This window comes from Draconibacterium mangrovi, assembly GCF_010586825.1.
Lineage (GTDB): Bacteria > Bacteroidota > Bacteroidia > Bacteroidales > Prolixibacteraceae > Draconibacterium > Draconibacterium mangrovi.
Genome location: NZ_JAAAGB010000001.1, coordinates 749,729 through 865,071 on the forward strand (window position 1 = coordinate 749,729; position 115,343 = coordinate 865,071).

Consider the following 115,343-nt stretch of genomic DNA (forward strand, 5'->3'; position numbering starts at 1 on the left):
TGATGTTAAGTTGAAAACAAAATACACTCCTGAAGACTGGGACGGTTTTAAAACGTTGTTGGAGCAATCGAACATTAAAGACAAAGAACTGATCCTGCGTGTACTTTCGATGTACAACGATCCGGAAGTTCGCGAGCGAGAAATCCGTAATTTAAGTGAAACTTTCGATGAAGTTGCTGACGAGATTCTGCCTCAGTTGCGTCGTGCCAAAATGACTACCAGCGTTGATATGATTGGTAAAACCGACGAAGAATTAAAAGCAGCTGCCACAGCTGATCCTTCTTCATTAAATCCGGCTGAGTTGCTGTACACCGCGACTTTGTTCGAAGACCTTAACGAACAACTTTCGGTTTACAATTCGTTTATGGAAGTTTATCCTAACGACTGGAGAGGACCAAACAACGCAGGTTATGTAATGGTTCAGCAATACAAATATGCCGATGCAAAACCATTGTTTGATAAAGCAGAGAAACTGGCCAACAACGAGCCTATCGTTAAAAACAACGTTGGTGCGGTTACTTTAACCGAAGGCGATGTTGACGCTGCTGAAGCTTTATTTGGTGCTGCTGCAGGTGCAGGCGACGCTGTTAACTACAACATGGGAATTGTTAACGTTAAAAAAGCAGAGTACGACAAAGCTGTTCAGTATTTCAACCGTTTTGCTGATGTAAACTCGGGATTGGCAAAATTACTGGCTGGTAACAACAACGGTGCGGTTAAAGATCTTGACGCTTGTACAATTGAAGGTTGTTATATGACTGAATATTTCAAAGCTGTAATTGGTGCCCGCACTGCTAAAGAATCGTTATTGTTCGACAGCCTGAAAGCTGCTGTTGACATGAATGCCGGTTTAAAAGAAGTAGCTAAAACAGATATGGAATTCGCAAAATATTTCGACAATGCTAAATTTAAAGCTATCGTTGACTAATTAAGTTGTGATAAACTTACTGGGAAGGGCGGTCGTTTGATCGCCCTTTTTTTGTACAGGTCATGACAAAACCTCTTTTTTAATCCTGCGTAAAACACTATTTTCAGGCTCAATTATTAAGGGAAATTCAAGTAAATGTTATGGAGTACATAAACAAGTATGTAGAGGAAAACAAAGACCGTTTTTTGGAGGAATTATTTGGATTGATCCGCATTCCGTCGATCAGTTCGATTGCTGCCCACAAACCGGATATGTATAAAGCCGCCGGGTACTGGAAGAAAACACTTTTGGAAGCCGGTGCCGATAAAGCCGAAGTTTTTGAAACCGCCGGTAACCCGGTTACGTATGGCGAAAAGATTATCGATCCGGCACTGCCAACCGTATTGGTTTACGGCCATATGGATGTGATGCCGGTTGATCCCATCGATTTGTGGGACACACCACCGTTTGAGCCACAGGTGCGCGACGGGAAAATATATGCCCGCGGTGCCGACGATGACAAGGGCCAGGGCATGATGCACGCCAAAGCTTTCGAGCTGATGGTAAAAACCAATACCCTTCCCTGCAACGTAAAGTTTATGATTGAAGGCGAAGAGGAAATAGGATCGCCTAACCTGGGGCAATGGTGCGAGGAAAACAAAGAAATGCTAAAAGCCGATATTATCCTGGTTTCCGACACTTCGATGCTGGGAGCCGATATTCCTTCCATCACCACCGGATTGCGCGGACTGTCGTACTGGCAGGTAGAAGTTACCGGCCCGAACCGCGACCTGCACTCGGGTATTTTTGGTGGGGCTGTTGCCAACCCAATTAATGTACTTTGTTCGATGATCAACCAGATGGTTGACGCAGATGGCAAGGTTACCATCCCCGGTTTTTATGATACCGTACAGGAAGTTTCTGTTGAAGAACGTGCCTTGCTGGGCAAAGCTCCGTTTAACGAGGAAAAGTATAAAAAAGCACTTGGTGTTGATGAGCTGAAAGGAGAAAAAGGCTTTACAACAAGCGAGCACACCGGAATTCGCCCGTCGTTTGACGTATGTGGCATTTGGGGTGGTTACACCGGTGAAGGTGCAAAAACCGTATTGCCATCAAAAGCTTTTGCTAAAATCTCGTCGCGCTTGGTGCCCGACCAGGATCACGAAAAAATAGCCGTACTTTTTAAAGACCACTTTGAAAGTATTGCGCCAAAATCAGTAAAGGTTGAGGTTACCTACCTACACGGTGGCCCCGCTTATGTTTGCCCGATTGATATTCCGGCCTACCAGGCTGCCGAAAAAGCCTACACCGATACTTTTGGCAATCGCCCGGTGCCGGTTCGTTCAGGTGGAAGTATCCCGATTATCTCAACTTTCGAGAAAGTGCTTGGAATCAAAACAGTTTTGATGGGTTTTGGCCTTGAGTCGGATGCCATCCACTCACCCAACGAAAACTACCCGCTGGAACAGTTTTACAAAGGCATAAAAACCATTCCGCTGTTTTATAAGTATTTTGCAGAGATGAGTAAGTAAAACATTATTTATAACGTTATATAAAAAGGATCCGGTCTTTTAAAAGATCGGATCCTTTTTATATAACGTTATAATCGAGTAATAACTATAGTTTTATCAACTCCAAATACATCAACTGCTTATCGCTGTTATTTTCTGCGGCAGGCAGCAGTGAAATTGATTGCTCACCGCTTTCCGTTATTTCTATTTCGCCCAGCTTTAGCAGTTCATAGTCTTCACCTGTATCGGGGATTTCAGTTTCTATTTTCTGATCACCCAAACTAACCGTCACTCCTCCTTCATCGGCGCTCCACACCAAGGCTTCCACCCGGTATGTACCCGGTTCAGCCTCAAATATCCACTCTAAACGTGTGCGGGCATCCACCCAGTTGGCAATTATTGAGTTTGAACCACTACCCTTTAATACCGCATGTTCGCCATATCCGGGATTATAAATATCGGCAAAGTCGGCAGGTAACAACACACTACCTTCTTTTAAATGTGGCTTGTTACTTGTTACCGTTATTTCGCCACGTATTTTCACAACAACTACCGTATTTATCTCATCAAATATTACCGATGGAGCATGCACATGTAAATCGCCCTCCTCAAATTTCCATGCAAAATGTTGTTTCGGGTTCGACAACAGGTAAACATCGCGCACATTCGCGTCAAGCCCAGGAACACTCAGCAAACCATCTTTTGGCCAGTCGAAAACATGCAGGTACAGATTGGTTACACCGCCCTCCTTTTTTGTGGTACAGCGGCCCCAGGGCAATTTATAAAACGGACTGGCACTGGTGCCGTATATCGACTTGCCGTTTTGCTGCATCCAATGCCCTATTTCTTTTAGCCGCTCAACACTGGCTTTTGGGAATTCACCTGTTGCAGTTGGCCCCACGTTCAGCAACAGGTTACCACCTTTACTGGCAATATCAACCAGCATTTTTATCAACTCTTCGGTCGATTTCCAGTTTTCGTCGTACCATTTGTAACCCCAGCTGGTGTTCATGGTCATGCACACCTCCCAGTCGTAATCCAGCCCGGTTGGCGGCACATGCTGCTCGGGTGTTTGAAAATCGCCCGGCCACGGACGATACAGGCGGTTATTCGTTATCAGGTTAGGGTAATCATCGGTAACTGCTTTTAAAGCATTGGCTGCTTCTTCGGTCATTCCACGTGGCGTATCCCACCACAAAATATCCAGCCCTCCGTAGTTTTCCAAAATTTCTTTTACCTGCGGCACCGCCTTTCCGTTTATGTAATTCATCAGTGGTTCGCGTTCTAAATCCGGGTCCCAGTGTGGTTTACCTTCTTCAATGTTCCAGTAAGTTCCGCCCGGCTCGTGCCAGTCTTGTGCCTGCGAGTAGTAAAAACCCAATCGAATACCTTCTCTTTCACAAACTTCAGCCAGTTCTTTTAAGGGGTCGCGGTCAAAAGGCGTAGCATCAACAATATTGTATTTGCTGGCTTTTGAATGAAACATCGCAAAACCATCGTGGTGTTTCGAAGTGATCACGATGTATTTCATTCCGGCATATTTTGCCAGTTTTACCCATTCTTCGGCATCGTATTTTTCCGGATTAAACGTTTCCGCCAGTTTCTCGTATTCTTTCACTGGAATTTTAGCATTCGCCATAATCCACTCGCTGATCCCCGGAATACGTTCGCCTTTCCATTCCCCAGCAGGCTCGGCGTACAATCCCCAGTGAATAAACATTCCGAAGCGGGCCTCGCGCCACCACTCCATTTTGTCGTTTTGATTTTCTACTGTGGTTGATTTTTCAGATTCTTGCCCTGTTTTTTTCGTACAAGAAAGACACACCAGCACAATTATTACTATTGATAAGATTTTACACATGGCGAATCGTTTAGAATTAGTTCATAATTAGTCATATAAAGATCTGGATAATTACAACATAAACAAAAAACAAAAGCCCTGATATTTTTACGTTATAGTTAACGATACCTTGTAAAAAGTTATCTTTAATCTTAAAATTATACCATACTTATGAAACATGCACCTTTTGTTTTTATCGTACTCTGTATCTTTCTTTTTCAAGCCTGCTCTCCGAAAAATGAAAAGCCAAATATTATACTCATTAGTGCAGACGATTTAGGATGGAGTGACATCGGCTGCTACGGTAGCGAAATAAAAACACCAAACCTCGATCAGCTGGGCGAAGGAGGAATGCGCTTTACCAATTTCCACAATACCTCTAAATGTTTTCCGTCCAGAGCCTGTTTACTTACCGGAGTGTACGCTCAACAAAATAACTATCATAAAACGTTTACTAATCCGATTACCAATGCAGTCACATTGGGCGAAGTGCTAAAAACCGCCGGATACCGCACACTCTGGTCGGGGAAACATCATGGATTAGAAAATCCTTATAATCGCGGATTCGATCGCTATTACGGATTAAAAGATGGGGCATGTAATCATTTCAACCCAGGCAACCAAAGGCCCGGAGAAGGTGTTCCGGCCCGAAAAGGGAGACCTGGTCAGAAAAATAAACGTGCCTGGTGTATCGACAGTGTAATGTACAGTCCTTATACACCTGCAGAAAAGGATTTCTATACTACAGATTATTTTACACACCATGCCATTAACTGGCTGGAAGAATACAAAAATGAAGAAAAACCATTCTTTCTATACCTGGCTTACACCGCTCCTCACGACCCGTTAATGGCCTGGCCCGAAGACATTTCCAAATATAAAGAAAAATATGATGCCGGTTATGAAACCATTAGAAAGCAACGCTATCAAAAACAGTTGAGTTCAGGACTAATTAACGAGAAATATAAACTATCAGCTGCAACCTACCAAAACTGGAGCGAGTTAAGTGATTCGATAAGAAATACTGAAATTCAGAAAATGGAAGTCTATGCAGCTATGATTGATCGGCTGGACCAGAATATTGGTCGATTGTTGGCTAAACTCAAGGAAACCGGTAAAGATAAAAACACTTTGATCATGTTTGTTTCCGACAATGGTGCTTCGGCTGAATTGGTTAAAATTGATGACGATTATGGCGATATAGGAACACTTACCTGTTGGAGTTCGCTTGGTGAGCATTGGGCAAACGTAAGTAACACCCCATTTCGTTATTTCAAAAATTATAGTTTCGAGGGAGGAATAAATACCCCATTTATTGCATATTGGCCCGAAAAAATAAAGCCTAAAACAATAAGCGAATACCCGGGACACTTTATTGATATGATGGCGACGCTGGTTGACATTACAGGGGCTGAATATCCCTCCGAATTCAATAAACAAAAAATTACGCCAATGCAGGGAGAAAGTTTACTGCCCGTTTTTCAGGGAGCTAACAAAAAACGTCAAAAACCACTTTTCTGGGAATGGAATAATGGACAGGCTGCATACAACAACGGATATAAAATCGTGAAAAATGGTTTAAATAAACCATTCGAATTGTACAATGTTGAAAATGATCCTACAGAAACCCAGAACCTGGCAAACGAGAATCCTGAGCAACTAAAAAAAATGGAATCCCTTTTCAACTACTGGAAATCGTCGTTACCCATATTTGAGTAAATTGAAATTGAAGCATATTTCTATGACACAGATAAAAATATTTCGAGCCTGTTTCCAATTAAACAGCCCGGTTAAAATGCCAATCATGTTAATCAAAGCTTAATATCACTTATACATTTTTATCTTGAATAGAAATTTACTTAATTAGCCTTCCAATGATCATGAAATGACAAACAAAACTTGCCTGATTTTTTGCAATTGTGGTGCTGGCATCATTTCCGACGATAAGAAGGAAGAGCTTTCCGAAGCTTTTAAACCCCTCGGAGTTGATATTTATGAGCTGCACGACCTGTGTGCTTTTTCGCTGAATGAAAAGGACTTTCTGCACAAATTGGATAACGATTACGATAAAACACTGATTGCTGCCTGCTACCCGCGGGCCATTAAAAATATGTTTGAGCAGAACCAAGTACAACTCAATAATTACGAGGTGTTTAATTTCAGGGAAGCAGGCACCGAACAAATTACTGCTGACGTATCAACAAAGATTGACGAAAAACAAGACGAAACTTGTTACGAAATAAAAAAGACCGGGCTAAATGTTCCGGCCTGGTACCCTATCATCGACAAAGAGCGTTGTACCCTTTGCGGACAGTGTGCCCGGTTCTGTGTTTTTGGAGTTTATTCGTACAATAAAAAAAGCCTAAAGGTTGTCAATCCGTTGTCGTGCAAAAACAATTGTCCGGCTTGCGGACGAACCTGCCCGGCATCGGCGATTATATTCCCGCGTTTACCTGAAAATTCTGCTTTATCAGGAGCAGAACCCGGCGACGATAAAAAAGCACAGGGAAACGATCAAAAAGCAAATTTGTTTGTTCTGCTGAACGAGCGTAACAATGCCCGGAGAAACATTTTCAAACAAGGCGCTTTTCAACAAGCAGAAGAAGAGAAAAAGAGAGCCCTGGAAGAATTAAAGAACAGCTTAAAGAATCCAAAAAGAGATGCTTAAACAAATCCTGAAAACAGATAAAAAATGCTTGTATAAGTTTGCATATAACATGGGCTTAAAAGGTGCCCGTGGCATTCAGCGTTTTCAGAAACGAATAAAAAGTGGCGATTTTTTTCCGGCATTCCATTTTATTTCGGTTACCGACGATTGTAACCTGAATTGCCAGGGCTGCTGGGTAACGCATAAAAAACAAAATGCGCGCATGTCGCCCGAAATGCTGGATTCGATAATCACGCAATCGAAAGCAAAAGGATCATATTTTTTCGGGATACTGGGTGGCGAGCCACTCATGTTCAAACCGCTTTTTGATGTTTTCGAAAAACATTCCGACTGCTATTTTCAGCTGTTTACCAACGGGACTTTGCTCACAAAAGATATTGCCGAACGATTACGCAAACTGGCCAATGTTTCGCCGCTAATCAGTTTTGAAGGCGACACAGAAATTGCCGATGTGCGCCGGGGAGGAAAAAACGTTTATCAAAAAGCGCAATCCGCCATCGATCATTCAACCGATGCCGGATTGATAACCGGTGTGGCCATGAGTGTTTGTAAATCGAACATTGACCTTGCATTTTCCGATGAATTTATCAACTCGCTGATCGACCGCGGAGTACTTTATTTGTGGTACTACATTTATCGTCCGGCGGGACAGGATGCATCTGTTGAGCTTTGTCTGTCGGCGGAACAAATTGAGCAACTTCGCCAGTTTATTGTCGATGCGCGCCGAAAATACAACATCGCTATTATCGACGCCTATTGGGATGAAAATGGAAAAGGATTGTGCCCCGCGGCATCGGGCCTAAGTCACCATATTAATGCTTCGGGCGATATCGAACCTTGCCCGGTTATTCAGTTTGCCACCAACAATGTGGCAGATGGCGATTTGGAAAGCATTTACCGCAAATCCACTTTCCTGGCCGGATTTAAAACAGAAATACCAAAATTGACCACGGGCTGCATCGTTATGGACGATCCGCAGTGGTTAGTTAATTATACAAAACAACACGCCGCAAAAGATACATCGGGCAGAGAGAACGAAGCCGAACGACTGAGCAAAATGGAAAAAGTTTCCAGTCATGGTTCGGCCAAGCCCGTTCGCGAAAAGAGCTGGATGTATCGCTTTGCAAAAAAACGGGCATTTTTTGGCTTTGGCGCCTACGGTTAATATGAAGGAGACAAATGGCATATTAAAAGTTCCGGAGGAATCGTTCGTACGCAATAAAATGCGTAAGGCTGCTGCAGCTATGCTCGGAATGTTGGAGCTGCGTCCTCCAGTAAATATCCAGAAACTGGAAGAACTGGCCGCTGATTTGGTGCGCGAGCAGGAAATTTCAGCTGAATTTATTCCTTTTGCAATGGTATTGCTGGGCAACGAATCGTGGCGAAAAACGGTAAAAGCCACGCCCATGAACCGCCGGCTTTTACTGTTGCCGCAATGCCTGAACGACAACAATAAATGCGAGGGCCTGTTCGACGAACTGGGGCTGAATTGTGCAGGATGTAAGGCCTGCCCCATCGATGATCTGTTGATAGAAGCAGAATCAAAAGGATATGCCAATCTGGTGGCCGAAGGAACCACGGTTGCGGTTGGTTTGGTTGAAGAAGGATCGATAGATGCTGTAATCGGCGTGAGTTGTATGCCGGTGTTACAACGGTCGTTTGAGCCGGTATCAAATGCTGCCGTTCCGGTAATTGGCATCCCGCTGCTTTTCGATGGTTGTGAAGAGACCCGTGCAGATATAAAATGGATTCTGGATGAAATGCGTTCTTATGAGCCGGATGAAGCGCACCAACCCATTTCGGTATCGTTGTTAAAGAACCGGATCGAAGCTTTTTTTACAAAAGAAAACATCGAAAAATACATTCCGGGTCGCGATAAAACTGAACAAATTGCACAGGAATACCTGCTTGTAGATGGGCAACGGATACGACCGCTACTTGCGGCTTTAAGTTACCAGGCCTACTCAACTACTGATACCGATGAGCTTCTGCAGCCCTTAACGCTTATTATTGAGTGTTTTCATAAGGCGTCGCTAATTCACGACGATATTGAGGACAATGCCAACCAGCGTTACAACACGCTTACGGCGCATGAAAAATATGGTGTTGCGCAGGCCATCAATGCAGGTGATTTTCTGATTGGCAAAGGCTACGAGTTGTTGAGCGATCTGGCTATTTCGAATGAAACCATGAGAAACTGCCTGCGTTTTATTGCCCACTCGCACATACAATTAACACGCGGACAAGGCGTCGACATTCTTTTCAATGACGGCAAAATCCAATTGCTGCCCGATGAGATGATCGAGGTTTTTAAAAATAAAACCGGTGAAGCCATAAAAGTGGCCTTGTTGCTGGGAGCAATTGTTGGAGGAGCAAACAAACAGGAACAGGAAATTCTGGAACAATTTGCCGATTATATGGGAATTGCCTATCAAATTCGCGACGACCTGAATGAATATACGGAACAACACGCTGCCGAAAAAACCGGCGATTATCCCTTCCTGCTGGCCTTGCTGAATAAACATTTTGCCGATCAGGGAAAAGAGACGCCAGCGAATTTATTCGGGCAAGTTGGTGAATTCAGAAAGTTGATTGATGAAACCGGATTGCAAGCAGCTGCAAAAAAATACTTGCAACAATACATCGATAACTGTTACGCAGAGCTGGATAAACTGGATAATTCCAAACTTCGTCTGAGCCTTTACGGCGTGATGGGAAAAATCTTCAAATCAGAAACGACCAATGAGTAAACCAAAGAAAATCGCGATCTATAAAAAACTGGTTCGGCGACTTTCTTTAGGATTTGAAACTTTATCGCCCGAAATACAACAGGAAATAACTGATTTTATAAAAAGTCAGCAACATACTTCGGGTGGCTTTTGCGATCGTGCCGGAAATCCCGATCCTTATTACTCGCTCTTCGGCTGCTGGCTAAGTTTAGGCACCGGACAAGACAAAGAAATTGAGCTATTAAAAACATACATATCAAAACAACCTGAGACATCAAGTACCGTTGAAGAACTGGCGCTAAACCTGATGAAAACAGAGTTGTTGCCGCAACAAAAAAACGAATCAGTATTTTCCTTATTTAGGAAAGTTTTTTCGGGGCACAACTTTATGGATATTTCTTACCGCTTTTTTCTGCTGGCCTTAACCATTGATGCCACTGCAAAAAGCCGCTTTCTTTTTAACCTGATGGCACATATTTGGCTGCCCTTTTATAAAGTGAAAGAAAACTCGCCATGCAGTTTGGTGGCGGCACTTTGTTTCGCCCGTTATGTTTTAGGGTTAGGCTACAAAAAATTCCAACAACTTTTATTGGAATTTCACCAGGAAGAAGCTGGATTCAGGGCTTTTGAAACCACACCATTTAGCGACACGCTATCAACCGGAGTAGCACTTTTTTCTCTGGCCGAAACCAATTACGACCTGCGCCTGATCACTCCCGATTGTCTTGATTTTATTCAAATGAATTATCTTTCAGGAGCCTTTCTTTCCGGCGATGGTGATGAAACCCGCGATTTGGAATATACGTTTTACGGGCTGCTGGCACTGGGAAGCCTTTTAAAGGATGAATGGGAAGGAAGAAGGATTAAAGTTGAATGAAGAATTTAGATTAACGATTTTTGATTTTAGAAGGAATTGACAAAATACAATAGGCAAAATTCTAATGTTACCAATGTGCCTAATGTGGTTTAAAAAGGAAGAAATTGAAAAAAGAAGAGTTGGAAATAAGGTTTAAGGAACTGAGCGACATTTTGCTCGGTGAACTTAACGATGATGGCTTTTGGTCTGGAGAACTATCATCGAGTGCGCTTGGGGTAGCAGTAGCTGTTGCAGCGCTCCATTTCCACGATGCCAGTCTTCATCAACAGGAAATTACAAAAGGCCTGAAATGGCTTTCTTCAAATCAGAATACAGACGGTGGTTATGGCGACACGCCTGAAAGTCCGGCAAATATTTCAACTTCTTTACTTTCTTATGCGGCGTTGAATTTATATGCTGAAAAGAATTCGGAGGTAAAGACAACACAGCAAAAACTGGCTGACTACCTTAAAACGCAGAATGTTGATGTCCGTTCAGACCAGGTCGCAAAAGTAATTCTTGATCATTACCAAAAAGATTATACGTTCTCGGTGCCGATTTTAACCTTGTGCGCACTTTGTGGTATTCCCGGAGACGATGGTTTTAAACACATTCCGCAGTTGCCTTTCGAGCTGGCTTTGCTGCCACGCCGGTTTTATCGTTTGCTGAATCTGAGCGTAGTGAGTTATGCAATCCCGGCACTGATTGCCGTTGGGATTGTGGTTTCCCGTAAGAAAAAATCGAATGGATTAACTCGTGCCATCCGGGCAAAAGCGGAGACGAAAGCCCTTAAAATTCTGGAACGATCGCTACCCGAAAGCGGCGGCTTCCTGGAAGCTATTCCACTCACCGCATTTGTTGCCTTAAGCCTAATAAATGCAGGATTAAGAGATTCGATTGTTGTAGACAAAGGAATTGCTTTTTTAAAACGTACGCAACGCGAAGATGGCAGCTGGCCAATTGACATCGACCTCTCGACGTGGGTGACCACCTTAAGTGTAAAAGCACTGGGTGAACGAAAAAACGAGGTACTGTCAGTAACTCAACAAAAGCGTATTGTTAATCACTTGCTTTCAGTGCAAAATAAAACAGTACATCCGTTTAACGGCACTTCGCCGGGTGGCTGGGGCTGGACAAATTACACGGGATCGGTACCCGACTGCGACGATACACCCGGAGCGATTCTGGCACTTTTAGACTTAGCGCCTCAACATACAATCAGAGAAGAAATATTAATGGGCGGCGAATGGCTGCTAAAACTTCAAAATAACGATGGTGGCTTCCCCACATTTTCACGGGGCTGGGGAAAATTACCTTTCGACCAGAGTTGTGCCGATTTAACCGGGCATTGTCTTTTAGCGCTTGCAAAACTTGTAGATGTATATAAATCAGAGCTGAATTCAAAACAGAAAAAACTGTATTCTACAGCAATAAAAAAGGCTGTCGATTATCTGGACAAACACCAAAAAGAAAACGGTTCGTGGTTACCACTTTGGTTTGGTAACCAGCACACCCAAAATCATAAAAACCCGGTGTACGGAACTGCGCGGGTACTCACCTATTTTCAGAAAGCAAAATTGTTATTGAAAGATGAGCCGGTTTTAACTGAAAGAATTCAGAAAATGATTGCTGGAGGAACTAACTTCCTGCAGAAAGTTCAGAATGAAAATGGCAGCTGGGGAGGCGATTTTGGGATTAAAGGTTCGATTGAAGAAACAGCGCTTGCTGTTGCAGCTTTGAAGGAGACAAAATCGGAAACTGAGATTGAAAGAGGCTTAGCGTGGCTCGACGATTATTACAAAAAAAAGGGGCTTAAAAAAGCCCCAATCGGATTGTATTTTGCATCGTTATGGTACGATGAAAAATTATATCCTTTAACAGCTTATCTTGAAGCTGTTAAAGGATATATCGATAAAAATCAAATCTGGGTTCCCTCCTTTTGTACAAGGGTTCCGTCTTCCATAATTACATCGTAGAAATAGCCTGCGCCAAAATCTTTTTCCAGCGTTAGTTTGCCTTTAAAAGTAACCACGTCGCCAACTTTAACATCGGCTTGTGTTGTAATTGTCAGATCGAAATTACCACCGGCACCGGTACCATCCTGAATGTGCACCCAGTTTTTACCCATCACCTGTTCGTTCACTTTTACCACAGCCCCTTTAATTTCAAATTCTTTGCTGCTGTAATCGTCTTTATTGGCAAAAACATCGGCAATACTCAAGTCTCCTTCTTCTTTCTCGATTTCAACTTCGGCATCGCTAACAGCCACTTTTCCCTGATGCGACTGAGGCATAGCACTACCCATGGCAGGCTGCTCAGTTCCGGGTGTTTTGGTTATTTTATTCACGAAGTAAATTACATCAAAGGTTCTATCGATCTCTTTACTGTGGAAATTTTCCATTGGCAGGGCATCGTAGTAATATAAAACTTCGCCCGGATTCACCTCTTGTTTCGCTACTGCGATCCACTTTGCAATACCATTTTCAGTTGCACTAATGTAGGTGTAACTTCCTCCCTGAATCACTTCTGAAACCTTAATCATATTGAATGCACTCTCACTCTGAGCCGGAGCCGAAGCGCCATTTTTATTTCGTACACACGATAAAAACATACCGGCAACGGCCAGTATTATCAAAATCTTAGTCATCTTCATCCTCATCATTCTTTTTATTGTTTTAAAATTTAATTCTCAAGTTAAGGTACAACCTGTTAAACAACTGTTGATCCTGAAATGTTGCCTCGTAATTGGCCGACAAATACAGTTTTTTACTGAATTGCCACGACAAATCAAGCTCGCCAATGTGCTGCTGCAAATTAGTTAAAGTATTTACATATTGAAAATCTACCCAACGATAATGTAGCATTGTATATAATTTTCCTGAAACAAGATCTTTTGATAAACGTGCACCATAAACCTGCCCGTCGAGATAGCTGGTTTGCATCAAATTGGCGGTAATACTCAACGATGCATTCAGGGCCGGAACTTTTGTCCAGGTTGCAAAACCATTTAATGTTTTTGTTGGTCGCGGATCTTCGTCACGGAATCGTGTTCCGGCACTGGCACCAACAATAAAGCCTTTTACAGGTTGGTAGTTAATTCTGGCGCCTACTCCTTGCCGGCTTGCCTGTTGCAAAATTTCGTCGGCATAATTCCGGAAGGTTTCGTAGTAAATCACATTCTTCCGATTGTCGTACGAACCAAAAACCGCAAGTCGCTTTGAAAAACGATAACGTGCTGAAAAATACAGGCCGGTTAAACTCACGGTGTTTGTGGGCTTTTCATTTTCCACCTTATACAAATCGAGTTCCATCGAAGAAAACAAGGTTAGATTTTTAATGGCCGAATTGGTGTGCTGCATGTAAACAAACCGGCGGTCGACATTCCCCGAATTTCGCTGTTCGAAAAAAGCCAGCGACGACTGCACAAAACCATTGGCCGTTTTTTGGCTCTGCCCAACGTAAGCGCCGTATTCAAACAGATCAAAATTGTAGCCGTAATCCTGGTGATCGGGACGCGAACCGCCAACAATTCCGGCAAACATATTTTTAAATTTATATTCGAACTGTACTCCGTCAATGGCTCCAACATTTGCAATGCGTGGATTTATTTTTCGCCCGGCCCAAACAGATGCCGATTCATTAATATCGTATTTCAGCGCCAAACTGTATACTTTCAAGGCATTGTTCAGATTCTCCTGCACCACCTCCCACTGATTTAGTTTATGCGTAAAAGACACATACGTTTCAGCAGATATATTTGATCCTGACAGATGCGAAGCTTTTGCCGATAAAGTATACCGAAAGCGGTGAATATTATCCGCTTCATCAGAAATATTGGAGTAAGAAGACAGGGACAATCTGCCGTTTATATCCTGTGTTCTCGTCGGTTCTTTTGTCGGTTCCTGCGAAATTAATACCTGTTCATTCACATCCTTATCAGGCAAATCCTGTTGCGGTTGCACAACTTCACGAACCGGCTTATTTGTTCTGCCAAAAACAATATCGTCGACCTTAAACGTATGTTCTCCCAAAACAGAGCATAAACATGAAATAGAAGATTTATTATCGACAAGTAAGGCCGGCGTCAGGCCGTTTTTATCCCGAATAAACAAGGTATCACCATTTTCAATCTGATCGGTGGAGGCAAATCGCACATAAATATTTTCTCCGGTAATGTACGATACTTTCCCATTGAGAAGTTCCCCGGATTCTTGCGCATTCACGGCCATTGTTCCCCAAAACAAAAGAAACAATCCGAATAAGCTGATATTTGGTTTTCGTATCTTAATCATCTTCTGCATTACCTCTTGGGTGACAATCGAAACAACTTGTTGGCGTATATACGTAATCATTTACATCTCTATGGCGACTGTCCGTTTCGGTTTGATTGTGTTCGTGACAATCGGTACAGCTAAACAGTGAGTAGCTATTCTGCTGCGTGTGGCAATCAAAACAATTGTTCCATTCGCCGCGGTGCCTGCCCGAATAAATGGGGAAATAGTAGTCATCATGAACAGTAAACTGTGCAGGACTCCATCCCGGATCGGTTGTATGACAGTCGGTACACTGCGTTGAGAAACCGCTGTTTTGGTGCGATGGATTTGTTGCCGAAGTAAAATCAGTTTCATGGCAACTAAAACAATCGGTTGAAACAGGCTCAAAAACTCCTGAGGTATGACATTCGGTACAGCTGCTTATGGCATGTCCTTTTGTTAGTGGGAAAAAATCGTGATTAATACCTTGTGCCGACCACAAGAATGCGTCAATCCGATGGCATTCGAAACAGTCGGTCGAGAATCCGGACTCAATATGATTGGGCTCTGTAGTTGCATAATAATCCTGGCTGTGACAATCGATACATTCTACTCCCAGAGGCTGAAACTCCAACAATGAAGCGCTTGTATGACAGTCCGAACAATCGGCGGTGTTGTGAGCTCCCAGCAGCGCGAAACGACTGGTTTGATGAATTTCGGTAATGTTACTTACCAGCCAGGAGCGCGAATCGTGACAGCGCCTGCAATCGAGGCCAACCGTGTTGTTGTGCATGTCGTTGTGACAATCAATACAATTCGTTTTTGCATCGTTAAAAACCAGGGTTGTGTGGCACGCTCTGCAATCGGTAAAAGCATGCTGCCCGTCAAGCGTAAAATCGGTTGAATCATGCGAGAAACCTGCTGTTACTTTCGCGAAAATCCAGCCTTCGGTTGTGTGGCAGTCGAGGCAATCAATTGACAGGTCCTTACCATGGGGATTTTCCTGTGCCCTCAGTTGAAAGACCAAAAACAACACTACAATTATTAATGACAACTTGCGCATGTTATATCTTCAAATTTATAAACGATGTAATTCCGGATTAAATTATCGGTGGGTTTATGGCAGGCAATACACTCCAGCCCCTCATGTTTTCCATCGATTTTAAACCGTGCATTATCATGATTGAATTTTTCGGGCAACCAGTTGTTAAACGTGTGGCACCCCTCGCAATCATTTTTCCCAGATTCCTCAAACTGCCCAAAATGAATATCGTCATGGCAGTTCGCACAGTCAGCCGCGAGTCCTGCAAACTTTTGCCTGGCAACTCCGGCAGTTTCGTTAAAGTGGCAATCGCGACATGATGCCGCTGTATGTTTACCTTCGAGATTAAATTTCGTTTTGCTATGATCAAAGTCGATCTGGCTCCAGATCGTTTCGTTATGACACACACGACAATCGGAATCAGGCATAAATTTACTGCTGATTTTATCATCATGAATATTTTTGTGACAAGCAATGCAATTGATTTCTTCGAACTTAAAATTCCATTCTTCACCTTTTTTATGGCATTCGAAACACGGAGTTGCCCCGTGGGCACCGACCAAGGCAAATTCAGTGTTCTTATGCCGCTCAAGGCCAAAAGAAGAAGGCGAAAATCCATTAACAGAGTGACAGGAATTACAATCGGGTGAAACCCTTTTTTTTGCCAACTGACCTTTATGAAAATCGCTGTGGCAATCGGTACAATTAGTATGCGGTACTGCTTTAGTGTAATTACCCGAGGCGTGACATTCTTTACAATCTACCGCAACATGTTTGCCCCGCAATGGATAGTCGGTATTGTTGTGGTTAAAAGCGCCAATGTTCTTCACCTGCGTGAAAGAAAATTCATCGTGACATTTACGACAGTCGTTACCAAATTTATTGTTGTGCACATCCTTATGGCAGCTGGTACAGTTTGCAAACTGAACACCTGCAAACTGTTGAAAGGCCTTGCCATTCATTGTCTTTTTTTCGTGACATCGAGAACAATCAACTTCCCTGTGTTTCCCAACCAATGGGAATTTAGTTGCTGCGTGATCAAAACCGGTAGCCGGAACAAAAGCCTCCTGGTTGTGACAATCCGTACAATTCTGCGACAAAGTATTCTGGTGAACATCGGTATGGCAATCGATACATTCCGTGCCCATTCCGAGGAAGGTACCGGCCGATTTTTTCTGCAAAATATTGTTTTTAATTAATGAAGCTTTATGACAATCGATACAGGTTATTTCAGCATGTTTTGCTTCCAGTTTAAAACCCGTTAGGTCGTGATTGAAATTATCTTGATTCATCCGAATCATCTTAAAATTTCGACCATAATGTTCGCCGTGACATGCTGCACATCGTTGCCCTGTAACTTCCGCCGATGCATGATAACCTTTCTTCTGGTCTATCAGCATCTTTATTTCGGTATGACAAGCCAAACATTTTGCCGAGGTTTCCTTCTCTCCCAAAACATGGCACTTTGTACAGTTTGTTAAACCTTCCAAATGGGCATGTGCATCAGACAATTCTCCCGGCGATAACTGGGCAAAAGATTTTACCGCAATAAAAAATACTGCCAAAAGAAATCCGATATGTTTACCAAATATTTTCAAGTTTCTAAGCGTGATTTAATATTGCTTCGCCAAATTTTGTGGTTATTTCAATTCCTGCGTTTCGTAAAAGCTCGGTGGGCAATTCGCCTCCTGCAAAAATGTATACCAGGTTATTTTCAATTACCAACTCCTCTTGCTGATCTGCAATTTTCAAGCGCACACACTCTTCTTCAATCGCACTTACGTTTGAGTTCAATATCACATCCAAAAGCTTTGATTCAATGGCTTCGTCAAGTTTTTTCCGGTTTTTCGGTTTTAGGCGCGAAAAAGTTTCCTTCCGGTACGAAAGGGTAACTTCATTTCCGGTAGCCAGCAACAGGGCTGATTCAATTGCCGAATCGCCACCGCCAACAACCAATATTTTATTGCCCGAAATAAGCTCAGGTTCCAGCAATCGGTAAGCAACTTTTGGCAAATCTTCACCGGGAACATTTAACTTTCGTGGCGTGCCACGCCGGCCAATGGCCAGCAAAACGCGCTGCGAGGTGTACTGTTCGCCGTTGTTACATTCCACACAAAATCCCTGCTCGGTTTTAGATATCTTATTAACCTTTTGTTTTTCACTGATTTTAATCTCGTTCTTCGACAAAACTTCGTTCCACAAATCCAGCAACTCGGGCTTGCTGGTTTCGTACAGTTTTACTTTTCCATATAACGGCAAATCCATTGGCGAGGTCATTACAATTTTCGCCCGCGGAAAAGTGTACACAGTTCCGCCCAGCGTATCCTGCTCCAACGTAACTGTTTTTAACTTCAAGCGTTTTGCTTCAAGTGTAGCAGAAATTCCTGCAGGACCGGCTCCAATCACAATCAAATCGTATTCAGTACCACTTCCCGTTTTTATTCCTTTTGCAAGGTTTTGAACAGCCTGCCGTCCCTGCTCCACCGCATTTCGGATCAATCCCATTCCGCCCATTTCGCCGGCAATGAACATTCCTTTTACGTTGGTTTCAAATGTTTGATTAACATGTGGCAGATCAACACCCCGCTTTTCGGTTCCGATAAAAAGTGAAATGGCCTGTGTTGGACAGGCATGAAAACATGCGCCGTGTCCCACACACTGGCTGGCATTTATAACGGTTGCTTTTCCATTCCGAATGCCAAGAATATCATGTTCGGGGCAGGCACGAATACAGGCTCCACTCTGGATGCATGAATTTACATCAACCACCGGATGTAAGGAAACCGGCTCATGCAATCCATCTTCTTTTGCCCTTTGTATCTTCTCTTCAACAATTTTCGATTCACGTCGCAATTTTCGGATATAGATGAAAACCACCCCAAGAAGAAATAGTACTACCGCACCGTAAATCAATATTTGTTCAAGCAAGTTTTCCATAGTTCAAAAAATCCAGGTGTAACCAAACAGCAAAGCCACAACAATATGAACCAGCATAATCACCAGCATAATTAAGGCAAACGGAAGGTGTGCCACGTGCCAGTAACGCATTAATTGTTGCATGGTTGAAAGCCACGCAATCCGACGGTTCATAATAATCTTCGATTTCAATATTTTTATTGCCTTGCGATAATTTTTTCCCTTAAAGCCTTTCTCTTTCAGTTCTTTTCTCAAGTCGGCAATTAGGGAGCGCTCAAATCGGAACCGATTTACAAGGCGCTTTACATAGTTACCATCCTCGCGGTACGATTGTGTTTTTGATGCTGCGTTTACTTTCTGCAGACCTGCCGAAAGTGCTTCATTCCCCTCGCTGAACTGTGCCCAAAGTTCGGTTTCCATTTTATTCAGCTCAATTAGACTCATTTCACGTCCTTCAATAGTGCGCGGTATTTGCAAATAGATAACCCGGCCAATCACGCCACTGATTACTACGGCCACCATACTCCAAAAACTTACGGCAACAATACCTCCGAATTTAAATGAGGTGTGAAACAGAACCATAATCGGCCCCAGTGTACATAAAAAAATGTGGAATTCGAGCCAGTATTTTAACACTCCCAGCCGCGACAGAAACCTGAATCGTTTACGCGCCATATAGCCAAAAACGCCAACTACCATTAACGTAGCTCCTATAATTCCGAGTCCGTGCCCGATTAAACCGGTTGGTCTCAACAAAGCATCTTGTTCATGAAAATGTCGTTCACCGATATCTGCCAAATAATAATCAGCTCCGTAAACAACTAGAAAGACAAATACAAAAATTGTAATTGATACTAACAATAGTAAATACAACGAATGCCAATGCCGTCCCATTTATCCACTTCAATTTAGGTTGGTAACTTAAAGCTAGAACTAATTTCTAAAATGATATACGTTCAGAACAGGAAGAATAGTATTTTAAACTGTCCCTAAATTAGAAGGTTACATTTTAATCGCTATTTATTGCAAACTATGGTGCATATTTTTCATGCACATGAACTACTTAGCTTGCAAATTGAGAAATAAATTGAAGTTTATACACCAGCCAATTTAAACAGTGTCTAAATTTTAAACCCGGGAGTTATAATATGAATTTACAGGATAAAGTTGTGACTTTAATGCCGGGTCCTTAATCAACTCAACGGATTCAAAATAATTCTCTCACTAATTAGAATTAGCAAGAATTTGATCCAGATCATCCCATTGAATTTTTTGCAATTCCTGCATCAGCGAATCCTTAACGGCATTGTATCGCGTCATATTTTCTTCTTTCACTGGCTCAACGGGTGGCGCTTTAACTTTTAAGGGATCAACCAAACTTCCGTTTTTTGCCACCCTGAAATCGAGGTGCGGACCTGATGCCAATCCGGTTGAACCGACATAACCAATAACCTGTCCTTGCTTTACGCGTGCGCCGGTATGAATTCCCTTTCCATACCCTGAAAGATGCATATAGGTAGTGGTATAAACTGAATTGTGCTTTATTTTCAAATAATTACCGCCCCCACTTTTCTGATAGGCTTTGGCAACAACTGTTCCATCACCAATACTCATTACCGGAGTTCCTTTGGGTGCAGCATAATCCACTCCATGATGCGGACGACGGATACGTAAAACCGGATGCATACGATTGTTCGAAAAGCGGGAACTGATTCGCGAGAATTTCAGCGGTGCCTTTAAGAAAGCTTTTCTCAGACTTTTACCCTGCTCATCGAAATAATCCCAACGGTCGTCCTGATCGAATATGAATGCATAGTTATCTTCACCATAGTGATCAAACTGAACTGCATAAATTTCGCCAATGCCAATGGAAACGGAATCAACAAACTGTTCATCGTAAATCACCCTAAAACGATCGCCTTTCTGGATGGCAAAGAAATCGATGGTCCAGGCAAAAATATCGGAAAGTTCGAGTGCCAGCATCGGGTCTTGCCCGTTATCCACCATGGCATTCCACAACGAAGTCTCAACCACTCCATGCGCAGTTCGTTGGCGGGTTTTCACTTCCTTTTCACCCTTATAAATTCCTAATGTATCGGTTAACTCAAAAACTGTATATTCAACAGGTGAGTTTTCATAAACAAAATATTTGGCCACCGGAACTGAATCGAGGGTCGAAAGAATACAAAAGTTCTCGCCGCTTTTAATTTTTCGGACATCGAAAACGTCTCTTGATTTTCGGGCAATTTTATCGATTGTTCCCATTCCCACACCACGTGCATTCAAAATCTGACTGAGGTACTGATTGTTTTTTACCTTGCCCATTTCAAGCGTAAACGAATCAACCGGAAGTCCGTATTTTAACTCCGGCATTTTTACTTCAACAACGGTATCCAACACCGGTACCTCTTCTTTTTGGGCCTTTTTAGGTGCACACGAAAACAATTGACTCAGTGTAATTACGAGTCCCATCCCCACTAAAATCGATCTCAACTTCCTCATCTTCAAAATTTATTAAACGCAAAAATAAGAAAACTGTATAGATAACAAGATTAGTATGTATTTATTTAAAAAAATGAATTTTTAGACAAAAATTAAATGATCGCAGAAAGAACAGCTTACAATTTCAACTTATCAAAACCCTGCCCGTAAACGCCCATAACACTTCCCATGGAGATAAAAGCATCCGGATCGATCTGTTTTATTTTACGAAAAATGGCGCTGGTCTCTTTTTTTCGAACAACCGACATAATTACTTTCGTATCTTTTTTGGTATACCAACCCGTTCCATTGAGTATAGTTACCCCACGAATGGCCTCGTTGTTAATGTATTCTGCAATTTGCTCGTACTCTTTTGAGATTATAAACATTTGGGCCGAGCGGTTGGCACCACTTAAAAACGAATCGAGCGAATAAGAAACCACCCACATGGAAACATAACCATAAACCAGTTTTTCGGGCGAGCGGAATACCATATACGACGAAGCAATGATAATAACGTCGCACAATAAAATTATACGCCCCGGACTAATATTGCGGTATTTGTTTATAATCATGGCAAAAATATCAGTCCCACCGGTGCTTCCACCTCTCGAAAAAACAACACCGAGGCCAACTCCGCCGGCCATTCCGCCTAAAATTGCCGAAAGAAATGTGTCGTTTACAAGTGGTTCTTTCAAAATATTCTGAAACAGGGCAAAGAACCCGGTTAAAACCAGGATGCTGTAAATGGTTTTCACACCAAAATTAGCTCCCAGAATTTTTATGGCTACCAGAACCAGAAACGCATTAATAATCAGATATGTTATACTTACAGGAATTTTTGTAGCAAAATAAATAACTGCCGCAACACCACTTATTCCTCCGCCGGTTATCTCGGCAGGGATTAGAAACAATACCCAGCCTGCTGCAAACAACAACAGCCCGAAAGTAATTATTGCATAATCCTGAATCATGCGTCCCAGCCGTGTGTTATCCGACAATATCTCCTTAACCATTTTTAGTATTTTATATGTATTAAAAAATCGCGCAAATGAACAAAGCCTTTACTGAAAAAATAGTGATGATTGTCAGGGATTTGCGATATAACGTTAAGTTCACAAACATCTTCTGTTAAACAGTTTTCAAACTTTCAGAAAAAGGTACTATACCTATATTTTTTGAACCACCTGTATTTAAAGGCATTTTAGTCTGTTTTTACAAGTAAGCCAGTCCGACTTCTTGATTTTAAGACAATTATATCTTAAATTGTAATAAATCGTTAACATTCAAAAGATGCTTAATTTCTACAAAATCGTAAAAGAGAATCTTAATTTCAACCGGTTTGAATTTCGGGAAACGGTTTGCCTGGAATACACTTGTCCGATTGATGCCGAACAAATCGGAATTTTTTCCCGCAACGATTATATTGTTTATGTATTAAGCGGCAAAAAAACTTACAAAACCATCAACGGCGAGTGGACATTAACTCCCGGGCAAACTCTTTATTTAAAGAAAGGTGCCGAAGTTATTCATCAGTATTTTGACGATGAGTATTGTATGCTTGGCTTTTTTATCTCCGATGAACTGATACGCGAAACGATGGAGGAAATTCAGGGAAAACAAGTACTCAAAATAAATCACGAACCAAATAATTTTACTGCTCGGAAAGTAAATACCTCCGATTTCCTGGAAGGATATTTTCATTCCATGCTCACTTATTTTCGTGGCATAAACCGGCCGCCCGATCAGATTCTGGTACTTAAATTAAAGGAGTTACTGATTACACTGATCAACTCCGACCCAACATTAACGAATTACTTCACCAGCCTTACACCGTCTGACAAACCTTCGTTAAAGCGAATTATGGAGCAGAATTTCTGTTTCAACCTTAAACTTGAAGATTTTGCTGAGCTTTCGCACCGAAGCCTTTCTTCATTTAAAAGAGAATTCCAGCAAATATTCCAGGATTCGCCCGGAAAATGGATTATACGCAGAAGAGTTGAACACGCAGCCGCCATTCTCGCAAATTCTTCTCAAAGTGTTACTCAGGCTGCTTATGAATCAGGTTTCGAAGATGTCTCACATTTTAGTCGTGTATTTAAAAAGATCACAGGGAAAAGTCCTTCCGATTACAAAAAATCGCTGGTTTTTTGACCCATTTTTAACGTATTGAGCCAAATCGTCAACACTTCGGACTTTTTAGCAAAGTATGGCGCCCGGATAGTTCTCAACTTTGTACCAACAAAAACAGAGAACGATGAAAAACTTGATTTACACTTCAGAAAACAGGTCCGGACAACATAACGGATTCTCTCCTTTCTTCTTCATGAAAGGAACATCAAACAGCAGCCATGAAACTTATAACAATGTTGAAAAAACAAACTACAATCCGCAGTTTGGACAAAGTACACTTTTAACTCCTGAAGCTTCATCCGGAATAAATTCAGGTAAGCTGCCGAACCTAAAAAAGGTTTGTCGCGATTTGTTCAACACTTTTCGTGAGCAACAGGCGCCTTATTCAGCACTTCAGTTTATCCCGGTAATGCAGCAAGTTATGTCATTCGATAAAGAAGAACTGAAACGCTTTCTGAAAAACAAAGAAACCCGTCACGTTCTGGTTAATAACCGCTGGATGAAAGTAGTTCTGATTCACTGGAAACCCGGGAAAGTCAGCGATATCCACGGTCATCCGGCGGGAGGATGTGTTTTCAAATTATTGCATGGAAAACTGGAGGAATTACGTTACTCAGCCGATGAAAAACAAACCATCCTTTGTTCAAACGGATATCGTGCCGGCAGCATGGCCTACATCGACGACAGAATGGGTTATCACGCCGTTGGAAATCCATTTGGCAGCTCGGCAGTTAGCCTGCATGTGTATACACCGGGAACAGCAAAAACATACAACGAAAATATTTTTTAATCACACAATTAATTTATTCATCATTAAAATTTCACATCATGGAAACAAAACAAAAATTAGTAGTAGTTATTTCGAGAGGTCACGACGACGAACGTTCATCAGTAGCATGGAGCATTGCTAACGGAGGTATTAACAACGGATTGGAAGTTTCAATCTTCCTGGTTAGCTCAGCCATCGATTGGGTACGCAAAGGTGCAGCCGAAAAAGCTCGACCAAATCCGGAAGACCCAACCATTAAAGAAATGATTCAGAATGTTTTTAATGCAGGTTGTAATGTAAGTGTATGCCCACCTTGTGCGAAAGTGCGTGGTTACAGCGAAGAAGATTTGGTTGATGGCGTTAAGATTGTTGGCTCAGTTGCCATTCATGAAAGAATAAAAGAAGGAGCCGCCTTATTGAGCTTCTAAAATCGAAATACTTTTTTCATGAAAAAAGGGATAGCAGTTTGCCATCCCTTTTTTTCGATATCTGTTGAATTACTATCCTATAGCAATGTTTATGATCTTTTTCGGTACAAAAATGAATTTGCGAACGGTTTTTCCTTCCATCCATCTGGCAGCACGCTCATCGGCAAGCACTGTCTTTTCAATTTCATCTTTTGGCATGTCTAAAGGCAGCTCAATTTTGAAGCGCATTTTGCCGTTAAACGATACCGGATATTCGTGCGAATCTTCGGTCAATAAACTCTGATCTACTGCCGGCCAGGCTTCGTAAGCCAGTGTTTCGGCATTTCCATACATCGACCAAAACTCTTCGGCCATGTGCGGTGCATAAGGTGCCAGTATTTTTGCAAAAGTTTCAGCAGTTTGCTTGGTTACTTTTCCTTTTTTAATGGCCAGATTATTGAATACCATCAGTGCCGAAATTCCGGTATTGAACTTCATGTTTTCAATATCGTGCTCCACTTTTTGTATGGTTTGATGCAGCAACTTTGCCACCTCTTTATCTTCTTCTCCGTCAACGATTTTTTCCAGATCGGCAAAGAAACGGTACGCACGCGCCAGGAAGTTGAAAACTCCTTTCACACCATTTTCTGCCCATGGTTTACGCTCATCGAGCGGTCCCATAAACATTTCGTACAAACGCAGCGAATCGGCGCCGTAGTTTGCGATAACATCATCAGGATTCACTACATTCTTCAGCGACTTCGACATTTTTGCAACGATCTGTCTCAGCTCCTCGCCTGTTTCTGTGTGGAAATATTTACCGTCTTTTTCTTCAACCAAATCCGATGCTACTTTTGCGCCAGTTGAGGTTTCGTAGGCAAAGGCCAAAATCATTCCCTGGTTAAACAATTTCTGGAAAGGTTCGTCGGTTGAAACAACGCCCAAATCGAACAGCACTTTGTGCCAAAAACGCGAGTACAACAAGTGAAGAACAGCATGCTCGGCACCTCCAACATACAAGTCAACAGGCATCCAGTACTGTTCCTTTTTCACATCGAAAATACTGTCTACGTTATTCGGATCGATGTAGCGCAAATAGTACCAGCACGATCCTGCCCACTGCGGCATTGTGTTGGTTTCGCGGCGACCTTTACGTCCGTTTTTATCGGTAACAACCAGCCAGTCTTCGGCATTTGCCAATGGCGATTCGCCGGTTGAACTTGGTGTATATTCTTCCAGGTTTGGTAATTGCAAAGGCAGGTTTTCGTCTTCTACCAAAGTAACTTCGCCATCTTCCCAGTGGATTACAGGGAAAGGCTCGCCCCAGTAGCGCTGGCGGCTAAACAACCAGTCGCGCAATTTGAAGTTTGTAGTTGCTTTTCCAATTCCTTTTCCTTCCAGCCACTCAACAACTTGTTGAATACCTGCTGCTTTATTTAGTCCGTTAATATCCAAACCTGTTTCATCGCTCGACGAGTTGATGTATGCACCATCTTCTGTCCAGCAATCATCGCCGGCTAGAATTTCATCCCGGTTTTCCGCATCTTTTGGATCAAGAATGCAGTTGATCTGAATATCAAATTCTTTAGCGAATTCAAAGTCGCGGGTATCATGTGCAGGAACTGCCATAATCGCTCCCGTTCCGTAACCCATCAACACGTAGTCGGCTACCCAAATCGGAATCAACTGTTTGTTCACCGGATTAACAGCATAACGGCCGGTAAATACTCCGGTTTTCTCTTTTGCCAGATCAGTACGATCCAAATCCGATTTTAAAGCTGCAGCTTTAATGTATGCTTCAACTGCTTCTTTCTTATCGTCAGTTACAATTTCGTCTACTAATTCGTGTTCCGGAGCAATTACCATGTAAGTTGCACCAAACAAAGTATCAGGGCGAGTGGTGTAAACACGCAGATTTTTACCCAATCCATCGATAGCAAAATCCACTTCCGCACCGGTTGATTTACCAATCCAGTTGCGCTGCATGTCTTTTACACCTTCCGGCCAATCCAGGTTTTCGAGGCCGCTCAACAATCTTTCACCATAATGCGGAATACGCAGCAACCATTGTTTCAGGTTTTTGCGGATAACGGTGTTACCACATTTTTCGTGCGAACCATCAGTCAGCACCTCTTCGTTGGCACAAACTGTTTTACATGAATCGCACCACCAAACCTGTGCGTTATCGTAGTACGCCAGGCGTTTTTCGCCGATATAAGTTTTTACAGCCTCTTCTCCTTCAGCTTTTACCGCTTCAGGAATTATCAACTCCGAAATCGGACGGCCTTTTTGTTGCTCTTCATCAAAATAAGTGTCGTACAATTTTTTGAAAATCCACTGTGTCCATTTAAAATATTTTGGATCAGTGGTATTTATCTCACGATCCCAGTCATAGCTCAAACCAATAGCTTTAATCTGGCGACGGAAGTTATCGCAGTTTTTCCGGGTGGTAATTGCCGGATGTGTACCCGTTTGCATGGCGTATTGTTCTGCAGGCAAACCAAATGCATCGTATCCCATCGGATGCAACACATTAAATCCTTTCATCCGTTTGTAACGGCTCAAAATATCTGTTGCTGTATATCCCTCAGGGTGACCAACATGCAGCCCCGCTCCCGACGGATACGGGAACATATCGAGTATGTAATATTTTGGTTTTGAGTAGTCGTCTTCGGTTTTAAACGTTTTGTTTTCCTCCCAGTACTTTTGCCATTTCGGCTCTATTTCTGCGAATTTATATTCCATTTTCTTACTTAATAAGATTCTGATTTTAAAGGCGCAAAGATAAAATTTTTGTTGGATGTATCAGGTGATTTTACACATTCAAAATAAATCAAGTGAAAATGTTTGAGTTTACAACTTATTTGCCAATAAATCTAACAGACTAATATTTCGATCATGAATTAATATGCTGAAAAGCAACAAGATAACTACTGTCTTTTTCGTAACTTCAACATATTAAAACTAAAACCATTAAAATGAACACCATGAACAGTAAGTTATTTGTTGATGATTTTATGAACTACGTGCGGGTCAAAGATCCGGGGCAACCTGAATTTCATCAGGCAGTACATGAGGTTGTAGAATCACTGGCCGATTTTCTACTTGACAATCCAAGATACCTTCACGCTCAAATTCTGGAACGAATGGTTGAACCCGAGCGCATCATCCAGTTTCGTGTTCCCTGGATCGACGACCGTGGAAAAATTCATATTAACCGCGGCTACCGGGTGGAAATGAACAGCGCTATAGGGCCGTATAAAGGAGGACTGCGATTTCACCCAACCGTAAACCAAAGTATTCTTAAGTTTTTAGCTTTTGAACAGGTTTTGAAGAACAGCCTTACGTCGTTGCCAATGGGAGGCGGAAAAGGTGGTTCCGATTTTGATCCGAAAAACAAATCGGATAATGAGGTAATGCGTTTCTGCCAGAGTTTTATGACTGAATTATCGCGTCATATAGGGCCGTATACCGACGTACCTGCTGGTGACATTGGTGTTGGCGGCCGTGAGATCGGCTTTCTGTTTGGGCAATACAAACGCCTGCGCAACGAATTTACCGGAGTACTTACCGGAAAAGGTGTTGAATGGGGAGGTTCGCTTATCCGCCCCGAAGCTACCGGTTACGGCGCGGTGTATTTTGCTAAAGAAATGATGGCAACCCGCGGCGAAAGTTTTAAAGGAAAAACGGTGGCTGTTTCAGGCTCGGGCAATGTTGCGCAATACGCTACCGAAAAAGTTATTGAGCTGGGCGGGAAAGTGGTGACACTTTCCGATTCGAGCGGTTCAATCTATGATCCGGAAGGGATTGACCGGGAAAAACTGGATTTTGTAATGGAGTTGAAAAACGTACATCGCGGAAGGATAAAAGAATATGCCGACAAATACGCGGTTCAGTACATGGAAAAACGACGTCCGTGGAGCGTAAAATGCGACGTGGCCCTGCCTTGTGCAACAGAAAACGAGCTAAACCTGGAAGAGGCAAAAATGCTGCTTAACAACGGATGTTTTGTGGTTGCCGAAGGAGCCAACATGCCGAGTACAGAAGATGCGGTTCATTATTTCCTTCAGAAACAAATTCTTTACGGACCGGGAAAAGCGGCCAATGCAGGAGGTGTTGCTGTATCAGGTTTGGAAATGACACAAAACAGTATGCGTATTTCGTGGAGTCGCGAAGAAGTGGACACCAAACTGCATTCGATTATGCAAAACATTCATGAGATGTGCGTTAAATATGGCAGCGAAAAGGATGGTTTTACCAACTACGTAAAAGGCGCAAACATTGCAGGATTCGTAAAAGTGGCTAATTCGATGATGGCTCAAGGATTAGTCTAATTACTAACCAATAATAATTTATATTCTGTCCGGTCTGAACATTCAGACCGGATTTTTTTTGTGGAAATAATCTGTCGTTCAGTTCGCTTCAATTTATTATTCAGGAATCAGGACATCGGGGCATAATTTTTGTTGTAATGCGCCCGATTAATACATTTGCACAAAATTATTTTCGGTGAAGAAATTCAGTCTTACTTTTATTACACTTCTGTTTTCTGTTTTCGCTGTATTTAGCCAGTCGTATGTTCTCGTAGTGAATGCCAAAACAGGTAATCCAATTGAGCATGCCATGCTTGTTTCGGATAACTATATTACACAAACCGATGACGAAGGCAGGGCAAAGCTCGACGGTTTTTTGAAAGATGAAAAGATCCTCTTTAAACATTCATCATACATACCTTACGTAAGCACCCGCCAAAAAATTGAAAACCAAAGCCGAACAGTGCTGCTGATTGAAAGTCCGGTACGGCTTGATGAAGTGGTTATTTCGGTTAACCGTTGGAAACAGTCAAAAACGGAAATTCCACATACCATAAAATCGATTCAGCCGGAAGAGATAATGCACTACAATCCACAAACCACTGCCGACATGCTGGGCACCGAAAGTGGAATATTTATTCAAAAAAGCCAGATGGGAGGCGGCAGTCCGATGATTCGTGGTTTTGCTGCAAACCGGGTACTGATTATGGTAGACGGAATCAGGATGAACAACGCTATTTACCGCAGCGGAAACCTGCAAAATGTGATTTCTGTTGATGCACAAAGCCTGCAAAATACCGAGGTTATTTTTGGACCGGGTTCGGTAATTTACGGAAGTGATGCACTGGGTGGAGTAATGAGTTTTAACATGCTGTCGCCCAAACTTTCGACCAATGATGATTTCGAAAATTTTGGAAAAGTATACGCTCGCTACTCTAGTGCCAATTTTGAAAAAACCGGACATTTCTCGTACAATATCGGTGGCAAAAAGTGGGCATCGGTAATTAGTGCCACCTTTACTGATTTTGATGATTTGATGATGGGAACTTTCGGCCCCGACGAATATTTACGCCCTGAATATGTCGAAAATGCTACATATTCCGGAGAAGATCATATTGTGAAAAACAGCAACAACCGGGAACAAATATATACTGGCTACAATCAGTTCAACTTATTGGGGAAATTACGTTTCAGACCCAATGAAGCCATCGACATTCTGTTAAGCGCCCAACACTCGCAAACCGGCGATATTCCGCGATATGACAGATTAATTGAGTATAGTCACGACATATTAAAATATGCCGAATGGTATTACGGTCCGCAGGAATGGACACTTTTATCAGGCCGACTGCAACTGGAAAAAGAAATGATGCTTTTTGATAAAGCAAACTTGCTGTTGGGCTACCAGGATTACACCGAAAGCCGACACGACCGCAAACGAAATAACGATGTTCTGCGTAACCGTACCGAGAATGTGAATGTGTTTTCGGCCAACCTCGATTTTGGAAAAAGCATCGATAATAAGAGTGAGCTGTTTTATGGTCTGGAAGGCTATTTTAACAAGGTAGGTTCAACAGGATATTCAGAAAACCTGCTTTCGGGTGAGCAGGAAGATATTGCTCCACGTTATCCGGACGATTCAAAGTATTCGAGCATGGCGGCTTATTACTCGTTTAAATATTCCATCAGTCCGAAAATTATTTTCCAGATGGGTTCGCGCTTTACCTACACGCATTTGGAAGGCGAATTTGATACCGATTATTATCTGTTTCCGTTCGATGGTTTCAATATGAACAATTCGGCATTTAACGGCAACCTCGGAATTGTTTGGCATCCCACCACCGATTGGCAAATTAATATCCATGGTTCCACCGGTTTTCGTTCGCCAAATATCGATGATGTTGCCAAGGTTTTTGATTCGGAACCCGGCACAGTTGTGGTTCCCAATCCCGACCTGAAACCAGAATATGCGCGCAACCTGGAGTTAAGCCTTATCCGTTCGTACCAGAATAAAGTTAAGGTTGAACTAACCGGTTTTTACACCTGGCTGAAAGATGCCATGGTTCGACGGGCTTTCGATGGATTGGAACAAGACTCCATTTTATACGACGGAGAAATGAGCCGCGTGGAAGCATTGGTGAATGCCGAGTCGGCAACAATATACGGAACCACTTTGAACGTAGATTACCTTTTTAATAACCAGTGGCGCACCCGCCACGACATTACTATCACGAAAGGAGAAGATTCGGAAGGTTTACCTATCCGACATGTTCCACCGGTATTTGGTTCGTCGCACATTATTTTCGAAGGGCCAAAATTGTACCTCGATTTATACGTAAACTACAATGGTAAACTTCATTTCGAGGATCTTGCCACCGACGAACAAAGTAAACCTCATCTATATGTTCCCGATGAAAACGGTAATCCGTATTCTCCGGCGTGGTGGACTGCCAACCTAAAATCGAACTACCAGCTAAATTCGAACCTGACACTAAGTGGCGGAATAGAAAACATTTTTAACAAACGCTATCGTCCTTATTCTTCGGGAGTTGTATCCCCCGGCTTGAACTTTGTTATTTCAGTTTTATTTAAATTTTAAATTCCAGCGCCTTTTTTGGAGCAAATGCACAGGAAAAGAAGATTCGCATAACATAATATTAACGTTATTATTCTTTTTATGCAGAATAAATAAAGCTTAGAAAACATATTGTTTACAATTAGTCGACAACTTGCGGGAACTAAAATTAACGTAATGAAACGACGAAATTTTCTTGGAGCCCTTGGAACATCAGCGCTCGCCGTATCAACATTATCTTTTACAACAAACGCGGCCCCCGATGCGCCTAAAAATCGCTTATTCCGCATCGTTCATTTAACCGATATGCACATTTTTGAATCGGAAAAAGTAGCTCGCGGAATAAAACAGCTACTAAAAGAGATTCACCAGTTGGAAGACAAACCCGATTTTGTTCTCAATACCGGTGATAATATTATGGATGCCCTTAAACATTCGAAAGAAGAGGTGGAACAGCAATGGAATGCCTGGACTCGCTATTATAAAAATGAGCTACAATATCCGTTGTACAACTGCATTGGCAACCACGATGTTTGGGGTTGGGGATTAAAAGAACAGCCCATTCAGAACGATCCGCTTTACGGAAAAGCATGGGCATTAAAAATGCTGGAATTAAAAAACCGGTACTATTCATTCGAACACAAAGGATGGAAGTTTATTATTCTCGATAGTCCGGCTTCGGTAAACGAAGGAAGTTACACTGCCCGGCTCGATGATGAACAATTTAAGTGGTTAGCAAGCGAGTTGGAAAACACAGCATCATCAACACCCGTTTGTATTGTTTCTCATATTCCAATTTTATCGGCCTCGGTTTTTTACGATGGCGACAATTTAAAAGACGGAAACTGGCAGGTACCCGGTGCCTGGATGCACACCGACTCAAAAAAAATAAAAGACCTTTTTTATAAACACAAAAATGTAAAAGCTGCATTAAGCGGACACATTCATCTGGCCGATAAAACAGAATACCTTGGCGTGCAATACCATTGTAACGGTGCCGCATGTGGCGGATGGTGGGACGGCAATTACCAGGAATTTGGCCCGGCTTATGCAATAATCGACTTTTATGCCAACGGAGACATTATTACCAATTTAAAAGAATACAAATTCTAAATCCAACTAAATAAAGAAATAGAATGAACACCCGATAATCATCCAACGCTCCTAAGTTTCTGCGGAGCCATTTTTCAGCTACAATAAACACTGCATTTCATAAGAATTAACTTACGCAAATAGGTCAAAATGGGATTACTATGATTAAAATTTAATAGAAATCAAATTAAGAATTTACACAAAAATCTACGTATTTATGAAACACTTTATTGTAACTATTGGATTTCTGATGATGAGCATAGTCCTTTTTGCTCAGAAAAAAGAAATCACGGGAAAAATTACGGAAACCAACGGACTTTCCTTACCCGGAGTAAGTATTATGGAAAAAGGGACATCGAACGGAACAGTTTCCGATTCCGATGGAAATTACCGAATTGAAGTGAGCGAGAACGCAACACTTTTGTTTTCGTTTATTGGCTTTACAGCAAAAGAAATACCGCTTGAAGGGAACACGCTGATTAATGTTATTTTAGCCGAAGACCTTCAGGAAATTGATGAAGTTATTGTAACCGCACTGGGTATTAGCCGGGAGAAAAAAGCGCTTGGTTATACCACCCAGGAAGTAAAGTCGGAAACCATAACCAGTGTTAATGCGCCCAACCTGGGAAACATGTTAAGCGGACAGGTGGCAGGTTTAACAGTTGATACCAAAACCGGTATTTTTCAAAGCCCCGATTTTCAACTTCGGGGAAAAGCGCCCCTCATCGTAATTGATGAAGTTCCGGTTGAAACCGACTTTTTTGATGTTTCATCGGCCGACATTGAAAACATTGTGGTATTGAAAGGCCCCACTGCTTCGTCGCTTTACGGATCGCGCGGAAGAAATGGTGCAATTCTTATTACTACCAAAAAAGCCGCTAAAAAAGGTCTTGACATTACCATTTCAAACAGTACCATGATTTCGGCCGGTTATACGGTTTTCCCGGAAACACAAACCGAATACGGAAACGGATCGAATGGCCAGTACGAATTTTGGGACGGACAAGACGGTGGTATCTCGGACGGAGATATGATCTGGGGACCAAAATTCTCCGACAACCTTGAAATTCCGCAGTGGAACAGCCCAATTTACGACAATGTAACCGGCGAAACTATACCGTGGTGGGGCGACGTTTCGGGAACACAATATGACGATAAATCGCGCTACTCGAGGGTTCCTATTCCGTGGGAATACCACAACAACCTGAAGGATTTTATGCGCACAGGCGTGGTTTCAACCACGAATTTCTCCATCGCTTCGAAAAATGAAAAAGCATCAACACGCTTTTCAGGCTTTTACCAATCAGAAAAAGGCAGGGTCCCCAACTCGAATCTAAAAACCGGCGGACTAACATTTAACGGTTTGTACAACCTTACTTCAAACCTTACTCTCGATGCCAAATTATCGTTCTACAAAGTTTATTCGCCCAATTACCCGCGTTACGGTTACGGCCCCAAAAACCACATGTACACCATTTTAATATGGATGGGCGACGATGTGAATGGACAGGAACTGAAAGAACACATGTATATCCCCGGACAGGAAGGCTACCGCCAGGCCAACTATAACTACGCCTGGTATAACAACGTGTATTTTGCTGCTCACGAGCTAAACCAGAAACACGACCGCAACACCAGTAACGGGCAGGTTAAAATGAAGTGGGACATTACCGAAGACCTGAGCCTGCAGGGAAGGAGTTCAGCGGTGTTAAAACATACTTTCGAAGACCGTGAAAGCCCGAAATCGTACCTGAACTATGGCGATCCGCGCGAAGGGGATTACAAAACATGGAATACCGATCAGGTAAATATCGATAATGATATTTTACTGTCGTATAAAAAAGATTTCTCCGATAAGTTTGGATTAAGTGCCAACGCCGGCGCCTCAATGTTCTACAAAAAATACCAGCAGGAATACAACGCCACCGATGGTTTAGTTGTTCCGTGGGTGTACAGTTTAAACAACTCGCTGGGCAATGTAAAAGCATCAACTTACTTCCAGGAACGCGAAATACGAAGCGTTTTCGGTACTTTATCGATGGATATGCTGGATGCCTTCTTCCTTACTGTTACTGCACGAAACGACTGGTCTTCAACCTTGCCAGCGTCAAACAATTCGTACTTCTATCCTTCAGTTTCTTTAAGTACCCTGTTATCGAACCTTATTGATTTCCCGGAAGCCGTTGATTACTTAAAATTATACGGATCGTGGGCTGTAGTGTCAAGTGATTTGAGTCCTTACCAGATCTCGTCGTACTACAGCAACAGCGGAATGTACAACGGAAATTCAAAAGTAAGTTATCCGGGAACGATTGTAAATCCGAATATCAAACCGGAAAAGTCAACTTCGTTTGAGTTGGGTCTGTCGTCTGTTTTTTTGAAAAACCGCTTAAGTTTTGATTTGACGTACTACAACATTGTAGACGAAAACCAGATTATTAACCTGGATATTTCAGAAGCCAGTGGTTTCGACTCAAGAAAAGTAAACGGAAACCAATACACAACCAATGGTTTTGAGGTGATGCTAAATGCCAACCCGGTTCGTAAAAGCAATTTCCGCTGGGACCTTGGCTTAAACTGGACAACCAGCGTTAAAAAGCTTACAGAAATTTATGGTGGCGAAGAAAAATACGGGAACTATTCGTTGAATGAGCGCATTGATAACTACTATGCCACGGGTTGGATGAAAACTGCCGATGGCCAGCTTATCGTTTCGGCAGAAACCGGTCTGCCATCGAAAGATCCTAATCCGCAACTTTTTGGTCATACCGCTCCGAACTGGATGTTTGGCTTGCAAAACCATTTCAAATACAAAAATCTTTCGTTGGATGTTGACATCGATGGTTCGCTTGGCGGTGTAATACGATCATTATCAGTTGAAAAAATGTGGTGGGGAGGCAAACACCCGAACTCGGTTGAATACCGCGAAGCTGAATATGCTGCCGGTCATCCGGTTTATGTTCCCGATGCGGTGAACGTTATTAGTGGCGAACTAACCACCGACACTGAAGGAAACGTAATCTCCGACACACGCGAGTACCAAACCAACGAAACAGCAGTAAGCTGGCAAACATGGTCGCAAAACTATCCTTACCGCGCAAAAGTATCGCAAGACGAAAATGAGACGTTTGCCAATATTTTCGATCGCAGCTATGTAAAGCTTCGAAAAGTGGCATTCACTTACGATCTCACCAACCTTGTGAATATTAACGCATTCAAAAAAATTGAAGCCACAGCCTACGGCTACAACCTGGCAATGTGGAAAAAGGCCGACATCATTGATCCTGATTACGGAGATGACAACAACCTGCAGGATCCTTCAACGCGTTATGTTGGTTTGGGATTAACCGTAACATTCTAAAAAACAAGAACACTTTAATTTTAAAACAATGAAAAAATATATTTTATCAGTAATAGTTTTTGTTTGGGTATTCAGCTCATGCAGCGATTTAGAGGAGTTAAACCTGAACCCGAACAATGTTCCCGAAACGCACCCGCAACTTTTACTTACCGACATTGAATGGAATGCTTTCCAGGTAGGAGGAGTGAGCCCAATGTTTGCCTCGCGAATGGTGGTACAAACCGATGGCGAAAATGCCAACCAGTATTACAACTGGAACCGCGCCGGTTTTGGCGATTATGCGAAGCTTCGGAATATTACAAAAATGATGGAAGAAGCCGAACGCATTGGAAACACCGCTTATACAGCTCTGGGTAAATTTTTCCGCGCCTATTATTTTTATAATCTCACCCTAACTTTTGGCGATATCCCCTACTCCGATGCCTTACAAGGAGAAACTGACGAAATTTATGCCCCGGCTTACGATTCGCAAAGGGAAATTTTTAAAGGAATACTACAGGAGCTGGAAGATGCTGATGCCCTTTTGGCCAACGACAACAGCATTATTGCCGGCGATATTATTTATAACGGAAGCACAAGCCAGTGGCGCAAATGTATCAACTCGTTTCGTTTAAAAGTGCTGATCACGCTTTCAAAAAAAGAATCGGAATCTGATTTGAATGTAAAAAGCACCTTCGCCGGCATTTACAACAACTCGCCAATTCTTGAATCGAACGACGACAACGGACAACTCGTCTTTATCGATGAATTGGGAAGCCGTTATACCGAATACAACAGTAGTAGCTATGGTTCGGCCCGATACATGGACTCAACCTATGTGAAGCGCCTTCAGGATTTAAGTGACCCGCGATTATTTATTTTCTGCGGACAAACACGTAACGCAAAAGAAGCCGGTTTGGCCATTAACGATTTTTCGGCTTACGAAGGTGGAGATCCGATTGCTCCTTACAACGAGGTAAACCTGAAAGCAGCCGCCGGAAAAGTATCGAAGGTAAACCTGAGATACACCACCGACCCAACCACTGAACCGCATGTATTTTTGGGATATACTGAACTGCAACTTATTTTGGCAGAAGCCGCCATTCGTGGGTGGATCAGTACCTCGGCCAAGGATCACTACGAAAATGCGGTAAAAGCATCGTTTGAGTTTTACAATGCCCATGCCGCCGATTTTGCGGAGTATGTATATGCCGATGCAGCAAACGAATATTTGCAGGGGCAACTGGTTGATTTTGCCAATGCTTCATCAAACGAAGAGCAATTAAAGCTAATCATGCTTCAGAAATATATTCCTTCTTTTTTACAAGGCGGATGGCGAATGTACTTCGACCATTTACGAACCGGATATCCTGAATTCCGGATTGATGGAACCAATACCCCACCTTTGCGATGGATGTACCCAACCAGCGAATACCAGCAAAACAGCGAACATGTAAGTGATGCCATTACCGCTCAGTTTGGCGAAGGCAACGATAAAATCAGAGAAACAAGCTGGTGGTTAAAATAATATTCACTCTTTTTTCATAGAAATAAAACTAAAGGTCTGTGTATATTTATGCAGGCCTTTTATAAACTTATTTAAACCACAATTTTTTTATCCAATGAAAACAAAAATTTTCACAGCAATTTTTCTACTAATGGGTATTTCTCTTTTTGCACAAAATGTAAATAACATTCAAATGCCCGAACTCCTGAACAAGAATTCACGCAAAACGATAAACATACCTGATATTTTAGGCTACCAAACCTTAAAATGCGATTTTCATATGCACACCGTTTTTTCCGATGGAAGTGTGTGCCCAACCATTCGGGTTGACGAAGCATACAACGAAGGGCTTGATGTGATTGCCATTACCGATCATATTGAACGTAATCCCTCAAAAAAGGATGTTGCCGGAGACGACAATTCATCGTATGAGATTGCTTTGCCACGTGCTCAACAAAAAAATATCATTCTTATAAAAGCCGGTGAGATTACACGAAGCATGGCTCCGGGGCATTTTAATGCTTTATTTTTAAACGACACTCAGGCACTTGATGTGGAAAACTGGCGCGATGCTTTTGCCGAAGCTAAAAAGCAAGGGGCGTATTTTATTTGGAACCACCCGGGGTGGAAAGCTCAGCAACCCGACACCTGCTTGTGGTGGGACGAACACACCGAACTTTTTGAAAACGGAATGCTGCATGCCATTGAAGTTTTTAATGAGAAAGAATGGTACCCAATTGCTCTGGATTGGTGCATGGACAAAAACATTGCACCACATGCTGCATCTGATATTCACGGAATAAACTCAGAAATGTATAACCTGAAAGATTACCACCGCCCTATGACATTGGTATTGGCGAAAGAACGCACGCAGGAATCGATTCGCGAAGCATTGTTTGCCAACCGCACCGTGGCTTATTTCGGGAATATTCTGGCCGGGAAAGAAGAATATCTGAAAGCCATTTTTGAGGCTTCGGTAAAAATTGAATTCTACCGTGAATATGAAAAAGGCAAAACCTACATCATCGCAAATAAATCAGATGTTCCATTTGTTTTATCGTCGGAAGAAGATCTGTTTACCATTCCTGCCAACGGAGAAACAATGGTAAATATTCCTAATGGTTTTAATAATCGGGTTGAAGTGAAAAACCTGCATGTAAAAGGAACTAAAAACCTGAAACTTAAATTGGAATTATAAAATCAATATTGAGTTCGTAAAATTTAAAAAGCGCAATTACCGTTTTTTTCAAAGAAGGCAGAAAACAATCTGCGAGAGAAGATTTTATTAATTTAATTCGGTATTATATAAAAGAGGGACATCTGGAGTTCCTCTTTTTTTTATTCTCAAAAATATCGCGAATAGTATTTATACCCATCCTCTTATCCTTCCCTGCCAGCAAAGAAGGACGATTGGATAGTGGTTCATAAAAATAAACTTCATCTAATCCATATACGTCGTTGTTTTTAGAGGATAATCGTCTATCCCTTTATAAAGGGATAGACAGGAGAGAGGGTAAATTCCAACTTTTAACATTGACAGCAATTCCTATAAATAGTCGTTTCCACTAAACATATTCTTCAAAAAACAGTTCTTCGTTATAAGCAAATTTAAAACATGACCAAAATAAAAAACGAAAGCCATTTTAAAGAACTTTGCGACTGGTGCACCGGCGTAGAACCAAAGCTGGAGAACGTAATCAGGGAATATGACTATCCTCCATTCTGGCACCGCAATCCTGATTTTGCCACACTCATCCTAACCATTCTGGAACAGCAGGTTTCGCTCGCATCGGCAAAAGCAGCTTACAATAAATTAGAGGAGAAAATAAAAAATGTTACTCCTGAAAACCTCTTGAATCTTACGGACGAGGAGTTGCGCGCCTGTTATTTTAGCCGCCAGAAAATACAATACAGCCGCATTCTTGCCAACGAAATTGTAAGCGGCAAACTTAATCTCAATGAATTAAACGAAATGGAGGAAGCTGCCATCCGAAAAATTCTGATAAAACTAAAAGGCATCGGTAACTGGACCATCGATATGTATGTTTTGATGTGTCTTCATTATTGTGATATTTTTCCTCCCGGAGACCTGGCAACCATTAAAGCGGTTTACGAATTGGAGCTTGTTGCACCCGAAGCCACAAAAGAGGAAATTGTTGAGTACATGAAACGTTTTTCGCCCAACCGCTCGGTGGCAACCTATATTCTGTGGCATTTCTACATTCAAAAACGTAAGCTGGTTCTGGAGTAAAAGTTAAAACAGAAAATCACACTGTAAAGATTTTCACTACCTTTAAACCATGCTCGTTTCCAACAAAATCTCAAGAACACTTGAAGGCCCATATCGTTTTATTGGCTTTTACTTTGTGTTTGTAGCTGCGATATCCTTTTACGAGCAAGCCTGGATTATTTTAAGCATTCACGCTATTTTGGGTTGGTTTCTTCTTGGCTCTTATTCAGGTGTTGATATCGACACCGAAAAAAAACTGTTCCGAAGTTTTAATATGTGGTTTGGACTTGTAAAAACCGGGAAATGGGAACCCGTTGGCAAATACATTGGCCTTACATTGGTATCGATGAACAAGGTATACAGTTTGTACAGCCGATCGAACCGCAATATAACTTCCGGCAAGAAAGAGTTCAGAGTATATTTTGTGAATAAAAAGAAACGACCCTCCATTGCTGTAAAAAAATGTAAAACAAACGATGACGCGCAACGAGGGATGGACGAACTGGCCATTTGGCTGCATTTGCCGGTGTACAGTACAAAGCATTAAACTTTTATTTGAAGTGCAACGTTAATTCTCAATAACAGCGATATATTATTTCCCCCGATTTTCCGTTATTTATTCAAACAAACTCAGAACAAAAGAAACATGAAGACTCTTCTCAGTATAATTCTCCTGGTATTTATTGTTTCAACCTCCTTTGGTCAAAGCAAAAAACGCAGTAAGGTAAAACGCAAATACCGAAATGTTGAAGCCGTTTCGCGTGAACAGCCAACTGTTTATGTACGTGGTTCGGTGTACGACAGCGATTACAATCTTTTACCCGGTGCCACGGTTACGATCGACGGGACTTATAAAGGAGTGAACACGAACGAAGACGGTGAATATTTTATCACGAACCTGGAACCTGGGAGGGCACGTATCCGCGTTTCGTTTATCGGTTATGAAACCCATACTGCTGATATTATTCTACGGGAAGGACGGAATGAAAAGAATGTAATGCTACCTACAGCCGACATCCATCTGGAACCGATACTGGTAAGCGCACAAAAACGAGAGCAACAATTGCTTGATGTTCCAACAGCCATTTCATCGGTAAGCAACCAACTGATGAATGAGGCCAACATCACCGAGCTAAGCACACTGGGTGAATTTGTTCCGGGATTATACGTACGCGAGCAGGGCGCCAACCGCCCCACTTTTGCCATTCGCGGACTAAGCAGCGATGAAGTGAGTCCCAGCGCCCAACCACGTGTTTCGGTATTTTTTAATAATGTGCCTATAAACCGGGCCAATTCAGCTTCGCTCGAGCTGTACGATATGGACCGCGTGGAAGTATTGAAAGGACCGCAAAACACGCTTTTCGGACGTGGTGCACAGGCCGGAGCAGTTCACTACGTTAGCAAAATGCCGGAGAATAAATATTACGGAAGCATTACCGCAGGATTGGGAGATTACGGTCAACAGGAATACCGCGGAATGATTAATGTTCCGATCATCGAGAACAAGTTGATGATGCGGGCAGCGGGTATTTACAACTCGCGCGATGGTTATGTGGAGAACACTTTTGGCAGCGACCTGATGGGTAAAGAAACCATTGCCGGACGTTTTTCTTTGCGCTTCAAGCCACAATGGAACCACCGTTTTGATGTGGTGGTTAATTACCAGAAAGACGATACTCCGGGAATAGCATTTATGCCCGCTGGTCTGCCAAATACAAATGGCGATATTGGCATTTTTAGTGGCGTAGCATCGCACGAGCAGGGCAAAAACCTGGGTACCGGAAAAGAGATTTTTGATGCAACACTGAACTACCGCCTTTACATGAGCGAACATACCTACTGGACAAGTATCACTTCGTATCGAAAAACAGATGCCACATCACGGTGGGATGGCGACGGTACGGCCTCGGCGGCCATCGATATGGCTGAGTATGCCGGATCATCACAGTTTTACCAGGAAATTCGTGGAAACTTCTCGCAGAACAGCCGTTTGAACGGTTCGCTGGGAGGAAGCTTTTGGAGGGAAAAAGCCGACCAGACTTACTGGTTCTCGCCCAATGAGCAGCATTTAGCCAATCTAATGCTGGCCAGTCCTCCAATGCCATTAGTGGATGCCAATGGTCAGCCAATTTCAATTCAGGCAATACCCAATTATGATCCTGATCTGGACACAACGATTTACATCCCTCTTCCAACAAATCATCAGGAAGAAATGTACAGCCAGGCCACCAACATGGCCGTGGAAGGTTTTATGGATATCAACTACCAGGTTTCGCGGAAGATTTTTGTTTCGGCAGGAGCACGGATGGTTTACGACCGTTATAAACTGAACAGTGAATCTTCTTTTGTAAGCGGCTCGCCTTCAACACTGGGAATGTATACGGGTAATGCTCCCAACGTTTTCTTTTTGCCCTATGATTCAAAAGAGATCAAAAAAAATACAATTTCGTATACCTGGCGCGGAGGGTTAAAATACCGCTTTAACGAATACGGAAATATTTATGCCAACTACTCGCGCGGACGCCGGCCTGCCGTATTGCAGTTTACCTCAACAGGAGAAGAGGAAGTTCTGGAGCCGGAAATCCTCGACAATTATGAACTGGGCTTTAAAGCCGCATTCTACGACCGTGTGTTTGTTGACGTGGCAGGTTTCTACTCGCTTTACAAAGATTTCCAAACCCGTGCGTGGGTAGCAGACAGCCAAACCGGGGAATACAACCTTCTGTTTAAAGACGGCGGACAGGCGACATCGTATGGTGCCGAGGCTAATTTACGAGTAGCTATTATAGAACAACTTGACCTGTTTGCCAATTACGCGTGGTTAAAAACCGAATTCGACTCCACTGATGTAGATGGAGCTGCACAACTTTATGCCGGCAATGTTTTTAGTCTGGCACCGGAACACAGCTTTGCCGTAGGGTTGAATGCACGTGTTAACATTACACCCAACATTAAGCTGTTTGTAACACCAACGTATTCGTATAAATCGCACATGTATTTTGAGGATGCCAACACTCCCGGACTGGAACAGGATGCTTATGGTTTGCTAAATATTAACGGCGGGCTTGAACTGGCCGATCCGAAAATCCGATTAACGGTTTGGGCGAACAACGTACTCGACGAACAGTTTATCACCAGCGCCGGAAATACCGGAAGCCTGTTTGGTGTACCTACTTTTGTGCCGAGCTCTCCACAAATGATCGGTACTAAACTGACCTGGAATTTTACCAAAGAGGACCGGCGTAGAAGGAGAAGGTAATCGCGTTGGTACCGTTAAATTATAATCCGTTAAGTTTCGATTCGATCAAACTGAACGAATTAAACTTACCTTTGCGCCATGTCAGGAAAAAAGAAGAACCAGAAAAATATTCTCAGCAAGCTAAATATTGAGAAGCTTAATCCGATGCAGGAGGAAGCAAAACTTGCCATTCATAAAGCCGATAACACCATTTTACTTTCGCCAACCGGAACAGGAAAAACGCTGGCCTTTATGTTACCCATTGTTGCCGAACTCGATCCGGATTGCGAATTTGTTCAGGTGCTCATTTTGGTTCCTTCGCGCGAACTGGCGATACAAATTGAGCAGGTTACCCGCGACATGGGTACCGGTTACAAATGCAATGCTTTTTACGGTGGACGAAATTTTAGTAAAGACCGCATTGATTTAAACCGCCCACCGGCCATCTTAATTGGCACGCCGGGAAGAATTGCCGACCACATGCGCCGTGAAACGTTTTACACGCACAAAATAAAAACGCTGGTTCTTGATGAGTTTGATAAATCGCTGGAAATTGGTTTTGAAAAAGACATGCAAGACATTGTTTCTTTTCTTCCAGAAGTAGAGAAAAAGGTGCTTACATCGGCGACTCATCGTGTGCGCATCCCCGATTTTCTGGCTTTTAAAAACCCGCTAAACGTTAATTTCCTGAAGGATGAGATTCCTGAGCTGGAGATTAAAACCATTGTTTCGCCCGAGAAAGATAAACTGGAAACATTGGTGAAAGCGTTGCGCCATTTAGGAAACCAACCCGGCATTATCTTTTGCAATTTTAAAGAATCGATTGACCGGGTTAGTACATATCTTACTGAAAACGGGATTAGCCACGGTACTTTTTACGGAGGAATGGAACAAACCGACCGCGAGCGGGTACTGATTAAATTCAGAAACGGGACATATCGTTTAATTGTTGCAACCGATCTGGCAGCACGCGGGCTAGATATTCCGGAGTTAAAATTTATTCTGCATTACCATCTTCCCTTACGTTTTCAGGAATTTACACACCGCAACGGGCGAACAGCACGAATGCACAGTGAAGGAACTGCTTATATTCTAAAATGGGAAGGTGAGGATTATCCTGAATTTATTCAACCTACCGAAATTGAAGAACTTACAGAGGCAGCTCTCCCCTCCACATCAGGATGGGATACACTTTTTGTTTCGGGTGGACGAAAAGATAAAATTTCGAAAGGCGATATTGCCGGATTATTTTTTAAACAGGGCAAACTCGGCAAAGAAGAATTAGGCGTGATAGAATTAAAACACGACTGTGCTTTTGTAGCCGTTCGGTCGGATAAAGTTGAGGCAGTAATTGCAGAAGTCAGTAACACTAAATTGAAAAATAAAAAAGTACGCATTTCGCTTATTTAATAATACGCTCTAAACTCATCTTCTTTGCTATTTTATTTTCCTTGAGTTAATATTTGTACTCAGGTAAGTTCAATAACTTATTCGCCTGGTTTTAGAATCCTAAACCGTAAAAAACTTCCGGAATACTAAGCGATTTCAACAGATAAAATCCCGTAACCTTTTTCATAATATTTATGTAAAAAAAGATATGATTGCATGCAGAACAGCGGCAAGAGTAACAATACAAACAAGGTATTATGAAAACAAAACAACGACATATCAGGCTATTAATGATTGCAGCTGGTATGTTGATCTTTTCCATACTTTTTTTACTCATCGTTACGCCCGGAGCTTATTCCAAAACACTACCTGGCTCAGCCAATACCGGAGCTTTAACCGGTATATCGCTGGCAATTGGTCTTCGCCTGGCACTATTGGTTGGCTACCTGCTAATTATTAAAAGGAGTATACATAACGACAACATACGGATAGGAAACTACATCTTAATCGGGGTACTTCTTCTTATTTTGGGATTAATCGATACCGACAGTGCTTTTGCATTCCTTGACAATAGGAATGTCCTTTACATTTCCATTTTGATGTTTACAAGTATCTTTTGCGATCTGACAGCCGCGATACTTACTTTTATTGCAGCTTCCATAAAACCCGCAAATAAACCAATCCAAACTGCGGCTGATAAGAAGCTACTAAACGGCTTAGTAATTGGAATAGGTGTAATGGTGATGATTTTCTTCGCGTTTCCCTGGGGGATAATTATTTCGCTGGCATTCTGGATTTATTTGGGCATAACCCTTCGGAAAAAGCACTCCTTTTTCTCACCCGAAATGGAAGCAACATTAGTAGTGAAACTCCAAAAAAGGTTAAAAGGACTGTTGACTATAGCTGTGATCTCGCTTCCTGTTGCGATTGCCGGTGTAATTATTCACAATGTACATTCGGGCAAAACCGGAAGTGAAGAATCACTTTTTTTCTACATTGGTGTTATTGCCGAATACTTTTTTGTTCTGGCATCTGCAGGTGGTATAATCACCTTTCTTAAAGGCCGGCAAAACCCAAATTAAAGAAAATCCGGGCTTAAAATATGAGTGAATTATTAACCGGAGTAGGAAAAAATCATTCCCCGTGAGATTCTCGAATTATTTCATTTATCAGCTTAACTGAATCGCGGATACAACCTTCGCAGACTTCCTTTTTCAGGTTATTGGTTTTGAAATAATTCTGGCCTTCTGCGGTGTTTAAGTCGCAATTGATTAATGCCTTGCAAACCGTTGTTCCTTTCTGCTGCGTAAACCGATTATGAAACGATTGAACCATACCATAGGTCTTTTCCACTTTTTCCGGGTTATCTTTCGAATTGGCGTTAACCAAACCAAAAATCATATAGGCGGCCGATACTGCCCCACAAGTTTCCTGCAAGCGGCCCATGCCGCCACCAAATCCACACGATAAATTAATGGCGGCTTCTCTATCTACTTGCAAAACATCGGAATAAGAAATCAGAACAGATTGTGCACAATTATAATCCTGCCAGAAAAGCCCGACCGCTTTATTGCTAAGCTCGTTGTAGTCTAATGGTTTGTTCATAGTTTCGATTTTTAGTTGGCCTGTTATGCCTCGCCGTCAATGACAGTTTTAATTTCTTTTGTTTCTGTATCGAATAATAGCAAGCCTTCAGTTTTTTCGTCAAGTTGCCCCATCAGCTCCCCTTTTTCATTCCATACCGATGATCTTCCGGCGCATTCGTAACCTCCTGAACGCCCCACATAATTGGACATAAGTGTTACCATATTTTTGCTTTTTGCCATACCTGAAAGTTTTTTAATCTCTGCCTCAATTCCTGCAACCGAACTTAAAACGCTTGCAATATAAATTGTTGCATTATTCTGGCTGGCATACTCCCAGTGTGCATCATTTGAGGCTTCGTAGCAAATGGCGGGCGACACTACTTCTGTTTTTAAATTAAGCACCATTGGATTTTTGGCTGCGGTAAAAAACGGTGCCTCCGGAGGGTACAAATATTGTTTCGAATAGCTTATTCGATCGGTATGAGGCTGAAAAATAATCATGCTGATAAATACATTGTCCAATTTTCGTGTTGGTAATCCAACTCCTATTGTAATGCAGCTCTGATCACTTAATCGTCGCATTTCATCCAGTCTTTTGTCATCCGGGTTGGTGGCCAACTCCCCGGCCAGCTCTCTTTCGTAGCCGGTTAACGATAATTCAGGAAATACCACCATGTCGGCTTCAATTCGAATGGCCTGTTTTATCCACTTTAGATGGGTTTCAACATTTTTTTCAATGTTCCCTTTTACGGCTTCAATTTGTGCAACAGCTACTCTCATTGTGTTTTTTTGATCGTTTATGTTCGGTTATACTTGTTTTGGTGCAAGGCTTTTCGTGTTTTCCGGTTTTCCGGATCGGCACTTCTATTTTGTTTTTAAGACGTAAAACAGGAAAATCAAAATTAATTAATCGCTGTAAATCTTAATCAGAAATTCGGCGAATTATTATTCTTTCAAGTAACAAATACATGCTTTTGAATGATAAAAGTTAATCACTTGTCTTTTCTAATTTAAACACTTGTGATTTTTATAAAAATCACAAGTGACTTTTTTTCGAATCACTTGTGTTTATAATTGTAGTATCAAGTGATGGAAAGTATTGGCCAGAGAAACCAGATGCCCCTCAAGATGTTATTCCCTTTTCGAATGAAAAAAAACGGGCAACAAAAAAGGGAAGCTAATGCTTCCCTTTTCCTGTATCTAATTCAATGAATTATCTTTCAGCTTTCTTTCTTGACGAGTAGTTAATGTTCAGTGCAGCCGATTTACGCAGCTCCTGCTTTACATCACCTACAATACTCATTCTTGTATTCTCATCAATTTTCAACGAAGTAACCATAAATGGTTGTTCAGCCTCATCTCTGGCTTCGCGTTCAGCAATAATGAAATCCTGTACTTCATCAACTGCAGCGAATTGATCGTTCAACTGAATACGTGGTGCCTTACCAAACGTTTTTTGGAACGCTGGAAGAGGTTCACCAATATAAATGTAACTTACTAAAGATTTTTTTTCCAGTTTGCTCAATTCAGTAGCTTCCGGAATACGCATTTTTACCTTTAGTGTTACCTCACGCATTGTTGTACTAACCATAAAGAAGAACAGAAGCATGAACACAATGTCAGGCAACGAGGCCGTCGAAATAGGAGGTAATTCCTTACCATCATCTTTTCTAAACTTGCTCATAATCTATTCTTTTAAATTTTACCTTTTGGTTCAGCTTCAGAAATTCGCGAAGGATAGATCTTTTTGATAGCGTCCTGTTGGTCACCATCCAGATCAACATAAGCTTTTCCAAACTTTTGTTTTGCTAACTCGTCTCTTAATTCATTAATGGCAGCAACCAGTTCGTTTTGAACAGCTAAGTAAGTTCCATACTGAGTATCCAAGTCGTTACGCAATGAAATTACCCCTTTGGTTACCATTTGTTCACCGAAGTAAGGTATTTCCATAGGCTCTTTCTCAGGCAAATTTTCAGCATTATATGGGTTCGCCATAAATTCTTTTGCCCTTTCACGCAGATTCTCAATTTGTTCGTAGTCTCCTTCTACCAATAGGTCATTGTTTTTATTTACAAGAACAACGAATACGTTCCGCTCATTAATTTGCTGATCGTCATTTTGTTCTTGATCAGGTGCCCATTGTGGAAGTTTTCTACGAAGACCGCTGTCAACGTCCATCGTGGTTGTTACCAGGAAGAAGATCAGCAACATAAATGCAATATCTGCTAAAGATGCTGCCGGTATTTCAGGTATTTTCTTAGCCATAACTTTTTCCTGTTTTAATTACCACGATTAAACTTATCTAAACAAACGCATTACTGCTGATGATGCAACCGACAATACTGCCAATCCTAAAAGGATATATGTTGCATACAACCCAGTGTCTGTTAATTTTGCTACTTTCTCATTTAAGGTTCCATCTGCCAAAAATTTGTCCACACCAATAAATTGTGGAATTTCTGGAGAAGCCAGTAAGTAGGCTACAAGAACCACTACTGCCATGAATCCCAGGGAAATAAGCCCTGATTTTGCAGCTTTTTTGTCGGTGAACATGTGGAACAGTCCTGAAAGAACTGCAACACCGGCACCAACAGCTACAAGTATGTAGCTCCATACCAAGTTGGAATTAATCCAACGCCCCATAGTAGGGTCTGTATCTACATCACTTATGTTTACAAATAAAGAAACAAGAAGAATAGTAGAAACAATGATAAGAGCCCATAGTACAATCGTAACTATTTTTGCTGTTTTACCCATTTTTCTATTCTTTATTTTTGCATGTTATGTTTTACCAACAAGTCTAACAACGAGATAGAAGCATCTTCCATGTTGTTAATGATGCTATCGATTTTAGCTACACAGTAGTTGTAGAAAATCTGAAGAATAATAGCAACAACAAGACCTGATACAGTTGTAATCAAAGCTACTTTAATACCACCAGCCACAAGAGAAGGGCTAATGTCACCTGCTACCTCAATAGCATCAAAAGCACCAATCATACCGATTACAGTACCCATGAAACCAAGCATCGGAGCCAAAGCGATGAAAAGTGCGATCCAGCTTAATCCTTTTTCCAAAAGACCGGCTTGAACACCACCGTAAGAAATAACTGTTTTTTCAACTACATCGATACCATGATCGAAACGATCAAGACCTTGATAGAAAATACTAGCTACTGGTCCGCGAGTAGTACGACATACTTCTTTTGCAGCCTCTACGCCGCCACTTTCTAATGCTTCTTCAACACTAGCCAACAGTTTTTTAGTATTGCTGGTTGCAAGGTTAAGGTAAAGAACTCTTTCAATTGCAAAGGCAAGACCTAAAATAAGGGCTACCAATACGAAGCTCATGAAAGCAGGGTCACCTTCAATAAATTTTTGTTTCATCTGACTGTGAAGTGATTTTCCTTCTTCTGCAGCGGCTGCAGCATCTTCTTCAGCTATTGCAGCAGATGTTTGCTCTACTTGTTCAGTAGCAGTTTCTGTGGCAGCTGCTTCTTCCTCTTGAGCAAGCGCTACATTCGATGCCATAAAAAACAGCATCCCAAATACGGCTATTAACGCGAATAGTCTTTTCATAATTGATTTGAATTTTTAATTAATAATCTCTTTGAATTTGTTTTTGTATTGATTTTTAAAATATTAATCCATTGTCCCACAAAAAACATGCCCCTATTCAAAAGCTTGTTTTTATTTTTTAATGAACGTCCCATTTTTGCGGAGAGAGAGGGATTCGAACCCTCGGTACCCTTTCGGGGTACACACGCTTTCCAGGCGTGCCAGTTCAGCCACTCCTGCACCTCTCCAGTATTCGTTAGCGCGGCCTCCCAAAAATGAGGGCTGCAAATTAATAAAAAATTGTGAAAAAAAAACTTTGCTATTCACTAATTTCCCCGCGCAGACTTTTATTGAGGTACATTTTGATTTCGTCCGGTTTAAGGCCTTGCCCTAGCAAAAACATCAGCTTTGTAACTGCGGCTTCAGTGGTCATATCTTTTGCCGAAACTACACCTGCATTAAGTAACTCAACACTTGTTTGATACTGCCCCATAACCACCTTTCCTCCCTGGCACTGGGTAACATTTAATACCACTATGCCTCGTTTAATGGCCCGCTTAATAGCATTAATCAGCCAGCGCGATGTAGGCACATTCCCAGATCCAAAAGTCTCAAGTACAACGCCTTTCAACCCGGGAGTATTTAACACCGAATTAAAAACGTTCTGGTTAATTCCCGGAAATATTTTCAGGATAACTACATTGTCATCAAAATCGGTATTTACTTTTAAAATCCCTTTATTTTCAGGATAATGAATAAACTCGATACTATATTTTATATCGATGCCGGCCACAGCCAAAGCCGGATAATTCACCGAACGAAACGCGCTAAACAATTCGGCATCGCGTTTTAAAGTTCGGTTTCCTCGGTATAATTTAAAATCAAAATAAATACACACTTCGGGTACCAGGCATTCTCCCTGAACTTTTTCGGCTGCAATTTCAACGGCAGTTATCAGGTTTTCCTTTCCATCGGTACGAATTACACCAATTGGCAGTTGCGATCCGGTTAAGATGATTGGTTTGTCCAGGTTCTCGAACATATAGCTTAAGGCCGAAGCTGTATATGCCATTGTATCGGTTCCGTGCAAAACAACAAAACCATCGTAAGCATTGTAATGCCGTTCGATAGTTTTTGCAATTTTAATCCACGAAATCGGATTCATGTTGGAAGAATCAAGAGCAGGATTAAAAGTGATCGTCTTTATTATGAAATCAAACTTCTTCAATTCAGGAACCACTTCCTGAATTTTATCAAACTTTACGGGTCGCAAGGCTCCATTTTTGGGGTCCTGAACCATACCAATGGTACCTCCGGTATATATTATTAATATAGAAGTCTTTTTGGCAGTTCTTGTGGTCATTGCAGTTTTTAATTATGCCTGCAAGTTATCAAATTCCGAATAAATTACGGGCATTGGTTGTAGTTATTTCGGCAATGCGAGTAAGCGGTAAGCGGTATACGTCAGCCACTTTCTGTGCCACATGAATGAGATAGGAACTCTCGTTTCGTTTACCTCTTTTAGGAACGGGGGCCAGATAAGGTGAATCGGTTTCGAGGACCAGGTGATGCGGATCGATTTCTTTTATTACTTCGTCGAGATCGCTGTTTTTAAAGGTCACAACTCCGCCTATACCGAGCAAAAATCCCAATTCTGTAATTTTTTGTGCTTCCTCCGCCGTTCCGCTAAAACAATGAAAGATACCACGCAGTGATCCATCTTGTTCTTCCTTTACAATTTCATAGGTCTGATCAAAAGACTTCCGTACATGCACAACAATGGGAAGGTTTAACTTTTTTGCCAAACGTATCTGATATCGGAAAGCCTCTTTTTGCTCCTGTTCATATTTGCTTTCCCAATACAAATCGATACCAATCTCACCTATACCATAGAATTTTCGTCGTTGCAACCAGTATTCAATAGCCTCCAACTCCTCTTCGTAGTCTTCTTCTACCGAAGTTGGATGCAAACCAATAAGCGGAAAGCATAAATTGGGGTAAGCCCCGGCCAGATCGAGCATATGTTTTATCGAGCCGGAATCAATATTCGGAAGAATAATCTTTTTGATTCCACTCTCATCGGCACGTTTTAATGCTTCGTCCCGATCGTGAATAAAATCTTCTGAATATATATGAGAATGTGTATCTATTAACATCTAGGTACTTTTACCTTAAGCTAGCTACTGCCTGTTTTCTATTTATAACTTATTTATCTCTTTTAATAGTCTGCGAAACCAGACAATAAAACCTTAATTGCCGACAAAAGTAAAAAAGTGTTTGTTCCCTACCTCCTTTTCAACTTTACCTAAAAATTAAATTTTCGCTTTTGGAGACTGCAGCATGGCTGAATGGTACGTAAAATAAAACATCCGTCCGAAATCCGAACAGATGTTTTTATCTTATCAATATTAAGTATTTCTTAACCGGACTACACAACTCCCTGTGCCAGCATCGCTTCGGCTACTTTAACAAAACCGCCAACATTGGCACCTTTTACATAGTCAATCTTATTTCCTTTTGCGCCATAGCTTACGCAAGTTTCGTGAATAGCTTTCATAATTCCCTTTAAACGCTCGTCCACTTCTTCGCGCGGCCAGTTAATTCGCATACTGTTTTGCGACATTTCCAACCCGGAAACAGCAACACCACCGGCATTTACTGCTTTGCCTGGAGCATAATCCATTGCCTCGCTTAAAAAGTCGACCGCTTCGGCGGTACAGCCCATATTCGATGCTTCGGCTAATAGTTTACATCCATTTTTAGCCAGTTCTTTTGCATCTTCCAAACCAACTTCGTTTTCGGTAGCACAAGGCATTGCCAAATCAACCGGCACTTCCCACGGACGTTTACCGGCAACAAACTCAGCATCAAATTCTTCGGCATACGGCGAAACAATGTCATTATTTGTAGCACGCAATTCAAGCAGGTATTCCACTTTGTCGCCAGTAATTCCATTTTTATCGTAGATGTAGCCATCAGGTCCGGAAATGGTTACCACCTTTCCTCCAAGCTCATTAATTTTGGAAATGGCTCCCCAGGCAACGTTTCCAAATCCCGATACCGAAATTGTTTGGCCTTCAATATCTTTTCCAATACGGTGCAACATGTGCTGTGCAAAATAAACTGCACCAAAACCAGTTGCTTCCGGACGAATTAAACTTCCACCCCAGGCCAAACCTTTTCCGGTTAATACACCTGTAAATTCGTTTTTAATTCGTTTATATTGTCCAAACAGGTAACCAATCTCACGTCCGCCAACGCCGATATCTCCGGCAGGCACATCGGTATGTGGCCCGATATGGCGATACAACTCGGTCATAAAACTCTGGCAAAACCGCATAATCTCGCCATCGCTTTTTCCTTTCGGGCTAAAGTCTGATCCGCCTTTTCCTCCGCCCATTGGCAAAGTTGTAAGGCTATTCTTAAAAGTTTGTTCAAATCCTAAAAACTTCAAAATACTAAGAGTTACACTGGCATGAAACCGCAAACCTCCTTTGTATGGCCCCAATGCCGAGTTAAACTCAACACGGTAACCACGGTTTATTTGCACTTCTCCCCGATCGTCGACCCAGGGCACACGGAACATAATTACCCGCTCGGGCTCAACCATGCGTTCCAGAATTTTAGCGCGCTGGTAACGTGGATTCTTTTCGTAAAAATCCCAAACCGAACCAATTACTTCTTCTACCGCCTGGTGAAATTCATTTTCCCCCGGAGTTCTGTGCTCCAAATTCGCGATGAATTCATTTATATCTGTTTTCATAAGGTTAAAAATTAGAGGACACCAACTAGCAGCTGCCCCGTTAAAAATCATATTCATTTATGAACTTTCCCAATCAAAAAAATGATTGTTTGGCAAAGGTAGAGAAGTAAAAAAATAAATAACAAGCTTTTCTCAAGATTTACCCATCACTTCTTCTTGTTGATTTACAGTACTTTAAACACAAGACAAAAGATGTTAAAAAACACTGTGTGACGGAAATCAGTATTCCTGGCATCATTCCCCGAAACACCTCAAAAACAGGCAATTGTAAGCATTTCTATATCCAAAGTTTAAATTCTTAACTATTGCATTTCAGAAACTTTAGAGCTTATTAGTTAAAAACAGTTTTTTCTATCAAAGTATCAAAAAACACAGTCCAGTATAAACCAGCTAACAAAAGTTAGGGACAGAGGTGTTTTTCAAGAGAATTGAATCATAAAATTTTGGGCATAAAAAAAGCCCTTCCGAACGGGAAGAGCTTTACTATAATATTTTGAGCTGATTTTTACATCATACCGCCCATGCCGCCCATACCAGGGCCACCCATTGGCATTGCTGGACCATCTTCTTTAACCTCAACAATTACGGTTTCGGTGGTTAAGAACATTCCGGCAATTGAAGCAGCGTTTTCAAGTGCAACACGAGTTACTTTTGCTGGATCGATAACACCAGTTTCGTAAAGTTTCTGGTATTCATCAGTACGAGCATTGTAACCGTAATCACCTTCACCGTCTTTTACGTTTTGAACAACTACCGCACCTTCTTTACCAGCGTTAGCTACAATCTGACGCAATGGCTCCTCGATGGCACGTTTAACGATTTCAACACCTGTTGTTTCGTCTTCGTTTTCGCCTTTCAGGTCTTCCAATGCAGCAATTGCACGTACCAAAGCAACACCACCACCAGGAACGATTCCTTCTTCAACAGCAGCGCGGGTTGCGTGCAATGCATCATCTACGCGGTCTTTTTTCTCTTTCATTTCTACTTCTGAAGCAGCACCAACATAAATAACAGCAACACCACCGGCCAATTTAGCCAAACGCTCTTGCAGTTTTTCTTTGTCGTAATCAGAAGTTGTTGTTTCCATCTGCGTTTTGATTTGGTTAACACGAGCAGCAATAGCTTCTTGCGCACCCGCACCATTAACTACAGTTGTATTTTCTTTGTCAACGGTAATTTTTTCGCACTGACCCAACATATCGATTGTCGCCTGCTCCAGTTTCATACCTTTTTCTTCGGTAATTACTGTACCACCAGTCAGGATTGCAATGTCTTCCAACATTTCTTTTCTGCGATCGCCAAAACCAGGAGCTTTAACAGCACATACTTTTAACGAACCACGCAAACGGTTAACAACCAAGGTTGCCAATGCTTCGCCATCTACATCTTCAGAAATGATCATCAATGGACGACCTGTTTGAGCTGAAGCTTCCAATACAGGAAGAAGGTCTTTCATTGTGCTGATCTTTTTGTCGTGGATCAGAATATACGGGTTATCCAATTCTGCAACCATTTTTTCTGCATCGGTTACAAAATATGGAGAAAGGTAACCACGGTCGAATTGCATACCTTCAACTACGTCAACGTAAGTATCAGTACCTTTTGCTTCTTCAATTGTGATAACACCTTCTTTGTGTACTTTTTTCATTGCCTCAGCAATCAACGATCCGATAACTGCATCGTTGTTGGCAGAGATTTTTGCTACTGACTCGATTTTTGCGTAGTCGTCGCCAATTGTTTGAGCTTGCTCTTTAATGCTTGCAACAACTGCTTCAACAGCTTTGTCGATACCGCGTTTCAGATCCATTGGATTTGCACCTGCAGTAACGTTTTTCAAACCAACATTAACGATTGATTGTGCCAAAACAGTTGCTGTAGTAGTACCATCACCAGCGTCGTCGCCGGTTTTAGAAGCTACTTCTTTAACCATTTGAGCGCCCATATTTTCGTATGCGTCGCTTAACTCAATTTCTTTTGCAACAGTTACACCGTCTTTAGTAATTTGTGGTGCTCCAAATTTTTTCTCGATAACTACGTTACGACCTTTTGGTCCTAAAGTAACTTTTACGGCATTAGCCAGTTGATCAACACCACTTTTAAGCAAATCGCGTGCTTCAATATCGAATTTAATTTCTTTAGCCATCTTTTCTGATTTTTACTTTTTGAAATTAGTTAATGTATAAAACGTCAGATTGCGACATCAATAAATAATCTACTCCATCAATGTTCAACTCAGTACCTGAGTATTTACCGTAAAAAACAATATCACCAACTTTTAATTCCATTGGCTCATCTTTTTTATCAGCGCCTGCCAATACTACAGTACCAACCTGTGGTTTTTCCTTTGCCGAATCAGGAATAATGATACCACTCACTGTTTTTTCTTCTGCTTCCTGCGGCTGAACCAGGATCTTGCCAGCAAGAATTTTACCTTTTAAATCTGCCATTTTGTTTTAGTTTTTATGATTAAATATTTTTTTCGTTTTAACGCACTCTCAGTATCATATTTTATGCCAATTGATAAAAAGCAACAATGCACTTCAAATTAAGGACAAAATTACATTGGGAACTTTATGCAGGCCTTCCGCACACACAGTATTCATCTGTCTTTCTGCATCTTATACGCGTGTCAGAGTTTCTGCCATGGTGACAGAACAAGCAAGTTAACCTTGTCTAAAATTTTATTTAATACTTATTTGTCTTTTACTTTTTCTTTTCGCAACTATTGACTAACTTTAATCGTACTTATTAAAGTCAGAAAACAGAGCCAAAGTACCCTGGTGTTATAACACTTAAAACAGGAAGCCATGAAACTCAGAAATTTAATTTTATTGGGGGTACTCTTACTACCTCTGTTTGCCTGCGACGATGCAAACACCGATTACACAACCGAAACCAGATTGATCGTCGACATTCCAACAAAATCCTATTTAGCCGATCTCAGCGAATCATCGGGAACTTACCATTTTAATGGTATTGGAATTTTTTGTCTGGGTTACAGCGACGATCTCAAAGAATGTCCGGGCGATGTTGTTCAGATCAATCCGGGGGTGGGTTCTACCCTTTCGTTTGAAAGCCTGCAAAACAACGAAACTATTGAAGAGCTCCAGCTTGTAATCTCGTACAAACCACAAGGCGACGGCATGTACCAGCAAATCCACTCGGTAGATTTGTTACAAGGTGGTAATATATTGAGTAGTAATACACATTCATTGGTTTTGGATGATGTTCTGGCTCCGTTAATCAACCGGCTGAATGAAAATCCACGCTATCTTATTTCAATTGAAATTAACGGGCTGGCCAACTTTAATCTTTCATCCGATGCACAATTTGCTATTCCCCTGGTTATCGAGAGCGAGTACAACTCACCTCGGTTTACCTTATAAAATAGCATCATAAAAATATCTTGACCCGAGAATAGCTGTACATTAAACATAATTGGTCGAAAAATACCCGGCTATTCTCGTTTTAAAAATTTCCACAAATAGGGCCCTGCCTGTTTTCAAAAAAAACCTTACACATTGATTTTCAATATCTATTTTTTGTATTTTTAACGTTAATATACCAAACAACGCCAATATGCAATCAAAAAAAACAATGGCCAATCACAGCTTCGACATGCTTGCCGAATCGGGTGAATTTTTGAATCTGGTCTTAGACAATATCACCAGCTGCGTGTTACTGCTCGACAAAGACATGAGACTGCAAGCGTTTAATAACGCGCTAAAAACGATCTTTTCGAACAAAACTGACGAGGACCTTCTATACATGCTTTGTGGCGAAGCAATTGGATGTGCATACCAAATTGAAGAAGCAAAAGATTGTGGAAAAACCAGTAAATGTTGCACCTGTGAGCTACGGCTGGCAGCCTTCGATTCATACCTTAACAATACTCCGGTATACAAAAAACATATCAGGCGCCCGTTTTTTAATAAGCATGGTGAACGCGAAATGAAAGACCTACAGTTTTCTACCCGGCAGTTCTATTTTAGGAAAGAGAAATACATCATCCTTATTATTGATGATATTACTGGAAAAACAATTACTACGGACTTACCTCAATAATAGTACAAACATATAAGAACGCAGACCATAAAAAAAGCCGCTCGAAATCGAACGGCTATTTATAATATCATCTTTTTTTTGAATCCTAATTTTCACCACCTTCATCGTCGGCAGCCGGAGTTTCTTCAGTTGCAGCCGGAGTAGTTGTTGGAAATGTTGGTACCTGAGTAGGATCAACAGCTGTTTCAATTTGTTCCTGCACACGACTTTGGTCTGTTTCTGATTGCTCGCGAGGAATAAAACCTGCACCTACAACAGAAAGGAATAATAAAGCTCCTGCCAAAAACCAGGTTCCTTTTTCAAGGAAATCGGTTGTTTTTCGCACGCCCATAACCTGACCTGAAGACTGGAAATTACTTGCCAGACCTCCTCCTTTAGAGTTTTGTACCAGTACAATAAGTACCAAAAGGATACAAACGATAAATAGTAAAACGGTGATTAAAGTATACATCTTTTTTAATTATTATTCTTTAACAATTCAATTTCTTCAATACGGCCTGCAAAGTAAACACTTTTTTCCGGATATTTCAAACTTAATTTTTTATAGGCATCCAAAGCTTTCCCGAAGTTCTTTTGCTGAAAATAAATTGATGCCAAAGTTTCTGTAACCAGCTCCTCATCTTCTTTTACCGACTGTTCAACAAGTTCCCTCTCGCTCCCGTTTCCATTAGTCTCCGGATTATGCTTTACTGTTCGCAATCGTTCACTATCGGTCGACAAAAATTTATCAATCAACGAGTTTTCCGACCGTAGTTCAACATCTCCTTCCAAACGATAAGTTACCTGCGAGTTCTCTATTGCAGCTTCCACCTGTTTTTTAGGCAGTTCATCATTTAAAAATTTAAACAACACTTTTCTGTCGGGAACCATTACCGCCACTTTCTTCAAAACAGCATCATAATCTGAATGTCCCAGATTCTTCAGGTTCTTTAAATACAACAGCCATCCTGCTGAAAACCACGGAAGATCGGAAGTAAGTTTTTTCACCACATCCAACGTCTTTCCATTCAGCGATTTCGATGTATTTATATAGGTCAGAAACTGCTCCCTTTCCATACTACCAGTTTGCAATGGTTGCGTTAAAAATATCGTCGGTAAGTTTTTCAATAATTTCAGCGCTCAATTCTTCTTCCACTGAACTGATTGAAAGGTTACTATCAAAATCTTCGTAGGCCGAGAATGACTTTTCGAAATTTTCTTCGGGCACTTGATTGTTGGTGTATTTCACATTAATTGTAATGGTAAGCCGTGTTTGTGCCGACTCGTCCTGTTTCTGTATCGACATCGGACGAAATTCGTACCCCGTAATCTGCCCTTCAAATTCAAGGTCGCCGCTTTCCGACAATTCGTTTAACGATGTTTGGCGCGTTAATTTCTCGCGCAACTCCTCGGTAAAACTCTGGCTTAGCGTAGGGTTGATCAAACGCGCACGGTTAGGGAAATAATATACAGTAAATGTTTTTACGTTGGGCGACAGGTTCGCTCCGGTAAATGAATAACTAACTTTACACGATGGTGCCAAAACGCCAACCAAGCCTGCTAAAATGGCAACAAACAATAGTTTTCTCAACATACTTTTATCCCTTAATATCGTATTCTTTAATTTTGCGGTATAATGTCCGTTCCGAAATTCCCAATTCCTGCGCAGCATATTTTCTTTTCCCGCGATGTTTCTCCAGAGCTTTCTGAATCAACTCAATTTCTTTATCGGCCAAAGAAAGCGATTCTTCCACAAATTCCTCTGTATCCTGAATATTATCTTTATCAACCGATGTAATATGAATCGGATTTGAGACCTGTTCTTTTGCCACAAAATTACCATCATTGGTATTGTACAAATTTCTGATAATCTGTGCCTGATCACCTGAAATTGGTGCTTCGCGGTTTTCCATTAAATCGAGCACCAGTTTTTTAAGGTCGTTCATGTCGCTCTTCATATCAAAAAGAACTTTGTACAGTATTTCGCGCTCGTTGGCAAACGATTTATTGTCTTCTTCGCGGGCCAGCAAAGCCGGCAAATTAGCTCCTCCGCTAACGGGTAAATACGGGCGTAACGCTTCGGCCGAAATATCACGCTCCTGCTCAATTATCGAAATCTGCTCGGTAATATTTTTTAACTGGCGGATGTTTCCGGGCCAGCGAAAACTTACCAAAACAGTTCGGGCATCTTCTTCTAAATGCACGGGTGGCATCCGGTATTTTTCGGCAAAATCGCGTGCAAATTTTCGAAATAACAAAATAACATCGTCGGGGCGTTCGCGCAACGGCGGAATTGAAATCGGTACCGTATTTAAACGATAATACAAATCCTCGCGAAATTTTCCATCCTCAATTGCTTTCGGAATAATTACGTTGGTTGCGGCAATTACCCGTACATTGGTTTTTATAACCTGCGACGAACCAACCTTCATAAACTCTCCCGTTTCCAACACACGCAGCAAACGTACCTGGGTTGATAAAGGCAACTCGCCAATTTCATCCAAAAATATGGTTCCTCCATCGGCTTCCTGAAAGTATCCCTTCCGGTCGGCAAGTGCTCCGGTAAATGCTCCTTTTTCGTGTCCGAACAACTCTGAATCGATCGTCCCCTCAGGAATCGCTCCGCAGTTTACGGCAATATATTTACCATGTTTTCGGCTCGAATACTGATGTATTATTTGTGGGAATATTTCTTTACCAACACCACTTTCTCCGGTTACCAAAACCGACAAATCGGTTGGCGCCACCTGAACGGCAACTTCAATGGCCCGGTTTATTCCGGCGGTGTTTCCTATTATTCCAAATCTTTGTTTTATTGCTTGTATATCCATATTGTATTTAGTCAACAACCTGCAAATTTACAATTTTTCGATGGCAATGACAGAAAGTCAGTCACAATTAAGTTTTTTTAGGTTTTTTCTACATTGGGGAGTGTTTTGCAAATCCCGTTCCAACATATTTTCTGCGCAATGCAGGTTATATCTTAAGCGATTATTATCTTTGATGCGTCGGTAAATATTTCTGACAAATTGTTAGCAAAACAGACTGTAACCGAATTAAAAAAGAGAAGAATGAACTTTATTGGAATTATACCAGCTCGTTATCAATCCTCACGGTTTCCGGGAAAGCCCCTGGCAAAAATAAAGGACAAACCTATGATTCAGTGGGTGTATGAAAATGCATCAAAAGCACTTCCATATGTTTGTGTTGCCACCGATGATGATCGTATTTTTGATGCCGTAAAAGCTTTTGGCGGCGAGGTGGTAAAAACACTTCCTTCGCATCAAAGTGGTACCGACCGTTGTGCCGAGTCAGCCTTAAAAATTGCTAAAAATCGCCCCGTAGATATTGTCTTAAACATACAAGGAGACGAGCCTTTTGTTAAACCGGAACAAATTGAATTAATTAAATCGTGTTTTGAAAGCGAAACTGAAATTGCCACACTGGTAAAAAAAGTCGATTCGGAAGAGGAACTTTTTAATCCGAACCGCCCAAAAGTGGTGCTCGACAAAAATGATTTTGCCTTGTATTTCAGCCGTTCTCCTATTCCGTATTTCCGTGGAGAAGAAAACAAAAACTGGGTAAAAAAACATACATTCTGGAGCCACATCGGTATGTATGCTTTTAAGGCCGACGTATTACAAAAAATAACTCAGTTGGAACAAGGAAAACTGGAATTGGCCGAATCGCTGGAACAGCTGCGCTGGCTCGAAAATGGCTACAAAATAAAAACCGCAGAAACCACTTCAGCTACCATGGGTATTGATACTCCCGAAGATTTGGAAGCCGCTTTGCAACTGTTTTAATCTTTTCCTGTCATTATACGTTATACAGGCATGTTATTTGCTGCGTATACTCAGGAAACAATTAAACAGTGCTGCCATGAAATATATTATACTTGTCTTATTTACAGTATTTATTGCTTCGGCGTCTTTTGCTCAAGACACCGGGTTCTCTTCATTCCAAAATGAAGAAGAAACAAAAAACGAGGTAAAGATTTACCCGAACCCTTGTAAAGACAATAAAGTCACCATTGATTATTCGTTAAAGGAAATCAGCGAAATCCGTCTCACCAACATTACAGGGAAACAGGTATATTTTAAAGAGTACAAATTTCCTGTTTCAAAAATACAGCTACAACTTAACGATGTTCCGAACGGAATTTACCTGATTCAGATCTTAACCACCGACGACAAACGAACGGTAAAAAAACTGATGATCTCGAGAAATTAATTTTTGAACAATTTTCTTTTTCGCCTGTAATTTACAACCGTATTTAGTTAATTTCACCTGAAAATTAAATTGCACGTTGTGAAACAAACATGAGTCCGCCAATTAGCGTATCACGCAAAAGTGAATAATCAAAATCATGCGAGTTCATCTTCTACCTTAAGAACAAACTATTTTAATCACATGAAAATCTCTACACTCATTCTACTTCTCTTTATAAGTGTTGGGTTATTTGCTCAAACAAGTATTAACGAAGCTCGTCAGAAAGCGGTAGGCACAAGCGTTACGGTTTCGGGCATAGTAACTAACGGCTCGGAACTTGGCCCCATCAGGTATATTCAGGATAATACCGGAGGAATTGGCATATACGACAATGCCCTGTCCGGCGTACTACGCGGAGATTCCATCACTGTAACCGGCGAGCTTGACGATTACAATAATCTGTTGGAGATTAGTCCGGTCACCAACTTTACGACGCATGCCTCGGGGCTGTCGCTACCCGAACCGCAAATCATCAGCATAAGCAATATTGGTGAAGCTTATGAAGCAGAATTGATACGAATAAACAATGTTGAGTTTGTAAATGCCGTTGGGCAATTTGGAGGAAACACAAATTACTCTTTTACTGATGGTACAAATACCGGAGAGCTGAGAATAAATTCAAGCAGCCCGCTTGTTGGCGAGGCAATTCCAACCGGAGCATTCGACCTTGTAGCCATTTGCTCGCAATATAAAACAACTTACCAGCTCCTTCCGCGCGATGCCAATGATTTTATTTTTAATACAAATATTCAGCTTACGTCAGCACTCGAAGTAGTTGAAACCACAAGCAGTTCGATTACCATAAAATGGAACACCGACAACGATGGCACCTCCGAAATACGATATGGATCGAGCATGGAATTAGCGGCTTTGACGAATCATGCCAGTGGCCAATCAACAGTTAGTGCCGATGAATATACGCACCAGGCGCAGATTGCGGGTTTACAAAGTTCGGAGATTGTTTACGCGCAAGCTTTTTCGGTTAACGAAGGCGACACCGCTTTTTCGGCCATCAGTACTTTTGTAAGTAAATCAAATTCGTCGGGCGACATAAAAGTGTATTTCAACACCGAAATTGATGAAAATTACGCCGATCCAACTGTTGCCTCTAATATCGATGATTTTATGGCCGACACACTCGCTGCCTACATTAACAGAGCCAGCGAATCGATCGACTTCTGTATTTACAATATCGACAATTCAAAAATATCAGATGCGCTGAATGCGGCCTACAATCGTGGGGTAACCATTCGTTTTATCACCTGCGGATCAACAACCCACGCCAGCGTTAGCGATTTGAATAACAATATCCCAGTTCTTGAACGTCCGGAAATAGCGGAAGGCGGAATAATGCACAACAAATTTGCCATCTTCGATGCAAACGCAACAAATGCTAACGCTGCCTGGGTTTGGTCGGGCTCCACAAACCTTACACCAAGCCAGCTAACCTACGACAGCAATAATATGATCTTTATTCAAGACCAGTCGTTGGCTAAAGTTTATAAGCTTGAATTTGAAGAAATGTGGGGAAGCTCCGGCAACCAGCCAAATACAGGAAATGCAAAATTTGGTGATGCAAAAACAGACAATACGCCACACCACATACAGGTGGGCGACAAATTGATTGCCTGTTATTTCAGTCCGTCGGACAACACCAACCAGCAGTTGATAAATGCGATTAACACGGCAGATTACGATCTGGATATCGAAACCATGCTGATCACCCGCTCTGATTTGGCCTACACTATAATTGATGCTTACGACCGCGGTGTTGACGTTAATGTTATTACAGAACGAGAGAGCGATAATACCGACATCGTGAATGCGAATCTCAGCAGTACACTTCCTGCCAAAAAATACATTTTCGATGATGCAGCAGGTCAGCTTCACCACAAAGTAGCACTGATCGACGCAAACAACCCGGAATCTGATCCGCAAACAATAACCGGCAGCCACAACTGGAGCAGTTCGGCCAACGACCGGAACGACGAAAACACACTTATTATTCACGATGCGGATATTGCCAACCAGTATTACCAGCAATTTGCTTATCGTTTTAAACAAAACGACGGTACACTTGTACTCTCGGCACAGCGAATCGAATCAGCTTCTGTTAAGGTATTCCCAAATCCAACTGAAGGAAGATTGATGATCACTGCTGATAAAACAATCTTGCGTATTTCGGTATACAACAGCACCGGTGCAAAAATCAAAGAAGTGCAGCCCAATGAAAATTCGACAGAACTCTATCTGCCGCAAAATTTAACCGGGCTATTTATGCTAAAAGTAGAATTAAGCAACGGCAACTATAACACGTATAAGGTTTTGAAAAAATAGAACGTGCGTTTGGCCGACACTTAACCACAACCGTTCTTGTTGAAAAGAACAAATAAAGTCCGGGGCTGCATATAATTATATACAGCCCCGGACTTTTTCATTTCTTCACTTAAAAAAGAAAGTAAAACTTTCATTCAGGTATGGACTAAACCATTTATTCTTTCATGGATATCAGGGAATTACAAATAGCTCAGAAAGCATTCATAAAGCACTGAATAACAAGCCTCCGCACTTGAGAGTAATAAAATCCGGCGCCCCGGAAATTGTCCCGCAAACAAGAAAAACGAAATCCGGTGGCCCGGAAATACTGCCGCACTCAAGAAAAATGATTTCCAGCGCCCCGGAAATGTTCCCGCAGACAAGAGAAATGAAATCTGGTAGACCGGAAATACCGCCGCACATCCGAAATGATTGTTCTTCGATAAAACAATAACGCTTAGCGGCCAGTAATCTCTTATCCTCCGAAACGCGATTTTGCTTCCTCAAGAATGGCAACGGTTGCAGTAGCTCCACAGCGTGAGCAACCGGCTTCACGCACAGCCAGCAAGGCATCGAGCGTACGCACTCCTCCGGCAGCTTTAATTTTTACGTTTGGACCGCTGCTATCGCGCATTAACTTCAGGTTATCAATGGTAGCTCCCATGTACGAATAGCGTCCATCAGCACCTTTTACAAAACCAAACCCGGAGGACGTTTTTACGTAATCCGCACCAACTTTTGTGCAAATCTCACACAGTCTTCTAATGTCCAGTTCATTCGTAACGTAATCGGTTTCGAAAATAACTTTTACAATCGCCCCGTTTATATGACAGGTTTTTACAACTGTACCAATCTCAAGCTCAATATATTCCCAGTCGCCCTGCAAAGCTTTCCCTATATTTATAACCATATCAATCTCAACCGCACCATCCTTACAGGCTGTTTCCGCTTCAAAAGCCTTTACCTCAATGGCTGAATTTCCCGCCGGGAAACCAATCACACAACCGACCGCAACCTCCGCATCTTTTAAAAGCTGCCGGGCCTGTTTTACCGCATAAGGTTTTACACAAACCGATGCTACATTATACTTTGCCGCAACGGCACATTCCCGCTCTAAATCGTAATCTGTCATGGTAGGATGAAGGATCGAATGATCGATCATTTTTGCAAGCTGCTGAACACTAGCCATTTTAATTGGTTTTAAGTTATAGGGTAAATTTACAAAATATGCCGACTACCTGTGACATATTTTAGTGAACCTTTTTCCAAATAATAAGTATTAAAACAGAAAAACCATAAAACTTAATGACTATGACCAACAGAAGATCATTTTTGAAATCGCTTGCCGGCGCAAGTGCCGGAATTAGTTTGGCTTCAGGCTCATTTGCTTCCGGTCAGGAAACGCGTGACAGATTGGGAGAAGTATTGCCAAAACGAAAATTAGGCAGAACCGGCGAACACGTTACCATGCTTGGCACCGGTGGCTACCACGTGGGCTGGACAACCGAACGCGATGCACAGGAAGTAATAGAAGCGTCTCTTGAGGGAGGTGTCCGTTTTTTCGATACTGCAGAAAGTTATTCAAGAGGAACCAGCGAAGAACGTTACGGGAAATACCTGACTCCAAAGTACCGCGACTTTATTTTTCTGATGACAAAATCAACCGGCCGCGATGCCAAAACCGTGCAGGAACATTTGGAGGGCTCGTTACGAAGACTAAAAGTTGACCAGATTGACCTGTATCAGGTTCATGCCATTTCAACGCCCGGTGATGTTGACAACAGAATAAACAATGGTGTTTTAGACGTACTGTTAAAAGCAAAACAAGAGGGCAAAATAAAATACCTTGGATTTACAGGCCACCAAAATCCCTATGCGCACACGCGAATGCTCGAACAAACAGAAGCAAGTGATATTTTCGACACCGTGTTAATGCCGGTTAACCTTCTTGATGCATCGTATTATAGTTTTATCGAAAACGTAATGCCAAAGGCATTGGATCGAAACATGGGAATTCTATCCATTAAATCGCTGGCCGACGGAAGATTCTTTTCGAAAAAAGAAGAAGCCGACTGGACATCTGACGACCCGGTTATCCCGAACTATGTAAGCATAAAAGAAGCGATGCATTTTGTGTGGTCGTTACCTGTTTCAGTTTTGATATCGGGGAATGAGAACGCAACATACATGCGCGAAAAAATTGCACTGGCACGCTCATTCTCAAAATTATCGGAAGACGAAAAACAAAATCTTATCGACAAAGTAAAACTTCTGGCAGAGTCTGGAGGAATTGAATATTACAAACGAAAAGAATCATAAAAGAAAAATCCCGGCGCCTCTGCTACCGGGATTCAAACTAAACCTAACTAAACCAAACTTATGAAAAAACAGCATATTGCTGTGAAGTATTTTGTATCTAATCTATTTTCTGAATACAATAAATTATACTCAGTTTAATTGTTTTCATGACGAAAAATAAAATACAAATACCGTGCCAAAAGCTAATTTCCGGAGGACAAACTGGTGTCGACCGCGCAGTTTTAGACGCTTGCCTGAACTATTCCTTTCCGTGTGGTGGCTGGTGCCCTAAAAACCGGAAAGCTGAAGACGGAAAAATAGCTGCAAAGTATCCGTTAAATGAATTGCCCGAAGAAGACTATGCTGCCAGAACCCGAAAAAACGTCACCGAGTCTGACGGAACTTTAATAGTTGTTTCAGAAGATTTAAATGGAGGAACACTGCTTACCCAACAGTTTGCCCAGGATCTAAAAAAACCTCTCCGCGTTGTTCGGCCTGATACAAATCCTTCGCACTTAATTCCGTGGCTTATTCTGAATAAAATAAACACGCTGAATGTTGCCGGTCCACGCGAAAGCGAGTGGGGTAACGCCTACCCTCAAACCTACCGGTTTATTACCGAACTTATTGTAAAAATTAAATCATCGGCATCGGAGAGACTCCCCTTATTTATATCAAAAAATAAAATATCTTTGCGCAAAATAGAAGGAACCATTTAATTGAATGGTTGTTAAGAGGTAGTAAATGGAGAAAATTAGAAACTTTTGCATCATTGCGCACATCGACCACGGAAAGAGTACGCTGGCTGACCGCCTACTGGAATTTACCAAGACGATTAGCGAACGCCAAATGCACGCCCAGGTACTCGATAGTATGGACCTGGAACAGGAACGTGGGATTACGATTAAAAGCCATGCTATACAAATGGATTATGTGCATGATGGTGATCCTTATAAATTAAACCTGATTGATACTCCTGGACACGTGGATTTTTCGTACGAGGTTTCGAGATCAATTGCTGCATGCGAAGGAGCATTGCTAATTATCGACGCTACCCAGGGAATTCAGGCGCAAACTATCTCGAATTTGTACCTTGCCATTGAACACGACCTGGAAATTATTCCGGTACTGAATAAAATGGACCTCCCAAACGCCATGCCCGAAGTTGTTGAAGATCAGATTATCGATCTTATCGGTTGCGACCGTGAAGACATTATTCGCGCCAGCGGAAAAACCGGAGAAGGAGTTCAGGAAATTCTGAATCAAATTATATACAAAATACCACACCCGAAAGGCGATCCTAAAGCACCGTTGCAGGCACTTATATTCGATTCGGTTTTTAATTCGTTTCGTGGAATTATTGCCTATTTCAAAATTCAGAATGGTGAAATAAGGAAAAAAGACCTGGTGAAATTTGTGGCCACCGGCAAACAATACGATGCCGACGAGGTGGGCGTACTAAAACTAAGTTTGCAGCCTCGTGATGTTTTAGGTCCCGGCGATGTTGGATACATTATTTCGGGTATTAAAACAGCGAAAGAGGTAAAAGTTGGTGATACAATTACTCACGTTGTCAACCCGTGCGACAAGGCCATTGAAGGTTTTGAAGAAGTAAAACCTATGGTTTTTGCCGGAGTTTACCCAATTGACGCAGATGATTATGAAGATCTGCGTGCAGCAATGGATAAGCTGCAACTGAACGATGCATCTCTGACTTTCGAGCCGGAATCATCAGCAGCGCTGGGATTTGGATTCCGATGCGGTTTCCTTGGGCTTTTGCACATGGAGATTATCCAGGAACGACTGGAGCGCGAATTCGACATGAACGTTATTACAACAGTACCCAACGTTTCGTATAAAGCTCACCTTACCGATGGCAGTGAAATTATCGTATACAATCCTTCGGGAATGCCGGCTTCAACTACAGTTGACGAGATTGAGGAACCATACATACGTGCCAATATTATTACAGCATCGGAATTTATCGGGCCGGTAATGACCTTGTGTCTCGATAAACGCGGCGAACTGGTCAGCCAGAATTACCTGACTGCCGAGCGTGCCGAACTGGTTTTTAATCTTCCGCTGGGAGAAATCGTTTTCGATTTTTACGATAAACTAAAAAGTATTTCAAAAGGTTATGCTTCGTTTGATTACCACATGAGTGGTTATAAACCGGCAAAACTGGTACGTTTGGACATTCTGCTGAACGGCGAAATGGTTGATGCCCTGTCGACATTAATTCACTTCGACAATGCTTATGCTTTCGGACGCCGTATGTGTGAAAAGCTAAAAGAGCTGATTCCGAGACAACAGTTTGACATTGCCATTCAGGCAGCAATCGGTGCAAAAATTATTGCCCGCGAAACTGTAAAAGCTGTTCGAAAAGACGTAACAGCAAAATGTTATGGTGGTGATATTACGCGTAAACGAAAATTGCTGGAGAAACAGAAAAAAGGAAAGAAACGAATGAAACAAGTGGGTAACGTTGAAGTACCTCAAAAAGCTTTCCTTGCCGTCTTAAAACTGGATTAAAAGAAATTCAAAATCATAAAAAAGCCTGATAAAATTATCAGGCTTTTCTTTTGCTACAGCGTGTTATCAAACAATCAGTTTATAACCTTTTCCGTGTACATTTATTATTTCAACGGTAGGTTCTTCTTTCAGGTGCTTACGCAGTTTGGTAATGTAAACATCCATACTGCGTGCATTAAAATAGTTATCGTCGATCCAAATCGATTTTAATGCATAATTACGTTCCAGCACCTTGTTGGCATTCTGGCAAAGTAATTTCAGCAAATCCGATTCTTTAGTAGTCAGTTTTACTATGTTCTCACCTTCAGAAAGGGTTTGCTTTCGTGTATCGAAAGTAAATTTACCCAATGTAAAAACCTGTTGTGCGCTGGCCTGTCCTTCCTGCGAAGTACGGCGTAAAATCGCCTCCAAACGCATAATCAGCTCTTCCATACTAAAAGGCTTGGTAATGTAATCGTCGGCTCCCAGCTGAAAACCTTCGAGCACATCGTCTTTCATGTTTTTCGCTGTCAGAAAAATTATCGGGATGTCGGCATTAATAATACGTATATCTTTTGCCAGTGTAAATCCGTCTTTTTTGGGCATCATCACATCCAACACACAAATGTCGAAATGCTCTTTCATAAATCCTTTGTAAGCTGCTTCTCCATCAGGATAAAGCTCTGCATCATATCCTTTTGCAACCAAATATTCTTTTAATAATAAGCCTAAATTCTCGTCGTCTTCTGCTAGTAATAATTTTGTTTTTTGTTCCATGGTTAATTATTTATTTGTGGGAAATAAATTTTAAATTTCGTTCCTTTATTCAATGCACTTTCTACTTTTATTGTGCCGTTGTGAAGGTCGATAATCTTCTTCACATAACTTAATCCCAGACCGAATCCTTTTACATCGTGAACATTACCCGTTGGGACCCTGTAAAAGCGATCAAAAATCTGCGCATGATGTTCTTTAGCAATTCCAATGCCATTATCCTGAACCGAAATAACAAGCTGATCTTTTCGGTTTTCTGTTCGCACCCAAATCTCAGGTACGTCTCGGCTGTACTTCATCGCATTGTCAAGCAAGTTAAAAATAACATTTGTAATATGCACCTCGTCACCTTTAATAAGTGCATTATCTGCAAAAATTTCGGTATGAAGTGTTCCGTTTTTATTGTTAACCCGCAACTCGAAGTTAGCGGTTACAGTTTTTATCATTTTATTCGCGTCAAACTCCCTGAACTTTAACTTTAAACGGCCTTCATTAAAAACAGCCATCTGCAGCACTTTCTCCACCTGAAATCCCAAACGTTTACTTTCCTGGTTAATTACGTTTGCAACGTGTTCAATTATCGACGGTGTATTGGCAACACTACCGTCCTGCAACATTTGACTGGCCAGCGAGATAGTTGAAATTGGTGTTTTCAGCTCGTGCGTCATGTTATTTATAAAGTCGTTTTTAATGTTCGACAACTTTTTCTGGCGCATAATAACCATTAAAGCATAAGCAAAAATGGCAATCAGCAGCCCGGTTAAAATAAATGTTGGAATGATGGTTAAACCGGTTTGTTTTACCAGGTATCTTCTTCTTTCAGGAAAATAAATATTTAGATAATTGGGTTTCGACCCATTGTAATCGTTCTGAAATAGTAATTGCGGATATTCTTTCTTTTTACCGGGCTTATAATCTGCATCACCAAAAATTGTCCGGTCTTTTCCCAATGTTGAGTTTTTAATGGCGTATTTATAGTCCAGGTCGATTTCAGTTTGCGCCAGGGCATTGCGTAAAAACAATTCCAGCCTCGCCGAATCAATACGTTCTTCAATGGGCCTGTCTTCCAAAAGTATTTCGTAGTTTTTCCAGTTCGAATCACGTATCCATTGTTGTCGCCTGCGTTCCTGCTCAAAACTTTCCTCCAGAAAGCGTTGCATCTGCGAAATAGCACTCACTTTTACCGAATCGGCCACTTCTGCTTTATACTTCTCTTCCATTTGACCGTAAACGCCACCCTGCGAATAACTGAGCTGAAAACTTACCGTTGCCTGCGACAGGCTATTTCGCGGAAAAACGTTACTAAACTCGCTCGGATTGCTCTTTTGCCCCGGAACTATTCCCCGACTTGCATACTCGCGTGCCAGTCGCTGTTCATCTAAATCCAGCTGAACCGCAACCATATCTAATGCATTAGCCACTAGCTGATTAAACTGCTCCTCCCTGATATCAGATGCCGACTTGATCATCGATCCCTGCACCAATATCAAACCCGACAGCACAACCGCCATCAACACAATTAATGTTATTAGCATTTTACGACTCATGCAACAAAGATAATTTTATTGAAATGCTGAGAATATGGCACTTAACATTATTTAACAGGATATTGTCATTTGTAAAATTAATTAACCAACCTGCCATATTTCCGGTTAATTATTGACGTTTATTAGCTATTTCCGCTTAGTACTTTTTCAATTACCGGTGGGTAATGTTCGTATTCCAGTGCGTGCACTTTTGCAGCTACCTGCTCTGGTGTATCTTCAGGCAACACTTCACATTGTGCCTGAAAGATGATTTTTCCCTCATCGTAATTCTGGTTTACGTAATGAACAGTGATCCCTGAATGCGTTTCTTTGTTTTCAACCACCGCCTTGTGCACATTCATTCCGTACATTCCTTTACCGCCATATTTGGGCAGCAAAGCCGGGTGTATATTAATAATAGTGAAGTTTTCGACCAGGTTATCGGGGATAAGCCACAAAAAACCCGCCAGCACGATAACATTCACTTTACGATTTCTTAATGTTTCAATAATTTCGTTGGTATTATAGAATTGGGTGCGATTAAACACAAAGGTTTCTACCCCATGTTTTTTTGCCCTCACCAATGCATACGCGTCAGATTTGTTTGCCCACAACGAATCGATTATAATTTTTTCATTACCAAGAAAATACTTAAAAATATTCTCAGCATTCGATCCCGATCCTGATGCGAAGACTGCAATCTTCTTTTGTTCCATTTTAACGTTTCTTTAGACTTTAGAACTTTTAAACAATTCGTTCAATTTTAGGCGGTTAATAGTTATATCAGCTACTACGTTAACATCTTTTTTAATTTTTTTCTTGGAGATTTAAAGCGTAAATGTATTACTTTGCAGCGAATTATTTTAAAACAAAATTTAGTATTAATTAAAATTAAGAATTATGTCTGACGTTGCAGCAAAAGTAAAAGCAATAATCGTTGATAAATTAGGTGTTGACGAGAGTGAAGTAACTACAGAAGCATCTTTCACTAACGACCTTGGTGCTGACTCACTTGACACAGTTGAATTAATCATGGAATTCGAGAAAGAATTTGATCTTGCTATTCCAGACGACGAGGCAGAAAAAATTTCTACAGTAGGTGAAGCGATCGCTCACATCGAATCTGCTCTCTAATTTTTTAGCACAAGAAGTTATATTCATAGAATTCATTTATGGAATTAAAACGGGTAGTAATAACCGGTGTTGGGACCGTTAATCCTTTAGGGAATTCCGCTGAAGAGTACTGGGAGAATCTTAAAAACGGTGTAAGCGGAGCTGGGCCTATAACTCACTTCGATGCATCGTTGCATACCACCAAGTTCGCTTGCGAGGTAAAAGATTTTGATCCTCTTAAGTACATGGAGAAAAAGGAACTCCGCAAATACGACATGTATACTCAGTATGCATTTGCATCGTCAGAACAAGCCGTTGTTGACAGTGGCCTTGATCTGGAAAAAGTTGACGGTGACCGAGTTGGCGTTATTTGGGGAGCAGGAATTGGAGGCTTGGAAACTTTCCACGAGGAAGTTAGAGCTTACAAAGAGGAGCGTCCTCGTTTTTCTCCGTTTTTTATCCCTAAAATGATTGCAAACATTGCGGGTGGTTTGGTATCGATGAAATATGGTTTCAGAGGACCAAACTATACTACAGTGAGTGCATGTGCTTCAGCTTCTCATGCCATGATCGATGCGATGAATACCATTCGTATGGGAAAAGCCGACATGATTTTGACAGGAGGTTCGGAAGCAGGTGTAAATGAATGCGGTGTTGCCGGATTCAACTCTATGCGCGCACTTTCAACTCGCAATGATGATCCAAAAACTGCTTCGCGCCCATTCGATAAAGACCGTGATGGTTTTGTAATGGGAGAAGGTTCTGCAGCGTTCATATTCGAAGAATACGAACATGCCTTAGCTCGCGGAGCAAAAATTTATGCAGAAATTGTAGGTGGTGGAATGTCGGCCGATGCTTATCACATGACAGCTCCTGATCCGGAAGGAAGAGGTGCCAATCTTGTGATGAAATGGGCATTGGAAGACGCAGGATTGAAACCTGAAGACGTTGATTACATTAACGTTCACGGAACTTCAACTCCGCTTGGCGACATTGCAGAACCAAAGGCTATTCTAAAAACATTTGGCGAACATGCTTATAAATTAAGCATCAGTTCAACAAAATCAATGACCGGTCACCTCCTTGGTGCTGCCGGAGCCATTGAAGGCCTTGCCAGTGTTCTTGCCATTATCAATGGCATTGTTCCGCCTACAATCAACCACGTAACACCAGATCCTGAAATTGACGAAAAGTTGGATTTTACATTCAACAAAGCCAAAGAGAGGGGAATCAATGTAGCTATTAGCAATACATTTGGTTTTGGTGGACATAATGCAACAGTAGTTTTTAAAAAACTATAGTACACTGTGGTTAGAAAAATAGTACAACGAGTAAAACTCTTTTCGTCTGATCGAAAAGAGTTTTATTTGTTTTTAAAAAATCTTTTAGGATTTTACCCTCAGAATTTACGTTTATACGATCTTGCTTTTATTCATAAGTCGGCATCGATGGTCGATTCGCAGGGCAATTTTGTAAATAACGAACGTTTGGAGTACCTCGGCGATGCCATTCTGGGTGCTGTTATTGCCGATTTTCTGTACAACCGTTTCCCGCAGGAAGATGAAGGTTTTTTAACCAAAACCCGGTCGAAACTGGTAAACCGTGCCATCCTCACGCAGTTAACGCACGAAATGGGATTGCATGTTTTTATCGATTCGAACACCACAAAAAACATCGACAAAAGCCATATTTACGGTGATGCGCTTGAAGCATTGATCGGGGCTATTTATCTCGATAAAGACTACAAAGCGGCTAAGTTTTTCGTTACAAAAAAGATCCTTCCCCAATTTGTTGATCTGAACGAAATTGAACAGGCAGACTCGAATTTTAAAAGTCAGTTGATTGAGTGGAGCCAAAAAAACAAACGAGAAATAGAGTTTGAAACCACTGAAGAAACGGACGAAAAGATTAAGCAGCCCCGATTTAAAGCGGTTGTTAAAATCGATAATAAAAAGGCTGGCGAGGGTGTTGGAACCTCTAAAAAAGAAGCACACCAAAAAGCAGCACACGAAACATTAAAAAAGCTCGAACAGCTTTAATATTTCCAATGCTCACACAGCTTATTCGTTACGTTTATTAAATTTGCCCCGCAATAACAATACATGGAAGGTATTTTAATTATAGGACTTGGTTTTTTTGCCCAGGGATTATTCTTTATCCGCACCATTGCGCAATGGTTTAAATCGGAAAAAGAAGGAGAAGTAATATCACCGGTAATTTACTGGCAGATTAGCCTGGTAGCGTCAATAATGATGCTAACCTATGGCATTCTGCGCCACGATTTTGCCATTGTTATGGGCCAGTCGCTGGTATACGGAATTTATATCCGGAACCTGCAGCTTAAAAATGTGTGGACCAAAATGTACTGGGCTATAAAAGTTCTTGCATTGGCAATTCCTGTTGCCTATTGGGTTTGGCTGCTTACATCGGGCAGTTTTGCCAACATCCTGCACAACGAAGACGTGTCGCTTTTCTGGATGATTTGGGGAACCACCGCACAAGTGGTATTTATCTCGCGCTTTTTTTACCAGTGGATTCACTCCGAGAGTAAAAAGGAATCGTACTTTCCTCTGGGATTCTGGATCATCAGCACCTGCGGTTCGCTAATGATTTTCACTTATTCGATTATCCGTCTCGACCCGGTACTTTTTGCAGCTCACAGTTTGGGATTGTTTACCTACATGCGAAATATTGCTTTGCATTATGGCAAAAGCAGTTTGTTCGACAGGTTGAACAAAATTCCTGTGCTCAACAAGGTTATCGGTAAGGTTTCGGAAAAGATTAAGTAGCCTCGTACTTACCTGATCGTTTTAATAGCCTTAAAAATGGCGGATTATGGATTATCTACCGCCAGAATAGCCCGTGCAATTCTGCGAGAAGAAAATCAACCGCCGGTTTTGGTTGTACATTTTTGTAAGACTGAAAAAAACTGTCAGAGTCGTCCGCGCAATTTTGCATGAAGAAAATCTGCCGCCAGGAAAAGCCTCGCAATTCTGCACAAAGAAAATCAACTGTCAGTTTTGGCCACCCATTTTTGCGGGAAGAAAAAAAATCATCAGAATTGTTCGTGCATTTTTGCGAGACGAAAATCTGTCGTCAGGATGAGCCGTGCAACTCTGCGACAATATCAAAAAAAGCAGGTCTCCCGAAGGAAGCCTGCTCTAATACTTAAACTGAATTACCTTGTTTAATTGTTCCCTGTCATTTTCAGTTTAATAAATTCTTTAAGCACATAGTAAATCGGTAAGGAAACGACCAGCACTATTAATCCCCAAATGGTACTGTAAAAGCTTACGATTGCTCCGCCCATAACAATTTCGGGCGAAATATCGGCGGCTGCCCTTATCGCCTCCAAAGCCTGTACAATGCCAATAATTTGGGAGAGTACACCCAGTGCAGCGGCAAATAATCCGGCCATTCGAATCAAGCTCACCAGTTTCAAATCATAATGCTTTTGTACAGCCATCTGATAAATTTTAATTCCGGCTATTACCAGCATTAACAAGCCCATTACAGTTATTACTCCCATAAACGGGCCACCTGCTTTATGAAATTCTAAAAAGTTCATGATAGTTAATTTTAAAGTTTACACCGGCAAGCTACTGCAGATCGTTCAGTTAGTGCGAATTTAATCGTTTAACAACCAGAAATCAACGCTCAGTAACAATTTCCGGGAAGTATAACTTATCGGGCGACTTTAAAGTTATTCATCTTCATTTCTGTGATTTTAAACGATTAAAATAGGTAAATCCAAAAATCCTCGATAATTTACGTATTAATTGTATTATGACCGATAAAATCCAACATATAATAACCCGGGTAAAAAACTCGAACTTCATCCGACCTGCCTACCACGTAGCATTTTGGATAATGGTTGCCTGTTTCTACTTTTTCATGTTTAGCTGGAACAGTGCTTTTCGCGAGGCTACCATTATTTTCTCGGCCGGGCTGCTGCCGGTGGCCATTTTGCTGACCTATTTCTTTAACCACTTTTTAGTGCCGCGTTACCTCTGGAAAAAACGCTATGGCCTTTTTCTTTTGTACAGTTTTTTCACCTTGCTTGTCGGCGTTTGGCTGTCGTTACTAATCGTTTTTTACGCGCTCATTTATATTCTGAAAAGCAAAGCAATGATCGATCCGTCGGTACTTCATCCCGAGCTACAAGTGATTTCATTGAATTTTATTGTGTTTTTTGCCATCGCCGTAAAACAGATAAAACGTGCCTTTTTTATTCAACAGGAAAAGAACGAACTGGAACGGAAAAAATTGAATACCGAGCTGAGGCTGAAAGAAGCCGAACTGAAGTTGCTAAAAGCACAGATTCATCCGCATTTTCTGTTCAACACGCTGAATAACCTTTACGGGCTTACCATTGAAAAATCGGATGAAGCACCCGGGCTGGTGCTGCGCCTTTCCGATATTCTGGATTATATTCTTTACCGCTGCAACGAACAAAAGGTTTTGCTCTTCGACGAGATCTCGAACCTGCAAAATTATATCGAAATTGAAAAACTGCGCTACACTGAAAAACTAAGCATAACAACTGATTTCCCCGATGAAACCGACAACCTGCAAATTGCACCGCTGCTTCTGCTGCCATTTATAGAGAATGCATTTAAACATGGTGTGAGCCACAATCCCGGCACAGCACAAATTACATGCAGTTTAAAAACACGGCATACTTCCATGGTATTTAAAATCGAAAATTCAAAAAATCCGGTGAAACCACATATTGAAAATCTGTCGAAAGGAATTGGACTGAGTAATGTAAGGAAACGGCTGGAGTTACTTTACCCCCAAAAATACACGTTGGAAATCGACGAAAAAGAAACGACTTTTTCAGTAACTTTAGCGTTAGAATTAGCTGAATAATGTACCGCTGTATCATCATAGACGACGAACCCATTGCCATTCGGGTAATCCGGAACCATCTGTCGGTTTTTACCGATTTCGAGGTTGTTGCCGAGTGCAGCAACGCTTTGGAAGCAATGCCCGTTCTGCAAAAGGAAAACATCGACCTGCTGTTTTGCGATATTCAGATGCCCCAAATTACCGGAGTCGATTTTATTCGCTCCTTACTGCATCCGCCCAAGGTAATTTTTACAACTGCCTACCGCGATTATGCCATCGATGCATTTGAGTTAAACGTGGTTGATTACCTGCTAAAACCCATTTCGTTCGAACGTTTTACCAAGGCTATTAATCATTTTCTGGAATTACAGACGGCTAATCCTACGTCAACATCTGAAAAGCAAGAAACACGCGATTTTATTTTTCTTAAAGCCGATAAAAAACATCATAAAATAAACCTTACCGACATCCTGTATTTCGAAAGCCTTGGCGATTATGTAATTGCTTACACCAACGACCAAAAAATTGTAACCAAGGAACGCATCAGTCATCTCTCTGATTTACTTCCTGCCAAATGGTTTCTGCAAATTCATCGTGGCTATATTGTTTCTATCGATAAAATTGAATCGATTGGTGCTGGTTTTGTCGAAATTAAGGGGAAAAAATTACCTGTTGGCCGAAATTACAAACCCGATATACAGAAGCTGTTGTCGTAATAAACCTTTCCGTTTTTAATCTGTTTTATCTACTTTTAAACCCATAAAATTACGAATGGAAGATAGCAGGAAATATACATTGCGTACCGGATGGTTATCCATTATCGGGAATATTTTGCTTTCGGGGTTAAAATACTGGGCAGGTATTTCAACGGGTTCTTTAGCTTTGGTTGCCGATGCCTGGCATTCGATTTCTGATGTTGTTACTTCTGCAATTGTATTAATCGGAGGGAAGATCTCGCGAAAACCTGCTGACGACGATCATCCGTTTGGGCACGGAAGAGCCGAACATATTGCAGCCATAATTATCGGCGTTGTTTTGGCCATCGTCGCATTTGATTTCATACTTAATGGCATTGAAAAGTTTGGACAACGGGAACATACTTATTACAGTACTTTTGCATGGATTGCTATTATAGTATCCGTAATTTTAAATGAGTTGATGACTCAGTATTCTTTCTGGGCAGGGAAAAAAATCAAGTCAAGCATGCTTATCGCCGACGGGTGGCACCACCGAACCGATGCACTTTCATCGGTAATTGTATTGATTGGTATTGCGTTGGGAAGTTCATTTTGGTGGACCGATGCCGTACTAAGCATTATTGTTGCTATTCTGATTGGCTACGCCAGTTTCGAAATTTTGGCAAAAGAAATCAAATCACTTCTTGGCGAAAGTCCTTCTGATGAGTTATTGGATGAGATTCATAAAACCGTTGCCCTTAATTGCAAAATCCAGGTTAACTTGCATCACATTCATATACACAAATACGGTCACCACACCGAAATGAGCTGCCACATCAAACTTCCCCCGGAAATGACACTCTACGAAACGCACGAGATCTGCACAAAAATAGAGAAGGCGATTAAAAAGGAATTTGGTTTTTTCACCACTATCCATCCTGAACCACTGAACGATAATCTCAAAACATTTGAACGCTTTTAAAGCAGAATTTCACTCAAAAATATATTGGGCAAAAACTAACTCTTTTAATCGTGCAAAAACGTATCGAGTTAGCTTATATATTAAATTTTTTCCATATTTTTATCATCTATTTAAATTTTTTAAAAACTAGCTAAATGAGAAAGATATCAATTTTGTCAATTTTTGTAATCCTCTTATCTATGTTTCAATCCTGCACAGAGAAAGTTGAAACCGATCTTACAAAAACGGCTTTTATACCGAAACCAACCAGCGTAACAGCTACCGACGACGGCTTCAACCTTAATAAAGTCAGCGTAATTTATGTGCAGGCAGGTAGCGAAGGAGTGCTTCGTTCGGCTGAGTTACTGGCTGAAAAAATCAATCAGCTAACCGGGGAATTAATTACCGTGAAACCAACCACTACTCCACCATCGAGAGAAATTTATATTTCGAATGTCGACAATGGACATTTAAGCGAACAAGGTTACGAGCTGAAAATTAAAAAACGCCTGATTTCCATTCAGGGAGCCGATGCCGCCGGATGTTTCTTTGGTGTGCAAACCTTGTTGCAAACACTACCGGTTAATGCCGATAATACACAAGCTTTATATGTGCCAACAGGAACTATTTCTGACTCGCCGGAATATAGTTACCGTGGAGCCATGCTCGATGTTTCGCGCCATTTTTTCAATGTTGAAGAAGTAAAACAATTCATCGATTTTCTGGCGATGTACAAAATGAATGTGCTTCACCTGCATTTATCCGATGACCAGGGCTGGCGAATTGAAATTAAGTCGTGGCCAAAACTTACCGAAATTGGTGGTCAAACCGAAGTTGGTGGTGGCGAAGGTGGTTTTTACACACAAGAGCAATACAAAGAATTGGTTCAGTACGCAGCTGATCGCCAGATTATGATCGTTCCTGAAATTGATATGCCGGGACATACCAATGCAGCACTTGCATCGTATGCCGAGTTGAATTGCGACGGCAAAGCCCGCGAGCTTTATACCGGCACCCAAGTTGGATTTAGTACGCTTTGTACCGACAAAGAAATTACTTACCAGTTTATCGACGATGTTATTCGCGAGTTGGCTGAAATAACTCCCGGCCCGTACATCCATATTGGTGGCGACGAATCGCATGTTACAGCGCACGACGACTATGTGTATTTTGTAAACAGAGTTCAGGACATCGTAAAAAAACACGGCAAAAAAATTATTGGCTGGGACGAAATTGCCAACGCCAAATTGATTGATGATGTTACCGTACAATTCTGGGCCGATGTTGAAAACACCACAACGGGCGTTGAAAAAGGTGCACAGGTATTAATGTCGCCGGCAGCACGAGCTTACCTAGATATGCAGTACGATTCAACAACTCATCTGGGCTTGCACTGGGCGGGTTACATTGAGGTTGATCATGGTTACGACTGGGATCCGGCAACACTTGTTGAAGGCATCACAAAAGAAAACATTCTGGGAATTGAAGCTCCACTTTGGTCGGAAACAGTTACCAATATCGATGAAGTGGAATACATGGTTTTCCCTCGTCTGCCGGGATATGCCGAAATTGGCTGGACAGCACCAGGCGAAAGAAGCTGGGACGAGTATAAAACACGTTTGGCAAAACACGGCAAACGTTTCGAAGCGTTGGGAATTGATTACTACAAATCGGCGCTGGTTCCGTGGGAAGAATAGAAGAATTGGATTAAAATATTGAAGCGGGTTGCAGAAATGCAGCCCGCTTTTTTTTATCACTTAAATTCCACTTTTGAAATGCGACCACCACTTCCGGCGGCAAAACCGGCAAGTTTTCCGGGAATTGCTCTAAAAGTATAATAACCGTCATCGGAAAGAAAGTTCCAGTTTATTCCACCATCAGTTGAAATATCGCAACCGGTTTTTCCGATAGCGAATACAAACGAATCGTTACCAGCTTCTACCTCCTGCACACACGAGCGGTATTCTTTTGGCATTGCTACCGCAGGTTGCCAGGTTATTCCGCCATCAAAAGTATACGATGCAATATTGGTATTCAATTCCGGTTGGTCATAAATTCCACCAACGATAATCCCCTCTTTATCATTAGTAAAAGCAACAGAAAATATTCCTGATGATGCCAGTCCGCGAACCATTGGCGTTTTAGTAACTTTCCACGATTTTCCAAAGTCATCCGAATAAAACACGCGGGCAGCTTTACCTCCACTGGCAATCCAGGCCTTTCCTGTTGGCAAATATTCAATACAGGTATTTGATGCCGCAAAGTTGGCTTCTCCCGCAACCACTTCCGGAAGATCTGTAACCTGTTCCCAGGTGTTTCCCGCATCTTCTGTTCGCAACACAAAAAACTTTCCGTCAACCGGATCGCTAACCACCAAACCATTTTGTGCATCGGCAAATTTTACCGAGTTAAAAAACAAACCACTTGTAGTGTCACTAAAAACCACATTCCAGGTAGCTCCGCCATCAATGGTTTTGTAGCCAAAATCAGGGCCGGCAACACCAAAAACGGTGGCCGTATTTTCGTCCCATGAATGAATGCTCCGGAAATCGTTTTGTTCAGCTCCCGGTACCGATACATCTTCCCAGCTGTTTCCGCTATCTGTCGACACCAACACAGTTCCTCCCGAACCACTTGCCCAAACAGTGTTTTCATCAACAACATGCAAGCCACGAAAACTGGCTTCAGTATTCGTATTAAGTTCTGAAAAAACAACAGCGGCTGGTTTTTTAGGAGTTAGCGTACAAGAAAATAAAAGCAAAATAAAAGCGGAAGTCAGAAGAAATTTCATGTATGTATATTTTTTTATAAAACTAAAATAAAAATAATTGTAAGTTTATGGGATCAGAAAGTATTCTGAATAATACCGATAAGAAATTAAGCTGATGCTTTGAGCCAGACTGCTCCATAGTACGATTGCTTTTCTATCGGCATTAACCATTGTAATTTCACAGTTTCGCTTATTGCTCACTCTGAAAAACAATTGGTATAACTTAAATCATAATCTAAAACCAACAAAATGAAACGACTTATTTTGCCGTTCCTTTTATCTCTTTTAATTACTTTTTCGTACGCCCAAAAATACGATGCAAACTGGAAATCGATTGATAGCCGCCCCATACCACAATGGTTCGAGGATGTAAAGTTTGGTATTTTTATTCACTGGGGAGTGTACTCGGTTCCCGCCTGGGCACCGGCCAATGCCGATATTGGCGTTTATGCCAAATACGCTGAATGGTATGGCTTCCGGATTAACGACGATAGCAAGGCAGGAAAATTATTCCGCGACTACCACAACAAAATGTATGGTGAAGATTTCCTCTATCAGGATTTTGCCCCACGGTTTAAAGCGCAACACTGGAATCCGGAACAATGGGCCGATTTGTTTAAACGTGCCGGAGCAAAATATGTAGTATTAACATCGAAACACCACGAAGGTTTTACACTTTGGCCAAGCGCCCAAAGCTGGAACTGGAACAGCGTTGACATAGGACCGCACCGTGATATTTGTGGCGATTTAACCACTGCTGTTAAAGATGCCGGCTTGCACATGGGATTTTATTATTCGCTGTACGAGTGGTACAATCCGCTTTACAAAAATAATCTCACAAAATATGTCGACGACCATATGATTCCACAAATGAAAGACTTGGTTACCAGCTACGAACCGGATATTTTATGGACCGATGGCGAATGGGATCACCCGAGTGAAGACTGGAAAAGCACGGAGTTTTTAGCCTGGCTGTACAACGAATCGCCGGTAAAAGACCGGATTTGTATTAACGACCGCTGGGGTAAAGAAACACGTAGCAAACACGGAGGATTTTATACAACAGAGTACGATTTAGTCCATGACGGGAAAAGAGACAAGATCGACAAAGCATGGGAAGAATGCCGCGGAATAGGAACTTCGTTTGGATATAACCAAATGGAAACCGTTGAAAACTACATGAGCTCCGAAGCACTGATTCATTTACTGATAGAAAAAGTTGCCGGAGGAGGCAATCTCCTGCTTGATGTTGGCCCGACCGCTGATGGCCGCATTCCTGTAATTCAGCAACAACGCCTACTCGATATTGGGAAATGGCTGGAGACAAACGGCGAGGCAATTTACGAGACAAGAAAATGGGACGGTGCTGAAGCTAATGATATCGCTGATGTATATTTCACTAAAAAAGGGAAGGATTTGTATGTACATTGCACGCAATATCCTACAACTGATTTAAAAATAAAAGGCTTGAAAAAAGCATCGTCGGTTAGTTTATTGGGATATCATGATGATGTAGAATTCAAAAAATCGGGTAAAACAATTACCATTTCAGCGCCGGTATTAACACCGGGCAAACTTACCCAAACTTGCGCCTGGGTATTTAAACTTGAAAATGTACTTTAATACGAATAACCAAATAAACGTAATAGCAAAATGACCAAAGCAACTGAATTTCTGAAAAGCCACAAAATGACGGCTGAAGACATTAAAATGAAAGAGGTGGTGAACGCCTTTCTGGACGAAATGGCCAAAGGATTGGCCGGGAAAGAGAGCTCACTCTTGATGTTACCAACTTATATTGAAGCTGACGGAGAAGTAAAAGCAAACGAACCAGTTGTTGCCATTGATGCCGGCGGAACCAATTTTAGGGCAGCCAAAGTGTATTTCGACGACAACCTGAAACTGGTAACTGAAAACATTACAAAGGCCAAAATGCCGGGCGTAGAAAAAGAACTTACCAAGGCTGAATTCTTCGACACTTTTGCATCGTACCTGGCAGATTACAAAAACACATCGGATAAACTGGGATTTTGTTTCTCGTATGCTGCAGAGATTTTCCCGAACAAAGACGGAAAACTTATTGAATGGAGCAAAGAAGTTAAAGCACCAGATGTAATTGGAGAAATGATCGGAGAAGGACTTTTGAACGCCATGCAAACACCCGAAAAACAACTGGTGCTGATGAACGACACCGTTTCTACCTTGCTTGCCGGAAAAGCAGCGCGGGCGGTAAAAGCATACGACACGTACATTGGTTTTATTCTGGGCACCGGAACCAACACCAGTTACATTGAGGCCAATAAAAACATTACCAAAACCGACGGTCTCAACATGGAAGGCAGCCAGATCATCAATATTGAATCGGGCGCATTTACTCTGGCACCGCGCACCGATATTGACATTGCTTTTGATAACACTACCGAAAATCCGGGCCGTTATGCTTTTGAAAAAATGTTCTCGGGTGGTTACTTTGGCGGTTTGTGTACCAAGACTTTAGAAACTGCAGCCGCAGAAGGTGTTTTTGCTGACCCCGAAGTTTTTGAGAATCTGCAGGAATTAACATCGGAAGAAGTGAATAATTATGTGCACGGCATTGAAAGTGCCCACAATGTATTACCCGGCGTTTTCACCAGCGATTCGGATAAAATGCTGGTAGCCGAAATTATCGACAAGCTTATCGAGCGCGCTGCAAAACTGGTAGCTGCCAACCTGGCTGCGGTAATTTTGCAAACCGGAAAAGGCAAACACCACGAAAAACCGGTTTTAATGACCATTGAAGGAACAACATTTTACAAGCTTCATAATTTTCAGAAAATGTTTGAAAAATACCTGCAGGATTTCCTCTCGGGCGATAATCAACGTTACTACGAAATTGTGGAAGTGGAGAACTCAAGCTTACTGGGTGCAGCAATTGCAGCCATTGTAAACTAAGATATTTAAAAGCCGAAGCCTGAAGAACCGGGCTTCGGCTTTTACAAATTTTCAACCAACGAAAAAACCCGGGCACGCATTAAATCGAGCACAAAAACTTGTTGAAACCGCGATTCAAATTGTTCATGACTGATCTTATTCAACAGGTTGATATTTTTATCAGCCCGCAGACAATCTGTGGTTATTAAAAGCCAGTATTGTTGCAGCTGTTGTTTCTGATAGATTCGCAGTTTTTCATCCTTCTTGGCAATCGCCAAACGGATGTCGTCAACCACATTATTTGATATTCCCAGGTTATTCGAACATTCCCAGACCGACTCTTTAAGTTCCGGATGATGAGCGATCATTACCTGCTCCATCCCGACGGGTAAATCGGAATTTGTAAGAATTTTATGAAAAAAGGTTCCATCCGTTTTGCCTTCGATAGCAGATTTTATTGTTGCTACGGTTTTCGAGCGTACCATTAATTCGCGCTCAGGAGTGATTTGATGTTTCTCCGAAAACATAAATTTCACAAAAAGTTTCGCATCCGATCCTGCCTCAAAAAGCTCCCGCATATCCTCAACCAATTCGTTTCTGAAGTTAATCAATGATTGCACCTCTTCTGTTTTTGTTACTGCATTGGCGGGATTTAGCCGGGTGAGTTCAATTCCCAATTTGTGTGCATTTTTCATTTTCACTACAAAATCGGGCGACTCGGATGCCACAACTTTCCCTTTCGGAAATTCGGGATAGCAATCTCTAAAATAGTTCATCAATAAAACTTCCAGCTGTTTTTTAACTTCCTGCATTCGGCTATTAGGTGCTTGATTATTTTTCTGAAGTAGACTTTTGCATGAGATCGAACAGGTCGTTTACAATTGCATCGCGGTTAAAGTTTTGCCAGTAAAATATTTTACGACGGTTTTCCGGTCGATCAATCCAGCTATCTCCAACAAGTTTTGGGGCAGGTATTTCAACTTTTTCTCCCCAGGTTTCGTTTTTTAAAACAGCAAGTACAACCATATCAAATAAGGAGCGTGAAGGTGGATTTCCATACATTTCTGCTTCTTCGAAAAGATTGGCAGAATAATCGCCAAAACGATTAAACTCACCACCATGTCGTCCCGTAATCGTATGGTGCGAAAGCGGCCCTTTTCCTTTCATATTCCGATTAATTTCCTCACGAACAACAGCTACGGCAGCAGTTCCACTTGGTTTACCATAACGCACTGTGACCATTTCAAATTCAACTCCCGACTGAAGCACAGGATTTACGGCAGTGGTATCGTTCTCGAGGTTATATTCGCCCGGAGCGGGGTAATTTCCTCCCAACCAAACAACCCGAACCTTATCAACAATTCGTGGCTCTTTTAAAATGGCCAGCGCAATATTGGTTAGTTTTCCAACGGGCACCAACACCAGCTTTTCATCTTCAACCTTCATCGCTTCCTGAATTATAAAATCTACGGCGGGTTGTCCATCGAAGCTATTTTCAGAAATGTTTGGAGCAATTTCAGTATAACTTTTATCTGCTCCCATATACAATGGCACTTTGTTTTCAAGATTAAAGAGTTGAATTATACGCTCTGCCTCATCATATTGCCCCTGTATTCCATAGCCGTTTCGGGTATTATTAACAGTGACACCAACAACGTCAAAAATATCTTTGTTTAAAAAAGCATAGGCTAAAGCGTGCTGATCATCCAACTCGTTGTTGGCATCCGTATCAATGAGTATTTTTATTTTGGGTGATTTATTCTCTTGATTAGCTCCACAACTTAACAGAAAGTATGAAAAAGCTAAAAAAACTAAAATAAACTGAAGAGTTTTATGCATCGTTTTGGTATTAATTATTCACAATAAACATGCATTAAAGATATCAAAATATTAAAGTATAAATGAGAGTGATTTAATATTCAAAAGTTCCGGATTTTTTCAAAAACTTTCAACCAAAAGCAAAATCTGGTGTTACATTTCAATAAAATATAAAATTTATGTATCAAGGACTATTACACGCACATAACGGATTTCGCTGGTTGGTTTTAATCGCGCTTTTATTTACAGTATTGCTTGCCATAAGCGGTGTAGCAAGTAAACGTTCATGGGGCCGGGCCGATAACCTGTCGGGATTAATACTGGTTATGATAATGGATATTCAGTTTCTGGTGGGAATTGTACTTTATGCCTTTGTAAGCCCTATTACCAAAGCGGCATTTGCCGATTTTGGAGCTGCCATGAAAAACAGCGACCTGCGTTTCTACGCTGTAGAACACATTCTGTTAATGATTATTGCACTTGCACTGGTACACATTGGCAGGGCAAAAGCGAAAAAAGATGTGACTCCGCTTAAGAAACACCGGTCAGCGGCAATTTTTTATGGTCTGGCATTGGTGCTGATTTTGGCAGCCATTCCGTGGGACAGAGCTTTGTTTTAACCAAAGTCGAATAAAAAAAAGGAGCATCGTACTGAGTACGATTAAAGAATAACACATGCGTGAAGCATCGTACTGAGTACGTTTGAAGAAAACTACGAGGGTGAAGCATCGTACTTAGTACGTTTGAAGAAAAACGCGTGGGTGGAGCATCGTACTCAGTACGTTTGAAAAAAACTGCGTTGGGGAAGGATCGTACTGAATACGTTTGACGAAGAATAACGATACGGAGAATAAAGTGTATTAATAATATAAAAGGCTCCCTGTTCAATTGCCATTTCAAAGTTTGTAATTTTGGAAATGTTTAGCCAATAAAAAAGGCTGCAAGAGATAAACTCCTGCAACCTTTTAAGCTTGGTTCAGCTTGTGCTTTCGCACCTGTTTTTTTACCGCTACCTCTTTGCCCCTACGGCATATATATCATCAATTAAGTGCTGGTATTTTACTGCTACGGCATTTCGTCTCAGTTTCAGTGTTGGCGACAGTTCGCCCGAAGTTGGAGTCCACTCTTCGTGCACCAGTCGTATACGGCTGATTTGCTCGTGCGATCCCAGCGTCTTGTTAATTTTTGCAACTTCTTTTTGTAATTTCTGAATGACTTCCGGAAGCTGAATCAACTCTTCATTGTTCTCGTAATGCAGTTTGTGCTCTCCCGCCCAGTCGTGCAGAATTGGAAAACACGGAGAAATAATGGCGCTTGCAAATTTTTCGTTGGCACCAATTACCATCACCTGCTCAATCAGCTCAGATGTTTTCAACTTGTTCTCGATCATCTGAGGAGCAATATATTTTCCGCCCGAAAGTTTGAAAATTTCTTTTTTACGATCGGTTATCTTCAGGAATTTGTCGTCAACCAACATTCCAATATCTCCGGTATGGAACCATCCGTTTTCATCAATCACTTCGTCGGTCAGTTCCGGAGCCTTGTAATAGCCCATCATTATTCCGGGGCCTTTACACAAAATCTCGCCGTCGGGTGCAAATTTCACATCGAAACCTTTCAGAATCGGGCCAACAGTTCCAACCATCATTTCCATTGTAGTTGGATTGTTTACAGCAATTACCGGCGAAGTTTCGGTTAATCCGTAACCTTCGAGCGTAGTAAGTTTTGCCATACCAAACAGGCGGGCAATTCGCGGTTGAAGGGCAGCGCCTCCCGAAACAATATAAGTGATATTTCCCCCAAGAGCTTCTCTCCATTTGGAATAGATTAGCTTGTCTGCCACTGAAATTTTCAGTCGCATTAAAGGGCCATAATTTTTGTTGTATTCAAAATGACGTGTCAGATTCAGTGCCCAGAAATACAGTTTCTTTTTAATACCGGTCAGCTCTTTTCCTTTGGCCACAAATCCATCGTAAACTTTTTCGAGCAGGCGGGGAACCGAGTTAAACATATTTGGTTTCACCTCTTTAATCGACGAAACAATCTGCGCCAGGTTGCCCACATAATAAACCCCCATGCCCCGGTACTGAAAGTGGTAATTCACACTGCGTTCGTAAACATGGCAAAGTGGCAGAAAACTCAAAGCTCTGTGCTCAATTCCCAGGTCGTGCAGTTTTGCATGCTCGGTAAAATTCGATACCAGATTACGGTGACTCAACATTACTCCTTTGGGTACGCCTGTAGTTCCCGAGGTGTATATAATCGTTGCCAGATCTTCCGGCTTAACATCGTTTTTAATGCTTTCAAGTTCGGAAGAAAACTCTTCTCTTTTTGACTCGCCAAGTTCAAGTATCTGCTCATAATGTTTTGCTCCTTCCACTTCTTCGAAGGTGTAAACAGCATCAACGCCATCAATCATATTGGCCAGTGGACACATACTCTGGAAAAGCTTTTTATCGCCCGCCAGAATAATTTTCACCTCGGCATGTTTTAATATGTACTTGTACTCATCGTCGCCCAAAGTTGGGTAAATAGGCACATGCACAAAACCACCCATTGCCAGGCCCATATCGGCAATATTCCACTCGGGGCGGTTGGTGGTAACCGTAGCCACTCTATCGCCGCGCTTTAAACCCAGGGCCATGAGGCCAAGTGCAAACTGGTGCGATTTTTCGTAATATTCTTTGGTTGAATAAGTGTACCATTTACCATCTTTTTTACCGGCAATGGAGTCTTCACGGGGGAATTCTTTTAATGCGCGTTCGAGAACATCAAAAGTACGTGTAACTGTCTGTCCCATATTTCAATTTTAAAAACTTCGAAATATAAGGCTTTTGTTGTTGGTTGATTTACAAAGCGATTATGCTATTTTTCAGCCCTTTACTATTTATATATATTCTAAATAATTTTAATTATCTGTAAAACAATAAATTAAAACACCGGCTATCGACTTTCAGAGCCTATTGTTCCAAAATTTCATTTAGCCGGGCACTATTTCTCTTACTCGGTTTCAGCTTGTTGAGCCTGATATTTATTGTCTTTTACATAGGCCCAGATTATTAATCCGGCCAGCACCAAAATTGATGCGGGAACGGCAGGATCAACCCCATCGGCAACTCCTTTTCCGTACGAATGTAAGCCTGACAGGTAATAGTTCACACCAAAATAAGTCATCAGTACCGAGGCAAAACCAAGTATCGATGCAAAATTATAATTGAAAACACCTTTTAACGACGGAATCAATCGCATGTGTACAATAAACGAATAGATGACCACAGTAATCAATGCCCAGGTTTCTTTGGGGTCCCAGCCCCAATAGCGGCCCCAACTTTCGTTGGCCCAAACTCCACCAAGGAATGTTCCGATGGTAAGAAAATACAAACCAACCGTTGCCGACATTTCGTTAATGGTTGTTAGCTGCTCGATAAAACCGTTTACTTTGGCCTCATTCGCTCCTCTTCGTAAAACAATCAAAATCATTACCAAAACACCAAGGAACATACTCAGCCCAAGAAATCCGTAGCTTGCAGTAATGATGGCCACGTGAATAGCCAACCAATACGATTTAAGTACCGGAACCAGGTTTGTCACCTCCGGATTCATCCAACTAAGGTGAGCCACAAACAGCGCAATACCGGTTAAAAATGCAGCAGTACCTATTACCATCGGGTATTTTCGGCCAAATATAATTCCGGCCAGCATGGTTGCCCAGGCAACGTACACCACCGATTCGTATCCATTACTCCATGGTGCGTGACCCGAAATGTACCAGCGTACAATCAAACCAACCGTGTGCACCATGAACAGGATTAATATGAATCCGAAAAATGATATCCGCAGAAACGACGGCAACTGTTTTTGCCTGAAAATATTTATAAAAAGTACCGTTAACAGCAAAAATCCAAACAACAGATAATACGGGAATATTCGTTTAAACGGATTTACTTTATTAAATAGAATTTCAACGTTTTTCTTTTTATCGCCGGGTAAAAGATCAGCTCCGTATTTCACCTGGAAATTATCTACTGCCTGTAATACCTGCACGGCGTTGGTACTTTGGTTTTCAGTAATCGACTGCAACAGTAACTGGAATCCACTTTGTATAAAAATGGAATCGCCATCGCTATATTCAGCAGCAATACTTCCGGGAGCATACCAGGTATCCTCCACTCTTTCGCACGGGAACAGATGGAAAATAGAGCCCTGAAATACCATAAAACAGATATTTACACGCTCATCAACATTGATGTATTCTTTATCCATACGATTGCGCATTCCGGGAGCTTTGGCATAAGCCGCGCGCACTGCATCCGCAATTTTATAATTTCCGTTTGCATCAAAAAGCGACTCAACCGTAATGTATTTATTCTGTGCACCGAGTGCCCCTTCCAACGATTTATCGGCTACCTTGATAATAGGCATCGATTGCCAGATTTCGGGATATGCCATCATACTCAGCACCACGCCATCGGCCGACAGACCGTACAACCCTGATTTACGGCTTATTTTGCGAACAATCTCACCCGACAGCGTCGACACCGGCTCAATTCGCCCATCAACACCCTGTACCCACAATTCGCTGAATTCTTTTACAACCTCCTTGTCAATTGGCGGAATTCCGGCCCCAAGACCACTTTGCGCCGATGCTGAAAAAGCCACACTTCCTATTAGAGCAATAAGCGCGATTACTTTAACCGAACTGGCTTTTAACTTTTTGGCCAGATACTGGAAATAAGAATTTGGATTTATCAGCGACATGATACAACCAACAATGAGCAATAAATAACCGAGGTACGAAATCCACGTTCCCCAGAAGTCGTAATTAACGGAAAGTATCGTGCCTTGTTCGTCCCTGTCATACGATGATTGAAAGAACTTGTAGCCCCGGTGGTTCAGCGTGTTGTTCATGAAAATGCGAATATCTTCGTTAATGCCTTTTTCCTGGTCCACCAAAACAACTTCGGAAGCAAACGACGACGGAGAGTTAGATCCCGGGTAATGCTCCAATTGAAAATCCTTTAAGTGAATGCTGAACGGAACCTGTAATGGCAATGCACCATAAGCCAGTTTTAGTGTGCCGTTGCCCAAAGGAACGCGCACAGTATCGGGGCGTTGCCCCGAGTGACCAAACACCGGAACATTTTGCTGGCGTATACCATCCGAAACCTGTATCATCACTGCATCTTCACCAGTTTCCATCTGGCTTTTTACTGCGGTAAATGTGGCACTCGGCAGAAATTTACGGATCAAAAAGCGGAAATTGTCATAACCATACAAAAACATAGGTTTTACCGGAATTGTATCTCCCGGCGATAAATCGACTGTTTCCTGTGTAGCCATGGTCGTTTCTTCCAGTTTCGCATGAGAGGTCATAAACAAGGCCCCATCCTGCATGAAAAAGTTGATCACTTTTTCGTCATCAACCTCAAAACCGGCTGAAAAACCGGGGTAATCAAGCACATCTCCTTCTTTAAACGAAAACGACTGCATACCCTGTGTTTCGGGTGCCGAAAACACAAAATCGATTACCGGCTCACCCGAATCCGAAGCAATGGCTTTCTGTTCTGCATTTTCGATAAAACCTACCGCTTTTACTTTTACCGATTTTCCGTTAACATCAAATTTTGCAGAATACTGTTTGGGCGTTATCTCTGAGAATCGTACCTGCGAAACCTCTTTCTGGTCTTCATATCCGGCATAAAAATAATCGTTGGTCGAAAGAATATAGTCAGCACTTTCACCTTCGCGAATATGCATTACGCCCTCAAAACTTATAAAACGCGTAACAGCGCCTCCCAGTATCATCACCAAAAACGACACGTGAAAAATGCCGAGCGTATAACGCCGGTTGGTGAAAAAACGGTAACGAAACATGTTTTTGACAAGGTTGAGTGCAAACAGCCCCCAAAGTACCTCGAACCAATGCGTGTTGTACACCAATGCACGGGCAGTTGGCGTGCCGTAGCTGCTTTCGATAAAGGTGGCAACAGCCATTGAAAAAGCAAGCCCAAGAAAAATAAATGCCGCGAACGGCATGGATGTTATAAACGCAAAGAATTTCTTCATCTGTATTTTTTCAATTTAGTTTCAAGTCTTTTTATAATATCAATTGGTATAACCATTTCCTTACAAAATAGTTGCTGAAAATAATCCTTATTTAGAACAATTCAAAAAAAAGAGCCGAAACAAAAACCCCTTTGGTATTTTTTTAGCAGATTATGGGAACCGAACGAAGCAGCAAGATTTTGCCTCGTTCTCTTATTACATAGAACCCGGATCACAAATAACAAAATGACAGAAAACGGGCGAATATCATCCTTTCTACACTACAAAACATTCGTCCTACACATGCAGGACAAGACAAATGTAACGTAGGAGATGAAATTTCCGGTGTAGGACGACTTTTTAATGATGTAGGAGCGGTTCTATTCGGTGTAGGAAGACAACTTTTAATCGTAGGAGACCATTTTGCGAATGTAGGACGGCCATTTAGGGTCGGAGGAAACCCTTTTTTAACCTGCGGACAAGCCAACAGGAAACTAAAAGACCTTCAAGGTTTTGGAAACCTTGAAGGTCTTTGTAAGCAGCGGTTAACCCGCAAATCTGCGAGAATCAGCTAAATCAGTGTCATCAGCGTTCCATTTTCATCTTACTGCAAAAACGACAGTGCTTTTTCGATAGCTGCCTGCAAACCGTCAACATCTTTTCCGCCGGCAGTTGCATAAAACGGCTGGCCACCGCCGCCACCTTTAATTTCTTTTCCGGCTTCGCGAACAATCTGTCCGGCATTTAAACCTTTATCAGCAACAATATTATCCGAAATCATTACCGTTAAATTTGGTTTGCCGTTTATGTCGGCACCAATTACCAAAAACAGATCATCAACCTCGCCTTTTAGCTGGAAAGCCAAGTCTTTTACCAACCCGGCATTATCGATAAGAATTTTATCGGCGATAATATTTACACCGTTTTCGTTTAACACTTTGCTCTTCAGGTTGGCTTTGGTCATTTTCAAACTCTCCTGCTGGAAAGCCTCAATTTGTTTGCTCAACTCGCTATTTTGCTGCAACAGTGTAGTTACACTTCCCAAAAGATCTTTCGAACCTTTCAGCGTTTCTTTTATGTTGTTAATCAACGCCAACTGATCGTTAATGTATTTCTCAGCGCGATCGGCAGTAATTGCTTCAATCCGGCGAACACCGGCAGCAATAGCACTTTCCGATACAATTTTCAGCATACCGATCTGTCCGGTTGCCGCAACGTGTGTTCCTCCACACAATTCAACCGATTCGCCAAATTTAATTACCCGAACCGCCTCGCCATATTTTTCGCCAAACAACATCATTGCACCCGATGCTTTAGCTTCTTCAATCGGCATTTCGCGGTTTTCTTCTTTTACTGAATTGGCGCGAATTTTTTCGTTTACCAGTTTTTCAACCGCAGCAATTTCCTCATCACTCATTTTCTGGAAATGCGAAAAGTCGAAACGCAAATGATCGGCATTTACCAGCGATCCTTTTTGCTCTACATGCGTACCCAACACCTCGCGCAATGCCGCATGCAGCAAGTGCGTTGCTGTGTGGTTATTGGCAATGTTTGTTCTGCGTTTGGCATTTACTACCGCGAAAAATGTTTCTTCCGGATTTTCAGGAAGCTCGTTTACCAAATGAACGGTGAGGTTATTTTCCTTTTGTGTATCGAAAATCGATGTTTTTACACCGTCGAATTCAATATAACCGGCATCGCCAACCTGACCTCCCGATTCGCCATAAAACGGTGTTTGATCGAATACCAGTTGGTAAAACGCTTTCTTCTTCTGTGTTACTTTGCGGTAACGGGCAATTTTAATTTCGGCTTCCAGCTTGTCGTAGCCTAAAAATTCGGTCTTCTCAATTTTGCGCAATTCCACCCAATCATCCGTTTCCTGAGCAGCCGCATTACGCGAGCGATCTTTTTGAGCCTGCATTTCTACTGCAAAACCTTTTTCGTCAACACCCAAACCATTTTCACGGGTGATTAACTCGGTAAGGTCGAGCGGGAAACCAAATGTATCGTACAATACAAAAGCATCTTTTCCGGCAATTTCTGTTGCGCCATCATTTTTTGCTTTCGAAATCATATCGTCAAGTAACCTAATACCAGTTGAAAGGGTACGCAGGAACGACTCTTCCTCTTCTTTAATCACCTTTTCAATAAGTGTTTGCTGGCTAACCAATTCAGGGAAAGCATCTCCCATTGTATCTTTTAGTACGTCAACCAAACGGAAGATAAAGGCATCTTTTAAATCGAGGAAAGTGTAACCGTAACGCACGGCACGGCGCAAAATACGGCGGATTACATAACCGGCTTTATTATTCGATGGTAACTGACCGTCGGCAATGGCAAAAGCAACCGCACGAAGGTGGTCGGCAATTACACGCATGGCAATATCAACCTTTTCGTCTTCTCCATATTTTTTGTTACACAACTTGCCAATTTCGGCAATTGTACTTTGGAAAACATCGGTATCGTAATTCGACTGAACGCCTTGTAAAACCATACACAAACGCTCGAAACCCATTCCGGTATCAACGTGTTTGTCAGGAAGGTTTTCTAACGAACCGTTTGCCTTACGGTTAAACTGAATAAATACCAGGTTCCAGATTTCAATCACCTGCGGGTGGTCCATGTTTACCAAATCGCGCCCCGGCACTTTTGCACGTTCTTCTTCCGAGCGAATATCAACGTGCACCTCCGAACATGGTCCGCAAGGTCCGGTATCGCCCATTTCCCAGAAGTTATCTTTTTTGTTACCGTTCAGAATGCGTTCTTTTGGAAGGTATTGCTCCCAGTAACCGGCAGCTTCATTGTCGCGTTCCTGGTTATCATCGGCGCTTCCTTCAAAAACGGTAGCATACAAACGGTCGGCATCAATTCCCATACGAGTTACCAAAAACTCCCATGCCCAGTCGATCGCCTCTTTTTTAAAGTAATCGCCAAACGACCAGTTTCCCAACATTTCGAACATGGTGTGGTGGTATGTATCCAAACCAACTTCTTCCAAATCGTTGTGTTTCCCGGAAACACGCAGACATTTTTGCGTATCGGCCACCCGCGGATATTTTACCGGTTCGTTACCCAAAAACTGGTCTTTAAACTGGTTCATCCCCGCATTGGTAAACATCAGCGTCGGGTCGCCTTTTACAACCATCGGTGCAGAGTTTACAATCTGATGTTCTTTCTCGGTAAAAAAGTCGAGAAAAGCCTTACGTATCTCTTTAGAAGTCTTCATTTTCCGTCTGTATGATTTATCAATTCGTTAAAAATATTTAATGCAAAGAAAACAAATTCATTAATTATGAGTTATTTACTTACCTTTGCCGCGTGAAAAATCACGTTTTATTAAATCCATGCAAAGTTATAGGATTTAATGAATCAGCATTAATAAAGAGAAAAAACCGGCCTTTTATATGGCAAAAAAGAAATATAAATTTAACCCGGATACGCTCAGTTACGAGAGCGTAGGATTAAGTTGGAAAGCCAAAGCAACAAAAATACTCACCTATTTTTCGAGTAGTCTGGCCTTGGCTATTGTAATTACGCTAATCTTCGTAAATTTTTACGATACGCCGCGATCAAAACGATTGATGCGCGAAAACAAGCGATTGCTTACCCAATACGAGTTGCTTTCAAAAGATTTGGATAAAGTAGCCAGTGTATTGTCGGAACTGCAACAACGTGACGATAATATTTACCGTGTAATTTTTGAAGCTGAGCCAATTCCGTCAACAGTAAGAAATGCAGGATTTGGTGGAGCGAATAAATATTCGGAGTTGGAAGATATGGACAATGCCGAATTGGTAATTGCCACAGCACATAAGTTGGATGTAATTTCGAAACAGGCGTATATCCAGTCGAAATCGTACGACGAAGTGCTGGAACTCGCCTTGAACAAAGAAAAAATGCTGGCTTCGTTACCGGCAATTATGCCCATTACCAACACCGATTTAAAACGTACTTCAAGTGGATGGGGCTACCGTGTTCACCCGATTTATAAAGTGCGGAAAATGCACTGGGGACAAGACTTTACGGCTCCTGTTGGAACCCCGATTTATGCCACCGGCGACGGAAAGATTATCGATGTTTCAGGTTCAAAAAGAAACAAAGTTGGGTTGGGCCTGAACATAAAGATCGATCATGGATATGGTTACGAAACGGTTTACGGTCACCTGAATGAATTTAATGTAAAACGTGGCCAGCAGGTAAAACGCGGCGACATTATTGGTTATGTTGGAAATACCGGCGGATCAACTGCACCACACCTGCACTACGAAGTGCACAAGGACGGGAAAAAAGTAAATCCTACCTACTACATGTTTAAAGACCTTACACCACAGGAATACGACAAGATGATTGCGATTTCGTCGAATATCGGTCAGTCGCTTGACTAACGGATTAGCGATTAATAATAAAATATTGAGCTTCCATCGGTTTATTCCGGTGGAAGTTTTTTATTCTCTGTACGTCCGTACTTCAAAAAATCATTCACTCTTTTGTCGCAGCTTTAAAATCTTTTATCTTGCATCTAAATTATTAGCGCGTGCCATATAAAAAGCCCAAAATAGAAAAGATGTTGTACTCCATTGGCGAAGTAGCCGATATGTTTGGCGTAAACGTATCGCACATTCGGTATTGGGAGAACCAGTTCGAGGCACTGAAACCGGTAAAAAACAAAAAGGGCAACCGCCAGTTCACGCCGAAAGATCTGGAGACGATCCGGATGATACACCATTTGGTAAAAGAACGCGGATTGACAATTGATGGCGCAAGAAAAAAGTTAAAAGAAAATCCGGAAGACACCTTAAACAATTTCGAGGTGATTAAACGTTTACAGGATATCAGAAAAGAACTAATCGCGATTAAACAAGGACTTGAGGAAAATGAAAATTAAAGATATTACCAATTTTTTGGAAGATCTTGCACCTTTAAAATTGCAGGAATCGTACGACAATGCCGGGCTAATTCTTGGCGATAAAAACGCTGAAGTATCGGCGGCCCTGGTTACGCTCGACGTTACCGAGGCGATTGTTGATGAAGCAATAAAAAGAAAAGCCGGATTAATTATTGCCCATCACCCCATTGTTTTTTCGGGATTGAAAAAAATTACGGGTAAAAATTACATTGAGTGCACGCTTATAAAAGCCATAAAACACGATGTGGCCATTTACGCTGCACACACCAATCTCGACAGTGTTACAGGCGGAGTAAACGGAAAGATTTGCGAAAAACTTGGTTTGGAGAACTGCAAAATTCTTCAGCCCGCCGGAGGTCTGCTCAAAAAGCTGGTAACTTTTGTTCCGGTTGATCATGCCAATAAAGTTCGCGAAGCTGTTTTTGCTACCGGAGCCGGACAAATCGGGAATTACGACTCGTGCAGTTTTAATGCGCATGGACAAGGTACATTTCGTGGAAGCGACACCTCCAACCCTTTTGTTGGGAAAAAAGGCGAACAGCATTACGAAAATGAAATCCGTGTTGAAACGATCTTTCCCGACTACCTTCAGGGAAAAGTTATAAATGCCCTTGTTCAGGCACATCCGTACGAAGAAGTTGCTTACGATATTTATTCGCTCGACAATAAATTCGATCAGATTGGTGCCGGCATGATCGGAACCTTACCCAAAGAAAAAAGCGAAACTGCTTTTCTGCGTCAACTGAAGAAAACTTTTAACACTAAAATCATCAGGCACACGGCTTTACTCGACAAGAAAGTAAAGAAAATAGCGGTTTGCGGAGGGTCAGGTTCATTTCTGTTAAACCAGGCGATTGCTTCGGGCGCCGACTTCTTTGTTACCGGCGATTTTAAATATCATCAATTTTTTGATGCCGAAAATAAAATAGTTATCGCCGATATCGGACATTTTGAGAGCGAACAGTTCACTAAAGAACTTTTTTATGAGTTACTTACGAAAAAATTCCCTAAATTTGCAATCCATTTATCAGAGGTGAATTCCAACCCGGTTTTTTACTTCTGATTTTTATGTATATAAAAATATTACGAGCATGAATGCACCATATTCAAGGCAAGAAGACAAAGACATTTCAGTAGAAGAGAAATTACGCGCATTGCATGAGTTGCAGAGTGTTGTATCTGAAGTTGATAAAATAAAAACCCTAAGGGGTGAACTTCCTTTGGAAGTTCAGGACCTGGAAGACGAAATTGCCGGTTTAAAAACCAGGTTAGTAAACCTTGATGACGAGGTTAAAAATCTGGATACTTCAATCAACAACAAAAAAATTGCGATTAAAGATTCGCAAGCGTTGATTGTAAAATATACCGAACAGCAAAACAACGTTCGCAACAACCGCGAATTCGACTCGCTTTCGAAAGAAATTGAATTCCAAAACCTGGAAATCGAACTTTCGGAAAAACGAATTAAAGAGTTCACGGTAGAAATGGCTCAGAAAAAAGAAGCCATTACAGCATCGAAAGAACAGTTGAAAGAGCGTGAAGAAGATCTGGATAGAAAGAAAAACGAACTTTCTGAAATTACTGAAGAAACCAAGATCGAAGAAGAAAAGCTGAGAGCGAAATCAGAAAAGATCGAGTCGTTTATCGAGCCTCGTCTGTTGGGAGCTTTTAAGCGTATTCGTAAAAATGCACGCAACGGTTTGGCCGTAGTTACTATTCAGCGTGATGCTTGTGGTGGTTGCTTTAACAAAATTCCACCTCAGAGACAGTTGGATATCGCCAGCCGCAAAAAAATTATTGTTTGCGAATATTGCGGTCGTATTTTGGTTGACCAGAATATTAACGTAGTTGAAGATATTGCTGAATAAGCATTAAGATATTGATTAAAAAATAGCCGGTTCAAGATTTTTGAACCGGCTATTTTTTTGTAGGACGTATTTAAAAGGAATACTTAATATTTCGTCCATAAAAAAATCCCGGCGTCCACTCCGGGATTTTTTCTTCATTGCATCTATGCTTCTTTTGATTGACTCTGTTATTAAGAGTTTGTATAAAACGGGTTTGTATGTTACAAATATAGCTGATACGATTGTGCCCCGGCATTATTTTTTGCCTAATCAAAGTCGACAAAAGCAGTATTTATGCATGATGATTTTCGAAACTGGCAACACATGCATACTTAAAACCGGGGTTATAAATGCCTAACACCGACTACCAAAATCCTTAAAAGAAAAAAGCCGCTCCTCCAGAAACGACTTCATCAAATTTGAACATTGTTGTTTATGTAACGAAAAATGAATTTCTTTTACCAGCTTCCACCGGCGCCTCCGCCGCCAAAGCTTCCGCCACCAAAACCACCGAAGCCTCCGCCTCCGAAACTTCCGCTTCCCGACGAAAAGTTTCCAAACGAGCCTGACGAACGATGACTACCCGACATCATTCCCATGGCTAACCAGAATGGCAAACTTCTGCCCGGTGAATAGAACCGTCCTCGCCGGCGTCTTCCGAATAAGGCTATCAGCAAAATAAAAAAGATGATCCCAAAAGGAATTCCGGCACTGCCGCCGGCGTTTACCTTTTCCTGGTAATTTTCTGCGGTATATTCGCCACGGGTGATATCCATAATTACGTTTAGTCCTGCTGCTAAACCACCGTAATAATCATTCTCCTTAAAGCGGGGAATCATTTCCTCGTTAACGATTGTGGTATTCAAAACAGCATCGGGCAACACGCCTTCCAGCCCGTAGCCGGTTGCAATAAACACCTGCCCCCTGCTGTTACCAACTTTGGGTTTTACCAAAACCACCAAACCATTATCATTGCCTTTCTGACCAACTCCCCAGTTTTCGCCCAATCGTTGTGCATAATCCGCACGATCATATCCTTCAAGGTCAGGAACAGTTACCACAACTATTTGTGTCGAGGTTTTTCGGGCAAACTGTGCCAAGGCATTTTCCATGTTTTGCTTTTCGCCATCGCTTAAAATATTGGCAAAATCGTTTACCAAACGTGCCGGTTGCGGACGTTCGGGTATTTGTGCCAAAACACTTGTGGCGCTTAGGATAACTGCAAATAGTAATATTATTGTTTGTTTCATAATTTTCTAAATTTAACCCCTCTGCCATCCACCCGCTTTCCGTACAAGGGGAGAAAAAGCGGAACAGTGATTTTTATTTTCCAAACGAAATCTCGTCTGATAATTCATTCACATCATCATCCTGATAAGGGAAATGTGTTTTTAATTGTTCGCCTGCCATAATAATTCCATCGGCCAGAGCTTCGGCGTACTTACCCTCTTTTAATTTGGCAATAACCACTTCTTTGGTACTTTCCCAGAAATCGTCGGCCACTTTTTGGTTTATTCCTCCATCACCCAAAATGGCAAACTTTTTATCCTCTACTGCCAGGTAAAAAAGAACGCCGTTGCGTAATTCTGTTTTGTGCATTTCCAACTTCTCGAAAAGGTAAGCGGCACGATCCAACACATCGCCTTTACAGTGATTTTCTATGTGTACCCTTATCTCTCCAGAGGTATTGGTTTCAGCCACGCGAATGGCATTGGTAATTTGCAGTTTTCCTGCTTCGCTAAAATATTTTTGAACTCCCATAATTTCGTTTCCTTTTTGTAATTACCGCATTTGAAAAGGATGCTATCTCCTTCACTTGCGAGCTGCTGAATCCGTCAGCTGACGGTCAACATGTCGTTCTTCGCAAAACTATTAAAACTGTACTTCAGGAGCTTGTTCTGCACCTTGCTGCGCTTCGAAATAGGTTTTCTTTTCGAAACCAAACCAACCGGCATAAATTACCCTTGGAAATTTCCGGATATAGGCGTTGTACGATTGTGTGGTTTGATTGAATTTACGACGTTCCACCGCAATTCGGTTTTCCGTGCCTTCGAGCTGCGCCTGCAACTCCATAAAATTCTGGTTGGCTTTTAAATCCGGATAACGTTCAACAACTACCATTAACTTACTTAAAGCAGAAGAAAGTCCTTCCTGCGCCTGGTTAAATTGTTGAAGCGACTGTGCATTTAATTTTGTTGGATCGATATTCACCGAAGTAGCTTTCGAGCGTGCCTCAATAACGCCTGTCAGCGTTTCCTGCTCGTGCTCGGCATAACCTTTTACGGTATTTACAAGGTTCGGGATCAGATCGGCACGACGCTGGTATACGTTTTCAACCTGCGCCCACGAAGCAGTTACCTGCTCATCCATTTCCACCATTTTGTTGTAACCACAACTCGAAAATAAAACTACACTTACTAACGCTATTAATACAATTCTAAATCTTTTCATCTATTCAATTATTATTTGTTTTCCCTTTTACGTATACAATAACTGCAAATATTTTCAAAAGGTGTGAAATATCAGAAGTAAATTCGGGGAAAGGCGATAATTTGCCGTTGTATTTCGAAATATTTAAGATTAAAGCAGAGGCACCATGAATTTAGCAGATTTTAAAACAGCCATTCTACAAGGGATACCGGACAAACTTCCATTACCGAAAGCCTATGAAACCGAGATTAACCATGCCCCCAAAAGAAAGGACATATTATCGGCGAATGAAAAAAAGCTGGCGTTAAAAAATGCCTTGCGCTACTTCCCTGCAAAATTTCATAAGGTGCTTGCTCCTGAGTTTTTGAACGAACTGGAAACATACGGGCGTATTTATATGTACCGTTTTCGTCCCGACTATAAAATGTATGCACGCCCCATTGATGAATACCCGGCCAAATCGAAACCGGCAGCATCAATTATGCTGATGATACAAAACAACCTGGATTACGCCGTGGCACAACATCCGCACGAACTGATCACTTACGGAGGAAATGGTGCGGTTTTTCAAAACTGGGCGCAGTATCTGCTTACTATGAAATACCTGGCCGAAATGACCGACGAACAAACACTGGTGATGTATTCCGGTCACCCGATGGGCTTATTCCCGTCCCACAAAAATGCACCGCGCGTTGTGGTTACCAACGGCATGGTAATTCCTAACTATTCCGGCCGCGACGATTACGAACGTATGAATGCTCTTGGCGTATCGCAATACGGACAAATGACTGCCGGATCGTACATGTATATCGGTCCGCAAGGCATTGTGCATGGCACCACAATTACCGTTATGAATGCTGCACGCCTGCACTCACCGGGCGATTTTGGCGGAAAAATATTTGTAACCAGCGGACTGGGAGGCATGTCGGGAGCACAACCAAAAGCAACTGTAATTGCCGGAATGGTTTGTATTGTTGCCGAAGTGAATCCGAAAGCGGTGGAAGTTCGCCACAGCCAGGGTTGGGTGGATGAAGTTTATACCGACCTGAACGAATTAATCGCCCGTGCACTAAAAGCCCGAAAAAACAAAGAAGCCGTTTCAATCGCATACCAGGGTAACATTGTTGATTTGTGGGAAAAGCTGGCTGAAGAAAATATTCCGGTAGAACTGGGATCGGATCAAACATCGTTGCATAATCCGTTTGCAGGAGGTTATTACCCGGCCGGACTGAGCTTTGAGGAATCGAATAAAATGATGGCCGAAAATCCGGAACAGTTTCAAGAAGAAGTTTATAAAACCCTGCGCCGACATGTAGCTGCAGTGAATAAACTGACTAAAAACGGCATGTATTTCTGGGATTACGGCAATGCCTTTTTGCTGGAAGCCAGTAGAGCCGGTGCCGATGTTACAAAAATCGATGGCGAATTTAAATACCCATCGTACGTTCAGGATATTATGGGACCACTGTTTTTTGATTATGGTTTTGGCCCTTTCCGCTGGGTGTGTACTTCGGGAAAAGCAGAGGATTTGGAAACTACGGATAAAATTGCAGCAGAAGTTTTAACTGAAATCGCTGCCACTGCTCCAGATGAAATAACCGGACAAATGAAAGACAATATTCACTGGATAAAAGAAGCCGGGAAAAACAAATTGGTGGTAGGTTCGCAAGCGCGGATTTTATATGCCGATTGTAACGGCCGCACAAAAATTGCCAAAGCCTTTAACGATGCTATTGCCGACGGACGCATCTCTGCACCCATTGTTCTGGGGCGCGATCATCACGATGTTTCTGGTACTGATTCGCCGTACCGCGAAACTTCAAATATATACGATGGCTCATCGTTTACAGCCGATATGGCGGTGCAGAATTTTGTTGGCGACGGTTTCCGTGGCGCTACATGGATTTCGTTACACAACGGTGGTGGTGTTGGCTGGGGAGAAGTTATAAACGGTGGCTTTGGAATGACCATCGATGGATCGCCCGAAGCCGAAGAACGTCTGAAAATGATGTTGCACTGGGATGTAAACAACGGCATCTCGCGCCGCAGCTGGGCTCGAAACAAACCGGCACGTTTTGCTATTGAGCAGGCGATGAAAGATAATCCTGAGTTGAAAGTTACACTACCAAATGAAGCCGATGATGCTTTGCTGGATCAGCTTTTTTAAAAATCCTTTTTTCTGATTCGCGCAAAATGATTTATCTTACAGCATATTAAGGATAAATCTAAAATGCCCGATCTACCAAAACCCAACCAATGCCCGGCCTGCCAATCTTCGGCTATTGACAATTATTGCAGCAATTGCGGGCAAAAGATCTACAACAAACGTTTTACACTAAAAGGCTTTCTGTCTGTAGTTGGTGTTGCGTTGAACCTGGAGAGAGGATTTTTTTTCACCCTGATTTGGATGTTCCGAAACCCGGGAAAAGTTATCGACGATTACCTTAACGGACGAACCAAACCATACTTAAATCCACTCAATTACCTTCTTATCATTTTTGGGATTTACGCATTTATGATACTTTCGTTTAACATATACGACAGTAGTATCGAAACGACAAGTCACTTTCTGGGCACCGACCAAAGAAGCACATCTCCTGAAACTCTGGAATTTCAAAAGCGCTATATGGAGTTGGCAAGGAAATACATTAATCTGATCCCTTTAATAATGATTCCTCTTGCCAGCCTATTTTCGAAATGGTATTACCGTAGAAAGCAACTTTATTATGGCGAGCATCTAATAATTAATACATTTATTTTTGCACAAATTTTTGCTGTCTCAATAATTTTATCCGTCATAATGATAGCTGCACCTCGTTTACTGGCTATCTACCCTCTGCTTTCAGCAGGTTTAAGTGCCTCATATTTTACATACTCCTATTACCGCTATTTTGGCAAATCAGTATTTAACGCCTTTTTGGGAGCGATGGTAATGTATTTGGGCGGGTTTATTCTGCTATTGCTAATATTCACTATCGTTTTAGCAATTTGGTTACAAGTAAGGTCGTAACCGAAGCAAATCCTTTTAGAGCTACATGTTAAAATCTTCCGAATCAACCTTCTCATCTGAACTGAAAATAATAACATAATTGTAGAGATGAGTTTATCAATGCCGCAGAACACAAGTCAACTAACAATTTGTTAGACTTATTGCCGAGGGCACCGACACCAAAAATTATTTCGGCAGGCTTTTGCCCGCGGCAAAGGAAAGAAAAACTCGTTAGGCAAGCTTCTGCCATTGACAAAGGGTTCACTAAATACTTTTTATAGCTTTTGCCCGTGGCAATGGCATCGCTACCGGGTTTTTGAAGCTTTTGCCGCTGACAATGGTTTCAAAAAATGTTTCAGCATCGTTTTGCCACCGGCAACGCCATCAAAAATTATTTTTGGAAGGGTTTGTCCGCGTGCAAAGCGTGAACAACAGTAAATTGCGCCTACATTCCAGGAAAAATGCCGGTGCAATAAACTAATCAAAAAGCATTGAATAATACCGTGCTATCTCTTGTTGCAATTCATCAACCCCAAAAGCACGACTCTTACGAATAGTTTCACGGCCATCGAAAAAAACCACAATGGTAGGCGCAGTAAAAACGCTGTTCTGGGCAGCCACATCGGGCAACACATCCGATTTAATGTAAACCAGCTGCATTTTCGGGAAGTTGGCTGTTGCCATTTCCTCCACTTTTGGTTTTAGCACTTTACAAACCGAACAGGCGTCGGTTGAGAAATAAGCAAGAACGGCAGCCTGCTCTTCTTTCAGTGCAATAAACTCTTCTAATGATTTTATTTGTTTGAACATGGTACTGAATGCTTGATACTGGATGCCGGATATTTGATGCTGGATACTAGATGCTGGATACTAGATGCTGGATATTTCGTATAGGCTAATATGCCCCTATACTTAACAATACCAATGTGCAAGCTTCTTCGGCTTCAATTCCATTGGCTTCCAGTTTTTCGGCAAATTCCTGATTCTCTGTCCCCGGGTTAAAAATAACGCGTTGCGGATTCAGATCAATTATATCCGTGTAATACTCCGGTTGATGTTGTGGTCCCACATAAAGTGTAACAGTATGTATATCTTCCTTTTCCGGGAAAGCCGTTTCAATGGCAACATCGTCAACCAATCCTTTTCGTTTGGCTAGTGCTACCACCTCGTGTTCATTCCTTCGAAGGGCATGAATTGCTTTATTGGAGTATCGTGCCGGGTTTTCGCTGGCACCGATAACAAGTGTGCGTTTGCTCATTTACATACGTTTTAAAAGTACCACCGCATTAACCGACATTCCTTCTTCGCGGCCTTCGAAACCAAGCGTTTCAGTAGTTGTTGCCTTCACCGACACACGGTCGGCATCAATTTCCAGAACATCAGCCATACATTGTTCCATAGCCGGAATGTGCGGCTTCAATTTTGGTTGCTGCGCCTGCACGGTTGAGTCGATATTTACAATTTCGTAGCCCTTTTGTTTTACCAGCTCGTACGACTTTTTCAGCAAAATTTTACTGTCGATATTTTTGAATTCGGCAGCAGTATCGGGGAAATGTGTTCCAATGTCGCGTAATTTCAGCGCTCCCAGCATGGCATCGCAAATGGCATGTATCAGCACATCGCCATCCGAATGCGCAACGGTTCCCTTACTGTGTGGAATAAGAACACCGCCTAACCACAAGGTTTCTCCTTCGGCCAAACGGTGAACATCATATCCTTGTCCAATTCTGAAATCCATCAGCGTTGGTTACTAAATGCGTCAATATCAAACGCCAGCGAGAAACGCAGCGTATTTTCCAACGGGTGGTTACGTTGTGTTGGCAACAGGTACGAGAAGTCGAGTGCAAAAACGTTCATTTTTAAACCGGCACCTGCAGTAATAAACTGGCGGTTACCTTTATTTTCATTCTCGTAGAAATAACCGGCGCGCAAAGCAAACTGTTGGTTGTACCAGTATTCAACTCCTACCGACCAGGTAATTTCCTGCATTTCTTCTTTAAATCCGCCCGGCGCATCGCCAAACGATTTAAAAATACCTTCAATAACACCAATATCAGAACCAATTCCTCCGGAAATTACAGCACCATCATTATAAATAGAGTCATTGGGCGTTGGCACTAATAATTTATTGGCTTCAACTGCAAAACCAAACGAGTTATAATCGTCAAGTTCCATGGTGTATGATGCACCCAGTTTCAGCGTGGTTGGAATAAAGTCTTTCACCGTTCCATCCGTATAAGATATTTTTGAACCAATATTCTGAATATTAATACCGGCAGCGAATATATTATCCTGACGACCTGCGCTGAATTCGTTATAATAATAGAAAGCCACATCGGCCGCAAACGAGTTACCGGCTTGAGAAGCGACACCATTTACAAGTTGACCTCCGGTGAGGTCGGAACGAATGTAACGTATAGCAACCGCTCCCGAGAAAACATCACTCAACAAACGGGAGTAGCCAAAATCTATCGCAAATTCATTTGGATTTAACTGAATTCCCTGCTGTCCCTGATCATCCATGGTTAATATGTCGCCAAGTGCAAAGTAACGCAATGAAGCACTAAGTGCCTGTACATCATCCAATTTTTTGTATCCTGTAAGGTAAGCCAGGTTAATGTCATTCACCAGGTTACGCAACCAAGGCGAATACGACAAACCAACTCCCATTTCGCTCTCCATAAAAACATATTTTGCCGGGTTCCAGTGCTGCGAGTTTACATCGGCGGTGGTACCCACTCCGGCATCCCCCATACCTCCAGCGCGCGAATCGGGCGTAATTGCCAAAAACGGTACGGCAGTGGTTATAGTATTGGCACCGGAAACTGTCTGGGCCTTTACATTTTTACTTACCATGGCGACCAGAGCCACCACAAATAAAATTCGTATTAGTTTAATCATACTTTTAAAAATTGAGCGTGCAAAGATATAACATTTGTCTTTGCAACAATAGGTTAAATCTGTACCCAGAATTCTTTTTCATTCCGGGTGTTTCAATTCTTTTGCTGTAGCTTGTAGCATACAAGAATGAAAACGCAGCTTTTGACGAAAAATTTTACTGAAAGTGAAAAATTATTGCACCACCAGTAATTTCCCTGACTTCGAAGCAATTATCCCATCGTTGTTTTTCAAAAAAACCTGGTAAACATAAACCCCCTGAGTAAGCGGAATTTTTGATTCTGAAAGATCCCAGCGTACAGGGTTACTGGTATTTCCGTTCGAGCTGATTTCCGTTTCAAACTGGTCAACCAATTTGCCGTTGATGTTATAAATATCGAAAACTGCTGAAAAGCTTTCGCCTACCTGATTGTGCTCTATTACAAAATAGGTATAATCCGTTATAGGATTCGGGTAATTGCTTATATCATTAATGATAAAGTCTCCGGTTACTTCAAACTCAATTTCCACTTCTGATGAGTTATTTGCAACATCCCATGCTTTTAACGACAAGGAGTGTTTTCCAACCGATAGATTGTTTAACGGATATTGCAATAAGCCACTTGTGTAATCATCTTTTTCGGCCTGGTAATAATTGTTCAGTACGTATACTTTCGAATAATCGTTGTCGATCACGGCGGTTATATCATGTCCTATTCCGGTTCCAACCGTGTTAATGCCGTTTTCATCCGACAAATAAGCCAGCAATGTCGGGTTCTTTCCGGTTACATCGCCCGACTGAAAATCTTCTGAATCCAGATACAGTTGAATCTCAGGTCCGCTGTCATCTGCAATGTTCGATCCTTCGCCACCAATACTAAAATTTGTAAAGGAACCATGGGCATCCTCTTCTCCGTTTTGGGCGTAATACATAATTTTTCCGGAACCTATTTTATACGAAATGTCTTTGGGCACAACAAAACTAAAACTGAAATTTCCGTTGGTAACAGTTGTTGTTCCCGAGTAGATAATGTTATTCTGCACCTGGAAAGTCAACGGCCTGTTGTCGTCTCCATTTCCAAGCGTTGTCATATCTATTTCCTTATCGTATACAGTGTGCGTTATCTCGCCGTTAAAATCGTCTATCCTGTTATCGAAATAATCGGCCACATAACCTTCGATGGTAATTTTTTCGAGCGTCCCAATCGTATCGGGGCTGCTAGCTGCATCCGCGCCATTTATCGAAGTGGTTACTACCTGGTATTTCGGATACGAAAGTTTTAAAGCCGGATCGGCCAGCAATGAAAAATTACGCTTGTTGATTCCATTGACCAGGTTCGATTTGGCGAGGCGCATTACATCACCCATGCGGTAATGTTCTCCGCTTTCATCTTTAGCAAAAATATAGCGGTAAAAACTTCTGCTCAGCATAAAGTTCGCTCCCGAAGTTACCACGCGTGTGGTAGAAAACAGCCCGATACCTCCACCATTTGGATTCATCAACACTTCCTCTCCCGCCGAAGTCTCATCAGCATCAAACCGGCTGAACTCGCAGGTTGCTGTTACAAAAATTGGCAGCTGATTTCGGTTCGACCACGAATTAATGTCACCCTTTTCCAACACATGCTCGTGCGCCAGAAAACTGTTGTTGGCATGCCCGATATAATTCAGAATCAACACCCCTTCTTCTACCCTTTCGTTTATTGCGGCGTTTACATCAGGATATCGCTCACCTGCCGGTGTAATATCTTCGGCATAAGCATCAAAGTATATTTTATCGGTAATAAATTCTCCGTGATTGCTATTGAGTGTATCGGCAATTTGCTCCGACTGCCGCATGTGAATTCCGGTATCTCCATCATCGCCGATCATACAAACCACATTTCGCCAGTCGCCCAAAGCTTCCGGTTCGTAATAACGTTTTATCTTATCAACCACCAACTGCGCCTGATACGCTGTTGATGCCGGAATTCGTCCAATCCCCAAATCGATAGAACCATTTGATAAACTTTCTCCGGCATCGAGCATCACAAAATAATCATCGCTTACATATGAGTTTAACGGATCCAGCGAATTAGAAGATTGGTAAGTTGGAATAAAATTTAATCCGCTGCCACTTATATTTCGGTTATCGTAACTCCCGTCGCCAAAAAGCAATACATATTTTAGCGTATTCCCCCGGTCGTAAATCATTTTTATAAAATTGCGGATTCCGGTGGCGCTTTTGCTCCCTGAACTGAATTCGTTATAAATAGCATTTACATCAACCACTTCCACACTCATTCCATCCTGCGTACGATGAAAATCGGCCAATTGATCAGCAGAGCTCATAAAATTACTGTGCGAGATGATCAGAAAATCCGGTGTATTTATGGCATGTAAATTCTGGTTCTCAACATTTTCAACAAATACTGGTTCAGGGAAAGTTCCCGTAGAATTAAAAACCACGTATTCTTTTAGTTCCGAAGCTTCCTGTTTAAAACGTAAATCGGTGCCATTTAGCACCGCATTTATTTCTTTTGCATTTTTACTATCCGAAACATCCAGAACTTTTGTATCGCTTCCTGCATTAGCAACCTGAAACTCAACAATACTGCCCGCTCCAATCGATTTCGAATCGCGAAAAAACAAAGGAGCATCGCCCACTGCAATGTTTCGTCGGTAGTTCAGTTCAATATAATCGAGCCACGCTTCGGCACTGCTGTTCGATGCATTGTAGGTTAATCTAATTTCCTGATCACCTTCCGATAAATCAACATTCATTGTTGTGGTTTCGGGATCGGCATAAATACCGTAAGTTTCGCCGGTGTCAACACTTCTGAATGGCACAGTTCCGGCTTCCGTACCTTCTGCGGCAACCCCAAAATCCGACGACCGAAACGATCGCGCAGCACCGCTAACTGTTAATTTGGCTGAAGTTACTTCTGCAGGATCAGTAACCATAAAAGTGTATGTTTTCGATCCGCCGTTTGTAAACCTGTCGCCATACCAGTTTTTCCCTGAACCCAATTCCAGCAAATTGTGTTTTTCATATTCTATAAGGTCGAAACAATCAAACGTTGATGTTGAATGTGTGATTTCATCTGAAGCATTATCCAGAGTTTCGGGCTGTTTTGGTGTTCCTGTATTTCCCAGGAAGAAATATCCCTGCGTGGTATATTCATTCGAACGATGTGAAAAAATTCCTAAAGTGTTTAAATCCCATTCGGTAATTCCGGGTGCATAAAAGAACAAACACTGCTCGCCATTATTACTGGCTGTCCACACGGCACACTCTTCCAAATCTTCGTAATCAATCTCACCGGGATCTTCCGATTGTATTTTTCCTCCGCTTCCAAATACACCAACCTGCGAAGGATCTGAAAATCCCCAATCAATTAATCTCGAATGGGGTATCTTGTAAATCCCCTTTCCCGAGGTTCGGATTTTCACCCAGTCACCTGTTGCCAGCACCGATTCTGATTTCCAATTTATCGCTTGAACCGATTTTTTATAAACATCGGGAGCAGCGCGTAGTCCAAAACTTTTTAACCGGTAAATTTTGCCATTCTCTTCTTTCAGCGGAATGATCTGAAGTTCAATTTTTTTTTCGTTCCCCGACTGGACAACAGAAGTTCTTACTTTTATTTCCGAAGGAATTTCAACAGCTAACAGTTTCTTTATACTGTCACTCACCTGCTCAAAAACGGGATTCTCAATACTAAACCGAAGTATTTTATTTGGATTTTCGAGCTTATAAAGCCGGGTATAAACAGGCAAAGAAAGATGTGCCACATCGCCCGAAAGATCAGCATTTTCAAAGAATTCCAACACTTCTCCGTCGCGGCTGCCCGGGTTTTCCTGCCAGTCAAGTACAATAATCTCGTTATGCACATCTTTAACAGCAAAGCCAAGCAAAAAAACAAATAACAGAAGTATATATTTATTCATAAAATACGGTCAATAATATAAGCTTGTAAACGGCTACCGCATTCAAATATTGCAAATAAAGCCGCAAACCAACCACGGTTTAACACCGAATAATGCCAAAGATATTAACATCCTTCTTAAATGAAGAATAAAATAATTGAAAAGACTGAACAATAAGAATTGAACAAATTAGTTATATTTGTGTCGATGAGAAAATTTATACAAACAATGAATTTTAAAAGATTAAAACCATTCGTTTTTATTGCCTTAGCCGCATTCGTATCCGGATGTGGATTATTCGGAATAGGAGGTAAAGGAGATTCATCACGAACTACTGGTTGGGAATACAATGCTGAAGAGACCGGAAATATTCCAAATATTTCGGGTTACGAGCAGGAAGCCGGACCAGGTTTAGTTTTTGTTCAGGGTGGTACGTTTACTATGGGTCGTGTTGAGCAGGACGTTATGTACCGCAACGACAATTATCCCCGAAGAGTTACTGTAGCTTCGTTTTATATGGACGAAACAGAAGTTTCAAATCAGGACTATCGTGAATTTACCCACTGGACAGGTCGTGTATACCCCGGTGATGTAGAAAGAATGAAGGCTATTACACCCGACTCAAGTGTTTGGCGTAAAGATTTGGCCTACAACGAACCTTATGTAAATAACTATTTCCGTCATCCGGCATATTCAGAATATCCGGTAGTTGGTGTTAGCTGGGAACAGGCCGAAGCTTATTGTGCCTGGCGTACCGACAGGGTAAACGAACAAATATTGGTAGATAAGGGAATCATTACGCATGACAATACCCAAGGGGGCGAAAACGTATATACAACAGATACTTATTTAGCAGGATTATACCAGGGAACAGAAGGCGACAAACCTGTTGAAAATCCTGACGGAACAACCCGTCGCCCCAAATGGGAAGATGGAATTATGCTACCCAATTACCGTCTGCCAACCGAAGCTGAATGGGAATATGCAGCCTACGGTTTAATTGGGAATACTGATGGCGAATTACTTACCGACCGTAAAATTTATCCATGGAACGGTTCTTACCTTCGTCAGGATAAGAAAAAAGAAAAAGGCCGTTTAAAAGCCAACTTTGTACGTGGACGTGGAGATATGATGGGTATGGCAGGAGCGCTGAACGACAACGCAGACATCGCTGCACCGGTTTTCTCATACGATCCTAACGATTACAACTTATACTGTATGTCGGGTAACGTTAACGAATGGGTTGCCGACGTTTACCGTCCAATGTCGTTAAACGATGTGGAAGAGTTTAACCCATTCCGTGGTAATGTAATTACAGAATATCGTCGCGACCAGAACGGACAATTAGAGAGAGACCAATATGGTGAGCTAATAAAAGATACAATTGCAGGAATGGACTACCGAAATGTTTTGGATGGTGATCCTAACTCGCAGATTGTTGAAGGAGATACATGGATTGGTAACGATAAACAAACCGAAGGCATGTATATTCAGGACGACAGACCTGGTGCATTCTCTTCATTAATTGATGATGAAGTACGTGTGTATAAAGGAGGATCGTGGCAAGATCGCCCTTATTGGTTGGTTCCCGGAACACGTCGTTATCTGGAGCAGACAAAAGCACAGAACGATCTTGGTTTCCGTTGTGCAATGACCAGAGTTGGAAGCCCTGAAGGTTTCTAAATCATAAAAATATTTTCAGAAAAGCTTCGTACAACTGCGGAGCTTTTTTTATACCAAATTGAATCGTATTTTTGCTTTATGACAAGTATTGAAACTATTTACGGTTGTTTTCTAAATTCAACACAAGTATCTACCGATAGTCGAAAAATTGAGAATGGCTGTATTTTTTTCGCATTAAAAGGGGCTAATTTTAATGGCAACAAATATGCCCACGATGCCCTAAAAAAAGGAGCTGCTTTTGCCGTTGTTGACGAAGCAGAATATGCCACCGATGACAAAATATTACTGGTAGACGATGTGCTGACCTCGTTACAACAACTGGCCCATCATCACCGAAAACTACTGGGATTGCCCATACTAGCCATTACCGGCACCAACGGAAAAACAACCACAAAGGAGTTGATTTCAACGGTGCTTGCAAAAAAATTCAAAGTAAGTTTCACGCAGGGAAATTTAAACAATCACATTGGAGTTCCTTTAACGTTGCTCACGATGGATAAAAACACTGAATTTGGCGTGGTGGAAATGGGTGCCAATCATCCGGGTGAAATTGCCGACCTATGTAAAATCGCAGATCCTGATTTTGGCATAATTACCAACATCGGGCGGGCACACCTTGAAGGTTTTGGCTCGTTTGAAGGTGTGATAAAAACCAAGGGAGAACTATACGATTATCTGGGGGAAAAGAATGGAGTTGTATTTTACAACGCCGACAATAAATTACTTGTAGAAATTGGTAAAGCACTTCCAAAACGCATTTCTTACGGAAAAGAAAATGCATCGTTCACCGGAGAGACCATCCAAAGTCCTCCGTTTATTCATGTAAAAGCCAATTTTAAAAAGGGCGTACTTTACCTGAACAGCAATTTAATTGGCGATTTTAATTTCGAAAATATTTTAGCGGCTGCCTGTATCGCAAATTATTTTGATGTTGATCCGCTAAAAATCCAGCAGGCCATAAAAGAATACCAGCCCACTAACAATCGCTCGCAATTAATAAACAAAGGCGAATTAAAGATTATAATGGACGCTTACAATGCCAATCCCACAAGCATGGCAGCATCCATCGTAAGTTTTCTGGATAACCTTAAAGGGGATAAATACCTCATTCTGGGCGATATGCTTGAACTGGGAGAATATTCAGAAGATGAACATACAAAAATCGTTGAGTTGATTCCGAACGAATTAAAAAGCAGCACTTTTTTAGTGGGTAAAGAATTCTCGAAAGCCAACACCGGGGAAGGTATTAAATTTTTTATTCATGTAGATGAACTATGTACCTACCTGAAAAATGAGCCCATAAAAAACGGGAACATTTTAATAAAAGGTTCCCGCGGTATCCAGCTTGAAAAAGTACTCGATCTTCTTAATTAGCCTGAGGTTTTTCAACTTTCAGCACGTCAGAAATTGCTTTCTCGAAAGTTTGTTTCGGAAGTGCTCCCATTGCCATTTGCGGTTGTCCGTCTTGCGGTACAAACAGCAATGAAGGGATACTTTGTACACCAAACATTCCGGCTAATTCCTGTTGCTCTTCAGTGTTTACTTTGTAGATTACGATACTGTCGCCATACTCCGATTGCAACTCTTCCAACACCGGAGCTACCATTTTACATGGTCCACACCAATCAGCGTAAAAGTCGATCAAACATGGCTTCTCACCTTCGTATTTCCACTCTTTATTCGTTTCAAAATTGAAAACTTTCTCCTTAAATGTTTCTTTCGTTAAATGTTCCAACATGATTTTATATTTTTCAGTATTTATATATCTATTTATTTCGATATTTGCATATCAAAGATAATACCAAAACTTTGAAATCCCAAGTTACTACTTAATTTCAACTAAATAATTGTAATTTTGTCACGATTTTTTATCAAAGTGGCAGAATAGACCATTTTGAAATACGATTTTTGTCAGATGAACAGCAAGCTAAAAGAGAAGATTTTCAAAGATATACAGGCAGTTGCCGACCGTGTTGAAACAGAAACTTATGTGATTGGAGGATATGTACGTGATCTGTTTCTCGAACGACCTTCAAAAGATATCGACATTGTAACCATTGGCAGCGGCATCGATTTCGCCAACGAAGTGGCCAAAAGTCTTAAACCCCGCCCAAGAGTTAATGTATTTAAGAACTTTGGCACAGCCATGTTAAAATACAACGACCTTGAAATTGAGTTTGTTGGTGCCCGAAAAGAGTCGTACCAACGCAACTCGAGGAAACCTATTGTTGAAGACGGCACCCTGGAGGACGATCAGAACCGCCGCGATTTTACCATCAATGCAATGGCTTTTAGTTTAAACGGCGATCGTTTTGGCGAGCTTGTTGATCCGTTTAACGGGATGGATGATTTAAACAACAAGATAATCCGCACGCCGCTCGATCCGGACATTACATTCTCCGATGATCCTTTGCGGATTATGCGTGCCATTCGTTTTGCCACTCAGCTTGATTTTGAGATTGAGGATGAAACCTTAAAAGCAATTGCCCGGAATAAAGACCGTATTAAAATTGTTTCGGCTGAGCGTATTATCGAAGAGCTGAACAAAATTATTATGGCCCCGAAACCTTCGAAAGGTTTTCGTCTGCTTGAAGAAACTGGTTTGCTGGCCATGATCTTCCCCGAACTGCAAAATATGAAAGGAGTTGATAAAGTAAATGGCATCGGTCATAAGGATAATTTCTATCATACCATTGAGGTGCTCGACCGCCTGG

At 41.7% G+C, this 115,343-nt stretch carries 95 protein-coding genes and 1 tRNA gene (2 of these 96 running past the window's edge); 50 read left to right on the top strand and 46 right to left on the bottom strand.

The features are described from left to right. A protein-coding gene (locus G4420_RS02980) for a tetratricopeptide repeat protein (protein ID WP_163322098.1) crosses the window boundary here: on the top strand, positions 1 to 928 show its 3' portion. Its footprint begins 824 nt before the window's first position; only the last 928 of its 1,752 coding nucleotides appear in the window; its start codon lies off the left edge, out of view; its stop codon occupies positions 926 to 928. A gap of 140 nt (positions 929 to 1,068) precedes the next feature. Beyond that, on the top strand, positions 1,069 to 2,439 hold the full coding sequence (locus G4420_RS02985) for a dipeptidase (protein ID WP_163322099.1): 1,371 nt from the start codon (positions 1,069 to 1,071) through the stop codon (positions 2,437 to 2,439). 85 nt (positions 2,440 to 2,524) lie between these two features. On the opposite strand, the gene G4420_RS02990 is transcribed toward G4420_RS02985, so the two are convergent. Then, positions 2,525 to 4,279 carry an alpha-L-fucosidase gene (locus tag G4420_RS02990; RefSeq protein ID WP_163322100.1) on the bottom strand — a complete coding sequence of 585 codons (1,755 nt, stop codon included), beginning with the start codon at positions 4,277 to 4,279 and terminating at the stop codon, positions 2,525 to 2,527. A gap of 150 nt (positions 4,280 to 4,429) precedes the next feature. Here G4420_RS02990 and G4420_RS02995 point away from each other — a divergent pair, with 150 nt between their 5' ends. The 6 genes from G4420_RS02995 (at position 4,430) to G4420_RS03020 (ending at position 12,487) form a co-directional block, all read left to right on the top strand. Next, a complete protein-coding gene (locus G4420_RS02995) occupies positions 4,430 to 5,977 on the top strand; it encodes an arylsulfatase (protein WP_163322101.1) in 1,548 nt (515 codons plus the stop codon). 166 nt (positions 5,978 to 6,143) lie between these two features. Then, complete coding sequence (locus G4420_RS03000) at positions 6,144 to 6,926, top strand: ATP-binding protein (protein ID WP_163322102.1); 783 nt, start codon at positions 6,144 to 6,146, stop codon at positions 6,924 to 6,926. Then, entirely contained in the window at positions 6,919 to 8,091 is a 1,173-nt protein-coding gene (locus G4420_RS03005) for a radical SAM protein (protein WP_163322103.1), read from the top strand. Before G4420_RS03000 ends, G4420_RS03005 begins: the two co-directional genes overlap by 8 nt. A gap of 1 nt (position 8,092) precedes the next feature. After that, positions 8,093 to 9,676, top strand: coding sequence for a polyprenyl synthetase family protein (locus G4420_RS03010; protein WP_163322104.1), 1,584 nt, complete (start codon positions 8,093 to 8,095; stop codon positions 9,674 to 9,676). Next, positions 9,669 to 10,532, top strand: coding sequence for a prenyltransferase/squalene oxidase repeat-containing protein (locus tag G4420_RS03015; RefSeq protein WP_163322105.1), 864 nt, complete (start codon positions 9,669 to 9,671; stop codon positions 10,530 to 10,532). The genes G4420_RS03010 and G4420_RS03015 overlap by 8 nt, the downstream gene beginning before the upstream one ends. Before the next feature lie 104 nt (positions 10,533 to 10,636). After that, positions 10,637 to 12,487, top strand: a complete 1,851-nt coding sequence (locus G4420_RS03020; protein WP_163322106.1) for a prenyltransferase/squalene oxidase repeat-containing protein — start codon at positions 10,637 to 10,639, stop codon at positions 12,485 to 12,487. On the opposite strand, the gene G4420_RS03025 is transcribed toward G4420_RS03020, so the two are convergent. The 8 genes from G4420_RS03025 to G4420_RS03060 form a co-directional block, all read right to left on the bottom strand. After that, positions 12,430 to 13,164 carry a hypothetical protein gene (locus tag G4420_RS03025; protein WP_163322107.1) on the bottom strand — a complete coding sequence of 245 codons (735 nt, stop codon included), beginning with the start codon at positions 13,162 to 13,164 and terminating at the stop codon, positions 12,430 to 12,432. The genes G4420_RS03020 and G4420_RS03025 overlap by 58 nt on opposite strands. Before the next feature lie 22 nt (positions 13,165 to 13,186). Next, positions 13,187 to 14,803 carry a hypothetical protein gene (locus tag G4420_RS03030; protein WP_163322108.1) on the bottom strand — a complete coding sequence of 539 codons (1,617 nt, stop codon included), beginning with the start codon at positions 14,801 to 14,803 and terminating at the stop codon, positions 13,187 to 13,189. Then, a complete protein-coding gene (locus G4420_RS03035) occupies positions 14,796 to 15,818 on the bottom strand; it encodes a hypothetical protein (protein WP_163322109.1) in 1,023 nt (340 codons plus the stop codon). The genes G4420_RS03030 and G4420_RS03035 overlap by 8 nt, the downstream gene beginning before the upstream one ends. Then, positions 15,809 to 17,371, bottom strand: a complete 1,563-nt coding sequence (locus G4420_RS03040) for a cytochrome c3 family protein (protein ID WP_163322110.1) — start codon at positions 17,369 to 17,371, stop codon at positions 15,809 to 15,811. Before G4420_RS03040 ends, G4420_RS03035 begins: the two co-directional genes overlap by 10 nt. A gap of 37 nt (positions 17,372 to 17,408) precedes the next feature. After that, positions 17,409 to 18,743, bottom strand: a complete 1,335-nt coding sequence (locus G4420_RS03045; protein ID WP_163322111.1) for an NAD(P)-binding domain-containing protein — start codon at positions 18,741 to 18,743, stop codon at positions 17,409 to 17,411. A 3-nt stretch (positions 18,744 to 18,746) separates the two neighbouring features. Then, positions 18,747 to 19,616: a hypothetical protein gene (locus G4420_RS03050; protein WP_163322112.1), complete on the bottom strand. Its 870-nt coding sequence runs from the start codon at positions 19,614 to 19,616 to the stop codon at positions 18,747 to 18,749. Positions 19,617 to 19,946: 330 nt separating this feature from the next. Beyond that, positions 19,947 to 21,224: a M23 family metallopeptidase gene (locus G4420_RS03055; protein WP_163322113.1), complete on the bottom strand. Its 1,278-nt coding sequence runs from the start codon at positions 21,222 to 21,224 to the stop codon at positions 19,947 to 19,949. A 116-nt stretch (positions 21,225 to 21,340) separates the two neighbouring features. Next, positions 21,341 to 22,219: a YitT family protein gene (locus G4420_RS03060; RefSeq protein ID WP_045026276.1), complete on the bottom strand. Its 879-nt coding sequence runs from the start codon at positions 22,217 to 22,219 to the stop codon at positions 21,341 to 21,343. Between the two features lie 277 nt (positions 22,220 to 22,496). On the opposite strand from G4420_RS03060, the gene G4420_RS03065 reads away from it, so the two are divergent. From G4420_RS03065 to G4420_RS03075, 3 genes are all read left to right on the top strand, one after another. After that, entirely contained in the window at positions 22,497 to 23,357 is an 861-nt protein-coding gene (locus G4420_RS03065) for an AraC family transcriptional regulator (RefSeq protein ID WP_163322114.1), read from the top strand. A 103-nt stretch (positions 23,358 to 23,460) separates the two neighbouring features. Next, on the top strand, positions 23,461 to 24,126 hold the full coding sequence (locus G4420_RS03070; protein ID WP_163322115.1) for a cysteine dioxygenase: 666 nt from the start codon (positions 23,461 to 23,463) through the stop codon (positions 24,124 to 24,126). A gap of 38 nt (positions 24,127 to 24,164) precedes the next feature. Then, positions 24,165 to 24,533 (top strand): DsrE family protein, encoded by a 369-nt coding sequence (locus G4420_RS03075; protein ID WP_045026273.1) that lies wholly within the window; start codon positions 24,165 to 24,167, stop codon positions 24,531 to 24,533. Between the two features lie 72 nt (positions 24,534 to 24,605). On the opposite strand, the gene leuS is transcribed toward G4420_RS03075, so the two are convergent. Then, on the bottom strand, positions 24,606 to 27,257 hold the full coding sequence (gene leuS, locus G4420_RS03080) for a leucine--tRNA ligase (RefSeq protein WP_163322116.1): 2,652 nt from the start codon (positions 27,255 to 27,257) through the stop codon (positions 24,606 to 24,608). A 242-nt stretch (positions 27,258 to 27,499) separates the two neighbouring features. Here leuS and gdhA (G4420_RS03085) point away from each other — a divergent pair, with 242 nt between their 5' ends. The 11 genes from gdhA (G4420_RS03085) (at position 27,500) to G4420_RS03135 (ending at position 45,278) form a co-directional block, all read left to right on the top strand. Further along, on the top strand, positions 27,500 to 28,846 hold the full coding sequence (gene gdhA / locus G4420_RS03085; protein ID WP_163322117.1) for an NADP-specific glutamate dehydrogenase: 1,347 nt from the start codon (positions 27,500 to 27,502) through the stop codon (positions 28,844 to 28,846). Between the two features lie 175 nt (positions 28,847 to 29,021). Next, a complete protein-coding gene (locus G4420_RS03090) occupies positions 29,022 to 31,424 on the top strand; it encodes a TonB-dependent receptor plug domain-containing protein (protein ID WP_163322118.1) in 2,403 nt (800 codons plus the stop codon). Between the two features lie 153 nt (positions 31,425 to 31,577). Beyond that, on the top strand, positions 31,578 to 32,513 hold the full coding sequence (locus tag G4420_RS03095; protein ID WP_163322119.1) for a metallophosphoesterase family protein: 936 nt from the start codon (positions 31,578 to 31,580) through the stop codon (positions 32,511 to 32,513). Positions 32,514 to 32,709: 196 nt separating this feature from the next. Continuing rightward, positions 32,710 to 35,853: a SusC/RagA family TonB-linked outer membrane protein gene (locus G4420_RS03100; protein WP_163322120.1), complete on the top strand. Its 3,144-nt coding sequence runs from the start codon at positions 32,710 to 32,712 to the stop codon at positions 35,851 to 35,853. Between the two features lie 28 nt (positions 35,854 to 35,881). After that, positions 35,882 to 37,360 carry a SusD/RagB family nutrient-binding outer membrane lipoprotein gene (locus G4420_RS03105; protein ID WP_163322121.1) on the top strand — a complete coding sequence of 493 codons (1,479 nt, stop codon included), beginning with the start codon at positions 35,882 to 35,884 and terminating at the stop codon, positions 37,358 to 37,360. 94 nt (positions 37,361 to 37,454) lie between these two features. Next, the gene (locus G4420_RS03110) at positions 37,455 to 38,537 is read left to right on the top strand and encodes a PHP domain-containing protein (RefSeq protein ID WP_163322122.1); all 1,083 of its coding nucleotides are present in this window, start codon (positions 37,455 to 37,457) and stop codon (positions 38,535 to 38,537) included. 417 nt (positions 38,538 to 38,954) lie between these two features. After that, positions 38,955 to 39,590: a DNA-3-methyladenine glycosylase family protein gene (locus G4420_RS03115; RefSeq protein WP_163322123.1), complete on the top strand. Its 636-nt coding sequence runs from the start codon at positions 38,955 to 38,957 to the stop codon at positions 39,588 to 39,590. A gap of 49 nt (positions 39,591 to 39,639) precedes the next feature. Next, positions 39,640 to 40,116, top strand: a complete 477-nt coding sequence (locus G4420_RS03120) for a hypothetical protein (RefSeq protein WP_163322124.1) — start codon at positions 39,640 to 39,642, stop codon at positions 40,114 to 40,116. A gap of 99 nt (positions 40,117 to 40,215) precedes the next feature. Then, entirely contained in the window at positions 40,216 to 42,828 is a 2,613-nt protein-coding gene (locus tag G4420_RS03125; RefSeq protein WP_163322125.1) for a TonB-dependent receptor, read from the top strand. Positions 42,829 to 42,906: 78 nt separating this feature from the next. Then, a complete protein-coding gene (locus G4420_RS03130) occupies positions 42,907 to 44,217 on the top strand; it encodes a DEAD/DEAH box helicase (RefSeq protein ID WP_163322126.1) in 1,311 nt (436 codons plus the stop codon). A 236-nt stretch (positions 44,218 to 44,453) separates the two neighbouring features. Further along, complete coding sequence (locus G4420_RS03135) at positions 44,454 to 45,278, top strand: hypothetical protein (protein WP_163322127.1); 825 nt, start codon at positions 44,454 to 44,456, stop codon at positions 45,276 to 45,278. A gap of 52 nt (positions 45,279 to 45,330) precedes the next feature. Here G4420_RS03135 and G4420_RS03140 read toward each other — a convergent pair whose 3' ends face one another. The 12 genes from G4420_RS03140 to G4420_RS03195 form a co-directional block, all read right to left on the bottom strand. Further along, complete coding sequence (locus G4420_RS03140) at positions 45,331 to 45,801, bottom strand: C-GCAxxG-C-C family protein (protein ID WP_163322128.1); 471 nt, start codon at positions 45,799 to 45,801, stop codon at positions 45,331 to 45,333. A gap of 23 nt (positions 45,802 to 45,824) precedes the next feature. Then, positions 45,825 to 46,562, bottom strand: coding sequence for a carbon-nitrogen hydrolase family protein (locus G4420_RS03145; RefSeq protein WP_163322129.1), 738 nt, complete (start codon positions 46,560 to 46,562; stop codon positions 45,825 to 45,827). 433 nt (positions 46,563 to 46,995) lie between these two features. Then, positions 46,996 to 47,466 (bottom strand): ExbD/TolR family protein, encoded by a 471-nt coding sequence (locus tag G4420_RS03150; protein WP_163322130.1) that lies wholly within the window; start codon positions 47,464 to 47,466, stop codon positions 46,996 to 46,998. Positions 47,467 to 47,477: 11 nt separating this feature from the next. Then, entirely contained in the window at positions 47,478 to 48,047 is a 570-nt protein-coding gene (locus G4420_RS03155) for a biopolymer transporter ExbD (protein ID WP_163322131.1), read from the bottom strand. A gap of 33 nt (positions 48,048 to 48,080) precedes the next feature. Next, positions 48,081 to 48,539, bottom strand: a complete 459-nt coding sequence (locus G4420_RS03160; protein WP_163322132.1) for a hypothetical protein — start codon at positions 48,537 to 48,539, stop codon at positions 48,081 to 48,083. 11 nt (positions 48,540 to 48,550) lie between these two features. Next, positions 48,551 to 49,360, bottom strand: coding sequence for a MotA/TolQ/ExbB proton channel family protein (locus tag G4420_RS03165; protein ID WP_045026257.1), 810 nt, complete (start codon positions 49,358 to 49,360; stop codon positions 48,551 to 48,553). A gap of 139 nt (positions 49,361 to 49,499) precedes the next feature. Then, positions 49,500 to 49,587, bottom strand: a tRNA-Ser gene (locus G4420_RS03170). A 71-nt stretch (positions 49,588 to 49,658) separates the two neighbouring features. After that, the gene (locus G4420_RS03175) at positions 49,659 to 50,702 is read right to left on the bottom strand and encodes an asparaginase (RefSeq protein ID WP_163322133.1); all 1,044 of its coding nucleotides are present in this window, start codon (positions 50,700 to 50,702) and stop codon (positions 49,659 to 49,661) included. Positions 50,703 to 50,730: 28 nt separating this feature from the next. Next, a complete protein-coding gene (locus G4420_RS03180) occupies positions 50,731 to 51,495 on the bottom strand; it encodes a TatD family hydrolase (protein WP_163322134.1) in 765 nt (254 codons plus the stop codon). A gap of 272 nt (positions 51,496 to 51,767) precedes the next feature. Continuing rightward, the gene (gene gdhA / locus G4420_RS03185) at positions 51,768 to 53,102 is read right to left on the bottom strand and encodes an NADP-specific glutamate dehydrogenase (RefSeq protein ID WP_163322135.1); all 1,335 of its coding nucleotides are present in this window, start codon (positions 53,100 to 53,102) and stop codon (positions 51,768 to 51,770) included. A 505-nt stretch (positions 53,103 to 53,607) separates the two neighbouring features. After that, positions 53,608 to 55,245 (bottom strand): chaperonin GroEL, encoded by a 1,638-nt coding sequence (gene groL / locus G4420_RS03190; RefSeq protein WP_163322136.1) that lies wholly within the window; start codon positions 55,243 to 55,245, stop codon positions 53,608 to 53,610. A gap of 25 nt (positions 55,246 to 55,270) precedes the next feature. Continuing rightward, positions 55,271 to 55,549: a co-chaperone GroES gene (locus G4420_RS03195; RefSeq protein WP_163322137.1), complete on the bottom strand. Its 279-nt coding sequence runs from the start codon at positions 55,547 to 55,549 to the stop codon at positions 55,271 to 55,273. Positions 55,550 to 55,909: 360 nt separating this feature from the next. Between G4420_RS03195 and G4420_RS03200 the strand changes: the two genes are divergently transcribed. Together G4420_RS03200 and G4420_RS03205 are read left to right on the top strand one after the other, a co-directional pair. Continuing rightward, positions 55,910 to 56,488 carry a hypothetical protein gene (locus G4420_RS03200; RefSeq protein ID WP_163322138.1) on the top strand — a complete coding sequence of 193 codons (579 nt, stop codon included), beginning with the start codon at positions 55,910 to 55,912 and terminating at the stop codon, positions 56,486 to 56,488. Positions 56,489 to 56,681: 193 nt separating this feature from the next. Next, positions 56,682 to 57,167 (top strand): hypothetical protein, encoded by a 486-nt coding sequence (locus G4420_RS03205; RefSeq protein WP_163322139.1) that lies wholly within the window; start codon positions 56,682 to 56,684, stop codon positions 57,165 to 57,167. An 85-nt stretch (positions 57,168 to 57,252) separates the two neighbouring features. Here G4420_RS03205 and secG read toward each other — a convergent pair whose 3' ends face one another. From secG to G4420_RS03225, 4 genes are read right to left on the bottom strand one after another with little or no spacing between them, the layout of a single operon-like run. Beyond that, positions 57,253 to 57,618 carry a preprotein translocase subunit SecG gene (gene secG / locus G4420_RS03210; RefSeq protein WP_163322140.1) on the bottom strand — a complete coding sequence of 122 codons (366 nt, stop codon included), beginning with the start codon at positions 57,616 to 57,618 and terminating at the stop codon, positions 57,253 to 57,255. 5 nt (positions 57,619 to 57,623) lie between these two features. After that, entirely contained in the window at positions 57,624 to 58,223 is a 600-nt protein-coding gene (locus G4420_RS03215) for a hypothetical protein (RefSeq protein WP_163322141.1), read from the bottom strand. Position 58,224: 1 nt separating this feature from the next. Further along, on the bottom strand, positions 58,225 to 58,740 hold the full coding sequence (locus G4420_RS03220) for an LptE family protein (protein WP_163322142.1): 516 nt from the start codon (positions 58,738 to 58,740) through the stop codon (positions 58,225 to 58,227). Positions 58,741 to 58,744: 4 nt separating this feature from the next. Next, the gene (locus tag G4420_RS03225) at positions 58,745 to 59,977 is read right to left on the bottom strand and encodes a sigma-54 interaction domain-containing protein (protein WP_163322143.1); all 1,233 of its coding nucleotides are present in this window, start codon (positions 59,975 to 59,977) and stop codon (positions 58,745 to 58,747) included. A 240-nt stretch (positions 59,978 to 60,217) separates the two neighbouring features. Here G4420_RS03225 and kdsB point away from each other — a divergent pair, with 240 nt between their 5' ends. From kdsB to G4420_RS03240, 3 genes are all read left to right on the top strand, one after another. After that, positions 60,218 to 60,952 carry a 3-deoxy-manno-octulosonate cytidylyltransferase gene (gene kdsB / locus G4420_RS03230; protein WP_163322144.1) on the top strand — a complete coding sequence of 245 codons (735 nt, stop codon included), beginning with the start codon at positions 60,218 to 60,220 and terminating at the stop codon, positions 60,950 to 60,952. Positions 60,953 to 61,028: 76 nt separating this feature from the next. Next, a complete protein-coding gene (locus tag G4420_RS03235; RefSeq protein WP_163322145.1) occupies positions 61,029 to 61,379 on the top strand; it encodes a T9SS type A sorting domain-containing protein in 351 nt (116 codons plus the stop codon). A gap of 180 nt (positions 61,380 to 61,559) precedes the next feature. Then, positions 61,560 to 63,755, top strand: coding sequence for a phospholipase D-like domain-containing protein (locus tag G4420_RS03240; protein ID WP_163322146.1), 2,196 nt, complete (start codon positions 61,560 to 61,562; stop codon positions 63,753 to 63,755). A 454-nt stretch (positions 63,756 to 64,209) separates the two neighbouring features. Here the strand turns inward: G4420_RS03240 and deoC are convergent, their stop codons facing one another. Then, positions 64,210 to 64,923 carry a deoxyribose-phosphate aldolase gene (gene deoC / locus G4420_RS03245; RefSeq protein WP_163322147.1) on the bottom strand — a complete coding sequence of 238 codons (714 nt, stop codon included), beginning with the start codon at positions 64,921 to 64,923 and terminating at the stop codon, positions 64,210 to 64,212. Positions 64,924 to 65,045: 122 nt separating this feature from the next. Between deoC and G4420_RS03250 the strand changes: the two genes are divergently transcribed. From G4420_RS03250 to lepA, 3 genes are all read left to right on the top strand, one after another. Continuing rightward, on the top strand, positions 65,046 to 66,053 hold the full coding sequence (locus tag G4420_RS03250) for an aldo/keto reductase (protein ID WP_163322148.1): 1,008 nt from the start codon (positions 65,046 to 65,048) through the stop codon (positions 66,051 to 66,053). A gap of 146 nt (positions 66,054 to 66,199) precedes the next feature. Continuing rightward, positions 66,200 to 66,751, top strand: coding sequence for a putative molybdenum carrier protein (locus tag G4420_RS03255; protein ID WP_204273578.1), 552 nt, complete (start codon positions 66,200 to 66,202; stop codon positions 66,749 to 66,751). Between the two features lie 25 nt (positions 66,752 to 66,776). After that, positions 66,777 to 68,564, top strand: a complete 1,788-nt coding sequence (lepA, locus tag G4420_RS03260; protein WP_163322149.1) for a translation elongation factor 4 — start codon at positions 66,777 to 66,779, stop codon at positions 68,562 to 68,564. Positions 68,565 to 68,630: 66 nt separating this feature from the next. Here lepA and rprY read toward each other — a convergent pair whose 3' ends face one another. The 3 genes from rprY to purN all read right to left on the bottom strand — a co-directional run bounded on the left by rprY (position 68,631) and on the right by purN (position 71,559). Then, the gene (gene rprY, locus G4420_RS03265) at positions 68,631 to 69,320 is read right to left on the bottom strand and encodes a response regulator transcription factor RprY (protein ID WP_163322150.1); all 690 of its coding nucleotides are present in this window, start codon (positions 69,318 to 69,320) and stop codon (positions 68,631 to 68,633) included. A gap of 2 nt (positions 69,321 to 69,322) precedes the next feature. Further along, the gene (locus tag G4420_RS03270) at positions 69,323 to 70,864 is read right to left on the bottom strand and encodes a sensor histidine kinase (protein WP_163322151.1); all 1,542 of its coding nucleotides are present in this window, start codon (positions 70,862 to 70,864) and stop codon (positions 69,323 to 69,325) included. 122 nt (positions 70,865 to 70,986) lie between these two features. Continuing rightward, complete coding sequence (gene purN, locus G4420_RS03275; RefSeq protein ID WP_163322152.1) at positions 70,987 to 71,559, bottom strand: phosphoribosylglycinamide formyltransferase; 573 nt, start codon at positions 71,557 to 71,559, stop codon at positions 70,987 to 70,989. A 184-nt stretch (positions 71,560 to 71,743) separates the two neighbouring features. On the opposite strand from purN, the gene G4420_RS03280 reads away from it, so the two are divergent. The 4 genes from G4420_RS03280 (at position 71,744) to G4420_RS03295 (ending at position 74,745) form a co-directional block, all read left to right on the top strand. Then, on the top strand, positions 71,744 to 71,977 hold the full coding sequence (locus G4420_RS03280; RefSeq protein WP_038556507.1) for an acyl carrier protein: 234 nt from the start codon (positions 71,744 to 71,746) through the stop codon (positions 71,975 to 71,977). 38 nt (positions 71,978 to 72,015) lie between these two features. Continuing rightward, entirely contained in the window at positions 72,016 to 73,257 is a 1,242-nt protein-coding gene (gene fabF / locus G4420_RS03285) for a beta-ketoacyl-ACP synthase II (RefSeq protein ID WP_163322153.1), read from the top strand. A gap of 66 nt (positions 73,258 to 73,323) precedes the next feature. Next, positions 73,324 to 73,995, top strand: coding sequence for a ribonuclease III (gene rnc, locus G4420_RS03290; RefSeq protein WP_163322154.1), 672 nt, complete (start codon positions 73,324 to 73,326; stop codon positions 73,993 to 73,995). 63 nt (positions 73,996 to 74,058) lie between these two features. After that, positions 74,059 to 74,745, top strand: a complete 687-nt coding sequence (locus G4420_RS03295; RefSeq protein WP_163322155.1) for a lipid-A-disaccharide synthase N-terminal domain-containing protein — start codon at positions 74,059 to 74,061, stop codon at positions 74,743 to 74,745. Positions 74,746 to 75,143: 398 nt separating this feature from the next. Here the strand turns inward: G4420_RS03295 and G4420_RS03300 are convergent, their stop codons facing one another. After that, positions 75,144 to 75,524: a MotA/TolQ/ExbB proton channel family protein gene (locus G4420_RS03300; protein WP_163322156.1), complete on the bottom strand. Its 381-nt coding sequence runs from the start codon at positions 75,522 to 75,524 to the stop codon at positions 75,144 to 75,146. A 218-nt stretch (positions 75,525 to 75,742) separates the two neighbouring features. Here G4420_RS03300 and G4420_RS03305 point away from each other — a divergent pair, with 218 nt between their 5' ends. From G4420_RS03305 to G4420_RS03320, 4 genes are all read left to right on the top strand, one after another. Next, the gene (locus G4420_RS03305; protein WP_163322157.1) at positions 75,743 to 76,828 is read left to right on the top strand and encodes a sensor histidine kinase; all 1,086 of its coding nucleotides are present in this window, start codon (positions 75,743 to 75,745) and stop codon (positions 76,826 to 76,828) included. After that, positions 76,828 to 77,523 (top strand): LytR/AlgR family response regulator transcription factor, encoded by a 696-nt coding sequence (locus G4420_RS03310; RefSeq protein WP_204273579.1) that lies wholly within the window; start codon positions 76,828 to 76,830, stop codon positions 77,521 to 77,523. Before G4420_RS03305 ends, G4420_RS03310 begins: the two co-directional genes overlap by 1 nt. 55 nt (positions 77,524 to 77,578) lie before the next feature. Next, positions 77,579 to 78,466, top strand: a complete 888-nt coding sequence (locus tag G4420_RS03315) for a cation diffusion facilitator family transporter (RefSeq protein WP_163322158.1) — start codon at positions 77,579 to 77,581, stop codon at positions 78,464 to 78,466. A gap of 134 nt (positions 78,467 to 78,600) precedes the next feature. Next, on the top strand, positions 78,601 to 80,142 hold the full coding sequence (locus G4420_RS03320) for a beta-N-acetylhexosaminidase (protein ID WP_163322159.1): 1,542 nt from the start codon (positions 78,601 to 78,603) through the stop codon (positions 80,140 to 80,142). Positions 80,143 to 80,198: 56 nt separating this feature from the next. Here G4420_RS03320 and G4420_RS03325 read toward each other — a convergent pair whose 3' ends face one another. Beyond that, the gene (locus G4420_RS03325; protein WP_163322160.1) at positions 80,199 to 81,236 is read right to left on the bottom strand and encodes a WD40/YVTN/BNR-like repeat-containing protein; all 1,038 of its coding nucleotides are present in this window, start codon (positions 81,234 to 81,236) and stop codon (positions 80,199 to 80,201) included. Between the two features lie 228 nt (positions 81,237 to 81,464). Between G4420_RS03325 and G4420_RS03330 the strand changes: the two genes are divergently transcribed. Further along, positions 81,465 to 82,838 (top strand): alpha-L-fucosidase, encoded by a 1,374-nt coding sequence (locus G4420_RS03330; protein ID WP_163322161.1) that lies wholly within the window; start codon positions 81,465 to 81,467, stop codon positions 82,836 to 82,838. A gap of 30 nt (positions 82,839 to 82,868) precedes the next feature. Then, positions 82,869 to 84,146 carry a hexokinase family protein gene (locus G4420_RS03335; RefSeq protein ID WP_163322162.1) on the top strand — a complete coding sequence of 426 codons (1,278 nt, stop codon included), beginning with the start codon at positions 82,869 to 82,871 and terminating at the stop codon, positions 84,144 to 84,146. Between the two features lie 41 nt (positions 84,147 to 84,187). On the opposite strand, the gene G4420_RS03340 is transcribed toward G4420_RS03335, so the two are convergent. Next, the gene (locus G4420_RS03340) at positions 84,188 to 84,901 is read right to left on the bottom strand and encodes a hypothetical protein (RefSeq protein ID WP_163322163.1); all 714 of its coding nucleotides are present in this window, start codon (positions 84,899 to 84,901) and stop codon (positions 84,188 to 84,190) included. Positions 84,902 to 84,956: 55 nt separating this feature from the next. After that, positions 84,957 to 85,964, bottom strand: a complete 1,008-nt coding sequence (locus G4420_RS03345; protein WP_163322164.1) for a nucleoside hydrolase — start codon at positions 85,962 to 85,964, stop codon at positions 84,957 to 84,959. Between the two features lie 158 nt (positions 85,965 to 86,122). Between G4420_RS03345 and G4420_RS03350 the strand changes: the two genes are divergently transcribed. Continuing rightward, complete coding sequence (locus G4420_RS03350; RefSeq protein WP_163322165.1) at positions 86,123 to 86,563, top strand: cytochrome B; 441 nt, start codon at positions 86,123 to 86,125, stop codon at positions 86,561 to 86,563. Between the two features lie 389 nt (positions 86,564 to 86,952). Here the strand turns inward: G4420_RS03350 and G4420_RS03355 are convergent, their stop codons facing one another. From G4420_RS03355 to alaS, 3 genes are all read right to left on the bottom strand, one after another. Then, a complete protein-coding gene (locus tag G4420_RS03355; protein WP_163322166.1) occupies positions 86,953 to 88,743 on the bottom strand; it encodes an AMP-dependent synthetase/ligase in 1,791 nt (596 codons plus the stop codon). 200 nt (positions 88,744 to 88,943) lie between these two features. Further along, a complete protein-coding gene (gene ccsA / locus G4420_RS03360; RefSeq protein WP_163322167.1) occupies positions 88,944 to 92,009 on the bottom strand; it encodes a cytochrome c biogenesis protein CcsA in 3,066 nt (1,021 codons plus the stop codon). A gap of 583 nt (positions 92,010 to 92,592) precedes the next feature. Next, positions 92,593 to 95,214 (bottom strand): alanine--tRNA ligase, encoded by a 2,622-nt coding sequence (alaS, locus tag G4420_RS03365; RefSeq protein WP_163322168.1) that lies wholly within the window; start codon positions 95,212 to 95,214, stop codon positions 92,593 to 92,595. Positions 95,215 to 95,392: 178 nt separating this feature from the next. On the opposite strand from alaS, the gene G4420_RS03370 reads away from it, so the two are divergent. From G4420_RS03370 to G4420_RS03385, 4 genes are all read left to right on the top strand, one after another. Beyond that, the gene (locus G4420_RS03370) at positions 95,393 to 96,373 is read left to right on the top strand and encodes a M23 family metallopeptidase (RefSeq protein ID WP_163322169.1); all 981 of its coding nucleotides are present in this window, start codon (positions 95,393 to 95,395) and stop codon (positions 96,371 to 96,373) included. A 149-nt stretch (positions 96,374 to 96,522) separates the two neighbouring features. Further along, a complete protein-coding gene (locus tag G4420_RS03375; protein WP_246241517.1) occupies positions 96,523 to 96,873 on the top strand; it encodes a MerR family transcriptional regulator in 351 nt (116 codons plus the stop codon). Then, positions 96,863 to 97,957, top strand: coding sequence for a Nif3-like dinuclear metal center hexameric protein (locus tag G4420_RS03380; protein ID WP_163322170.1), 1,095 nt, complete (start codon positions 96,863 to 96,865; stop codon positions 97,955 to 97,957). The genes G4420_RS03375 and G4420_RS03380 overlap by 11 nt, the downstream gene beginning before the upstream one ends. A gap of 28 nt (positions 97,958 to 97,985) precedes the next feature. Further along, entirely contained in the window at positions 97,986 to 98,762 is a 777-nt protein-coding gene (locus G4420_RS03385) for a zinc ribbon domain-containing protein (RefSeq protein ID WP_163322171.1), read from the top strand. A gap of 437 nt (positions 98,763 to 99,199) precedes the next feature. Here the strand turns inward: G4420_RS03385 and G4420_RS03390 are convergent, their stop codons facing one another. The 3 genes from G4420_RS03390 to G4420_RS03400 form a co-directional block, all read right to left on the bottom strand. After that, positions 99,200 to 99,991 carry a TPM domain-containing protein gene (locus tag G4420_RS03390; RefSeq protein ID WP_163322172.1) on the bottom strand — a complete coding sequence of 264 codons (792 nt, stop codon included), beginning with the start codon at positions 99,989 to 99,991 and terminating at the stop codon, positions 99,200 to 99,202. Between the two features lie 73 nt (positions 99,992 to 100,064). Then, positions 100,065 to 100,502 carry a TPM domain-containing protein gene (locus G4420_RS03395; RefSeq protein WP_163322173.1) on the bottom strand — a complete coding sequence of 146 codons (438 nt, stop codon included), beginning with the start codon at positions 100,500 to 100,502 and terminating at the stop codon, positions 100,065 to 100,067. Between the two features lie 111 nt (positions 100,503 to 100,613). Then, positions 100,614 to 101,192 carry a LemA family protein gene (locus tag G4420_RS03400; protein WP_163322174.1) on the bottom strand — a complete coding sequence of 193 codons (579 nt, stop codon included), beginning with the start codon at positions 101,190 to 101,192 and terminating at the stop codon, positions 100,614 to 100,616. Between the two features lie 145 nt (positions 101,193 to 101,337). Here G4420_RS03400 and G4420_RS03405 point away from each other — a divergent pair, with 145 nt between their 5' ends. After that, entirely contained in the window at positions 101,338 to 103,338 is a 2,001-nt protein-coding gene (locus tag G4420_RS03405) for a urocanate hydratase (protein ID WP_163322175.1), read from the top strand. Positions 103,339 to 103,401: 63 nt separating this feature from the next. Beyond that, entirely contained in the window at positions 103,402 to 104,181 is a 780-nt protein-coding gene (locus tag G4420_RS03410; RefSeq protein WP_163322176.1) for a DUF3667 domain-containing protein, read from the top strand. A 456-nt stretch (positions 104,182 to 104,637) separates the two neighbouring features. On the opposite strand, the gene G4420_RS03420 is transcribed toward G4420_RS03410, so the two are convergent. The 5 genes from G4420_RS03420 to porU all read right to left on the bottom strand — a co-directional run bounded on the left by G4420_RS03420 (position 104,638) and on the right by porU (position 110,967). Beyond that, on the bottom strand, positions 104,638 to 104,970 hold the full coding sequence (locus G4420_RS03420; protein WP_163322177.1) for a thioredoxin family protein: 333 nt from the start codon (positions 104,968 to 104,970) through the stop codon (positions 104,638 to 104,640). 85 nt (positions 104,971 to 105,055) lie between these two features. After that, the gene (locus G4420_RS03425) at positions 105,056 to 105,418 is read right to left on the bottom strand and encodes a CoA-binding protein (protein ID WP_163322178.1); all 363 of its coding nucleotides are present in this window, start codon (positions 105,416 to 105,418) and stop codon (positions 105,056 to 105,058) included. After that, positions 105,419 to 105,898: a 2-C-methyl-D-erythritol 2,4-cyclodiphosphate synthase gene (ispF, locus tag G4420_RS03430; protein WP_163322179.1), complete on the bottom strand. Its 480-nt coding sequence runs from the start codon at positions 105,896 to 105,898 to the stop codon at positions 105,419 to 105,421. Further along, positions 105,898 to 107,061 carry a type IX secretion system outer membrane channel protein PorV gene (porV, locus tag G4420_RS03435; protein ID WP_204273580.1) on the bottom strand — a complete coding sequence of 388 codons (1,164 nt, stop codon included), beginning with the start codon at positions 107,059 to 107,061 and terminating at the stop codon, positions 105,898 to 105,900. Before porV ends, ispF begins: the two co-directional genes overlap by 1 nt. A 171-nt stretch (positions 107,062 to 107,232) precedes the next feature. After that, the gene (porU, locus tag G4420_RS03440; RefSeq protein ID WP_163322180.1) at positions 107,233 to 110,967 is read right to left on the bottom strand and encodes a type IX secretion system sortase PorU; all 3,735 of its coding nucleotides are present in this window, start codon (positions 110,965 to 110,967) and stop codon (positions 107,233 to 107,235) included. 207 nt (positions 110,968 to 111,174) lie between these two features. Here porU and G4420_RS03445 point away from each other — a divergent pair, with 207 nt between their 5' ends. Continuing rightward, positions 111,175 to 112,629: an SUMF1/EgtB/PvdO family nonheme iron enzyme gene (locus G4420_RS03445; protein ID WP_204273581.1), complete on the top strand. Its 1,455-nt coding sequence runs from the start codon at positions 111,175 to 111,177 to the stop codon at positions 112,627 to 112,629. A gap of 78 nt (positions 112,630 to 112,707) precedes the next feature. Further along, positions 112,708 to 114,003: a UDP-N-acetylmuramoyl-tripeptide--D-alanyl-D-alanine ligase gene (locus G4420_RS03450; RefSeq protein WP_163322182.1), complete on the top strand. Its 1,296-nt coding sequence runs from the start codon at positions 112,708 to 112,710 to the stop codon at positions 114,001 to 114,003. Here G4420_RS03450 and trxA read toward each other — a convergent pair. After that, positions 113,996 to 114,367: a thioredoxin gene (trxA, locus tag G4420_RS03455; protein WP_038556556.1), complete on the bottom strand. Its 372-nt coding sequence runs from the start codon at positions 114,365 to 114,367 to the stop codon at positions 113,996 to 113,998. The genes G4420_RS03450 and trxA overlap by 8 nt on opposite strands. Before the next feature lie 177 nt (positions 114,368 to 114,544). On the opposite strand from trxA, the gene G4420_RS03460 reads away from it, so the two are divergent. Then, positions 114,545 to 115,343: the 5' portion of a CCA tRNA nucleotidyltransferase gene (locus G4420_RS03460; RefSeq protein ID WP_163322183.1), read on the top strand. Its footprint extends 611 nt past the window's final position; the window shows 799 of its 1,410 coding nt (coding positions 1–799); its start codon is at positions 114,545 to 114,547; its stop codon lies off the right edge, out of view.

Coding starts and splice junctions, on each gene's coding strand:
- G4420_RS03095 (WP_163322119.1), top strand. CDS start 31,578: ATGAAACGACGAAATTTTCTTGGAGCCCTTGGAACATCAGCGCTCGCC.
- G4420_RS03340 (WP_163322163.1), bottom strand. CDS start 84,901: ATGAACTATTTTAGAGATTGCTATCCCGAATTTCCGAAAGGGAAAGTT.
- G4420_RS03050 (WP_163322112.1), bottom strand. CDS start 19,616: ATGGGACGGCATTGGCATTCGTTGTATTTACTATTGTTAGTATCAATT.
- G4420_RS03005 (WP_163322103.1), top strand. CDS start 6,919: ATGCTTAAACAAATCCTGAAAACAGATAAAAAATGCTTGTATAAGTTT.
- trxA (WP_038556556.1), bottom strand. CDS start 114,367: ATGTTGGAACATTTAACGAAAGAAACATTTAAGGAGAAAGTTTTCAAT.
- G4420_RS03410 (WP_163322176.1), top strand. CDS start 103,402: ATGCCCGATCTACCAAAACCCAACCAATGCCCGGCCTGCCAATCTTCG.
- G4420_RS03355 (WP_163322166.1), bottom strand. CDS start 88,743: ATGGGACAGACAGTTACACGTACTTTTGATGTTCTCGAACGCGCATTA.
- G4420_RS03195 (WP_163322137.1), bottom strand. CDS start 55,549: ATGGCAGATTTAAAAGGTAAAATTCTTGCTGGCAAGATCCTGGTTCAG.
- ispF (WP_163322179.1), bottom strand. CDS start 105,898: ATGGATTTCAGAATTGGACAAGGATATGATGTTCACCGTTTGGCCGAA.
- G4420_RS03400 (WP_163322174.1), bottom strand. CDS start 101,192: ATGAAAAGATTTAGAATTGTATTAATAGCGTTAGTAAGTGTAGTTTTA.
- G4420_RS03335 (WP_163322162.1), top strand. CDS start 82,869: ATGACCAAAGCAACTGAATTTCTGAAAAGCCACAAAATGACGGCTGAA.
- gdhA (WP_163322117.1), top strand. CDS start 27,500: ATGAACAGTAAGTTATTTGTTGATGATTTTATGAACTACGTGCGGGTC.
- G4420_RS03010 (WP_163322104.1), top strand. CDS start 8,093: ATGAAGGAGACAAATGGCATATTAAAAGTTCCGGAGGAATCGTTCGTA.
- G4420_RS03135 (WP_163322127.1), top strand. CDS start 44,454: ATGAAAACAAAACAACGACATATCAGGCTATTAATGATTGCAGCTGGT.
- G4420_RS03300 (WP_163322156.1), bottom strand. CDS start 75,524: ATGAACTTTTTAGAATTTCATAAAGCAGGTGGCCCGTTTATGGGAGTA.
- rprY (WP_163322150.1), bottom strand. CDS start 69,320: ATGGAACAAAAAACAAAATTATTACTAGCAGAAGACGACGAGAATTTA.
- G4420_RS03075 (WP_045026273.1), top strand. CDS start 24,165: ATGGAAACAAAACAAAAATTAGTAGTAGTTATTTCGAGAGGTCACGAC.
- G4420_RS03160 (WP_163322132.1), bottom strand. CDS start 48,539: ATGGGTAAAACAGCAAAAATAGTTACGATTGTACTATGGGCTCTTATC.
- G4420_RS03125 (WP_163322125.1), top strand. CDS start 40,216: ATGAAGACTCTTCTCAGTATAATTCTCCTGGTATTTATTGTTTCAACC.
- leuS (WP_163322116.1), bottom strand. CDS start 27,257: ATGGAATATAAATTCGCAGAAATAGAGCCGAAATGGCAAAAGTACTGG.
- alaS (WP_163322168.1), bottom strand. CDS start 95,214: ATGAAGACTTCTAAAGAGATACGTAAGGCTTTTCTCGACTTTTTTACC.
- G4420_RS03250 (WP_163322148.1), top strand. CDS start 65,046: ATGACCAACAGAAGATCATTTTTGAAATCGCTTGCCGGCGCAAGTGCC.
- G4420_RS03120 (WP_163322124.1), top strand. CDS start 39,640: ATGCTCGTTTCCAACAAAATCTCAAGAACACTTGAAGGCCCATATCGT.
- G4420_RS03225 (WP_163322143.1), bottom strand. CDS start 59,977: ATGGATATACAAGCAATAAAACAAAGATTTGGAATAATAGGAAACACC.
- G4420_RS03450 (WP_163322182.1), top strand. CDS start 112,708: ATGACAAGTATTGAAACTATTTACGGTTGTTTTCTAAATTCAACACAA.
- G4420_RS03115 (WP_163322123.1), top strand. CDS start 38,955: ATGACCAAAATAAAAAACGAAAGCCATTTTAAAGAACTTTGCGACTGG.
- G4420_RS03390 (WP_163322172.1), bottom strand. CDS start 99,991: ATGAAACAAACAATAATATTACTATTTGCAGTTATCCTAAGCGCCACA.
- G4420_RS03100 (WP_163322120.1), top strand. CDS start 32,710: ATGAAACACTTTATTGTAACTATTGGATTTCTGATGATGAGCATAGTC.
- G4420_RS03070 (WP_163322115.1), top strand. CDS start 23,461: ATGAAAAACTTGATTTACACTTCAGAAAACAGGTCCGGACAACATAAC.
- G4420_RS03295 (WP_163322155.1), top strand. CDS start 74,059: ATGGAAGGTATTTTAATTATAGGACTTGGTTTTTTTGCCCAGGGATTA.
- fabF (WP_163322153.1), top strand. CDS start 72,016: ATGGAATTAAAACGGGTAGTAATAACCGGTGTTGGGACCGTTAATCCT.
- G4420_RS03305 (WP_163322157.1), top strand. CDS start 75,743: ATGACCGATAAAATCCAACATATAATAACCCGGGTAAAAAACTCGAAC.
- G4420_RS03105 (WP_163322121.1), top strand. CDS start 35,882: ATGAAAAAATATATTTTATCAGTAATAGTTTTTGTTTGGGTATTCAGC.
- G4420_RS03345 (WP_163322164.1), bottom strand. CDS start 85,964: ATGCATAAAACTCTTCAGTTTATTTTAGTTTTTTTAGCTTTTTCATAC.
- G4420_RS03350 (WP_163322165.1), top strand. CDS start 86,123: ATGTATCAAGGACTATTACACGCACATAACGGATTTCGCTGGTTGGTT.
- porV (WP_204273580.1), bottom strand. CDS start 107,061: ATGATTAAACTAATACGAATTTTATTTGTGGTGGCTCTGGTCGCCATG.
- purN (WP_163322152.1), bottom strand. CDS start 71,559: ATGGAACAAAAGAAGATTGCAGTCTTCGCATCAGGATCGGGATCGAAT.
- gdhA (WP_163322135.1), bottom strand. CDS start 53,102: ATGAAAACAGATATAAATGAATTCATCGCGAATTTGGAGCACAGAACT.
- kdsB (WP_163322144.1), top strand. CDS start 60,218: ATGAACTTTATTGGAATTATACCAGCTCGTTATCAATCCTCACGGTTT.
- G4420_RS03000 (WP_163322102.1), top strand. CDS start 6,144: ATGACAAACAAAACTTGCCTGATTTTTTGCAATTGTGGTGCTGGCATC.
- G4420_RS02990 (WP_163322100.1), bottom strand. CDS start 4,279: ATGTGTAAAATCTTATCAATAGTAATAATTGTGCTGGTGTGTCTTTCT.
- G4420_RS03045 (WP_163322111.1), bottom strand. CDS start 18,743: ATGGAAAACTTGCTTGAACAAATATTGATTTACGGTGCGGTAGTACTA.
- G4420_RS03130 (WP_163322126.1), top strand. CDS start 42,907: ATGTCAGGAAAAAAGAAGAACCAGAAAAATATTCTCAGCAAGCTAAAT.
- G4420_RS03215 (WP_163322141.1), bottom strand. CDS start 58,223: ATGGAAAGGGAGCAGTTTCTGACCTATATAAATACATCGAAATCGCTG.
- G4420_RS03180 (WP_163322134.1), bottom strand. CDS start 51,495: ATGTTAATAGATACACATTCTCATATATATTCAGAAGATTTTATTCAC.
- G4420_RS03280 (WP_038556507.1), top strand. CDS start 71,744: ATGTCTGACGTTGCAGCAAAAGTAAAAGCAATAATCGTTGATAAATTA.
- G4420_RS03155 (WP_163322131.1), bottom strand. CDS start 48,047: ATGGCTAAGAAAATACCTGAAATACCGGCAGCATCTTTAGCAGATATT.
- G4420_RS03165 (WP_045026257.1), bottom strand. CDS start 49,360: ATGAAAAGACTATTCGCGTTAATAGCCGTATTTGGGATGCTGTTTTTT.
- G4420_RS03235 (WP_163322145.1), top strand. CDS start 61,029: ATGAAATATATTATACTTGTCTTATTTACAGTATTTATTGCTTCGGCG.
- G4420_RS03220 (WP_163322142.1), bottom strand. CDS start 58,740: ATGTTGAGAAAACTATTGTTTGTTGCCATTTTAGCAGGCTTGGTTGGC.
- G4420_RS03025 (WP_163322107.1), bottom strand. CDS start 13,164: ATGAAGATGACTAAGATTTTGATAATACTGGCCGTTGCCGGTATGTTT.
- G4420_RS03370 (WP_163322169.1), top strand. CDS start 95,393: ATGGCAAAAAAGAAATATAAATTTAACCCGGATACGCTCAGTTACGAG.
- G4420_RS03150 (WP_163322130.1), bottom strand. CDS start 47,466: ATGAGCAAGTTTAGAAAAGATGATGGTAAGGAATTACCTCCTATTTCG.
- G4420_RS03255 (WP_204273578.1), top strand. CDS start 66,200: ATGACGAAAAATAAAATACAAATACCGTGCCAAAAGCTAATTTCCGGA.
- secG (WP_163322140.1), bottom strand. CDS start 57,618: ATGTATACTTTAATCACCGTTTTACTATTTATCGTTTGTATCCTTTTG.
- G4420_RS03325 (WP_163322160.1), bottom strand. CDS start 81,236: ATGAAATTTCTTCTGACTTCCGCTTTTATTTTGCTTTTATTTTCTTGT.
- G4420_RS03310 (WP_204273579.1), top strand. CDS start 76,828: ATGTACCGCTGTATCATCATAGACGACGAACCCATTGCCATTCGGGTA.
- G4420_RS03315 (WP_163322158.1), top strand. CDS start 77,579: ATGGAAGATAGCAGGAAATATACATTGCGTACCGGATGGTTATCCATT.
- G4420_RS03445 (WP_204273581.1), top strand. CDS start 111,175: ATGAATTTTAAAAGATTAAAACCATTCGTTTTTATTGCCTTAGCCGCA.
- G4420_RS03055 (WP_163322113.1), bottom strand. CDS start 21,224: ATGAGGAAGTTGAGATCGATTTTAGTGGGGATGGGACTCGTAATTACA.
- G4420_RS03380 (WP_163322170.1), top strand. CDS start 96,863: ATGAAAATTAAAGATATTACCAATTTTTTGGAAGATCTTGCACCTTTA.
- G4420_RS03405 (WP_163322175.1), top strand. CDS start 101,338: ATGAATTTAGCAGATTTTAAAACAGCCATTCTACAAGGGATACCGGAC.
- G4420_RS03425 (WP_163322178.1), bottom strand. CDS start 105,418: ATGAGCAAACGCACACTTGTTATCGGTGCCAGCGAAAACCCGGCACGA.
- G4420_RS03420 (WP_163322177.1), bottom strand. CDS start 104,970: ATGTTCAAACAAATAAAATCATTAGAAGAGTTTATTGCACTGAAAGAA.
- ccsA (WP_163322167.1), bottom strand. CDS start 92,009: ATGAAGAAATTCTTTGCGTTTATAACATCCATGCCGTTCGCGGCATTT.
- G4420_RS02985 (WP_163322099.1), top strand. CDS start 1,069: ATGGAGTACATAAACAAGTATGTAGAGGAAAACAAAGACCGTTTTTTG.
- G4420_RS03205 (WP_163322139.1), top strand. CDS start 56,682: ATGCAATCAAAAAAAACAATGGCCAATCACAGCTTCGACATGCTTGCC.
- porU (WP_163322180.1), bottom strand. CDS start 110,967: ATGAATAAATATATACTTCTGTTATTTGTTTTTTTGCTTGGCTTTGCT.
- deoC (WP_163322147.1), bottom strand. CDS start 64,923: ATGGCTAGTGTTCAGCAGCTTGCAAAAATGATCGATCATTCGATCCTT.
- G4420_RS03330 (WP_163322161.1), top strand. CDS start 81,465: ATGAAACGACTTATTTTGCCGTTCCTTTTATCTCTTTTAATTACTTTT.
- G4420_RS03385 (WP_163322171.1), top strand. CDS start 97,986: ATGAATGCACCATATTCAAGGCAAGAAGACAAAGACATTTCAGTAGAA.
- lepA (WP_163322149.1), top strand. CDS start 66,777: ATGGAGAAAATTAGAAACTTTTGCATCATTGCGCACATCGACCACGGA.
- G4420_RS03065 (WP_163322114.1), top strand. CDS start 22,497: ATGCTTAATTTCTACAAAATCGTAAAAGAGAATCTTAATTTCAACCGG.
- G4420_RS03240 (WP_163322146.1), top strand. CDS start 61,560: ATGAAAATCTCTACACTCATTCTACTTCTCTTTATAAGTGTTGGGTTA.
- G4420_RS03270 (WP_163322151.1), bottom strand. CDS start 70,864: ATGAGTCGTAAAATGCTAATAACATTAATTGTGTTGATGGCGGTTGTG.
- G4420_RS03145 (WP_163322129.1), bottom strand. CDS start 46,562: ATGAGAGTAGCTGTTGCACAAATTGAAGCCGTAAAAGGGAACATTGAA.
- G4420_RS03395 (WP_163322173.1), bottom strand. CDS start 100,502: ATGGGAGTTCAAAAATATTTTAGCGAAGCAGGAAAACTGCAAATTACC.
- G4420_RS03320 (WP_163322159.1), top strand. CDS start 78,601: ATGAGAAAGATATCAATTTTGTCAATTTTTGTAATCCTCTTATCTATG.
- G4420_RS03015 (WP_163322105.1), top strand. CDS start 9,669: ATGAGTAAACCAAAGAAAATCGCGATCTATAAAAAACTGGTTCGGCGA.
- G4420_RS02995 (WP_163322101.1), top strand. CDS start 4,430: ATGAAACATGCACCTTTTGTTTTTATCGTACTCTGTATCTTTCTTTTT.
- G4420_RS03060 (WP_045026276.1), bottom strand. CDS start 22,219: ATGGTTAAGGAGATATTGTCGGATAACACACGGCTGGGACGCATGATT.
- G4420_RS03175 (WP_163322133.1), bottom strand. CDS start 50,702: ATGACCACAAGAACTGCCAAAAAGACTTCTATATTAATAATATATACC.
- groL (WP_163322136.1), bottom strand. CDS start 55,245: ATGGCTAAAGAAATTAAATTCGATATTGAAGCACGCGATTTGCTTAAA.
- G4420_RS03110 (WP_163322122.1), top strand. CDS start 37,455: ATGAAAACAAAAATTTTCACAGCAATTTTTCTACTAATGGGTATTTCT.
- G4420_RS03140 (WP_163322128.1), bottom strand. CDS start 45,801: ATGAACAAACCATTAGACTACAACGAGCTTAGCAATAAAGCGGTCGGG.
- G4420_RS03200 (WP_163322138.1), top strand. CDS start 55,910: ATGAAACTCAGAAATTTAATTTTATTGGGGGTACTCTTACTACCTCTG.
- G4420_RS03030 (WP_163322108.1), bottom strand. CDS start 14,803: ATGATTAAGATACGAAAACCAAATATCAGCTTATTCGGATTGTTTCTT.